The 114,121-nt window shown below is 67.7% G+C and carries 107 protein-coding genes, 5 pseudogenes and 1 riboswitch (2 of these 113 only partly in view); of the genes and pseudogenes, 36 read left to right on the plus strand and 76 right to left on the minus strand.

The window, feature by feature from the left end; translation table 11 throughout:
- Nucleotides 1-399, minus strand: the 5' end (the start) of a protein-coding gene (locus F1D05_RS08235; protein ID WP_185446715.1) for an App1 family protein. It extends 639 nt beyond the left edge of the window; only the first 399 of its 1,038 coding nucleotides appear in the window; its start codon is at nt 397-399; the stop codon falls past the left edge of the window.
- A gap of 75 nt (nt 400-474) precedes the next feature.
- Between F1D05_RS08235 and F1D05_RS08240 the strand changes: the two genes are divergently transcribed.
- Nucleotides 475-1,434 carry an LLM class flavin-dependent oxidoreductase gene (locus F1D05_RS08240; protein ID WP_246486516.1) on the plus strand — a complete coding sequence of 320 codons (960 nt, stop codon included), beginning with the start codon at nt 475-477 and terminating at the stop codon, nt 1,432-1,434.
- A 13-nt stretch (nt 1,435-1,447) separates the two neighbouring features.
- Here F1D05_RS08240 and F1D05_RS08245 read toward each other — a convergent pair whose 3' ends face one another.
- From F1D05_RS08245 to argC, 8 genes and pseudogenes are all read right to left on the minus strand, one after another.
- Complete coding sequence (locus F1D05_RS08245; RefSeq protein WP_185446716.1) at nt 1,448-2,089, minus strand: DNA-3-methyladenine glycosylase; 642 nt, start codon at nt 2,087-2,089, stop codon at nt 1,448-1,450.
- A 20-nt stretch (nt 2,090-2,109) separates the two neighbouring features.
- A pseudogene (gene argH, locus F1D05_RS08250) lies at nt 2,110-3,526 on the minus strand (argininosuccinate lyase).
- Between the two features lie 47 nt (nt 3,527-3,573).
- Entirely contained in the window at nt 3,574-4,107 is a 534-nt protein-coding gene (locus tag F1D05_RS08255) for an arginine repressor (RefSeq protein WP_246486517.1), read from the minus strand.
- Nucleotides 4,086-5,009, minus strand: coding sequence for an ornithine carbamoyltransferase (gene argF / locus F1D05_RS08260; RefSeq protein ID WP_185446717.1), 924 nt, complete (start codon nt 5,007-5,009; stop codon nt 4,086-4,088). The genes F1D05_RS08255 and argF overlap by 22 nt, the downstream gene beginning before the upstream one ends.
- Entirely contained in the window at nt 5,006-6,214 is a 1,209-nt protein-coding gene (locus F1D05_RS08265) for an acetylornithine transaminase (RefSeq protein ID WP_185446718.1), read from the minus strand. Before F1D05_RS08265 ends, argF begins: the two co-directional genes overlap by 4 nt.
- Entirely contained in the window at nt 6,211-7,092 is an 882-nt protein-coding gene (gene argB, locus F1D05_RS08270; RefSeq protein ID WP_185446719.1) for an acetylglutamate kinase, read from the minus strand. Before argB ends, F1D05_RS08265 begins: the two co-directional genes overlap by 4 nt.
- Entirely contained in the window at nt 7,089-8,291 is a 1,203-nt protein-coding gene (argJ, locus tag F1D05_RS08275; protein ID WP_185446720.1) for a bifunctional glutamate N-acetyltransferase/amino-acid acetyltransferase ArgJ, read from the minus strand. Before argJ ends, argB begins: the two co-directional genes overlap by 4 nt.
- A complete protein-coding gene (gene argC, locus F1D05_RS08280) occupies nt 8,288-9,328 on the minus strand; it encodes an N-acetyl-gamma-glutamyl-phosphate reductase (RefSeq protein ID WP_185446721.1) in 1,041 nt (346 codons plus the stop codon). The genes argJ and argC overlap by 4 nt, the downstream gene beginning before the upstream one ends.
- A 151-nt stretch (nt 9,329-9,479) precedes the next feature.
- On the opposite strand from argC, the gene sigJ reads away from it, so the two are divergent.
- The gene (sigJ, locus tag F1D05_RS08285; protein WP_185446722.1) at nt 9,480-10,388 is read left to right on the plus strand and encodes an RNA polymerase sigma factor SigJ; all 909 of its coding nucleotides are present in this window, start codon (nt 9,480-9,482) and stop codon (nt 10,386-10,388) included.
- Between the two features lie 40 nt (nt 10,389-10,428).
- Nucleotides 10,429-10,947, plus strand: a complete 519-nt coding sequence (locus F1D05_RS08290; protein WP_185446723.1) for a GNAT family N-acetyltransferase — start codon at nt 10,429-10,431, stop codon at nt 10,945-10,947.
- An 87-nt stretch (nt 10,948-11,034) separates the two neighbouring features.
- Here the strand turns inward: F1D05_RS08290 and F1D05_RS08295 are convergent, their stop codons facing one another.
- The 10 genes from F1D05_RS08295 to F1D05_RS08340 form a co-directional block, all read right to left on the minus strand.
- The gene (locus tag F1D05_RS08295; protein WP_246486518.1) at nt 11,035-16,902 is read right to left on the minus strand and encodes an Ig-like domain-containing protein; all 5,868 of its coding nucleotides are present in this window, start codon (nt 16,900-16,902) and stop codon (nt 11,035-11,037) included.
- A 134-nt stretch (nt 16,903-17,036) separates the two neighbouring features.
- On the minus strand, nt 17,037-19,352 hold the full coding sequence (locus F1D05_RS08300) for a hypothetical protein (RefSeq protein ID WP_246486519.1): 2,316 nt from the start codon (nt 19,350-19,352) through the stop codon (nt 17,037-17,039).
- On the minus strand, nt 19,349-20,329 hold the full coding sequence (locus F1D05_RS08305; protein ID WP_185446724.1) for a glycosyltransferase family 2 protein: 981 nt from the start codon (nt 20,327-20,329) through the stop codon (nt 19,349-19,351). The genes F1D05_RS08300 and F1D05_RS08305 overlap by 4 nt, the downstream gene beginning before the upstream one ends.
- Before the next feature lie 111 nt (nt 20,330-20,440).
- The gene (locus tag F1D05_RS08310) at nt 20,441-22,663 is read right to left on the minus strand and encodes a hypothetical protein (protein WP_185446725.1); all 2,223 of its coding nucleotides are present in this window, start codon (nt 22,661-22,663) and stop codon (nt 20,441-20,443) included.
- A 219-nt stretch (nt 22,664-22,882) separates the two neighbouring features.
- Nucleotides 22,883-24,421, minus strand: a complete 1,539-nt coding sequence (locus F1D05_RS08315; RefSeq protein ID WP_185446726.1) for a gamma-glutamyltransferase — start codon at nt 24,419-24,421, stop codon at nt 22,883-22,885.
- Nucleotides 24,421-24,684 carry a hypothetical protein gene (locus F1D05_RS41895; protein ID WP_195826161.1) on the minus strand — a complete coding sequence of 88 codons (264 nt, stop codon included), beginning with the start codon at nt 24,682-24,684 and terminating at the stop codon, nt 24,421-24,423. The genes F1D05_RS08315 and F1D05_RS41895 overlap by 1 nt, the downstream gene beginning before the upstream one ends.
- A gap of 1,097 nt (nt 24,685-25,781) precedes the next feature.
- Nucleotides 25,782-28,499, minus strand: a complete 2,718-nt coding sequence (gene pheT, locus F1D05_RS08325) for a phenylalanine--tRNA ligase subunit beta (RefSeq protein ID WP_185446727.1) — start codon at nt 28,497-28,499, stop codon at nt 25,782-25,784.
- Nucleotides 28,499-29,608: a phenylalanine--tRNA ligase subunit alpha gene (gene pheS / locus F1D05_RS08330; RefSeq protein WP_185446728.1), complete on the minus strand. Its 1,110-nt coding sequence runs from the start codon at nt 29,606-29,608 to the stop codon at nt 28,499-28,501. The genes pheT and pheS overlap by 1 nt, the downstream gene beginning before the upstream one ends.
- Nucleotides 29,609-29,806: 198 nt before the next feature.
- Complete coding sequence (locus F1D05_RS08335; protein WP_185446729.1) at nt 29,807-30,526, minus strand: hypothetical protein; 720 nt, start codon at nt 30,524-30,526, stop codon at nt 29,807-29,809.
- Nucleotides 30,527-30,679: 153 nt separating this feature from the next.
- A complete protein-coding gene (locus F1D05_RS08340; protein WP_246486520.1) occupies nt 30,680-32,221 on the minus strand; it encodes an MFS transporter in 1,542 nt (513 codons plus the stop codon).
- A gap of 57 nt (nt 32,222-32,278) precedes the next feature.
- Here F1D05_RS08340 and F1D05_RS08345 point away from each other — a divergent pair, with 57 nt between their 5' ends.
- Nucleotides 32,279-32,977, plus strand: a complete 699-nt coding sequence (locus F1D05_RS08345) for a TetR/AcrR family transcriptional regulator C-terminal domain-containing protein (RefSeq protein ID WP_185446731.1) — start codon at nt 32,279-32,281, stop codon at nt 32,975-32,977.
- A gap of 85 nt (nt 32,978-33,062) precedes the next feature.
- On the opposite strand, the gene F1D05_RS08350 is transcribed toward F1D05_RS08345, so the two are convergent.
- The 4 genes from F1D05_RS08350 to infC all read right to left on the minus strand — a co-directional run bounded on the left by F1D05_RS08350 (nt 33,063) and on the right by infC (nt 35,407).
- Entirely contained in the window at nt 33,063-33,881 is an 819-nt protein-coding gene (locus F1D05_RS08350) for a TrmH family RNA methyltransferase (protein WP_185446732.1), read from the minus strand.
- A gap of 32 nt (nt 33,882-33,913) precedes the next feature.
- Nucleotides 33,914-34,303, minus strand: a complete 390-nt coding sequence (gene rplT, locus F1D05_RS08355; protein WP_185446733.1) for a 50S ribosomal protein L20 — start codon at nt 34,301-34,303, stop codon at nt 33,914-33,916.
- Nucleotides 34,304-34,381: 78 nt separating this feature from the next.
- Nucleotides 34,382-34,576: a 50S ribosomal protein L35 gene (gene rpmI, locus F1D05_RS08360; protein ID WP_185446734.1), complete on the minus strand. Its 195-nt coding sequence runs from the start codon at nt 34,574-34,576 to the stop codon at nt 34,382-34,384.
- A gap of 84 nt (nt 34,577-34,660) precedes the next feature.
- Nucleotides 34,661-35,407 carry a translation initiation factor IF-3 gene (gene infC / locus F1D05_RS08365; RefSeq protein WP_219733013.1) on the minus strand — a complete coding sequence of 249 codons (747 nt, stop codon included), beginning with the start codon at nt 35,405-35,407 and terminating at the stop codon, nt 34,661-34,663.
- 274 nt (nt 35,408-35,681) lie between these two features.
- Here infC and F1D05_RS39905 point away from each other — a divergent pair, with 274 nt between their 5' ends.
- Nucleotides 35,682-36,212 carry a DUF1844 domain-containing protein gene (locus F1D05_RS39905; protein ID WP_246486521.1) on the plus strand — a complete coding sequence of 177 codons (531 nt, stop codon included), beginning with the start codon at nt 35,682-35,684 and terminating at the stop codon, nt 36,210-36,212.
- 241 nt (nt 36,213-36,453) lie between these two features.
- On the opposite strand, the gene F1D05_RS08375 is transcribed toward F1D05_RS39905, so the two are convergent.
- The 7 genes from F1D05_RS08375 to F1D05_RS08405 all read right to left on the minus strand — a co-directional run bounded on the left by F1D05_RS08375 (nt 36,454) and on the right by F1D05_RS08405 (nt 44,467).
- The gene (locus F1D05_RS08375) at nt 36,454-37,275 is read right to left on the minus strand and encodes an endonuclease/exonuclease/phosphatase family protein (protein WP_185446735.1); all 822 of its coding nucleotides are present in this window, start codon (nt 37,273-37,275) and stop codon (nt 36,454-36,456) included.
- 391 nt (nt 37,276-37,666) lie between these two features.
- Nucleotides 37,667-38,812: an FAD-dependent oxidoreductase gene (locus tag F1D05_RS08380; RefSeq protein ID WP_185446736.1), complete on the minus strand. Its 1,146-nt coding sequence runs from the start codon at nt 38,810-38,812 to the stop codon at nt 37,667-37,669.
- Nucleotides 38,809-39,525: a TetR/AcrR family transcriptional regulator gene (locus F1D05_RS08385; protein ID WP_185446737.1), complete on the minus strand. Its 717-nt coding sequence runs from the start codon at nt 39,523-39,525 to the stop codon at nt 38,809-38,811. Before F1D05_RS08385 ends, F1D05_RS08380 begins: the two co-directional genes overlap by 4 nt.
- A 427-nt stretch (nt 39,526-39,952) precedes the next feature.
- Nucleotides 39,953-41,302: a discoidin domain-containing protein gene (locus tag F1D05_RS08390; RefSeq protein WP_185446738.1), complete on the minus strand. Its 1,350-nt coding sequence runs from the start codon at nt 41,300-41,302 to the stop codon at nt 39,953-39,955.
- Between the two features lie 64 nt (nt 41,303-41,366).
- Nucleotides 41,367-42,287, minus strand: a complete 921-nt coding sequence (locus F1D05_RS08395) for a carbohydrate ABC transporter permease (protein WP_185446739.1) — start codon at nt 42,285-42,287, stop codon at nt 41,367-41,369.
- Nucleotides 42,284-43,174, minus strand: coding sequence for a carbohydrate ABC transporter permease (locus F1D05_RS08400; RefSeq protein WP_246486522.1), 891 nt, complete (start codon nt 43,172-43,174; stop codon nt 42,284-42,286). Before F1D05_RS08400 ends, F1D05_RS08395 begins: the two co-directional genes overlap by 4 nt.
- On the minus strand, nt 43,175-44,467 hold the full coding sequence (locus F1D05_RS08405; protein WP_185446740.1) for an ABC transporter substrate-binding protein: 1,293 nt from the start codon (nt 44,465-44,467) through the stop codon (nt 43,175-43,177).
- A gap of 115 nt (nt 44,468-44,582) precedes the next feature.
- Here F1D05_RS08405 and F1D05_RS08410 point away from each other — a divergent pair, with 115 nt between their 5' ends.
- On the plus strand, nt 44,583-45,602 hold the full coding sequence (locus tag F1D05_RS08410) for a LacI family DNA-binding transcriptional regulator (RefSeq protein WP_185446741.1): 1,020 nt from the start codon (nt 44,583-44,585) through the stop codon (nt 45,600-45,602).
- Between the two features lie 217 nt (nt 45,603-45,819).
- The gene (locus F1D05_RS08415) at nt 45,820-46,995 is read left to right on the plus strand and encodes a glycoside hydrolase 5 family protein (protein WP_185446742.1); all 1,176 of its coding nucleotides are present in this window, start codon (nt 45,820-45,822) and stop codon (nt 46,993-46,995) included.
- Between the two features lie 236 nt (nt 46,996-47,231).
- On the opposite strand, the gene F1D05_RS08420 is transcribed toward F1D05_RS08415, so the two are convergent.
- Complete coding sequence (locus F1D05_RS08420; RefSeq protein WP_246486523.1) at nt 47,232-47,969, minus strand: TetR/AcrR family transcriptional regulator; 738 nt, start codon at nt 47,967-47,969, stop codon at nt 47,232-47,234.
- Between the two features lie 163 nt (nt 47,970-48,132).
- Here F1D05_RS08420 and F1D05_RS08425 point away from each other — a divergent pair, with 163 nt between their 5' ends.
- Nucleotides 48,133-48,771, plus strand: coding sequence for an FtsX-like permease family protein (locus F1D05_RS08425; protein WP_246486524.1), 639 nt, complete (start codon nt 48,133-48,135; stop codon nt 48,769-48,771).
- Between the two features lie 2 nt (nt 48,772-48,773).
- Here F1D05_RS08425 and F1D05_RS08430 read toward each other — a convergent pair whose 3' ends face one another.
- The gene (locus F1D05_RS08430) at nt 48,774-49,262 is read right to left on the minus strand and encodes an SseB family protein (protein ID WP_185446743.1); all 489 of its coding nucleotides are present in this window, start codon (nt 49,260-49,262) and stop codon (nt 48,774-48,776) included.
- An 88-nt stretch (nt 49,263-49,350) separates the two neighbouring features.
- On the opposite strand from F1D05_RS08430, the gene F1D05_RS08435 reads away from it, so the two are divergent.
- From F1D05_RS08435 to F1D05_RS08445, 3 genes are all read left to right on the plus strand, one after another.
- Nucleotides 49,351-49,863 carry a hypothetical protein gene (locus F1D05_RS08435; protein ID WP_185446744.1) on the plus strand — a complete coding sequence of 171 codons (513 nt, stop codon included), beginning with the start codon at nt 49,351-49,353 and terminating at the stop codon, nt 49,861-49,863.
- The gene (locus tag F1D05_RS08440; RefSeq protein WP_185446745.1) at nt 49,850-50,497 is read left to right on the plus strand and encodes a uridine kinase family protein; all 648 of its coding nucleotides are present in this window, start codon (nt 49,850-49,852) and stop codon (nt 50,495-50,497) included. Before F1D05_RS08435 ends, F1D05_RS08440 begins: the two co-directional genes overlap by 14 nt.
- A 90-nt stretch (nt 50,498-50,587) precedes the next feature.
- Complete coding sequence (locus F1D05_RS08445; RefSeq protein WP_185446746.1) at nt 50,588-51,475, plus strand: aldose 1-epimerase family protein; 888 nt, start codon at nt 50,588-50,590, stop codon at nt 51,473-51,475.
- Here the strand turns inward: F1D05_RS08445 and F1D05_RS08450 are convergent.
- The 4 genes from F1D05_RS08450 to F1D05_RS08465 all read right to left on the minus strand — a co-directional run bounded on the left by F1D05_RS08450 (nt 51,465) and on the right by F1D05_RS08465 (nt 53,731).
- Entirely contained in the window at nt 51,465-51,917 is a 453-nt protein-coding gene (locus F1D05_RS08450; protein ID WP_185446747.1) for a PH domain-containing protein, read from the minus strand. The two genes, F1D05_RS08445 and F1D05_RS08450, sit on opposite strands and share 11 nt — an antisense overlap.
- A gap of 4 nt (nt 51,918-51,921) precedes the next feature.
- On the minus strand, nt 51,922-52,767 hold the full coding sequence (hisG, locus tag F1D05_RS08455; RefSeq protein WP_185446748.1) for an ATP phosphoribosyltransferase: 846 nt from the start codon (nt 52,765-52,767) through the stop codon (nt 51,922-51,924).
- Between the two features lie 48 nt (nt 52,768-52,815).
- Nucleotides 52,816-53,079: a phosphoribosyl-ATP diphosphatase gene (locus tag F1D05_RS08460; protein WP_020390973.1), complete on the minus strand. Its 264-nt coding sequence runs from the start codon at nt 53,077-53,079 to the stop codon at nt 52,816-52,818.
- 121 nt (nt 53,080-53,200) lie between these two features.
- Nucleotides 53,201-53,731: an MBL fold metallo-hydrolase gene (locus F1D05_RS08465; RefSeq protein ID WP_206686326.1), complete on the minus strand. Its 531-nt coding sequence runs from the start codon at nt 53,729-53,731 to the stop codon at nt 53,201-53,203.
- 200 nt (nt 53,732-53,931) lie between these two features.
- On the opposite strand from F1D05_RS08465, the pseudogene F1D05_RS08470 reads away from it, so the two are divergent.
- Nucleotides 53,932-54,917 (plus strand): annotated as a pseudogene (locus tag F1D05_RS08470) (P1 family peptidase).
- A 176-nt stretch (nt 54,918-55,093) separates the two neighbouring features.
- Here F1D05_RS08470 and F1D05_RS08475 read toward each other — a convergent pair.
- The 4 genes from F1D05_RS08475 to F1D05_RS08490 all read right to left on the minus strand — a co-directional run bounded on the left by F1D05_RS08475 (nt 55,094) and on the right by F1D05_RS08490 (nt 57,751).
- Complete coding sequence (locus F1D05_RS08475; RefSeq protein ID WP_185446749.1) at nt 55,094-55,582, minus strand: DUF1772 domain-containing protein; 489 nt, start codon at nt 55,580-55,582, stop codon at nt 55,094-55,096.
- A 1-nt stretch (nt 55,583) separates the two neighbouring features.
- Nucleotides 55,584-56,222, minus strand: coding sequence for an NAD(P)-dependent oxidoreductase (locus tag F1D05_RS08480; protein ID WP_185446750.1), 639 nt, complete (start codon nt 56,220-56,222; stop codon nt 55,584-55,586).
- 106 nt (nt 56,223-56,328) lie between these two features.
- Nucleotides 56,329-57,345: a helix-turn-helix transcriptional regulator gene (locus tag F1D05_RS08485; RefSeq protein ID WP_185446751.1), complete on the minus strand. Its 1,017-nt coding sequence runs from the start codon at nt 57,343-57,345 to the stop codon at nt 56,329-56,331.
- Between the two features lie 181 nt (nt 57,346-57,526).
- Complete coding sequence (locus F1D05_RS08490) at nt 57,527-57,751, minus strand: hypothetical protein (protein ID WP_185446752.1); 225 nt, start codon at nt 57,749-57,751, stop codon at nt 57,527-57,529.
- Here F1D05_RS08490 and F1D05_RS38710 point away from each other — a divergent pair.
- On the plus strand, nt 57,741-59,276 hold the full coding sequence (locus F1D05_RS38710; RefSeq protein ID WP_206686123.1) for a hypothetical protein: 1,536 nt from the start codon (nt 57,741-57,743) through the stop codon (nt 59,274-59,276). The two genes, F1D05_RS08490 and F1D05_RS38710, sit on opposite strands and share 11 nt — an antisense overlap.
- 129 nt (nt 59,277-59,405) lie before the next feature.
- Nucleotides 59,406-60,137 carry an inositol monophosphatase family protein gene (locus tag F1D05_RS42880; RefSeq protein ID WP_185446753.1) on the plus strand — a complete coding sequence of 244 codons (732 nt, stop codon included), beginning with the start codon at nt 59,406-59,408 and terminating at the stop codon, nt 60,135-60,137.
- 318 nt (nt 60,138-60,455) lie between these two features.
- Here the strand turns inward: F1D05_RS42880 and ribH are convergent, their stop codons facing one another.
- From ribH to ribD, 5 genes are read right to left on the minus strand one after another with little or no spacing between them, the layout of a single operon-like run.
- Nucleotides 60,456-60,926 (minus strand): 6,7-dimethyl-8-ribityllumazine synthase, encoded by a 471-nt coding sequence (ribH, locus tag F1D05_RS08505; protein ID WP_185446754.1) that lies wholly within the window; start codon nt 60,924-60,926, stop codon nt 60,456-60,458.
- Nucleotides 60,926-62,158: a bifunctional 3,4-dihydroxy-2-butanone-4-phosphate synthase/GTP cyclohydrolase II gene (locus tag F1D05_RS08510; RefSeq protein WP_185446755.1), complete on the minus strand. Its 1,233-nt coding sequence runs from the start codon at nt 62,156-62,158 to the stop codon at nt 60,926-60,928. The genes ribH and F1D05_RS08510 overlap by 1 nt, the downstream gene beginning before the upstream one ends.
- A gap of 1 nt (nt 62,159) precedes the next feature.
- Entirely contained in the window at nt 62,160-62,828 is a 669-nt protein-coding gene (pnuC, locus tag F1D05_RS08515; protein ID WP_185446756.1) for a nicotinamide riboside transporter PnuC, read from the minus strand.
- On the minus strand, nt 62,828-63,433 hold the full coding sequence (locus tag F1D05_RS08520; RefSeq protein WP_185446757.1) for a riboflavin synthase: 606 nt from the start codon (nt 63,431-63,433) through the stop codon (nt 62,828-62,830). Before F1D05_RS08520 ends, pnuC begins: the two co-directional genes overlap by 1 nt.
- Nucleotides 63,434-64,462 carry a bifunctional diaminohydroxyphosphoribosylaminopyrimidine deaminase/5-amino-6-(5-phosphoribosylamino)uracil reductase RibD gene (gene ribD / locus F1D05_RS08525; RefSeq protein ID WP_185446758.1) on the minus strand — a complete coding sequence of 343 codons (1,029 nt, stop codon included), beginning with the start codon at nt 64,460-64,462 and terminating at the stop codon, nt 63,434-63,436.
- A gap of 136 nt (nt 64,463-64,598) precedes the next feature.
- Nucleotides 64,599-64,730: riboswitch (FMN riboswitch) on the minus strand.
- 268 nt (nt 64,731-64,998) lie between these two features.
- On the opposite strand from ribD, the gene F1D05_RS08530 reads away from it, so the two are divergent.
- The 6 genes from F1D05_RS08530 to F1D05_RS08555 all read left to right on the plus strand — a co-directional run bounded on the left by F1D05_RS08530 (nt 64,999) and on the right by F1D05_RS08555 (nt 70,082).
- Entirely contained in the window at nt 64,999-65,922 is a 924-nt protein-coding gene (locus tag F1D05_RS08530) for a 2-dehydropantoate 2-reductase (RefSeq protein WP_246486525.1), read from the plus strand.
- A 5-nt stretch (nt 65,923-65,927) separates the two neighbouring features.
- The gene (locus F1D05_RS08535; protein WP_185446759.1) at nt 65,928-66,512 is read left to right on the plus strand and encodes a CGNR zinc finger domain-containing protein; all 585 of its coding nucleotides are present in this window, start codon (nt 65,928-65,930) and stop codon (nt 66,510-66,512) included.
- A 327-nt stretch (nt 66,513-66,839) separates the two neighbouring features.
- Nucleotides 66,840-67,724: an ABC transporter substrate-binding protein gene (locus F1D05_RS08540; protein WP_185446760.1), complete on the plus strand. Its 885-nt coding sequence runs from the start codon at nt 66,840-66,842 to the stop codon at nt 67,722-67,724.
- 120 nt (nt 67,725-67,844) lie between these two features.
- Complete coding sequence (locus F1D05_RS08545) at nt 67,845-68,474, plus strand: amino acid ABC transporter permease (RefSeq protein WP_246486526.1); 630 nt, start codon at nt 67,845-67,847, stop codon at nt 68,472-68,474.
- The gene (locus F1D05_RS08550) at nt 68,458-69,213 is read left to right on the plus strand and encodes an amino acid ABC transporter ATP-binding protein (protein WP_185446761.1); all 756 of its coding nucleotides are present in this window, start codon (nt 68,458-68,460) and stop codon (nt 69,211-69,213) included. The genes F1D05_RS08545 and F1D05_RS08550 overlap by 17 nt, the downstream gene beginning before the upstream one ends.
- Nucleotides 69,214-69,392: 179 nt before the next feature.
- Nucleotides 69,393-70,082 (plus strand): polysaccharide deacetylase family protein, encoded by a 690-nt coding sequence (locus F1D05_RS08555; RefSeq protein ID WP_246486527.1) that lies wholly within the window; start codon nt 69,393-69,395, stop codon nt 70,080-70,082.
- A gap of 48 nt (nt 70,083-70,130) precedes the next feature.
- Here F1D05_RS08555 and F1D05_RS08560 read toward each other — a convergent pair whose 3' ends face one another.
- From F1D05_RS08560 to F1D05_RS08585, 6 genes are all read right to left on the minus strand, one after another.
- Nucleotides 70,131-70,922, minus strand: coding sequence for an HAD-IIA family hydrolase (locus tag F1D05_RS08560; RefSeq protein ID WP_185446763.1), 792 nt, complete (start codon nt 70,920-70,922; stop codon nt 70,131-70,133).
- Nucleotides 70,923-71,283: 361 nt separating this feature from the next.
- Complete coding sequence (gene rpe / locus F1D05_RS08565; protein ID WP_185446764.1) at nt 71,284-71,946, minus strand: ribulose-phosphate 3-epimerase; 663 nt, start codon at nt 71,944-71,946, stop codon at nt 71,284-71,286.
- Between the two features lie 13 nt (nt 71,947-71,959).
- Nucleotides 71,960-72,691, minus strand: coding sequence for a cobalt-precorrin-6A reductase (locus tag F1D05_RS08570; RefSeq protein WP_185446765.1), 732 nt, complete (start codon nt 72,689-72,691; stop codon nt 71,960-71,962).
- Between the two features lie 206 nt (nt 72,692-72,897).
- Nucleotides 72,898-73,566, minus strand: a complete 669-nt coding sequence (locus tag F1D05_RS08575; protein WP_343066582.1) for a cobalt-precorrin-4/precorrin-4 C(11)-methyltransferase — start codon at nt 73,564-73,566, stop codon at nt 72,898-72,900.
- A 99-nt stretch (nt 73,567-73,665) separates the two neighbouring features.
- Nucleotides 73,666-74,886: a precorrin-6y C5,15-methyltransferase (decarboxylating) subunit CbiE gene (cbiE, locus tag F1D05_RS08580; RefSeq protein WP_185446766.1), complete on the minus strand. Its 1,221-nt coding sequence runs from the start codon at nt 74,884-74,886 to the stop codon at nt 73,666-73,668.
- Nucleotides 74,887-74,986: 100 nt separating this feature from the next.
- Nucleotides 74,987-75,382 carry a pyridoxamine 5'-phosphate oxidase family protein gene (locus F1D05_RS08585; protein ID WP_185446767.1) on the minus strand — a complete coding sequence of 132 codons (396 nt, stop codon included), beginning with the start codon at nt 75,380-75,382 and terminating at the stop codon, nt 74,987-74,989.
- A gap of 195 nt (nt 75,383-75,577) precedes the next feature.
- Between F1D05_RS08585 and F1D05_RS08590 the strand changes: the two genes are divergently transcribed.
- From F1D05_RS08590 to F1D05_RS08610, 5 genes are all read left to right on the plus strand, one after another.
- A complete protein-coding gene (locus tag F1D05_RS08590; RefSeq protein ID WP_185446768.1) occupies nt 75,578-76,873 on the plus strand; it encodes an extracellular solute-binding protein in 1,296 nt (431 codons plus the stop codon).
- Complete coding sequence (locus tag F1D05_RS08595; protein ID WP_185446769.1) at nt 76,870-77,823, plus strand: carbohydrate ABC transporter permease; 954 nt, start codon at nt 76,870-76,872, stop codon at nt 77,821-77,823. The genes F1D05_RS08590 and F1D05_RS08595 overlap by 4 nt, the downstream gene beginning before the upstream one ends.
- Nucleotides 77,820-78,671, plus strand: a complete 852-nt coding sequence (locus F1D05_RS08600) for a carbohydrate ABC transporter permease (RefSeq protein WP_246486528.1) — start codon at nt 77,820-77,822, stop codon at nt 78,669-78,671. The genes F1D05_RS08595 and F1D05_RS08600 overlap by 4 nt, the downstream gene beginning before the upstream one ends.
- Nucleotides 78,668-80,077 (plus strand): GH1 family beta-glucosidase, encoded by a 1,410-nt coding sequence (locus F1D05_RS08605; protein WP_185446770.1) that lies wholly within the window; start codon nt 78,668-78,670, stop codon nt 80,075-80,077. Before F1D05_RS08600 ends, F1D05_RS08605 begins: the two co-directional genes overlap by 4 nt.
- 99 nt (nt 80,078-80,176) lie before the next feature.
- Nucleotides 80,177-81,076 carry a LacI family DNA-binding transcriptional regulator gene (locus F1D05_RS08610; protein ID WP_246486529.1) on the plus strand — a complete coding sequence of 300 codons (900 nt, stop codon included), beginning with the start codon at nt 80,177-80,179 and terminating at the stop codon, nt 81,074-81,076.
- Between the two features lie 10 nt (nt 81,077-81,086).
- On the opposite strand, the gene F1D05_RS08615 is transcribed toward F1D05_RS08610, so the two are convergent.
- Both F1D05_RS08615 and F1D05_RS08620 read right to left on the minus strand, forming a co-directional pair.
- Nucleotides 81,087-82,688, minus strand: a complete 1,602-nt coding sequence (locus tag F1D05_RS08615) for an ABC transporter permease (RefSeq protein ID WP_185446771.1) — start codon at nt 82,686-82,688, stop codon at nt 81,087-81,089.
- Nucleotides 82,685-83,596: an ABC transporter ATP-binding protein gene (locus tag F1D05_RS08620; RefSeq protein WP_185446772.1), complete on the minus strand. Its 912-nt coding sequence runs from the start codon at nt 83,594-83,596 to the stop codon at nt 82,685-82,687. Before F1D05_RS08620 ends, F1D05_RS08615 begins: the two co-directional genes overlap by 4 nt.
- A gap of 97 nt (nt 83,597-83,693) precedes the next feature.
- Between F1D05_RS08620 and F1D05_RS08625 the strand changes: the two genes are divergently transcribed.
- The gene (locus F1D05_RS08625; RefSeq protein ID WP_246486530.1) at nt 83,694-84,197 is read left to right on the plus strand and encodes a GbsR/MarR family transcriptional regulator; all 504 of its coding nucleotides are present in this window, start codon (nt 83,694-83,696) and stop codon (nt 84,195-84,197) included.
- A gap of 77 nt (nt 84,198-84,274) precedes the next feature.
- On the opposite strand, the gene F1D05_RS39915 is transcribed toward F1D05_RS08625, so the two are convergent.
- Together F1D05_RS39915 and F1D05_RS08630 are read right to left on the minus strand one after the other, a co-directional pair.
- Nucleotides 84,275-84,805, minus strand: a complete 531-nt coding sequence (locus F1D05_RS39915; protein WP_246486531.1) for a hypothetical protein — start codon at nt 84,803-84,805, stop codon at nt 84,275-84,277.
- The gene (locus F1D05_RS08630; RefSeq protein WP_246486532.1) at nt 84,747-85,700 is read right to left on the minus strand and encodes an alpha/beta fold hydrolase; all 954 of its coding nucleotides are present in this window, start codon (nt 85,698-85,700) and stop codon (nt 84,747-84,749) included. Before F1D05_RS08630 ends, F1D05_RS39915 begins: the two co-directional genes overlap by 59 nt.
- 803 nt (nt 85,701-86,503) lie before the next feature.
- Here F1D05_RS08630 and F1D05_RS08635 point away from each other — a divergent pair.
- Nucleotides 86,504-86,818: a MerR family DNA-binding transcriptional regulator gene (locus F1D05_RS08635; RefSeq protein WP_219732997.1), complete on the plus strand. Its 315-nt coding sequence runs from the start codon at nt 86,504-86,506 to the stop codon at nt 86,816-86,818.
- A gap of 36 nt (nt 86,819-86,854) precedes the next feature.
- Here the strand turns inward: F1D05_RS08635 and F1D05_RS08640 are convergent, their stop codons facing one another.
- From F1D05_RS08640 to F1D05_RS08655, 4 genes are all read right to left on the minus strand, one after another.
- Nucleotides 86,855-87,238, minus strand: a complete 384-nt coding sequence (locus F1D05_RS08640; protein WP_246486534.1) for an aldo/keto reductase — start codon at nt 87,236-87,238, stop codon at nt 86,855-86,857.
- 74 nt (nt 87,239-87,312) lie between these two features.
- Nucleotides 87,313-87,522 (minus strand): hypothetical protein, encoded by a 210-nt coding sequence (locus F1D05_RS38715; RefSeq protein WP_206686124.1) that lies wholly within the window; start codon nt 87,520-87,522, stop codon nt 87,313-87,315.
- A gap of 10 nt (nt 87,523-87,532) precedes the next feature.
- Nucleotides 87,533-89,230 (minus strand): hypothetical protein, encoded by a 1,698-nt coding sequence (locus tag F1D05_RS08650; RefSeq protein WP_185446774.1) that lies wholly within the window; start codon nt 89,228-89,230, stop codon nt 87,533-87,535.
- A gap of 78 nt (nt 89,231-89,308) precedes the next feature.
- On the minus strand, nt 89,309-89,473 hold the full coding sequence (locus tag F1D05_RS08655) for a hypothetical protein (RefSeq protein WP_185446775.1): 165 nt from the start codon (nt 89,471-89,473) through the stop codon (nt 89,309-89,311).
- Nucleotides 89,474-89,602: 129 nt separating this feature from the next.
- Between F1D05_RS08655 and F1D05_RS08660 the strand changes: the two are divergent.
- Nucleotides 89,603-90,802, plus strand: a pseudogene (locus F1D05_RS08660) (IS3 family transposase).
- A 62-nt stretch (nt 90,803-90,864) separates the two neighbouring features.
- Here the strand turns inward: F1D05_RS08660 and F1D05_RS08665 are convergent.
- A pseudogene (locus F1D05_RS08665) lies at nt 90,865-91,440 on the minus strand (IS30 family transposase); the annotation flags it as partial.
- Nucleotides 91,441-91,564: 124 nt separating this feature from the next.
- Here F1D05_RS08665 and istA point away from each other — a divergent pair.
- Together istA and istB are read left to right on the plus strand one after the other, a co-directional pair.
- A pseudogene (gene istA, locus F1D05_RS08670) lies at nt 91,565-93,122 on the plus strand (IS21 family transposase).
- Nucleotides 93,119-93,946 (plus strand): IS21-like element helper ATPase IstB, encoded by an 828-nt coding sequence (istB, locus tag F1D05_RS08675; RefSeq protein ID WP_185442126.1) that lies wholly within the window; start codon nt 93,119-93,121, stop codon nt 93,944-93,946. The pseudogene istA and the gene istB overlap by 4 nt, the downstream one beginning before the upstream one ends.
- A gap of 40 nt (nt 93,947-93,986) precedes the next feature.
- Here istB and F1D05_RS08680 read toward each other — a convergent pair whose 3' ends face one another.
- Both F1D05_RS08680 and F1D05_RS08685 read right to left on the minus strand, forming a co-directional pair.
- Nucleotides 93,987-94,979, minus strand: a complete 993-nt coding sequence (locus F1D05_RS08680; RefSeq protein ID WP_185446776.1) for a helix-turn-helix domain-containing protein — start codon at nt 94,977-94,979, stop codon at nt 93,987-93,989.
- Nucleotides 94,980-95,244: 265 nt separating this feature from the next.
- Nucleotides 95,245-95,913: an NBR1-Ig-like domain-containing protein gene (locus F1D05_RS08685; RefSeq protein ID WP_246486535.1), complete on the minus strand. Its 669-nt coding sequence runs from the start codon at nt 95,911-95,913 to the stop codon at nt 95,245-95,247.
- A gap of 185 nt (nt 95,914-96,098) precedes the next feature.
- Here F1D05_RS08685 and F1D05_RS08690 point away from each other — a divergent pair, with 185 nt between their 5' ends.
- Nucleotides 96,099-96,794 carry a CHAP domain-containing protein gene (locus F1D05_RS08690; protein WP_185446778.1) on the plus strand — a complete coding sequence of 232 codons (696 nt, stop codon included), beginning with the start codon at nt 96,099-96,101 and terminating at the stop codon, nt 96,792-96,794.
- Nucleotides 96,795-96,872: 78 nt separating this feature from the next.
- Here the strand turns inward: F1D05_RS08690 and F1D05_RS08695 are convergent, their stop codons facing one another.
- The 3 genes from F1D05_RS08695 to F1D05_RS08705 all read right to left on the minus strand — a co-directional run bounded on the left by F1D05_RS08695 (nt 96,873) and on the right by F1D05_RS08705 (nt 98,809).
- Nucleotides 96,873-97,010: a hypothetical protein gene (locus F1D05_RS08695; RefSeq protein WP_185446779.1), complete on the minus strand. Its 138-nt coding sequence runs from the start codon at nt 97,008-97,010 to the stop codon at nt 96,873-96,875.
- The gene (locus F1D05_RS08700; protein ID WP_185446780.1) at nt 97,000-97,767 is read right to left on the minus strand and encodes an alpha/beta fold hydrolase; all 768 of its coding nucleotides are present in this window, start codon (nt 97,765-97,767) and stop codon (nt 97,000-97,002) included. The genes F1D05_RS08695 and F1D05_RS08700 overlap by 11 nt, the downstream gene beginning before the upstream one ends.
- A gap of 61 nt (nt 97,768-97,828) precedes the next feature.
- The gene (locus tag F1D05_RS08705; RefSeq protein ID WP_185446781.1) at nt 97,829-98,809 is read right to left on the minus strand and encodes a LacI family DNA-binding transcriptional regulator; all 981 of its coding nucleotides are present in this window, start codon (nt 98,807-98,809) and stop codon (nt 97,829-97,831) included.
- A 123-nt stretch (nt 98,810-98,932) separates the two neighbouring features.
- On the opposite strand from F1D05_RS08705, the gene F1D05_RS08710 reads away from it, so the two are divergent.
- From F1D05_RS08710 to F1D05_RS08720, 3 genes are read left to right on the plus strand one after another with little or no spacing between them, the layout of a single operon-like run.
- The gene (locus F1D05_RS08710; protein ID WP_206686126.1) at nt 98,933-99,856 is read left to right on the plus strand and encodes a carbohydrate ABC transporter permease; all 924 of its coding nucleotides are present in this window, start codon (nt 98,933-98,935) and stop codon (nt 99,854-99,856) included.
- Nucleotides 99,837-100,763 (plus strand): carbohydrate ABC transporter permease, encoded by a 927-nt coding sequence (locus tag F1D05_RS08715; RefSeq protein ID WP_246486536.1) that lies wholly within the window; start codon nt 99,837-99,839, stop codon nt 100,761-100,763. The genes F1D05_RS08710 and F1D05_RS08715 overlap by 20 nt, the downstream gene beginning before the upstream one ends.
- Before the next feature lie 24 nt (nt 100,764-100,787).
- Nucleotides 100,788-102,089 (plus strand): ABC transporter substrate-binding protein, encoded by a 1,302-nt coding sequence (locus tag F1D05_RS08720; protein ID WP_206686127.1) that lies wholly within the window; start codon nt 100,788-100,790, stop codon nt 102,087-102,089.
- A 61-nt stretch (nt 102,090-102,150) separates the two neighbouring features.
- Here F1D05_RS08720 and egtD read toward each other — a convergent pair whose 3' ends face one another.
- From egtD to F1D05_RS08760, 8 genes are all read right to left on the minus strand, one after another.
- Nucleotides 102,151-103,128, minus strand: a complete 978-nt coding sequence (egtD, locus tag F1D05_RS08725; RefSeq protein WP_185446782.1) for an L-histidine N(alpha)-methyltransferase — start codon at nt 103,126-103,128, stop codon at nt 102,151-102,153.
- The gene (gene egtC, locus F1D05_RS08730; protein WP_185446783.1) at nt 103,125-103,913 is read right to left on the minus strand and encodes an ergothioneine biosynthesis protein EgtC; all 789 of its coding nucleotides are present in this window, start codon (nt 103,911-103,913) and stop codon (nt 103,125-103,127) included. The genes egtD and egtC overlap by 4 nt, the downstream gene beginning before the upstream one ends.
- Nucleotides 103,914-105,248: an ergothioneine biosynthesis protein EgtB gene (gene egtB, locus F1D05_RS08735; protein ID WP_185446784.1), complete on the minus strand. Its 1,335-nt coding sequence runs from the start codon at nt 105,246-105,248 to the stop codon at nt 103,914-103,916.
- A complete protein-coding gene (locus tag F1D05_RS08740) occupies nt 105,245-106,486 on the minus strand; it encodes a glutamate-cysteine ligase family protein (protein WP_185446785.1) in 1,242 nt (413 codons plus the stop codon). The genes egtB and F1D05_RS08740 overlap by 4 nt, the downstream gene beginning before the upstream one ends.
- Before the next feature lie 163 nt (nt 106,487-106,649).
- The gene (locus F1D05_RS08745) at nt 106,650-107,414 is read right to left on the minus strand and encodes a hypothetical protein (protein WP_246486537.1); all 765 of its coding nucleotides are present in this window, start codon (nt 107,412-107,414) and stop codon (nt 106,650-106,652) included.
- Nucleotides 107,411-108,187, minus strand: coding sequence for an ABC transporter ATP-binding protein (locus F1D05_RS08750; protein WP_185446786.1), 777 nt, complete (start codon nt 108,185-108,187; stop codon nt 107,411-107,413). The genes F1D05_RS08745 and F1D05_RS08750 overlap by 4 nt, the downstream gene beginning before the upstream one ends.
- Before the next feature lie 3 nt (nt 108,188-108,190).
- Nucleotides 108,191-109,246, minus strand: coding sequence for a FecCD family ABC transporter permease (locus F1D05_RS08755; protein ID WP_185446787.1), 1,056 nt, complete (start codon nt 109,244-109,246; stop codon nt 108,191-108,193).
- Nucleotides 109,243-110,244, minus strand: a complete 1,002-nt coding sequence (locus F1D05_RS08760) for a FecCD family ABC transporter permease (RefSeq protein ID WP_185446788.1) — start codon at nt 110,242-110,244, stop codon at nt 109,243-109,245. The genes F1D05_RS08755 and F1D05_RS08760 overlap by 4 nt, the downstream gene beginning before the upstream one ends.
- A gap of 132 nt (nt 110,245-110,376) precedes the next feature.
- Here F1D05_RS08760 and F1D05_RS08765 point away from each other — a divergent pair, with 132 nt between their 5' ends.
- Both F1D05_RS08765 and F1D05_RS08770 read left to right on the plus strand, forming a co-directional pair.
- Nucleotides 110,377-111,348 carry an ABC transporter substrate-binding protein gene (locus F1D05_RS08765; protein WP_246486538.1) on the plus strand — a complete coding sequence of 324 codons (972 nt, stop codon included), beginning with the start codon at nt 110,377-110,379 and terminating at the stop codon, nt 111,346-111,348.
- 13 nt (nt 111,349-111,361) lie between these two features.
- Nucleotides 111,362-112,048 (plus strand): hypothetical protein, encoded by a 687-nt coding sequence (locus F1D05_RS08770; RefSeq protein ID WP_185446790.1) that lies wholly within the window; start codon nt 111,362-111,364, stop codon nt 112,046-112,048.
- Here the strand turns inward: F1D05_RS08770 and F1D05_RS08775 are convergent.
- The 3 genes in view from F1D05_RS08775 to folP are tightly spaced (at most 23 nt apart) and all read right to left on the minus strand, a layout consistent with a single transcriptional unit that may run on beyond the window.
- Nucleotides 112,021-112,713 (minus strand): class III extradiol dioxygenase subunit B-like domain-containing protein, encoded by a 693-nt coding sequence (locus F1D05_RS08775; protein ID WP_185446791.1) that lies wholly within the window; start codon nt 112,711-112,713, stop codon nt 112,021-112,023. The two genes, F1D05_RS08770 and F1D05_RS08775, sit on opposite strands and share 28 nt — an antisense overlap.
- Nucleotides 112,714-112,736: 23 nt before the next feature.
- Entirely contained in the window at nt 112,737-113,471 is a 735-nt protein-coding gene (locus tag F1D05_RS08780; RefSeq protein ID WP_185446792.1) for a pyrimidine reductase family protein, read from the minus strand.
- On the minus strand, nt 113,471-114,121 hold the 3' portion of the coding sequence (gene folP, locus F1D05_RS08785) for a dihydropteroate synthase (RefSeq protein ID WP_185449066.1). It continues 162 nt past the right edge of the window; only the last 651 of its 813 coding nucleotides appear in the window; its start codon lies off the right edge, out of view; it ends in the stop codon at nt 113,471-113,473. Before folP ends, F1D05_RS08780 begins: the two co-directional genes overlap by 1 nt.

Here is a 114,121-nt window from a genome sequence, read left to right on the forward strand (position 1 = left end):
TACGACGACCTGAGCCCGGGCCTGCCGCTCACCATGCACCCCGAGACTGATCTCGTGCGAGCCGGGCGGCAGGACGACCGGGAGGGACATGTCGATGAAGCCGCCGCGGTCGGTGGTGGCCTCGAAGCTCTCGCCGGCCACCGTGACCGCCACCTGTACTCCGGTCGCCGGTGCGGTGACGAACACCTTCCAGCCGCGGACCACCTGGTCCTCGTCGTACCGGGGCTGGTTGCGCGGGTCGCGACTGAGCACGACGCGGGCCAGCACCCGCACGTACTCCTGATTGCCGTAGCCGACATGCGGGATGATCCGTTCCCGCCAGCCGCGGCGCCGCAGGATCGCCTGCACGCCGGTGTTGAACCAGTCCTCCAGGCGGGAGGAGTAGTGCTGTCGGGCCATGCCCGAAACCTACCCGTACGGAGGTCCCGTACGCCTCTTCAGCAGACTGTCGGCGGTTACCTTTACGGTCTCGATATGACACAGACCTCTGCTGCGATCGGAATGTGCTTCCCGCGGACCTTTCCCGCTGCCCTGGTGACGGATGTCGCCCGGCGGCTGGAAGCGGGTGGCGCGGACGAACTCTGGGTGATCGAGGACTGCTTCTACACCTCCGGCCCGTCGCTGGTGGCGGCCGCGCTGAGTGTGACGGAGCGGCTGACCGTCGGTCTGGGCATCGTGCCCGCGGTGGTGCGGGCGGCCGCCGTCACGGCGATGGAGTTCGCGACCCTGGACGCGCTCGGGCCGGGGCGGTTCCTGCCCGGCATCGGCCACGGCGTGCAGGAGTGGATGGGCCAGATGGGTGTTCGGCCGAAGTCGCCGCTGACCGCCCTGGACGAGGTGACCGACGCCGTCAACCGGCTGCTCGCGGGCGAGGAGGTGACTGTCGACGGCCAGTACGTGCACCTCGACAAGGTGAAGCTCGACGCGCCGCCGGCTACCGCTCCCCCGATTCTGCTGGGTGTCCGCGGCCCGAAGTCGATGGCGCTCGCCGGTCGCGTCGCGGGCGGTGTGGTGCTCGCCGAGCCCGCTAGCCCGTCGTACGTGCGGGCCGCGATCGAGCAAGCCGGTGCGCCGGAAGGCTTCGTGATCGCCGCGTTCTCCGCGTTCTGCGTGCGCGCCGACCGCAAGACGGCGTACGAATGGACCGCCCCATGGCTCGCCGGCCTGATCGCCGAGAAGAACCCGGCGCTGGCCGCACTCCCGTTCTACGACGACCTGCTGAAGAGGTTCGAGGAGCAGGGCGTGGCCGGCCTCGTCACGATGCCGACCGACTGGTGGACCGAGCTCGGCCCGATCGGCACCCTCGACGACGCCGCCGCCCACCTCGACGCCCTGAACGCGGCCGGCGTCCACCACATCGGGCTCTTCCCCGACCCCGAGGTCGAGCACGGTCTCCCCCAGCTCGACTACGTCCTGGAGCTCGCCAACCGGTGAAGCACCCCTGGGGTCAGGACGGCGAGGCGCCCGCCTGACGGCGCTTCGGGACGTGCGGCTTGTACGGCGAGACGCTGGGGTCGCCGGGGATCCAGAAGCGCCACGGCCGGTCGGCGGCTTCGCGCAAACCTACCCGGGGGCCGGTCAGCGGATCGCCGGTGAAAGGTGTGCCGGGGAGGAGCTGGATCGGGGAGGTCCGGGACAGCAGGTCGGCGCCGTTCTCCTCGCGGTTGATGCCTAGGGCAACGCAGAGGCGGGCCGGGCCGCGAGCGAGGTCGCGGTCTGGGATGGGTTTCCCAGTGCGGCCGGCGCCCCGGCGGGTTCGGGCCAGGTCGAGGCCTTCGACGATCTCGCCGGCCCGGAAGAGGACGGCTGAGGGTTGGCCGGGTGGTCCGGCGCTGATGTTCATGCAGAAGTGCATGCCGTAGGTGAAGTAGACGTAGAGGTAGCCCGGCGGGCCGAACATGACCGCGTTGCGCGCGGTCTGGCCCCGGTAGGAATGCGAACCGGGGTCGTTCGGCCCGTCGTACGCCTCGACCTCCGTGATCCGGACCGCCACGGTTCCCTCATCGGTGGTACGGCGGAGGACGAGACCGAGCAAGGCCGGCGCGACCTCGAGAACAGGGCGCGCCAGCGACGTACGGCGTACAGGCATGGCGGGAACTCCAGGACAGATCAGCCGAGGCGTTCGGCGTGGTCGGCTGCGCGGGTGCGGAGTTCGGTGAGTTGTTCGGCTACCCGGACTCCTGCTGTGCCGCCGCGACCGTTGCGGGAGGCAATCGAGCCTTCGACGCTCAGCACCGAGCGCACCTCAGGCGTCAGGTCCTTGGAGATCGCAGCGAGGTCCTCGTCCGAGAGGTCCCACAGCTCGATGCCGCGCTTCTCGCATTCCTGGACGCAAGCGCCGGCCACCTCGTGCGCCACGCGGAACGGAACCTTCTCCCGAACCAGCCACTCAGCGATGTCCGTCGCCAGCGAGAACCCCTGCGGCGCAAGCTCTTCCAACCGCTCCACGTTGAACCGCAGTGTGCGGATCATGCCGGTGAACGCGGGCAGGAGCACCTCGAGGGTGTCGACCGAGTCGAAGACCGGCTCCTTGTCCTCCTGCAGGTCCCGGTTGTACGCCAGCGGCTGCGCCTTCAGCGTCGCGAGCAGGCCGGTCAGGTTGCCGATCAGCCGGCCGGACTTGCCGCGAGCGAGCTCGGCGATGTCCGGGTTCTTCTTCTGCGGCATGATGCTCGACCCGGTCGAGTACGCGTCGTCCAGCTGGACGAAACCGAACTCCTTGGTCGCCCAGATGATCACTTCCTCGGCCTGCCGGGACAGGTCGACGCCGATCTGCGCGGTGACGAAGGCGAACTCGGCCACGAAGTCGCGGGCTGCGGTGCCGTCGATCGAGTTCGGCGACGAGTCCGTGAAGCCGAGCTCGGAAGCAACGAACACCGGGTCCAGCCCGAGCGAGGAGCCGGCCAGGGCACCGGCGCCGTACGGCGAATCGGCGGCGACCCGGTTGTCCCAGTCGGCGAGCCGGTCGAGATCGCGGACCAGCGGCCAGGCGTGCGCCATCAGGTGGTGCGAGAGCAGCACCGGCTGGGCGTGCTGGAGGTGGGTGCGACCGGGCATCGCGACGCCGAGGTGCTGCTCGGCCCGGTCGGCGAGGGTGTTGATCTGGTCGAGCACGAGCCGGGCGATGATCCGGCCGTGGTCGCGCAGGAAGATCCGGAACAGGGTGGCGATCTGGTCGTTGCGGGACCGGCCGGCGCGGAGGCGACCGCCGAGCTCGGCGCCGACGCGGTCGAGCAGGCCCGCGCTCGAGTGCGGTGTGCACGTCTTCGTCGTCCTCGGCTGCCACGAAGGCGCCGGAGAGGACGTCGGTGAGGAGTTCGTCGAGGCCGGTCAGCATCTTGGCGAGGTCGTCGTCGGTGAGCAGACCGGCCTGGTGCAGGACCTTCGCGTGGGCCTTGGAGCCTGCGATGTCGTACGGAGCCAGGCGCCAGTCGAAGTGGGTCGACTTGCTGAGGGCTGCCAGCGCGTCAGCGGGACCGCCGGCGAACCGGCCACCCCAGAGTGCGGCGCTTTCTCCGGTACTCATTTCAAGATCCTTTCAAAACACAGCGTTCGGCGTGAGTGCCGCGAGAGCTACTTGGGGTCGGTGTGGCGGGCTGCGAGGTTCAGGAAGCGGGCAGCTAGTGCCTCGCCGCCGGCGGGGTGGCGGGAGACGACCATGACGGTGTCGTCGCCGGCGATGGTGCCGAGTACGTCTTCCAGGCCAACGTGGTCGATTGCCGACGCGAAGTACTGGGCCGCACCCGGCGGGGTTCGCAGCATCACCAGGTTCGCGCTGCCTTCCGCCGAGACGAGGAGCTCGGAGGCGACCCGGGCCAGCCTGGCTTCGAAGGCCGCAGCCTCGCCGGCGCGCGGCGTACGGTCGCCACCTTCACCCGGTACGGCGTACACCAGCTGGCCGGCCGAGTCGCGGACCTTGACCGCCCCGATCTCCACCAGGTCACGTGACAAGGTCGCCTGGCCGACAACGAGTCCCGCGGCGGACAGCAGATCGGCCAGCTCCGTCTGTGAGCGGACCGGCTGCCTACCGAGCAGCTCCACGATGCGCTGCTGACGTGCGGTCTTGGTGGTCGGCAGGGCCATCGTCATGACTTCGCCAGCAACCATGAGAGCAACGCCTTCTGTGCGTGCAGCCTGTTCTCCGCCTCGTCCCACACGACCGACTGCGGCCCGTCGAGCACCGCAGCCTCGATCTCCTTCCCCCGGTACGCCGGGAGGCAGTGCAACACGATCGCGTCATCGTTCGCCTTCGCGAGCAACTGCTCCGTCACGGCGTACGGAACGAAAGGCGCCTCTCGCAAAGTCGCCTCCGCCTCTTGCCCCATCGAGACCCACGTATCGGTCGCCAGCACGTCGGCCCCGGCAACCGCCTCGAAAGCATCAGAGCTCCACGAAGCCGAGCCGCCGGTCACTCCACCGATCTCCACAGCCTTGGCCAGGATCGCGGCATCCGGCTGGTAGTCAGGCGGCGAGGCGATCACCACGTGCATGCCGGCGGTCACGCCACCCAGCAGGTAGGAATGCGCCATGTTGTTCGCGCCATCACCGAGGTAGACCAGCTTCAACCCGGCGGTCGATCCCTTGTGCTGCCGGACGGTGAGCAGGTCCGCCAGGATCTGGCACGGGTGGAACTCGTCGGTCAGCGCGTTGATCACCGGCACCCGCGAGGCCCCGGCCATCTCCTCGATCCGGACCTGTCCGGAGGTCCGCCAGACGATCGCGCCGACCTGCCGGTCGAGGACCCGGGCGGTGTCGGCGATCGGCTCGCCGCGACCCATCTGCGAGGTCTGCGCGTCGATGATCAGCGGTACGCCGCCGAGCTCCGCGATGCCGACCGCGAACGAGATCCGGGTCCGGGTGGAGGTCTTGTCGAAGATCACCGCGACCGTCTGCGGCCCGGCCAGCGGGTGATGGCCGTAGCGGTCGGTCACGAGGCTCTGGGCGAGCGTCAGAACCTCGTCCTGCTCAGCCGGACTGAGGTCGTCGTCCCGCAAGAAGTGCCTGGTCACGAGCCCTCCAAATCGCACGCATCCAGCAGCCCTGGCAGGGCCGCGACGAAACTGTCCGCATCAGCCTTGCTCAGGATGTACGGCGGTGCCAGTCGAATCGCCCCCGGAATCGGATTGTTCACGACGAACCCCGCATCGAGCGCGAGCGCCGCGACCTGGTCCGACACCGGCGCGGTCAGCTGGATCGCGAGCAGCAGCCCGCGGCCCCGGACACCGGCGATCAACGGGTGGTCCAGCGCCTCGATCGACGACACAAGATGGTTGCCGACGGCATTCACATTCGCGAGCAGGCCGTCCCGCTCGATCACGGTCAGCACCGCGAGGCCGGCGATCGCCGCGACCGGGTTGCCGCCGAACGTCGTACCGTGATTGCCAGGCTGTAACAGGTCCGCTGCCGCGCCGAAGCCGAGGCAGGCGCCGATCGGGATTCCCGCACCGAGGCCCTTCGCCACGGTGACGATGTCCGGCGTGATCCCCGCGGCCTGGAAGGCGAACCAGTCGCCGGTCCGGCCGACGCCGGTCTGGATCTCGTCGATCCACAGCAGCGCGCCATGGTCGGTAGTGATCTGCCGGGCCGCCTCGAGGTAGCCGTCCGGCGGTACGACGACGCCGTTCTCGCCCTGGATCGGTTCGAGCACCACGGCCGCGGTCTGGTCGTCGACGGCCGCGGCGAGCGCGGCAGCGTCGCCGTACGGGACGAAGGTGACGTCACCAGGCAGCGGCGCGAACGCCTCCCGGTACGCCGGTTTCCAGGTGATCGCGAGTGCGCCCATCGTCCGGCCGTGGAAGGCGCCGACTGTCGAGACGATCTTGGTCCGGCCGGTCTTGCGGGTGATCTTGAACGCGGCCTCGTTCGCCTCGGTGCCGGAGTTCGTGAAGAACACCTTGCCGGGAACATCGAACAAGGACAGCAGCTTCTCGGCCAGCGCGATCTGCGGCGCGGAGGCGAAGAAGTTCGACACGTGCCCGAGGGTGGCCAGCTGGCTCGTCACGGCCGACACGATGAAGGGGTGCGCGTGGCCGAGCGAATTCACCGCCAGGCCGCCGAGCAGGTCGAGATACTTGCGGCCGTCCGCGTCCCACAAGTACGCGCCCTCGCCGCGGACGAGCACCCGCTTGGGCGGCCCGAACGTGTTCATCAGCGCGTTCGAGTACCGCTCGGCGAGGGCTGCCCCACTGCCTTCGACGGTGACCAACTCGGTCATGACGGGATCACCTGGGTTCCACTTCCTGCGTCGGTGAAGATCTCCAGCAACAGCGAGTGCGGCACGCGGCCGTCGATCACGGTGGCTCTGGAAACGCCGGCCTGTACGGCGCGCAGGCAGGCCTCCATCTTGGGCACCATCCCGGCCGCGAGCGACGGCAGCAACTCGGCCAGCTCGGCCGCGTCGATCTGGGTGATGATCTCGTCGCTCTCAGGCCAATTCCTATACAGCCCCGCGACATCAGTCAGTACTACGAACTTCGACGCGCCGAGTGCGACCGCCAGCGCCGACGCGGCGGTGTCGGCGTTCACGTTGTGCGCCAGGCCGTCCTCGTCGGGGGCGATCGTCGACACGACCGGGATCCGGCCGGCGTCGATCAGGTCGATCACGGCTTCGGGCCGGACGCCGACCACGTCGCCGACCAGGCCGATGTCCACGTGCTCGCCGTCGATCATCGCGCCGCGACGTTCGGCGGTGAACAGGCCGGCATCCTCACCGGACATGCCGACCGCGAACGGCCCGTGCGCGTTCAGCAGACCGACCAGCTCACGTCCGACCTTGCCCACCAGGACCATGCCCACGATGTCCATCGCCTCCGGTGTGGTGACCCGCAGGCCACCCCGGAACTCGCTGTCGATGCCGAGCCGGCCGAGCATCTCGCTGATCTGCGGCCCACCGCCGTGCACGACGACGACCCGTACTCCGCAGTGCCGCAGGAACACGATATCGGACGCGAACGCCTGCTTGAGCTCGTCGTCCACCATCGCGTTGCCGCCGTACTTCACCACGATCGTCTTGCCGTGGAACTCCTTCAGCCAAGGCAGCGCCTCGGTGAGAACCGCCGCCTTCTCCACCGCACTCGCTTGCGTCGTCGTCATGAGGAGTACGCCGAGTTCTCTTCGACGTACGCGTGCGACAGGTCGGTGGTCAGCACGGTGGCCGACGCGTTTCCGGCGTGCAGGTCGATGACGACCTCGATCTCCAGGCCGCTGATGTCTGCTTCGGACCGGTCGACGCCCTTGCCGCCGGCAACGCAGACAGCGGCGCCGTTCAGGGTGATGTCGAGCAGCGAGGGGTCGAAGGCGGTCGGCGCGTTGCCGACGGCCATCGCGATCCGTCCCCAGTTCGGGTCGGAGGCGAAGAACGCCGTCTTGCAGAGATTGTCCTCGGCCACGACCTTCGCGGCGGCGACCGCCTCGGCCTCGGTAGCCGCGTTCTGCACGGTGATGCTGACGTGCTTGGTGACGCCTTCCGCATCGGCCTGCAGTTGCTTGACCAGGTCGGCGGCGAGCGTGGTCAGCGCCGCCTCGAACCCGTCGGCCGGAACCGTCACGCCGGATGCGCCCGAACTGAGCAGCAGCACCGTGTCGTTGGTCGACGTACCGCCGTCGACGTCGAGCCGGTTGAACGTCTTACTGACGGCGTTCCGCAGCGCGTGGTCGAGGTGCGGCTGATCGACGATCGCGTCGGTGGTGATGACGCTCAGCATGGTCGCCATGTTCGGCGCGCACATCCCGGCGCCTTTGGCGAAGCCGCCGATGCTCCAACCGTCGACGTGCTTCAACACTGCCTGCTTGGGCACCTTGTCTGTGGTCATCACAGCGGTCGCGGCGGCCAAACTGCTTGCCGCGTCATTGCCCAGCGCATCGACAGCGGCGGAGAGCCCTGGCAGCAGCTTGTCCATCGGGAGCCGCTCGCCGATCAGCCCGGTGGAGCAGACCCCGATCTCGGCCGCGCCGACACCCAGTACTTCGGCCAGCGTCTCGGCCGTCTTGTGAGTGTCCTGAAAGCCTTCCGGGCCGGTGCACGCGTTGGCGCCGCCCGAGTTGAGCACGACAGCCTTCAGCTTGCCGGCCGAGAGGACCTGCTGCGACCAGAGAACCGGCGCCGCCTTCACCTTGTTGGTGGTGAAGACACCTGCCGCGTCGTACGACGGTCCGTCGTTGACCACGACGGTGAGGTCCGGCTTGCCGGCCGGTTTGATCCCGGCGATCACCCCGGCCGCACGGAAGCCGGCCGGCGCGGTGACTCCGGCGCTCCGATCGACCTTGGTGTCCGGGGTGACGGCTACGGTCACGGCGCTACTCCTACGAGGGGAAGGGCCAGGGTCTCGTCAAGACCGGCGGCCAGGTTCATGCACTGCACGGCGGCGCCGGCAGTGCCCTTGGTGAGGTTGTCCATCGCGGCCACGATCACGGCGCGGCCGATGCGCTGGTCCAGCGTGACCTGCAGCTGCACGGTGTTGGCGCCGAGCGTTGCCTGCGTCTGCGGCCACTGCCCTTCCGGCAGCAGGTGCACGAACGGCTCGTTGCCATAGGCGTCTTCATAGGCCTGGCGCAGGCTCTCCTCGGTGGTCCCCGAGGTGACCGGCGCGCTGCAGGTCGCGAGGATGCCGCGGGCCATCGGCACCAGTACGGGGGTGAACGACACCGAGACGGGCTCATCGGTGACCATGCCGAGGTTCTGCTCGATCTCCGGAGTGTGGCGATGCGCACCGCCGACGCCGTACGCCGTGGCCGAACCCATCACCTCCGCGCCCATCAGGTGAGCCTTCGGCGCCTTGCCCGCTCCCGACGTCCCGCTCACCGCGACCACCACCAGCTGGCCGGGATCGACGAGACCAGCCTGTACGGCGGGGAGCAGGGCAAGGGTCGACACGGTCGGATAGCACCCCGGCACCGCGACCCGGTTGGTGCCGCGGAGCTTGTCCCGTTGACCGGGCAGCTCGGGCAGGCCGTAGGGCCAGTGACCGGCGTGCTTGCCGCCGTAGAACTCCACCCACGCCTCGGCCTCGATCAGCCGGAAGTCCGCGCCGCAGTCGATCACGGTGACTGTGCTGTCCAAAGCGCCGAGCTGGGCTGAGATATCGGCGGACTGCCCGTGCGGAAGAGCGAGGAACACCACGTCGTGACCCGCGAGCGTTTCCGCCGAGGTCTCGACCAGGATGCGCCCGGCCAGCGGCACGAGGTGCGGGTGGTGGAGCCCCAGCGCCGTACCGGCACTACCGCCGGCAGTCAGCGCCCCGATCTCGACTTCCGGGTGTCCGGACAGCAACCGGAGCAGTTCTCCCCCGGCGTATCCACTGGCACCCGCGACCGCGACCTTCAGGCTCATATGAATGAGTATGCCAGACCCCGCATGAATATCCAACAGCAATTGCGGGCGCACACCACCTTCCCACGAGCGCCATGTCACAGACCATGCGGCGTCGGGTGTCTGTGAAAAGGTGACGAGACAGGGCGATCGAGACAGGGCTGGAGCGAGGATGGATGACCCGGGCGACGAGCAACTGGCGGCCGAGTTCGCGGAGCATCGGGCGGTGCTGGTCGGGGCGGCGTACCGGGTGGTCGGCAGCATGGTCGACGCCGAGGACGTCGTACAGGAGACCTGGTTGCGGTGGGCGGCCGCCGACCGGAGCGACGTACGGGATGTGCGGGCGTATCTGATCCGCATCACGTCGAGGCTCGCGCTGAACCGGCTGCGGCAGCAGAAGTCGCGACGGGAGCAGTACGTCGGGCCGTGGTTGCCCGAGCCGATCGCAGCCGCGCCGGCCGGGGACGATCCGGCCGCGGTCGCCGAGCTCGCCGACTCGGTGTCGATGGCGATGCTCGTCGTACTCGAGACGCTGACGCCGTTGGAGCGGGCCGCCTTCGTACTGCGTGAGGTGTTCGAGCTCCCGTTCAGCGAGATCGGCGACACGCTCGGCCGGTCCGAGGCCGCAGTACGGCAGCTCGCGCACCGGGCTCGGGAGCATGTTCATGCGCGGCAACCGCGGCAGCAGGTCGACAAGGCGCGGCATACCGAGGTGACCAGCCAGTTCCTTGCGGCAGCATGGTCCGGCGATCTCGACCAGGTCGTCTCACTGCTCGCGCCGGATGTCGTGCTCGTCAGCGACGGCGGCGGCAAGCGCAAGGCCGCACTCCGGCCACTGCTGGGCGCCGACAAGGTCGCGCGCTGGCTGCTCGGCATCTTCCAGAACGACGTCCAGGCGATGGCGCTCGAGGTCCGGGCCGCCGAGGTGAACGGCGAACAGGCCTTCATCGCGTACGACGGCGACGAGGTCGACAGCGTGGCTTTCATGGAACTGGACAACGCCAACGCGATCTGCCAGATCTACGTCGTCCGCAACCCCGACAAACTCCTGGCGATCCCCGCGAAGGGCGCGGTGACCTAAGCTATCTGCAACTCAGTCGCAGGTGGATCAGGAGGTTCCGGTGGAGTACTTGGTGGTTGACTCCGAGCGGGTGTCCAATCCTGGGCTGCGGGCCGATCTGCTGGATACCTGGATCGCCGCGACGGACGCGGGTGGCAGTGTCGGGTTCGTGGCGCCCGCGCCGGTGCACGAGGTGGCGGACACGCTCGACCTCGCGCTGGACCGGGTGGCGGGGGGCCAGGACCTGCTCGGCGTGCTGCACAACGGCGAACGCTTCATCGGGATGGGGCTGCTGGTCGGCGACGACGGCGCATTGAGCAAGCACTGGCGGACCGTACTGCGGGTGATGGTGCACCCGAAGTACCAGGGCGGTGGCGCCGGCCGGACCTTGATGGAAGGCCTACGCGAGTCGGCGGTCGACCTCGGCCTGCAGCAACTGATGCTGACCATCCGCGACGGCGGCGGCCTGGAGAAGTTCTACGAGCCCCTCGGTTACCGCATCGTCGGCCGCCACCCGCGAGCTGTGCGAGTGGCGACCGACGACTACCGCGATGAAATCATGATGGTGACAGACCTCTAGCTCGACCGCTTACGTCCGAAGAAGCGGAGGGACGTGTACTCCACTTCTTCGGACGTAAGAAATGGCCGCAGAGCCGGGGCCCGCTCCTCAGCGGGTCCCGGCGCTACGGTTTCCCACTATTGGCGGCCCCGGCGGGCGATCAGCAGTAGCGCGGCACCCATGGCGGCCAGTAGTCCGCCCAGCGTCAGCAACAAGCCCGAGGGCCCTCCGGTGGGAGGTAGTTCGGTGGTGTGATGCTGGGCGGGCCGCGACCGGCTGGGCCCCGATGGTCACCCTCACCTGAGCGGTCGCCGACACTGCGTTCGTGTCGGTGACCCGGTACGACTGCGTCGCCGTACCGGTGAAGCCCCGCTCCGGAACGAGCCTGATCGTCCCGTCGGCGCCGACCGTCCAGGTTCCGATGGACGGTACGGTCATCTGCTTCCCACAGACGGCCGGACCGGTGACCAGGCAGACACTTCCCGGCCTCCAGACCGCGCCACGGGTCGCGGCGTCGTTGAGCAGCGGGTTCACGACCACCGGGTTGCCGGGCGTACCGGTACCACTGTCCGGGATGGCCTTCGCCCCGCCGGGACCACGCACGGTGATCTCCAGGCGGGCCGTGTCCGACGTCCCGTTCGCGTCGCTGATCCGATAGGTCAGCGATCTGGTGGTACCGGTGAATCCCTTCACCGGGGTGTATCCAACGGTGCCGTCCGGCCTGGCGAGGTAGCCGCCCTCGCCCCGGATCGTCACCGAAGTCTTTTCTTTCCCGTCCGCCGGGTCGCGCAGCACGACCGAGGACGGGACCAGCGGCGCACTCGCGTCGCCGGGTTTGTCGTTCGCCAGCACGGTCACGCTGACAGCGGTCCCGTACGGCGTACTCGCGGCGTCGTCCACCGCGTCCGGCAGGACCGGCAACACCGTCACCGCGACGGTCGAGCGCGCCGCGTTACGGGTGGAGTCCTTCACCTCGTACGCCGTCGGCCGCGTGGTGCCGCTGAACCGGGTCGCCGGGGTGAAGGTGAGCTTGCCGTCGGCAACTTCGTACGTTCCCTGGCCGGCGATCGTCACGCTCATGACCAGGTCGCCGTTCGGGCCGACCAGCAACAGCGTCGCCGGGTCGAGGGTGGCGCCCGCACCGGGCTTGTCGTTCGCGAGCGGGTCGAAGGTGACCTTCACGTGCTGCTTGGTCCGAGCCAGGTCCGGCAGCGCGACCGGCTTCGCCCCGACCGTCACGGTCACAGTGGCCGTCGCGCTCGTGCCGTTGGCATCGCTGATCTGGTACGTGACGGGCGTGAGCTCGCCAGTCGTTTCGTGCTCAGGCATCAACCGGATGCCGCCATCGGGCTGAACGGTGAACGTTCCCTGCCCGGCGACCCGCAAGCTCGCGACCGCGTTGCCGGTCGCCGGATCGATCACGCGCACACTCGACGGATCCAGCGGCGCGCTCGGATCGCCGGCCTTGTCGTTCGCCAGCACCGGCACGGTCACGGCAGTGTCGGACGCCGTACTCACGGTGTCGTTCACCAGGGCCGGGATGATCGGGGTCACCGCCACAGTGACGGTCGAGGTGGCCTTGTTCCCCGTCGTGTCGGCGACTTCGTAGCTGATCGAACTCGGCCCGCTGTACGACGGCACCGGATCGAAGCTGATCCCAGCCGGCAAGACCTTGTACGTTCCCTGACCGGCAACAACGACCGTCATCACCCATGCCTTGCCGTCGAACAGCCGCACCGACGACTTCACCAACTCGGCCGCGGTCCCAGGCAAGTCGTTGCCGAGCGGATCCACGGTCACGTCGTGGTTCTGCTTCGTAGTACCGGTGTCGGGCCTGGCCTCAGGTCCCTTGCCGACAGTCAGGAACAGCAGCCCGGTCGCGGTCGTTCCGTTGCGGTCGGTCACCCTGTACTGCGTTGGCGCAGTCACGCCCTGGAACGTCGTCACCGGAGTGAACGTGATCGAGCCGTCCGCATTGACGACGTACCGGCCCTCCCACGGCCGGGTCAGGCTCTTGGCGTACTTCGAGCCGTCTTTCAGCAGCACCGATGCTCCGACCAGCGGCGCACTCGGATCGCCGGGCTTGTCGTTGGCGAGCACGTTCATCGTGATCGGCCGGTTGAACGGGGTAATCGCCGAGTCGTTCACAGCGGCCGGAACCACCGGGGTCACAGTCATTCCGAGAGTGGAGCCGACGACGGTCTTGTTCGAGTCGGCGACCCGGTAGCTGATCGGCCGCGCCTTGCCGTGGAACGCCGGAAGCGGGTCGAACTGGATCGCCCCGCTGGCCTGTACGGCGTAGGTGCCCTGTCCGGGGACGGTCACGGTCTTGCTGAAGCCGGCCCTTTGCTGCGCGATGAGAACCGACGACGGGTCGAGGCTCGCGTCGGTACCGGGCGAGTCATTCGAGAGGACGTTGACGGTGACGGTGAGGTTCTGCAGCGTCGACGCGGTGTCCGGACGGGCGACCGGTGGCGCGCCGACGGTGAGCTTGATGACCGCGGCCGCGGTGGTTCCGTTGTCATCGGCAACTTGGTAGGACACCGGCGTAGCGGCCCCGGCGAAGGTCGCGGCCGGATCGAAGGTGACCACTCCGGCGGCGACCGTATAGACGCCCTCGCCCGCGACCATCACCTTCGTCTTCAACAGCCCGTCCGCCGGGTCTTTCAGCAGCAGCGATCCGGGAACCAGTGGCGCACTCGGATCGCCCGCCTTGTCGTTGCCGAGCACGTTCACGTGCACAGTCGCGTCGTACGGCGTACGGCCGATGTCGTCAGCCGCCGTCGGTGTGATCGCCGTGATGCTGATCGTGATCGTCGATGAGGTCGCCTGGCCGAACCGGTCGGCGACCCGGTATCCGATCGCCGTCGCGGCACCGGTGAAGGACGGCAGCGGATCGAAGGTCACCCGGCCGCCCGTTTCGACCCGGTAGCTGCCCTGGCCGGCGACCTCGACCGCCATCGCGGACGAGTCGTCGGCCGGATCGATCAGCACGAGACTCGTCGGGTCGAGCGTGGTGCCCTTCCCGGCCTCGTCGTTCTCCAGCGGATTGAGGGTGACGTCGAGATCCTGTTTGCCCGTCGCGGTGTCCGGATGAGCGGTCGGTGCGGGCGGCTTGGCAACGGTCACCGTCAGGATCGCCTTCGTGAGCGTGCCGTTCACGTCGGACACCGTGTAGGTGATCGGGGCCGCGGTTCCGGTGAAGGTCGGCAGCGGATCGAAGTCGACGGTTCCGTCCGGCTTCGCCACGAAGGTCGCCTGGCCGGTCACGTTCACGGTCGTCGCGGGCTTCTGGGTGATCGGGTCGATCAGCCGCACGCTTCCCGGGACCAACGGCACACCTGGATCGCCCGCGTTGTCGTTCGCCATTACCGACACGGTCACCGCGCTGTCGTACGCCGTACTCACGGTGTCGTCGTCCGCGTCGGGCTGGACCGCGGTCACACTCATCGCGAGGCCTGCCGTACCAAGGGCTCCGTTGCCGTCGGCCACTTGGTACGTGACCGGAGTCGCCTTGCCGTGGAAGGCTGGGACCGGCTCGAACAGGATCCGCCCGTCCGGCTTGGCTGTGTACTTGCCCTGCCCAGCGATCACCAGGCTGGTCACCGGCTGGCCTCGAGTCGGTCGGCCTGGCGTCACCGGACTTGGCGGCGGCTGACTCTCGGTCGGCCGGATCAGCCGGACGCTGCTGGGATCGAGGGCCGAGCCGGTCGGACCGGGCTTGTCGTTCGCAAGCACCGCGATGAAGATCGAGCGGCCTTGCAACGTGCTGACGGTATCGGGATTGGCCACCGGCGGGCCGGGTGCGTCGACGGACACGGTCAACTGGGCCCGCGCGGCCGTCCCGTTCTTGTCCAGCACCTGATAGCCGACCGGCGTCGCGCTGCCCCGGAATCCCGTCACCGGCTGGAACGCGATCTTGCCGTCCGCCACCAGGTAGGCGCCCTGTCGCGGTACGACCAACTTGTCGACGAGGTCGCCGTGCGCCGGATCGATCAGCTTCAGGCTGGCCGGGTCGAGCGGAGCATCCGGCGATCCCGGCAGGTCGTTGCCGAGCACCTCGACATCCAGGTCCGTGTCGAACGGCGTCGCCACCGAGTCGCCGATCGCCTTCGGGATCACCGGTGTCACCGTGACCGTGAGGGTCGACTCCGCGAACTGGCCGGTGCTGTCCGCGACCCTGTACCCGAGGCTGGTGGCGACTCCGGTGAAGCGGGCCGGCGGGACGAAGTCGACGAGCCCGTTGACCCGGGCGGTGTAGGTGCCCTCGGCCGGGATGACGACCGACTTCTTGAACTTCGCGTCGGCGGGATCTCGTAGTACGAGGGACCTGGGATCCAGCGTCACGCCGGGAGCCGCCTTGTCGTTGGCGATCACGCCGAGGGCAGTGCTGACGTTCTGCGGAGTGGAGGCGGTGTCGGGGTTGGCGACCGGCTTGGCCGGCAGGGAGACGGTGACGGTCAGCTTCGCTGTCGCGGTAGTGCCGTTGCCGTCGGCAATCCTGTAGGTCACCGGCTTGCCGACGCCGACGAAGCCCGGCACCGGGTCGAAGCCGAGCTTGCCGCTCGCCGCCACGTACTTGCCCTGGCCGGCGACATTGACCATCACGCCGCAGTTGGATCCGTTGACCAGACAGAGCGAGTCGGGTTGCAGCGGCGCGGCCGGATCACCTGGCTTGTCGTTGCCGAGGACATCGGCCGTCAACCCGGTGTCGTACGGCGTCGTCGCCACATCGTCCGTCGCGATCGGAGGCGGTGGTGGCGCGATGACGAACGGGTAGTCCTCGACCTCGCCCGAGTCCGCCGCGCCGGCCGGCTCGTCCACCTGCGTCGCCGTGTACCCGAGGCGCACCCGCGCGTACGTCGTACTGGCTGGGAGGTGAACCAGGTCGTTCCAGTTCAGCGTGACGGCGCCTTGCCCGGCCGCGAAGGCGGCGCACGATCGCTCGATCGGGGTGAACTTGCCGTCCTTGTCCAGGTCGATCCACGCGCAGACACGGCCGGGCTTCGTCGTACCGGTCAGTGCGACGGATGCCGAGTAGGTCTTGGCCGTGGTCACCAGTGGCTTGAAGGTGACGCCGTCATCGCCCTGATCTGGAGTGGTTGGACCAGTACTGCCGTTGGCGACAGTCGCGTTGTCCTCGGTCGCGGCGTTGCCCAGTCGTGCGTCGCCGAGCACCGACCAGGCAGCCCCGTACGACGCGGGCGCGTCGCCGAAGTCCTCGCCGACCGACGCTACGAGCGAGAACACATCGCCGGAGGTTGGAGTGTTGAAGGCAGGCAGCATGGCGTTCTTGGTGAAGATCGCGGTGACCTCGAACGCGACCGACTTGACCGCGCCGAGCACCCGGACCGATCCGCAGGCCGCGGTCGCGGCGGCATCGGGGCCGGTACCGGTCTTCCCGTTGATGCAGCTCGGTCCGGCATCGGCATTCACCGCGGTGATCGTGTCGCTGGTGACGGCGAGGTTGTTGCCCTCACCAACCTTGGTGAGGGCAAGCCCCGCGGTCGTGAGTTTGAGGACCGAGTGGAGCTCGGACTGACCGCTGGGCCGGCCGTTGACAGTCTGGGTGGCCGCACCGCCGATCCCGGCGAGATGCAGGATCGGGTCACGGACGGGCTGCGAGAAGGTGACGGTCACCGTCCCTCTGCTGCCGCAGCTTCCGGTGGAGGCGCAGTCGCCGGTGTCGACGACGAGTTCCTGCGCGGGGGTCGTTCCGGCGATCGGCGGCGAGTAGGTACGACCGGTAGTCCCGCGCTCCCCTGCCGTCCCCGGATCGCCAAGCGCTGTCTTGCCCGTGACCGAGATGGTCTGGACGAGGCCGGAGCCGGGCATCGTCGCCGTCGCCGTCGCCGTACCGGCGTCGGCGAAGGGGGCCGAGGGCACCTGATAGGCACTGGCCGCGAGCGGGGCAAATCCGAGTGCAACGACGAGGAAGGCGGCAAACAGTGGCCGGCCGGACCGCCTCGCCGTCATTCCCACGCCCCTTATCGCTCACCGTTGCCTCATGCATCGGCTCGGGGCGAGCGGGCCGGCGTAGACGTAACGCTCCACGCTGACCGTATGTTACGCGGCAATCACTGTCCGCCGATAGCGTCAAGCTACCTCGCTTACGGCGGACCAGTGAGTTCGTAGATCCCGACCTGGTCCTGGCGGTGTCGCAGGGACGCGAGTCGATCGAGCCGCGGTGAGACCGGGCCATCCCGGCGATCCGCGTAGAGCCAGCGGACGCCGTACTGGTGCCGGAGCTGTCGGAGCACCGCCGGGTTCGGCGCGTAGAGCGCTTCCTCGGTGATCGCGACGCGGTCCGGCCACGGCGACGGCTGCTTCGTGTAGCGCGCGCCGCCGGCGCCTTGCTTCGCCATCGCCTGCGAGGTGTAGGCCCAGCCGTCGATCAACGTCCGGCGGCCCGCGATCCCACTGATGAGGTAGCCGCGCGCATCGCAACCAGGCTGCTGCCGACCGGTCGGCCTGCAGTACGCGTTGCCCGCCACGATGTCCTTCGGCCGCGAGTGATGGGCCAGCCAGATCGCGGCCGCCGCCTCGTCGGGATGAACCTCCCAGAACTTCGAGGTGAAGGTCTTCGACTGGTGACCGCCATGGATATGGAGGTTCTGCGCCGCCACCGACGCGGTCGGCACCGCGAGGATCGTCAGCAACGCGAGCACTCCGCCGAGCCCGGTTGCCTTCGGCCACGCTTTCACCACCAGCGGCCAGGCGAGCCGTAGTACGGCAGTAAGAATCAGTACTGCGATCAGCGGGCGGGCGACCTCGACGATCCGTCCGAACTGCGTGCCGTGGGGCTTGGTCTTCCCCCACAGCAGCACGAACGCATAGAGCGCGCCGAGACCCAGCGCCGCGGGAACGAGCCATGGCGTCGGGCGGTGCTTCTTCGCCTGGACGACCGCGATCCACCCGATCGCCGCGATGCTGAACGGGATGGCGGTACGGACGAAGTACGTCTCGCTCACCGACGGGTGATCCACCAGCAGATAGCCGGCCCAGCCCGCGATCAACGCGCCGAGCAGGAACCAGGCAAGCGGATCGCGCCGGGTCTCGCGTGGACCGAGCAATCCGTAGCCTGCCGCGGCCGTCGCTTGCGCAATGATCACCAGGACGAAGACGACCAGCGCACCGATGATCGACAGGACGCTGCCGGATGACAACGCGGGCAGGATCCAGCCGCCTTGTCCGGGTTGGGTCCGATCGCCGCTCGCCGCGCCGTACCCGGCCGCGAGTTTGACCACGGCGAGCACCTGGATGCCCGAGCCGCTGGTGCTGCCGGCGACCGTGAGCATCGTTCCGACGGCCGATGCCACCAGCAATGATCCGGCCGCGAGGAACTTGGCCGGTAGCCGCCGGTCGCGGATCAGCAGGAAGAGCGCCGCGAGACCGACTGCGCCGACCAGGACCGGCAGAACCGTTGGCTTGGAACCGCCGCCGACCAGTGCGACCGCGACCGCCAGCACCCAGAGCGTCTTCGGTTGGTTGCCCCGAAACAGCAACTCGATCAAGAACACGGCGGCGGCCGCGCCCATCACCATGCCGAGGGTCTGGGACGGGCTGAGCAGGCTGAGCGGGGGCGACAGGTCGACATTCGTGTCCCACCACAACGGCACCTGCGGACCTGCGAACGCCGCGGCTGCCAGTACGCCGGTCCACCACGCGCGGCTGACCGTCCTGGCGAGGGTCGCGAAGACCAGCAGCGCGACGATGACGGTCGGCAGCAACCAGAGCCGGTAGAGCACGATGATCGGCGAGAGCTTGGTGATGTCCACGGCCGAGGCCATATCCGCGTTCGCGAACCAGTGGTAGTCCAGCCGCACTCCGGCGACCTGCGGAAGCTCGGGCGGCACTGCCCGGGTCAGCTCGTTCACCATCGACAGGTGGTAGAGCAGATCCGGGTAGTACGCCGTACCGTTCGGCGGCATCGGGTGGTACGCCATCACGCCGAAGGTGGCGCCGCCCAGCAGCAGGACGGCCCCGATCACGAGGCCCCAGGTCCACAGCAACGGCAGGGGTCTCGGCTCCGCGATCCGCCAATGGTGCCGAAGACCCGGCACTGCTGCGAACGCGACGATCACCAGGGCCGGCCAGACGATGAGCCAGCTCTGCCGGCCGAGAGCGGTGAAGAGTCCCCAGCCGATCAGCTGGAGGGTGCCTCCGACGGCTCCGCCGAGGCCGATGTCCTCGGCCCAGTTGCCGGTGCTCCGCCAGAGCGCGCGCAGGATCAGCACACCTGGTACGACGATCGCGAGACCGAAGTACGCGAGGTAGCGCAGGATCGCACCGACCGGGACGTCGACCGTGAGCAGGCCGATGACGGCGACGAGGAGCGGCACCAACCAGGGCAGGCCGCGCGCCCACGCCGTACCGGTCGCGCGCCGCCAATCACTCTTGGCTTCCGCAGCGACGGTGATGGTCAAGAGTTGACTGATTCCTCTTCGAGGGCTTGGTGGCCCTTGTCCTCGAGGCTGTCGTACCCGACCAGGAACTGCGGCCGTTTCTGACTCGACTGGAACAAGCGCGCCACGTACTCCCCCAAAAGCCCAAGGCACAACAACTGGATCGCACCGATCACGCTGACGGCGAGCACCGTCGACGTCCAGCCCGGGATGCTCTGCCCGGACAGCTTGATCACCAGTGCGCCGATCACGAACAAGCCAGACAGTAGCCCGCCCAGCAGGCCAAGCCAGGTCGCCAGCCGCAGCGGTGCCGCTGAGAAAGCGGTCACACTGTCGAACGCGAGCCGGAACATCTTGCCCACGCCGTACTTCGTGGTGCCTGCCGCCCGCTCGGCGCGAACGTACCTCACCTCGGTGCTGGGGAAGCCGAGCCACGGGATCACCAGCCGGAAGACCCGGCCGTCCTCCGGCAGACCGTTGACCGCGTCGACGACCCGGCGCGAGACCAGCCGGAAGTCGCCGGCGTCGAACGGGATGTCCTTGCCGACCAGGCGGCCCATCAGCCGGTAGTACATCCGCGCGGTGGTCCGCTTGACCCAGGTGTCGCTCGACCGGTCCGAGCGAACGCCGTACACGACGTCCACGGCGGCGGACTTCACCGCGGCGAGCAGCTCGGCGATCACCTCGGGCGGGTCCTGCAGATCCGCATCGATGGTGACCAGATATTTGCCGCGGGCGCGGCGAAATCCGGCCGACAAGGCAGCCTGGTGGCCGCTGTTGCGGAGCAGCCGGACGAGCCGGAGTTGAGGCCAGCCGACCGCGGCGGCGAGCAACAAGGAAGCGGTGGCGTCACGGCTGCCGTCGTCGACCACCAGCACCTCGTACCGCACGTCGAGGCCGTCCAGCAGCGGGCGCATCCGCTCGAAGAAGATCGGGAGCACCTCTTCCTCGTCGTACATCGGTACGACGACGGAGAGTTCGAGATCGGTGTCCCGCATAACCGCTTGGCCTCCATGGCATTCGTTCGGCAACCAGAGGTTGAACGCCGAAGACGCCCAAAAAGATGTCTCTGATCCTAAAGTGGCAGCAAGTTGCCGCCCGCACCGGGTTTAGCCGTTGCCGGTCTTCGCCTTGGCGCGCGGCTCGGCAGCCGGATCGCCGGTCAGCTCGAACACCTCCACCGTGGCGTTCCGATAGCGCAACTGAGTGATTTCACCCAGGCGCGTCGACAGCTTGAGGTTCGCGGCGCGGTCGGCGAAGATCCACCGCACGCCGTATTCGTCGTGGAGGGTGCGGGCCGACTCCGGTGTCGGGGCGGAGAAGAACTGAACAGTCAACTGCCAGCGGTCCTGCCAGGGCGCGGGCTGACGCATGTAAGCCAGTCCATGGTTGCCCTGCCCCGCCATCGCCTGCTGGGTGTAGGCCCAGCCTTCAAGCATCGTCCGACGCCCTGCCAGCCCACTGACCAGATAGCCGAGTGACACGCAGTCGCGGCGGTTCGGCCAGCAGGCGGTGTTGGTGGCGACCACGTCATCCGGTGCGGAGTTGGCCCCGAGCCAGAGTGCTGCAGCCTGCTCTTCCAGGCTGTACCGCAGGTTCTTCGACGTGTAGTGGTGCGGCGCGTTCGAGTGCTGATAGGTCCAGGCGTTTCCCACGGCTGTCGTCAGCCAGACCCCGACGACCATCAGCACCGGAATCAGCAATCCCATCCCGGCAAGTCCCGGTCTGGCGGCCAGCATCCGGCGCCAGAGGATCCAGCCCAGCACGAAGACGCCGAGCGCCACGGCGATGCCCCGGCTGTGCGCTCCGATCGCCGCCCAGCCGGTGCCCGGCGTAGGGTCCTCGACCATTTTCTGACCGCGAACGATCAGCGAACCGAGCCCGAGACCCGTTAGACCCAGCACAGCCACCGTCCGGGGAGAGCGGCCATGCACGGCGACGGTAATCATCCAGGCCGTCGCCACCGCAGCGAACGTGACCAGGCCGCGCAGGAAGTAGTACTCGCTCGCCGACGGGTGATCGACGAGGCCGAAGGCCAGCCAGCCGGCCGTCAATCCGCCGATCAGGAACCAGGCCGCCGGATCGGTCGCCGTCCGCCGGCTGGCCACCAGGCCGAATCCGACCAGCAGACCAAGCTGTCCGACCAGTACCAGAGCCAGCAGAAGCACGATCGCGGTGACCTGTCCAGACGCGATCGGCGCCAGCAGCCGACCGCCGGTGGCAGCCAGCGAGGTGTCTCCGGTCAATGCCTTGTACTGCGGCTGGACCCGCAGTACGGCCAGCGGCCGCAGCCCTGAACCGCTGGTGCTCCCGGTGACCGTGGACATCGCGATCATCCCGGCGAGCACAAGCAAGAGGCAGGTCAGCATCGATCGGCCGGGAACAGCCCGTTTCCGCACGAAGAGATAGAGCCCGGACATACCGACGCCACCGAGCAGGATCGGAATCACCGTTGGCTTCGATCCGGCACCGACCACCGCCATCGCCACGGCGAGTCCCCAGACTCCCGGTTGCCCGCAGCGGTACAGCGCCTCGACCAAGAATACCGCGGCCGCCGTGAGCATGATCAGCGCGAAGTTGTGTGAGGGGCTGAGGTACCAGAACACGGTGCCGTCGAGCAGAGGGCCCCGAAGCCCGAGCAGGACCCCGGTGGACGGGACGGCGAGGATGATGACGGCGAAGAGCGCCGTCATCCATTGACGGCTGACCTGTCGGGCCAGCACGGCCGTCAGGAGGACGACGACGAAGATCAGCGGGATCGGCCAGAGCCTGAACAGGATCAGCTCAGGAGCGAGCCGGGTGACGTCGGCCGCCGCTGCCATGTCCGCGTTCGCGAACCAGTGGTAGTCCAGCAACTCCCCCGACACCTGCGGAAGCTGTGGCGGTACCGATCGCATCAATTCATGAACCATCGACAGGTGGTAGAGCAGGTCTTGATAGAGCGACGTGCCCTGGGTCGGGAGAAGGTGGTAGCTCAACGGACCGGCGACCGCGGCCAACGTCAGCAACGCGATCGCGATCGCGACGGCCCACGACCAGCTCAGCGGCAGCGGTGCCGGTCGGGCGATTCGCCAATACCGCCGAAGGCGCGGCGACACTACGAACGCCGCGAGCAGGAATGTGGGCCAGACGACAAGCCAGTGCTCAAAGCCCAGTGCGGTGAAAATCCCCCAGCCGGCCAGCTGAAAGACGATCCCGACGGGAGCGCCCAGACCGGCGTCCTCCGCCCAGTTTCCGGTGCTCCGCCAAACGACGCGAAGGACCAGGATTCCGGGCAGCACCACACCGACGACGAAGAATCCGTCATACCGCAGTACAGCCGTCAGAGGCACCCCGACCCAGGCCACACCAAACGTGGCTATCAGTACAGGCAACAACCATGGAAGCAGCCTGTAAACGCTGCGGTGACGTTGGACCGAGGCCGCTGGAACTGGCCTGTTCTCGACTTCGAGCATACTGATACACACGTGGCCAACCGGGTGTTTTGTTGTCAGCTCAGCCGAACTCGCCGGTTATTTCACCGGGCATCATCAGCCCGTCACCGTAGGCGATCAGGTCGCCGAGACGGCAACAGCTCCCGTACGCCGTGGGTCGCCAACGGCGAGCAGTCCATCGGCCGGGTCCCAGAAGGCGGCGGCCACTCCCCCGAAGTACATCGAATGCGGTGGCATCGGCCGCGTCGGCAGGTTCGTCGAACCGAGGACCGCGAGGTCATCCTCGTAGTCGACGACGACGTCCTCGCGGACGCGGACGTGCAACCGCGGATGCTCGACAGCTTCTTCGAGCGACAGCCCGCCGTGCGTGTAGAGCGCGTAGACCTGCGCGATCGCGGTCGGGATCCGGTCGGATCCGGGCGAGCTGATCGCCAGTACCGCGCCGTCGCTGTCGCGACGGGCCACGCTCGGCGCCATGTTCGAGGTCAGTCGGGTGCCGGGTGCGAGGCTGTGTGGGCCGCCGTGCACAAGTTCCTGCTCGCCGAGTGCGTTGTTGAGCCAGATCCCGGTGCCCGGCGTCATCACGCCAGAGCCGTAGCCCGACGAGACAGTGATCGCGCAGGCATCGCCTTCGTCGTCGACCACCGAGACCGTCGCAGTACTGGGTGAACTGAGTGCGCGCAGATCTCCGCCGGAGGCGAGGTCGAGGAGCTTCTGCCCTTCCAGCTTGCGCACGTCTTCCTCGTCGAGCTCGGCCAGCCGGCGGCCGAACACCGCGTGCTGCACCTCGACGAGCCGCTCGAGCTCGGCCGGATTCCAGCTACCCTGGCCCGGAACACCGTCCAGCAGCGAGAGCATCGCCGCGACGGCGACTCCGCCGACGGCCGGCGGCGGGTTCGTCGCCAGCTTCCAGCCGTTCTGCTGCACAATCAGCGCCGGCCGCACGACAGCTTCGTACGCCGCGAGGTCCTGCGCGGTGAGGATGCCGTCGTTGTCGGCCATGTCGCGGATCAGCAACTCGGCGAGCTCACCGGTGTAGAGCGTTTCGGCGCCGTCCTTGGCGATCAGCTCCAGCGCCTCGGCCAGCTCAGGGATGACCACGATCGAGCCGGCCTTGATCACCACGCCGTCGTCGTCGTGCACGACCTGATGACTCGGCTGATGCCAGCCGAAGATGATCTCGTGCGTGTAGCCGAGGTAGTACCCCGAGGTGCGACTCAGCGCGAAGCCTTGCCGCGCGACCTCGATCGCGGGTTGGACGACCTCGCTCCACGGTGCTTGGCCGGATCGTTGGTGGGCAAGGGCGAGCGCCTTCATCCCACCCGGGGTGGCGACGGACCCGTGCCCGACGGTGGTGGTCGTGCCCCCGCCGTACTCCGTGGTCACGTCCCACACGCCGCGGCCGAACTTGTCGGTGGGCAGACCGCGGCCGGGCATCTCCACCCAGCCGTCGATCGTGACCGCGTCGCCACCCGCGACCTGCAAGGTGACGAAACCACCCGACGCCGGTGAGACGACGCCGATCTCGTTGACCATCGTCACGAAGGTCGCGGCGATCGCGGCGTCAACGGCATTACCGCCTTCGGCAGCCAGCCGCACGCCCGCCTCGGCCGCAGCCGCGTTAGGCGCCGCCACCGCAACCCTCGGCCTCGCCATCAGCCCCGCCCGCCCAGCAACAGACCCGCAGCCCTCGAGGTCACACCCACCGCGGCCGCCACCTCACCCGCCACCGCCCCCACCGCGGCCGCCACCTCACCCGCCACCGCCCCCACCGCGGCCGCCACCGCCCCCACCGCGGCCGATGCCGCCACCGCCCCCACCTCACCCGATGCCGCCACCGCCCCCACCTCACCCGATGCCGCCACCGCCATCTCACCCGATGCCATGCCCAAGGCCACACCACTCCCCATCAGCTCCACGCCCCCATCCTGCCGCACCCCTCCCCCTCCCCTCCCCCGGTGGCGTCGACCCCACTACCGCAGTTTTCGTCCGATAGCTCCCTTTAAGCCCGCCAGCGGCCGAACACCCCGTCACCGGCCGGGGAAGCGGGAGCCAGCGAAGACCGCGCCAGCCGGCGAGCAACCCGGCAGACGGCAGCCGGTGAAGACCGTGTCAGCAGCCGAGGAACCCGGCAGATGCTGGCCGGCAGGCGGCAGCGGCCAGCGGGAGGGCGAAGTCCGGCGGCAGGGGAAGCGACAGGGGAAGCGGGAGCGGGGGCGGCCACTCGGGTTCGCGGGGAAGGGACGGACCCCCAGGCCATCAGTACCGCGCGAACCCAGGCGGCAGGCCGACGCCTTGAGCGTGACCGGTGACCGGCGGCCGCAGTACTGATGGCCTGGCGGTCCGGCACCACCCTTGTCCGGGTGTCCCTCTATGGGATTGGTCAAGTCTTGCGGGGCGTGATTGGGAGAGGTTGGCTGGCTCCGAGGCCGCGGCGTCTGGGAAGCCCGCGTTGCCTGTGGCATGGATGTCTTTGTGCACCAGCTGAGTGTTCCAAGCCGATCGCATGCTCAGGCCGTGCACAAAGGCGCGGACCGCCCGCGTCGGTTACCAGCCTGTGTGCATCCGGTGAGCGCTTTCCGGGGGCGGAGTGCTCAGCGGGTGCACAAAGACGCCGGACTGCGAGGGGTGTCCCTATAGGGGTTGGTCAAGCCGCGGAGAGCGTGACTGGGGAGGTTAGCTGGTGCCTTTGGGTGGGGCGTGCTCCCCGGTCGCTGGCTTTGGGATGGAAGCGGCGGATTCTTTCCGGTTGGGGACTCTGGTTGGCCTCTGCGGGCGGGGCCCGTCAGGAGTGACCGCAGGCGAACGGGTCGCGAGTGATTGCTCGCGACCCGTTCGGGTTGGCCAACTGTGATGGCGATGTCGGGTAGCCAACCGGGTTAGAACCAGCGTGGCTGGCGGTCAGCCAACCGGGTTAGAACCAGCGTGGCTGGCGGTCGGCCGACCGGGTTGGGACGGGCGTGGTTGGGCATAGTGGTTGACCGTAAGGTGGGCCCCGTTGTAGGAGGGCTGGTGGTTAGCCGACTCGCTGGACTGCGCTGAAGCGGTCGACGGTTACCTGTACTGCGGCCTGCCGGGCCTCGGAGACCTCGGTTTCGGTGAGGGTTCGGTCCTGGGCGCGGAAGCGCAGCGCGAACGCGAGCGACTTCTTGCCCTCGCCGATCTGCTCACCGGTGTACAGGTCGAACAGCCGGATCGACTCCAGCAGCTCCCCCGCACCCTCGGCCAGCGCCGCCTCGACATCCTTCGCGGAGACGTCGGCCGCGACGATCAACGCCACGTCCTCCTTCGCCACCGGGTAGGACGAGAACGGCTTGGCGGTGACCGACTGCGGACCGGCCGCGATCAGCGCATCGAGGTCGAGCTCGACCGCGGCCGACCTCGGCGGCAGGCCGAACGCCTGGCAGACCTTCGGGTGCAGCTCGCCCGCGTGACCGATCACCGTGCCATCGACGGACACCTCGGCACACCGGCCGGGGTGCCACGGAGCCAGCTCGACGTTGCGCAACTGCGGCTCGACGCCGACCGAAGCGGTCACCGTCCTCGCTACCTGCACGGCGTCGGGCCAGCTCGCCGGCTGCCCCTTTCCCCACCAGCCGGTGGGGGTCCGCGCGCCCGTCAGGACCACTCCGAGGTGGAGCGGCTGGACCGGCAACGCGTCGTACAGGGTCTGGATCTCTTCGTCGCTCGGGCGTTGCGCGACCGACGGCAGTGGCGCCGGCTTCGCGTCCGGCCTGGGCAGGAAGACCAAGCTGGTCTGGAAGATCGCCAGGTCCGTGGAGCCACGACCGACGTTGCGCTCGGCCGTCCGGAGCAGGGTCGGCAGCAAGGTCGTCTGCATCGACGGCTCTTCGTCGGAGATCGGGTTGGCGAGCTTGACCGTCGTACGACGTACGTCGTCCGCGGGCACACCCATCGCGTCGAAGTCGGCGTCGCCCACGAAGGGGTAGGACACGACCTCGGTCAGTCCGGCGCCGACCAGTGCGGTGGCAATCCGGCGCCGGCGTCGCTGCGAAACCGTCAGGCCCTGACCACCGGGCGCCTTCGGCAGCACCGACGGCACGTTGTCGAACCCGTAGAGCCGGATGACCTCTTCGGCGAAGTCATTGGGATCCCGCAGATCCGGCCGCCACGATGGCGGAGTCAAGGTCAGCAGCGCCGCACCGTCGTCCACCCACGCCGCACCGTCGTCCACCCACGCCGCACCGTCGTCCACCCACGCCGCACCGTCGTCGACCCGCGCCGCACCGTCGTCGACCCGCGCCGCACCGTCGTCGACCCGCGCGGCAGCGTGGTCGCCCGCACCTCCGTCCGTCCCACCGACGACTGGCGAAGCCTGCGCCGGGGCGGATGCGGCGGCGACGCTGCCTGCACCACCCGTGGACGCCACGGCCTCGTTGCCCTGGGCAACCAGGCAGCCGACCGAGGTCAGGTGCGCGACCGTCTCCTCGACGCTGATCAACGCGCCTGCGACGCGGGCCGCGTGATCGGCGCGGATGGTGACCCGCTTCGGCAGCAGGTGCGTGTCGATGACGGTCTCGTCGGCCTGGATCGTGCCGCCGGCCAGCTCGGCCAGCAGATCGGCGACCCGCTGCGCGGCGTACCGCGGCAGTTCCGGATCGACCTCGCGCTCGAACCGGCGCGAGGCCTCCGAGGACAGCTTGTGCCGCCGCGACGAACGCGCGATCACGATCGGGTCGAAGTGCGCCGCCTCGATCACCACGTCGGTGGTCGACTCGGAGATCTCGGTGGACGCGCCACCCATCACGCCGGCCACGCCGATCGGGCCGGAGTCGTCGGTGATCAGCAGGTCCTCGACGTCCAGCTCACGGGTCTGATCGTCCAGCGTCATCAGCTTCTCGCCGGCCGACGCCCGCCGTACGACGATGTCGCCGGTCAGCCGGTCCTTGTCGTAACCATGGATCGGCTGTCCCAGCTCGAGCATCACGTAGTTGGTGACGTCGACGCCGATCGAGATCGGCCGCATCCCCGACATCACCAGCCGCTGCTGCAACCAGCGCGGCGACGGCGCCTTCGGGTCGATGCCGGTGACGGTCCTCGTCACGAAAACACTGCAGGCCTCGGCGTCGTCGATCCGGACCGGGTAGCCGCCGGTTTCGGATCCCGTCAGCTTCAGCGCCGCCGGGTCCTTCAGCTCCACGCCGTACGCCGTGGCTGCCTCGCGGGCGACACCACGAATCGACAGGCAGTAGCCGCGGTCCGGCGTGACGGCGATGTCGAGCACGTCGTCACGCAGCCCGAGCAGCTCGATCGCGTCGTCACCGGGGGTGGCCTCGCCCGGCTCCAGCACGACGATGCCGTGTGTCCCGTCGTCGCCCAGGCCGAGCTCGGAGCTCGAACAGATCATGCCGTTGGAGACGTGCCCGTAGGTCTTGCGCGCGGAGATCGCGAATCCGCCCGGCAGCACCGCGCCCGGCAGTACGACGACGACCAGGTCGCCGACCTCGAAGTTGCTCGCGCCGCAGACGACCCACTGCGGCTCGTCCTTGCCGATGTCGAGCGAGCACCAGCGGATGGTCTTGCCGTTCTTCTGCGGCTCCGGCTCGTAGCTGAGCACCGTGCCGACGACCAGCGGCCCGGTCAGCCCGGCACCCGCCTCGTCGACCGTCTCCACCTCGAGGCCGGCGCGAACCAGCTTCTCGCCGACCTGGCGCCCGGTCACACCGGCCGGCAGCTCGACGTACTCACGAAGCCATGACAGTGGGACCCGCATCAGATCTCCATCCCGAACTGGCGGCTGAACCGCACATCACCCTCGACCATGTCGCGCATGTCCTCGACGCCGTTGCGGAACATCAGTGTCCGCTCCAGGCCCATCCCGAACGCGAACCCGGAGTACCGCTCGGGGTCGATGCCACAGGCCTGCAGGACGCGCGGGTTGACGACACCGCAGCCACCCCACTCGATCCAGCCCTCGCTGCCGCAGGTCCGGCACGGGCGGTCCGGGTTGCCGACCGACTCGCCGCGGCAGACGAAGCACTTCAGGTCCACCTCGGCCGACGGCTCGGTGAACGGGAAGAAGTTCGGTCGCAGCCGCGCTTCCAGGCCCTCTCCGAACATCGAGACGACGAAGTGGTCCAGGGTGCCCTTGAGGTGCGCGAGCGTGATGCCTTCGTCCACCACCAGGCCCTCGACCTGGTAGAAGACCGGCGTGTGCGTCGCGTCCAGCTCGTCGGTGCGGAACACGCGGCCCGGGCAGATCACGTAGATCGGCGGCTTGCGGGTCAGCATCGACCGCGCCTGGACCGGTGAGGTGTGCGTCCGCAGTACGGTGCCGGCGCCGGCGGGCTCGACGAAGAAGGTGTCCTGCATCTGGCGCGCAGGGTGGTCCGGCTGGAAGTTGAGGGCGTCGAAGTTCAGCCACTCGGCCTCGACCTCGGGGCCTTCGGCGACATCCCAACCGAGTGCGGTGAAGACGTCCGCGACCTGCTCGGAGATGAGGCTTAGCGGGTGGCGGGCGCCGAGCTGGGGGGTGTGCCACGGCAGCGTCACGTCGACGCGCTCGGTGGCGAGCATCCGCTCCTCGTGCTCGGCCTCCAACGTGGCGAGCCTGCCGGCGTACGCCTCGTTGATCGCCTTCCGGGCGGAACCGATCCGCTGCCCGGCCTCCTTGCGGCCCTGCGGCGGCAGCGCGCCGATCTCCCGGTTCGCCAGCGCGATCGGCGAGCGGTCGCCGAGGTGGGCGAGCTTCGCCTCCTGCAACGCGGCCAGGTCGGCCGCCTTCGCGAAGGCGTCGACAGCCTCGTCGCGGGTCCGTTCGACCTCGACGGCATGCAGAGGCGTCACCTCGACCGGGTCGTAGTTCTTGTTGGGACCGGACATGGCTCTCTTCCCGGGGTCGCTGATTTTCCGAAACTGCTGCCCGCAGTCTAGGAACCCCGGGCCCCCGAGCGTGAATCGGTCGTCCACAGGCGGTCCCGACGGACAGGTAATAGTCATCTGCCGCCCGGCACCTGAGGCGCAGAGAAGACGCGGGCCGGCGGATCTGAAGACTATTACCTGTTCCTCGGGACACAAGACCTACGTACGCAAGCCGAACCATGGTTCCTTTGACAGTTCGGTGTGGAGGACGTTCTGGTCGCCCGGGTCCGCGACGAGGGTCGTCAGTTCGACGGCTCGGGCCAGCTCAGCCTGGGCGGCGTCCGGGGCGCCTGTCGCTGCCAGGGCTCGGGCCAAAGCTTCGTGGGCGAAAGGTTTGTCCCAGTCGGACATCTGGCCGGGGTGTGCGAGGACCAGTTCCAGGCAGCGTTGGGCGTGTTCCAGGCCGAGGGATGCGCGGCCGATTCGGAGGGCGGCGCGGGCGATCAGGTATTCGCCTCGGGCATGGTTCGCCTCGTTGCCGGCTTCGAGCCAGTGCAGGCAGGCCGCGTACGCGCCGTACAGGAGTCGTTCCTGGTCACCGCGCGGACTGGTCTCGTCGATCTGCTCCATCAGGTCCCAGGTCTCGTTGTTCAGCTCGACCCCGAAGTACCGGTGCAGTTCGCGGCCCTCGGCCAGTTCGGTGGCGACCTTCTCCATCAGTTCACTCCAGCCGGCCAGCCCGTCCTCGCGGGCGATGGTCAACTGCGCGTCCCGGAGCGTGAACCTCGCCGGATCGAACTCACCGCCGTACGCCGGATGGTGCGCCCGGACGCGATCAAGGGCGTCCGGACGCGCCTTCGTGACGGCTCGGCGCAGGTCCTTGGCCCGCGCTCGGAGCTGACTCAGGCTGGCCTTGGCGGGCAGAGGAATGGTGGACATCGGCGAATCCTTCCGGGACTACCCGCTCCGCTGAACCGGGCCGTCCCGAAGGGTTCGTCGGCCACATGTCAACTCAAGTGTTCCCAGGTGCACTCGGTGCTTGCCGCGGAGGGGAGGCGCCCTGGCGCGCGCTGCGCCAACGGTGACACGCGGTCACGGATCCCGTCGACCGTCGCCCTCAGCTGCCGAGACCTCGGCGAGTTCCGGGGCCGACGGCTCCTCCGTACTGCGGCGCCGCGGCAACGCGATCGCGGCGACAACAGCACCGGCCAACGCACCGACCAGCCCCGCGGTCATCGCGATCGACATGGCATCGGTGAACGCCGATCGAGCAGCGGCGACAAAGTCGGGACCGAGCGCCAGCGTGTCGGCGATCGACTTGCGACCCGCCTCCGGCACCGAGTCCGGAAGCGACGACGAGTACGCACCGGCAAGCACACTGCCCAGTACTGCGACCGACAGCGCGGCCCCAGCCTGCTGAACCGTGTCGTTCATCGCCGACCCGACACCCCGATGCTCGGCAGGCACTGACTGCATCAGCAACGTGTACGCCGCGGGCCCGGCCAGTCCGCCACCAATACCCATCACCAACAACCCCACGATCAGCAGCCCGTACCCGGACGAAGTACTGACCTGCGTCAGGATCCCGAAGCCGGCCGCGATCACCACCAGCCCGACCGCGATCAGCGTCCGGTCGGCCAGCTTCTTCCCGAGCGTCGCCCCGAGCCCGTTGAAGAGCATCGCCGAAGCGGCGTACGGAATCAGCGCGAGCCCAGCCTTCAACGGGCTGTACCCGAGGACGAACTGCAGGTACTGCGTGAGCGCCAGCAACAGTCCACCGGCGGTGAACGACAGCAGCACGATCGAGAAGCTGGTACCGCTGAAGTTCCGGTCCTCGAACAACGCGAGCGGCACCATCGGGTGCTCACTCCGCCTCTCCCACCAGGCGAACGCGATCAGGCCCGCCACTCCGGCCACCAACCCAACGAGCACCTTCGCCGAGCCGAAACCGTCGGCCGGGATGGAGATGATCGCCCACACCAGGGCCGTCATCCCGATCATCGACAGCACCGCGCCACCGGGATCGACAGCGCGGGCCGGCCCACGAGACTCGGGGATCAACGCGACCGCACCGATGATCGCTACCAGCGCGATCGGCACGTTCAGCAGGAAGATCGAGCCCCACCAGAAGTGCTCGAGCAGTACGCCGCCGACGGCCGGACCGGCGATCACGCCGACCATCGCGACCATGGACCAGCCGGCCATCGCCTTGCGCTGCTCCTGCGGTGGGAACACCGTGAACAGCAACGACAGCGTGCTCGGCATCAGCAGCGATCCACCGACGCCCATCAGGGCGCGGCAGGCGATCAGCTGCCACGGATTCTCCGCCAAGGTGGCCAGCAGCGAGGCCAGTCCGAACAGGACCAGCCCGATCAGCAGCACCTTCCGCCGGCCGAAGCGGTCGGACAGGCTGCCCGCGGTCAGCAGCAGGCCCGCGAACGCCAGGATGTAGGCATCGATGATCCACTGCACGTCCGCCGGGGTCGCGGACAGGTCGCGCATCAGCGACGGGATCGCCAGGTTGAGCACGGTGTTGTCGACCACCAGCACCATCAGGCTCAGGCAAAGAATCAGCAGGATCCACCAGCGTCGCGGATGACCGGTCGCCGTGGACTCGTACGGTGTACTAGTCACTCGCACACTGTACGACAGGACCGCACAGTGTTCCAGTGAATTAGCTAGGATGGGCGCATGAAGGAATCGATCTGGACCCGGAAGCCGGCCTCGGCACCGGCGCGGGAGACCCTGACCCGGGAGCAGATCGTGCGGACCGCGATGACGACGCTCGACGCCGAGGGGCTGGCCGGGCTCAGCATCCGCAAACTGGCCGCCAAGCTCGGGGCCGGCGCGACCAGCCTGTACTGGCATGTGCCGACCAAGGACGACCTGATCGATCTGCTCATCGACGAGATCTGGGGCGAGATCGACGTCCCGGATCCGGCGCTGGCCGGCTGGCGCAACGGCGCCCTGCTCTTCGGCCACAGTCTGCGGGCCGCCGTGATCCGGCATCACTGGCTGCCCGAGGTGATGTACACCAGGCCGAGCATGGGGCCGAACGCGATGGCGTTGGGTTCTCGCGGTCTGGTGCTGTTCGGCGCGGCCGGTTTCACCGGCAAGGACCTCGACTACGCGATGGGCAGTGTGATGGCCTACACGCTCGGCACCGCGAGCGCCGAGGTCGCGACCCGCGAGATCACCCGCAAGTCAGGCGTTTCGCTGACAGAGTGGGCTGGTGAGGTGCTGAAGCAGGTGGATGCCGTCGCGGACGAAGACATGCGTGAATCCGTCCGCCGCCGGGCCGATCGCGACCTCGACACGACGTTCAGCGAGTCCTTCACCTTTGGCCTCGAAGCCCTACTCGACGGCCTCGAAACCCGAGTACGGAACTAGCCCAGCCGGTATGACGGCGCCCGCGTGCGGAGGTCAGCCCGTACGGCGTTGCGGAAGTCAGTCCGTACGGCGTTGCGTGCGGAAGTCAATCCGTACGGCGGTGCGCGCGGGCCGAGGCGTAGAGGCAGACGGCGGCCGCGGTGGCGAGATTGAGCGACTCGGCCCGGCCGTAGATCGGGACCTTCACCGAGCGGTCGACGATCGCGTCGAACCCGTCGGGCAGCCCGTGCGCCTCGTTGCCGAACAGCCAGACGGTCGGCTTGGCGAGGGTGCCGTCGTCGATGCACTCGTCCAGATCGGAACTGCCGTAGCCGTCGGCCGCGAGCACCTGCAGGCCCTGTTCCCGCCAGGCCTTGGCGGCGGTCGCGATGTCCGCGTCGACCGAGATCGGCAGATGGAAGATGCTGCCGACGCTGGCACGAACGGCCTTCGGGTTGTGCGGATCGACAGACTCCGCGGATAGCACGACGGCATCGGCGCCGGCCGCGTCCGCAGTACGGATCAAGGTGCCGACATTGCCTGGGTCGCGCACCTGAACGCCGACGGCCACCAGCCGCGCAGTACGGAGTACGGCATCTTCCAGGGCGACGTCCACCAGCGAACAGACGGCGACGACGCCTTGGGAGGTGACGGTCTCGCTCAGTACTTCGATCGCCGCGCGATTCACGTCGTACCACGGGACGTCGGCGAACTGGGCCAGGTCGCGGAGGTCGCGGTGCCGGGTGGCGACGTCGGGCTCGGCGTACACCTCGACCACCAGCTCGGGGTGTTCGAGTGCCTCGCGGACCGCCTGCGGACCCTCGACCAGGAACCGGCCGGACTTGCGCCGGAACGCACGAGTGGCGAGCCTCCGGGCCTGTTTGATCCGCACGGATTGCGCGGTCAGCAGACCAGGGCTCGCCACTTCGGTGTTTGCTACTGGATCGTCGCTACGGCTCAGGCCGCGGCGTCGCTCTTGGCGTTCACGTCGGCCGGCAGGGCCGCCTTCGCCAGCGCGAGCAGCGCCGAGAACGCCGGCGCGTCGTTGACGGCCAGGTCGGCGAGGATCTTGCGGTCGACCTCGATCTCGGCCAGGCGAAGACCCTGGATGAGACGGTTGTAGGTCAGGCCCTCCGCGCGGGACGCAGCGTTGATGCGCTGGATCCACAGCTTGCGGAAGTCGCCCTTGCGCGCCTTGCGGTCACGGTAGGCGTAGACGAGGGAGTGGGTGACCTGCTCCTTCGCCTTGCGGTAAAGCCGCGAGCGCTGGCCGCGGTAACCGCTGGCCTGCTCGAGTACGACCCGGCGCTTCTTGTGGGCGTTGACTGCCCGCTTCACGCGTGCCATGAGGTGTTACTCCTTGTATTTCTGCGCCGGAAGAAGCTCGTCCACCCGGCGGGGTGTTCGGGGTGGGGGAAGAGCAGCTCAGATGCCGAGCAGCTTCTTGAACTTCTTGGCGTGCGACGGCGAGACCTCGATGGTGCCAGCCAGCCGGCGGGTGCGGCGGCTCGACTTCTCCTCGAGCTTGTGGCGACGACCGGTGCGCTCGCGCAGCAGCTTGCCCGAACCCGTGACCCGAACGCGCTTCTTGGCACCCGAGTGGGTCTTCATCTTCGGCATGGCTATGTACTCCTGGTCTCTTTCGTTGACTCGATCTGGTGTGCTTGCTCCGGCAGCGTCAATCTCGGCGACCGGAGCGACACATCACTCCGGATCGAGGTTGTCTGCCGGACCCTTGGGCTTCTTGGTGGCCCCGGCTGCCTTCTCGGCCTCGAACTGCTTGAGTTGTTCGGCCCGCTCGACCCGCTCGGCTTCTTGCTCGGCCTCGTGCTCGGCGACCTTCTTGGCCTTTTCGGCCTCCACGTCCACGCGCGCCTCGGACTTCTTCTTGTGCGGTCCGAGCACCATGATCATGTTCCGGCCGTCCTGACGCGGCGACGACTCGACGAAGCCGAGCTCCCCGACATCTTCGGCCAGCCGCTGCAGCAGCCGGAACCCCAACTCGGGGCGGGACTGCTCGCGACCACGGAACATGATGGTGATCTTGACTTTGTCACCGGCACGCAGGAACCGGACGACGTGACCCTTTTTGGTCTCGTAGTCGTGCGGGTCGATCTTCGGCCGCAGCTTCATCTCTTTGATGACGGTGTTGGTCTGGTTCCGGCGGGACTCGCGCGCCTTCTGCGCGGTCTCGTACTTGTACTTGCCGAAATCCATCAGCTTGCAGACCGGCGGACGTGCCGTGGCCGCAACCTCGACCAGGTCGAGATCGGCTTCCTGTGCCAACCGAAGTGCGTCTTCGATCCGGACGATGCCTACCTGCTCACCGTTCGGTCCGACCAGTCGCACCTCGGGAACGCGGATGCGCTCGTTGACGCGCAGTTCAATGGTGATGGGTCCTCCTGGGTTGTTCGTTTTCTGGGTACCACCTCGTGATCGCCCGAGGTCGATCCGCCGGGAAATGACGAAAGGCCCTCGTGCGTCCACACGAAGGCCCAATTCCCAGATCGACGGCGGTACAACCCCGGTTACCCGAAGTACGCCGTACGATCGCCGTCTTTCCTGCCCTTGCGAGCTGGTAAGCCGGCGTGACCGGGACCCGCCGACTTCTCATCAGCTGGGTGGGAGGTGGCCCTCCGCTTAGACTCGAACCATCGGCAGCCCTCGAGTATTCCGCTCAGGGGTGACCAATGGACCGGGTCGGTCGCCATGCAAGAGTAGCAGCATGACCGACCCCATCTCCACTTCACCCAAAACCCCCACGGCCGAGCCCGCTGTGGAGCCCACCACCGCGCCTGTCGTGGAGTCTGCTGCCGCGCCCGTCGTCGAGGCCGCGGCCGCGCCTGCGGCTGTACCTGCAGATGAGGCCGCCGTGGAGACCTCTGTCGAGGCCGAGCAGCACCGGGTGGATCCGATGTCGACCATCTCCCGGGACATCGCCGAGGTACCGAGCGTGGAGATCATCTCGACCGCCGCCCTGCACCTGATGAGCGCCGCCGCCGTGAACCTCGGCCTCGCCGAAGACCTCCCCGAGCACAAGGACCTCGACGAGGCCCGCTCCCTGATCGATGCCCTGGCCGGCCTCCTCGATGCCGCCGCCCCCAGCCTCGGCCACCACCACGCCGCCCCCCTCCGCGACGGCCTCCGCTCCCTCCAACTCGCCTTCAAGGAGTCGTCGTCGATCCCCGACGAACCAGGCACCGGCCCAGGCGAGAAATACACCGGCGAAGTCCACCCCACCGCCTCCCGCCGCTAACACCCCCGTACTACGCCCACGCTTCCCCCTTCCGACATCGGCCGCTCGCATCACCCACCCGCCGTACGGACGCCTTGTGCACCGGCTGAGCATTCCGTGCCGATCTCTTGCTCAGGCCGTGCACATAGGCGCGGACACCCGCGGGCGCGGCCGGCCTATGTGCATCCGCTGAGCGTTTTTTGTGCACGGACTGCTCAGTCCGTGCACAAAGACGCCTGTACTGCGGGAAGGCGGGCCCTGTTCAGTCCAAAGTCATCCCGGCCCAGAGCTTCTTGTGGTCGGAGTTCGGGGTCGAGATGGCATCCGAGAAGGTTGGCGTGAAAGCGGAGGCCTTCATGAAGGTGTAGTCGATTTTGGCGCCGCCGTCGCCGGTGGCCGGGCCGCCTCGGTTGCAGCAGCCGTTGCCTTCGGTGTGGGTGCCGGTCGCGCCACCGCCGTACGCCGGGCGGTACATCACGTCGAGCGCGTCGTCGTCGGGCTGGAGGTTGAAGTCACCGGCGACGAAGGCGGGGTGCCCGGCGGCCGCGTAGTCGGCGAGGATCGCGGCGACCTTGTCGACCTGGGCGCCGCGGGTACCGTCGCCGTGGAAGTCGATGTGGGTCGAGCAGGCGATGAACTTCTGCGGCGACAGCATCGCGCAGACCATCTTGCGCGGCTCGTTGCCGTACGGGTTCGGCAGATCCCAGACCTTGGTCCAGTCCCGATCGCCCTTGGTCACCAGGGCGATCCCGTACTCGGAACCGTCGTCGCACAGATGCGCCGTCGGGACGTGAAGCACCTGGTAGTTCGCGTCGGCGAGCCGGGCCCGGATCCGGGCCGCCTGACCGGCACACACCTCTTGCAGTGTGGCGGTCCGCGGCCGGGTCGGGCGGTTCAGAATCGAATCCGCCACCTCGTTCGCCACCGCGAGGGTGCCGTGATTGCACTTGTTGCCGCAGAGGTTGAAGCTCAGATTCAGAAACGTGTACGGCGCGGCTTCGGCGCGCGGCGTCGCGGATGAGAACGACAACGCGCCGACCACGGCAACCGCGGTGAGGGCAGTGAGCAGGAATCGCCGGGTCATGCAGACCAGCTCCTAGGGCGTGGAGACAAGCGGACCCCAGGAACCTAACCGCACCACTCCCCCGCACCACCGATCTCGACCAAACCCGACCACCCCGTCCGCACGGCGAAGGCGGGAGAACCAGAGCACCGAGGCGAGTCCGGCCAGCAGGGCCACGGCCAGGGCGACCCCGACCCACCAGATTGCCGGGCGCTGGCCGCCGGCCGCTGGGCGCTAGGCGAGGCGCTGGGCGCTGCGCGGTGGGGTGGGTGGGCGCTGCGCGGTGGGGTGGGCGCTGCGCGGTGGGGTGGGCGCTGCGCGGTGGGGTGGGCGCTGCGCGGTGGGGTGGGCGCTGCGCGGTGGGGTGGGCGCTGCGCGGTGGGCGCTGCGGCTGGGCGGTGGGTGCAGGCAGCTAGCCGGGAACCGAGGCGAAGAAGTCGAGCAGGCCTTGGGGGCTGTCGGGAGCGAAGCACATCTCCAAGCTCATGGCCGATTGCGACGCCGATTCCTCGGCGCGGGGGAACAACGCCTCCTCGTACTGCGCGAGCGCGTCTTCCGGGCGACCCGGGTTGGCGACGATCGCGGTGGCCAGTTCGGCGCCGTCCTGCATGGCGAGGTTCGCGCCCTCACCGGCGAACGGGGACATCACGTGCGCGGCGTCCCCGACCAGCGTGACGCCGGGAATCCGCTCCCACCGGAGCCCCACCGGCAGAGCGTGGATCGGGCGCGGAACCAGGTTGCCGTCGGCACCGGTGATGAAGCCATGGAAGTCCTCGTGCCAGTCGGCGAACTTCTCCATCAGTGCGACCTTCGCCTTCTCGGTATCGGCGAAGTCGATCTCGCCCGAGGTGGACCACCCCGCGTCCGCCAGCAGCGCCGCGTACACGTGGAGCGACCCGTCCGGATCCCGGTGGCCGAGGAATCCCTTGCCCTCACCGAGCGCGAACATCATTCCGTTCCCCACCATCGCGGCCTCCACCGGATGCCGGCTGTCGGCAGCTTCGAGGTTGAGCTCGACGAACGACAGCCCGGAGTACAGAGGCTTCGCATCGGAGACCAGCGCCCGCACCTTCGACCAGGCGCCGTCCGCGCCGATCAGCAGGTCCGTACTGAAGCTGTTGCCGTCAGCAAGCGAAACCTCGTGGCGGCCGTCACCGAGCGGCTTGACGTCAATGACCTTCGCTCCCCAGCGAACCGTGCCATCCGGCAGGGAGTCGAGAAGGAGGTCGCGCAGCGAGCGGCGGTTGACCTCCGGCCGGTCGCCGTCGCCGGCGCCGTCCTCCTCCGAAAGCAGCACAATGGCGTGCTTGTCCAGGATCCGGGTCGACTCGCCGCCTTGGTGGATGATGCCGCGGAACTCGTCGTACAGGTCGGCCGCGCGCAGTGCCGCCTGGCCGGACTCGACGTGGATGTCGAGCATGCCGCCCTGGGTGCGCGCCGTCGGCGAGGCGTCCAGGTCGAAGACGGCGGGCTCGATGCCGTTGACGTGCAGGACGCGAGCGAGAGTCAGCCCGCCCAGTCCGGCACCGATGATCACGATCGGGTGATGTGTGGTCATTTCGATTCCCCTTCGGGTTTCGGAGTGCCGAGCACCCCGTTGATCAGGACGCGGAAACCCCACGCCAATCGCGCTTCACCGGGTCCGGACAACAGGTCGTCCCCGTGCGCTGCGATCTGCGGATGGGTCTCCGCCGAGAGATTCCGTACTGCGGTCGCCAGGGCTGCCCATTGCTCGGACTGTCGACCGTCATCCGCCTTCGCTCGCGGATCACTGGCGGCATGCTCTGCCGCGGTCGCTGTGGCGAACAGCAACAGCAGGTCGATCCCCCAAGCAGCCTGGGCTTTCGGGACACCACCTTCGTCGAGCAGAGCGAGCAGAGCCTCGACCAGATTCAGATACAGCGGTCCCGAGGGCCTCGCCACCAGGGCGGACTGAGCCAGTCCCGGGTACTCGAACAGCACATCGGCGTACGACGTAAGCACCCGCTCGAGCCGGTCTCGCCAGTCCCCCGCAGCCGTCGCCGGGGCGAGGTCGACAGCTCCGAGCAACTCCTCCAATACAGCCGCATGCAGCTCGTCGGTATTGCGCACGTACACATAGAGCGAAGCCGCGCCCGTATCCAGCTCCTGCGCCAACCGCCGCATAGTCACCCGCGCCAGCCCCTCAGCCAGCACCAACTCGACCGCAGTCGCCACAATCCCGGCCCGCGTCAACGCCGCCTTGGCCGGCCTCTCCCGCCGACTCCGCGGCCCCGTCTTCTCTTCGCTCATGACACCCGACCTTCCTCATCGCCTTCCTCTCACACCATAACGAACATGTTCGTTACGAACAAGTTCGCTACAGCCGGTGGGCGCTCAGCGCAGGAAGGCGGGGCGGGGCGGGGCGGGCGGGGCGGGGCTAAGCGGGGTGGGGCGGGGCCGGGGCTAATCGGGGTGGGGCGGGGCAAAGCGGGGCGGGGCGGGGCGGGGGCTAAGCGGGGCGGGGTGGGGGGCGGGGCGGGGCGCGGGCCTGGTGGAGGTCCGCCGGAGACAAAGAGAGCGGCCCTGCCCAGGGGGAATGGGCAGGGCCGGTCAGGGGTCAGGGGTCAGGGGTCAGGGGTCAGGGGTCAGGGGTCAGGGGTCAGGGGTCAGGGGTCAGGGGTCAGGGGTCAGGGGTCAGGGGTCAGGGGTCAGGGGTCTGGGGTCTGGGGGTCAGGGGTCAGGCGAAGGCCTTCAGTTCGTAGATTCGGGCTGCGGGGTCGGTGCCCTGGGTGGGGGTGGTGATACTGAGGCGGACGTACCGGGCGGTGACGCCGGCTACGGAGTGGGTGGTGACCGCGGAGGTGTTGTTGGTGACGGTCGCGCGGGTGGTCCAGGTGGTGCCGTCGGTGGAGGTCTGGACGGTGAAGGCGCGGGTGTTGAACGACGCGGATTCACCACCCGCCGAGGCGTGCGAGATCTCCACGCTGCCGAGAGCGACCGAGGAGCCGAGGTCGACCTGCAGCCACTTGGAAGCGGCCAGCGAGCAGAACTTGTCGGCGTTGCCGCCGGACACACTGCCGTTGACCGCCTTGGCCGGGCCTTCCGTAGAGGCGCAGGACGCCGAGCCAGTGGCCGGCTTGTTCAAAGCAAGGTTCACCGTGCCGGTCGTACCAGCCATCGCGGATGTCATCTCGCGGGCCCACTGCCAAGGTGCGGAGGTGCCGCCCGGGTCGGAGTTGAAGTACTCCCAGCCGTCGACGCCACCGAAGGTCGGGTACTTCGCGACCAGCGAAGCAAGCGTGCTCTTCAGCGTCGGCAGTGCGACGTACCCGCCGCAGTTGGCCGAGTTCGTCACCACACCCGCGACCACCTTCGACGGGGTGAACAGCCCGCGATTGATGATGTTGTCGTAGCCGGTGGTGTTCGCCATCGAGCCCCAGCCGCAGTAGAACTGCGCGTTGTACCAGTCGATCTTGGCGCCGCGGTCGCGCTCAAGAGTCTCGTAGTTGAACCCGGACAGGTTGCCGCCACCGGTGAGCGCGGTCGCGACCGGCGCCAGCGTGATGATGAAGCCGGTCCCGAAGTCGGTGGTGAGCTGGTCGATCAGCCGGTTGATACCGGCCTGCGACATGCTCTCCTCGACATCCAGGTCGAGCCCGTCCAGCCCGTACGTCGTGACCAGGTTCTTCAGCCGCGGGTAGTACGTGTCGAAGTCGGTGTCGAGTCGCTGGAAGCTCCCCTGCGCGGCACCGCCGACGAAGGCGGAGACCTTGACGCCCTTGGCCTGCATGGCGTGCAGGTCGGCCCACATCTGGGTGAACTTGGCGGCTTCCGGCGGGTCGTCGTTCAGGTGCACGACCGTCGGATCGAGGTGGATGGCGCCGACCAGCACGTTCGTGACGCCGGTGACGTTGTCGGTCATCGCCTTCGGCGACACGTACGCGCCGTTCAGGTACTGCGTCTGGTAGTACACGACGACCCGCTTGCTGTCAGCCGTGGTACGCGACCGACCAGCAAACGCGGGTGCCGAGATCGAGGCGGCGCCGAAGACGGCGGCGACCGCGAAAACCATTGCCTTACGCAACATTGAGAAACTCCTTCGAACCAAACCAGCATGGGCGGATGGGTATGGCCGAACAAGAAATACCGACTTATCCTTTCACGGCGCCCTCCTCGACGCCCTTGAAGAAGAATCGCTGGCAGACGGCGAACACGATCACGATCGGGATGAACGCGATCATCGTGCCCGCGGCGATCAGCCGGGGGTTGTTGCTGAAGGTCCCGGACAGGTACTGCAGACCGACCGTCAAGGTGTACTTGTTCGGATCGGTCAGCACGATCAGCGGCCAGAGGAAGTCGTCCCAGGCGCCGATGAAGGCGAAGATCGCCACCACGCTGATCGTCCCGCGCACCGAGGGCAGCCCGATGTAGACGAACCGCTGCCACACGTTCGCGCCGTCCACCACCGCGGCCTGGTCGACCTCGACCGGCAGTGAGCGGAACGCGTTGAACATCAGCAGCACGTTCAGCGCGCCGATCATCCCGGGCAGCGCCACTCCGAACAACGTGTTCGCCAGCCCGAGCTCCCGAACCGTCACGTACTGCGAAATGATCGTCACCTCGCCCGGCAGCACCAGCGTCGCCAGGAACAGCCCGAGCACGATCCGGCGGAACCGGAACCGCAGCCGCGACAGCGCGAACCCGGCCAGCGAGGACCCGATGATGTTGCCCCCGACAACCAGTACGGCGACCAGCACCGAGTTCTTCATGTAGTCCCAGACCGGGATGGTGTCCGCGACCTCACGGTAGTGCGACAGCGTCGGCTGGGCCGGCAGCAGCCGCGGGATCCGGGTATAGATGTCCTCCCCGGATCCCTTCAGCGACGTGGAGAGCTGCCACAGGAACGGCCCGATCGTGATCAGCAGCACGAACACCAGAAGCAGGTAGCGAACCACCTTCTCCGTCGGCGAGATCGAGCTGAACCCGAACGAACCGCGGCGCGGCCGGCGCCCCGCAGTACGGTCCGAAGCCGGCACGTCGACAGGCCGCGCGGGATCAGTGACAACGGTCATGCGTCGGCCGCCTTCCGGTTGAGCCTGGCCAGCACCAGCATCGGTACGACGGTGACGAAGAACAGCACGATCGACAGCGCGGAGGCGTAGCCGAGGTTGCCCTCGAAGCCCTGGCTGTACTGCTGGATCAGCATCACCACCGAGTTGTCCCGGCCACCGGGACCGCCCTTGCCACCGGACAGGATGAACAGCTCGGAGAACACCCGCAGCGCGGACACCGAGATCAGGATCGAGATCAGCACCATCGTGCCGCGGACGCCCGGAATGGTCACGTGGATGAACCGCCGCAACGGCGACGCTCCATCCACGGCGGCCGCTTCGTGCAGCTCACGGCCGACGTTCCCGAGGGCGGCCAGGTAGATGATCATGTAGTACCCGAGGCCCTTCCAGATCGTCAGACTGATTGCACTGAGCAACAACAGCCACTGGTCGCTGAGGAACGGCAGCGGCCCGGAGATCACGCCCAGCTTCTCGGCCAGGCCGTTGACCAGACCGCGATCGTCCAGGATCCACTGCCAGATCAGCGCGACCACCACCGCCGACGCCACCACGGGGGTGTAGAAGGCGGTCCGGAAGAAGGTGATCCCGGGCAGCTTCTTCTCGACCAGTACGGCGAGCAGCAGCGGGAAGATCGTCAGGAACGGCAGGCAGACGACCATGTAGATCACGCTGTTCAGCAGCGCGTACCGCAACTGCTCGTCGTGCAGCAGGGTCTCGAAGTTCTTCAGTCCGACGAACGACCCACCCCCGATCGGGCGGGCGTTCGTGAAGGACAGGATCACGGTGTTGACCGACGGCCAGAGGTTGAACACCAGCAGCCAGGCCAGCGCCGGGATGACCAGCACCCACGGGGTGAACCAACGCTGGTACCGCACTCCCTTACGCATCTACTGGGTGAGCAGCTGGTTGGCCTTCGCCACCGCGGCATCCAGGGCGGCCTTCGACGTCACCTTTCCGGCGATCGCCAGCGAGATCTGCTGGTTGATGAAGTCGTTGGTGGCGCCGCTGATCACGGCCGGCTGCAGCGACTTGGCCTTGGCCAGCGAGGCGAACGCGAGCACCTTGGCGTCGGACTCCGGCGTACCGTCGCTCTTGGAGAAGTACGGGTCTCCTCCCGAGGCCTTGGTGGACGGGAAGATGTTGACGATCTTCGCGAACGCGGCCTGGTTCTCGGCGTTGGTGACGAACCGGGCCAGCGCGATCGCAGCCGCCTGGTTCTTCGTCTTCGCCGATACCGACAGGCCCTGCACATACAGCGGCGGGGTGTCGAGCGCGGGCGACGCGACAACCTTGCCCTTCAGCGACGGGTTGTCCTTCTGGAAGTCCTGGATCGCGTTGCCGCCACCGGTGGTCCAGGCGACCTTGCCCTGGGTGAAGAGCTTGGAGTTGCCCAGGTACTCCTGGGTCAGGATGTCGCGCGGCAGGTAACCGGCCTGGTAGGCGGCGCGGTACTTCTCCAGCAGCGCAACGGCTTCGGGGGTGTTGAAGGTGAAGGTCTTGCCGTCGTCGGACAGCACCTTCACGCCCGCGTTGGTGAAGTCACCGATGCCGGGCAACCGGCTCATCAGGTATTCCTTGCCACCGGACTTGTCGTGCATCACCTTGGCGGCCGCGAGCAGCTCGTCGAAGGTCTTCGGCGGGTTCTTCGCGTCCAGCCCGACCGCCGTGAACTTGGCCGAGTTCCAGTAGTCGATGTCGGTGTTCAGGTACCACGGGTAGCCGAACGTGCCGTTCTGGCCCTGGTACTGGTACGCCTGGATGCCGCCCTCGACGTACTCCTCCGACAGCTTCGGGTCGGCGGCCGCGACGTCGAGCAGCAGGTTCTGCTTGGCCAGCGGGAGGGCGAAGTCCGGCGGCAGGTTGACGACGTCCGGCAGTTGGCCGGCCGAGGCCTGGCTCAGCACCTTTTTGTCGTAGCCGTCACCCGGCTGGTCCAGCCAGGTCACCTTGGTGCCCGGGTACTTCGCCTCGAAGGCCTTGACCACACCTTCGACGTACGACGTGAACTTCGGCTTGAGCGCCCAGGTCTGCAGGCTCACCTCGCCGGTCACCTTGGTGTTCGCATCCACCGTCGGCTTGCTGTCGGACGACGTATCGTCCGAGGAGCCGAGCCCGCAGCCTGCGAGTGTGATGGCCGCGACGGCAAGAGCTGCCACCGGTATGAGACGACGACTACGCATGGGGTTCTCCTGAAGTGATAAACCGGTATAGCTCCTCGACTATCCACATCGTAGAATCCGCTGTCAAGGGGACAACAAGCGTCTCGCTTGCGGGACACTGGGTGAGGGAGGGCTGATGGCGCGACCGACGATCGCCGATATCGCCGACAAGGCAGGCGTCTCGAAAGGCGCGGTCTCGTTCGCGCTGAACGGGCGGCCCGGAGTCAGTGACGCGACCCGGGCGAGGATCCTGCAGATCGCCGAGCAGATGAGCTGGCGGCCGCACAGTGCCGCCCGCGCGCTCGGCGCCTCCCGGGTGGACTCCGTCGGCCTGGTGATCGCCCGGCCTGCCCGCACGCTCGGGGTCGAGCCCTTCTTCGCGCACCTGCTCTCCGGCCTGCAGTCGGGCCTGTCGGCGCACTCGATCTCGCTGCAACTGCTGATCGTGGAGAACACCGAGGCCGAGGTCGAGGTCTACCGGCGGTGGGCCTCCGAGCATCGCGTCGACGGCGTGATCCTGGTCGACCTGACCGTGCGGGACCCCCGGCTCGACGCTTTGAAAGCGCTGGAGATGCCGGCCGTGGTGATCGGCGGCCGGGGCGGCAAGGGCGCGCTCGCCTCGGTCTGGGCCGACGACCGGGACGCGATGCTCTCGATCGTGGACTACCTGGCCGCGCTCGGTCACCGCCGGATCGCGCACGTGGCCGGTACGCCGAACTTCCAGCACACCCAGCGCCGGATCAAGGCCGTCCGCGATGCGGCTCCCCGGCTCGGGCTGATCGACGCCCCTTCGCTGACGACCGACTTCAGTGACGCGGAAGGCGCCGCGACCACCCGCAAGCTGCTCTCGCAGGCGGATCGGCCGACCGCGATCGTCTACGACAGCGACGTGATGGCAGTGGCCGGGCTCGGCGTCGCGATGGAGATGGGCGTCTCGGTGCCCGGCGACCTGTCGATCGTGGCGTTCGACGACTCGATCCTGACCCAGCTGATGCATCCGGCGCTGACCGCGCTGTCCCGAGACACCTTCGACTTCGGCCGCCAGGCAGCCGAGGTCCTCCTGGAAGTGATCGCGACCCCCTCAGCAGTAATCAACCGCCGAACCGCAGACCCGGTCCTGACAGTCCGCGAGTCCACCGCTCCCCCAGCCCCCTGAACCCCGCCTCCCCTCACCCCACCCCCGCCTTCCCCGCCCCACCCCGCCTTCCCTCACCCAGCCCTCCCCCGCCTGCCCCCACCCCGCCTGCCCCCTCCCCGCCTGCCCCGCCCCACCCCGCCTTCCCTCACCCAGCCTGCCCTCACCGCACCCTCGACCATGGTCGACAGTTGGACTTTGTTGGCGTTCTTGGCTAAACCGATTTAGCATCCTTCTCATGCTCTTGGATCCCGTCACGCCTCGGTTCGGCGCGAACTACGTCCCGTCCTCCGGCTGGTTCTACAGCTGGCTCGACTACGACGGCGCCGCCGTCCGCCGGGACTTCGCCGACCTGGCCGGGCTCGGGCTCGACCACGTCCGGGTGTTCCCGATCTGGCCGTGGATCCAGCCGAACCGGGCGATCATCCGGCAGCGCGCGATCGACGACCTGCTCGATCTGATCGACGCGGCCGCGGAGTACGGGCTCGGGGTCGGGGTCGACCTGGTCCAGGGACACCTCTCGAGCTTCGACTTCCTGCCGTCGTGGGTGCTGACCTGGCACCGGCGGAGCATCTTCGAGGACATGAGCGTGCGCGACGGACTCACGGCGTACTGCGAGGCGGTGGCGGGCGCGGTGGCCACGCGGCCGAACGTCTTCGCGATCACGCTCGGGAACGAGGTGAACAACCTGTGGCCGGACAGTTCGACGACGCCTTCGAGTTCGACGAGCTGGGCGCGGGATCTCCTGGTCGCGGTGAAGAAGGCGGCGCCCGACGTACTGGCGTTGCATTCGGTCTTCGACGACGCCTGGTACAAGCCGGACCACCCGTTCCACCCGGTCGACATCGTCGATCTGGGTGAGCTGAGCACCGTCCACTCGTGGGTTTTCAACGGGGTCTCCCGAGTGGACGGGCCGCTCGGCCCCGCGACGCTGACGCACGCGGACTACCTCGTCGAGCTGGCCGCCGCGACCTCGCTGGATCCGTCGCGGCCAGTGTGGTTGCAGGAGATCGGCGTACCGGGCCCGGACATCCCGGTGAACTTGCAGGCGGAGTTCACCCGGCGGACAATCGATTCGGTAGTCCACAATCGGGCCCTGTGGGGCATCACCTGGTGGTCCTCCCACGACATCGACCGCCGCCTGCTCGACTTCCCGGACCGCGAATACGACCTAGGCCTCTTCACAGTCGACCACCAACGCAAGCCGGCCGCCGAAGCTCTGGCCGAGGTAATCGCGGAGGTCCGCTCAACCGGCGTCCACCCACAGCCCGCGACCACCATCACCGCCCCGATGAATCCCCGCACCGAGCCCCACCGCCGCGCCGAGATCGCCCCAGGCAGCAACTTCCACCTCGCCTGGGTAGCCGCCCGCGCAAACGGCCCAGTCCGGATCGCCCTCCCCACCAACAACTAGCCGCACACTCAACAGGCCCACCCCGTCGCAGCTCCTTCTGTCGCGGCTGTCTTCCGGCTGGCTTTGCGGTGGAGTGTCCCGACCGACAGGTAATGGCCGACCCCACACCTGAGCGCGAGGCTCAGCCAGGTGTCGTCTAGGGCGATTCCGGGGACTATTACCTGTCGCTCGGGACAGCACCCCCTTGAGGAGCGGCGTCTCCGGCGGATGATTGAGCGGCCGACGCAGGAGGGAGACTACCGGCGGTCGATGAGGACCTGGATGCCGTCGAGGATGCGGTTCAGGCCGAAGTCGAGGTCGTCGTCGACGGTGTCTTCGTACTCCTGGTTCATGTAGAGCGACAGCACCTTGTCGTAGCCGGCGGCAACCAATTGCGGGACGAGGAACTCCCCCACTGCCTGCGACTCGACAGGCGCGGAATTGCTGGCTGCCAGTTGCCGGAACAGGTTGGCATAGCTGCGGGCGAGTCCGTCGAAGAGCAGTGCGCAGCCCAGCATGTCGTGCTGGCTGAGCCCCGTCCCCTCCAGCACCCGGAGCAGAGTCTCCAGCCAGTGCAGCAGGTTCGGCGTCACCGGGGCGCCGCGGATGGGTACCTCCAGCAACCACGGGCGCTCCGCGTACCGGTCGACCTGCGCCTGACACCACGCGCGTGAGCCTTCCCGCCAGCCATCGGCCTCGAGGATCTCCGAAGGCGCGCGCCCCCAGGCCTTGTCGGCGACGAGAACGATCAGCTCGTCCTTGGAGCTGACGTAGCGGTACATCGCGTTGGTGCTGACGCCGAGGTGCGCCGCGATCCGCTGCAGTGAGATCGCCTCGAAGCCCAGGTTGTCACCGAACTCGATGCCGGTGGCCACGATCTGGTCGACGCTCAGCGCCGGCTTCGGGCCGCGCCGCTGGATCGGGTGAACGCCCCAGGACAGCGCGAGGCCGGGCGGCAGCTCTGCGCCGCCTCCACTGTCCATCGCCTCGCTCATGCTCTTCATCCTTCCGCATCCGAGCCCCGAAGTCGGCACCAAAGGGCAAACAGGGGAGCTAGCACCACCACCGAAACGGGTCTTCCACTCCTCGGCCGGATAACTGTTCAACCCCTACGCTTTTTCATCGTAGGCACCTCTCCTTCAGCGAAGGAAGACCACGATGAATTCCCTCCTCACCACCCTCGGCCCGCTGCTTTCCCCGGACGAAGTACTGCTGACGGACAACCTGTACGCCGATGTGGTGGTTACCAGCTCGTCAGGTGGCATCTCGGCCAGGCTGTTCGAGCAGGTTCGCAGTACGGAAGGTGTTTCCGCGGCCTCGGAGCCGGTCCGGAGCAAGGGGTGGATCGAGGAGCCGTACGACACGTCCCACACGAGTGATCCGTGGCCGCTGCTTGGGCTCAACGGAGCTGTGTACAAGGGGAAGGTGCGGGCTGGATCGCTGGATGAGCTGAGGGGTTCGACGATCGCTGTCGCGGTGCTGGATCGGCGTCGCGAGTTCGGGCTGCAGCGGCTGAGCGGGTCCACCCGGCGGCAGATCTCGAAGATGCTCTACCTGGAGAATCTGGTGATCGCGGCGATGGGCCTGGTCCTCGGGGTGGTCGCGGCCTGCTTCAGCATCTTCCCGATCGCGATCGCGATCGCGACCCGCGGGTGGCCGATCCCGTCCGGGCCGCTGTGGCTGCTGTTCGCCTGGATCGCCCTGGTCCTGCTGCTGGTACTCCCCGTGACCGCGATCGCCGGCCACCTCGCGATGCGCCCGAAGCCGATGGACGCAGTCAACTCCCCAGCGGGGTGATCTCAGGCTGGGGTGATCCAGCCGTAGCCGCCGTCTTCCAGGCGTACGACCTGGAGGCCGGCGGCCAGGCGCCGTACGTCGTCTGTCTCCAGTACTGCGGGCGCCGGTCCGGCCACATCGAGAACGAGCGCGGTGGCGCCCTCCTGGATCGCGGCGGTCGCGACCAGTTGCGCCTGAGCGGGCATCGGCCGTGCTTCGGGGCTCCACCTGGCGAGACTGTCGGTGCTGGTGAACGCCAGCAGCGCGTTCCGCCCGTCCTGCCCCTGCAGCAGCGCCACCGCCATGTCGGAGGTCTTGTCGTGCGCGAGCCCCTGCTCGTCGTACTCGACCTCGCCCAGCATCGCCACCACCGGCACCAGCAGCCGGGCCTTGGTCAGCGCGAGCAGAATCGCCCCCTGATCGCGCTCGAGCAGCGCCTGGCCGAGCGCGGGGTCAGCCGACCCGTCGTCGTTGTCGAACCCGGTAAAGGCCAAGCGGCGTTCTGGTTGCACCCGCCTATTGTCCCCGGAGCGCGGTTTCAGGGTGGCGTCAGGGCTCTTCCCCTCTTGGTTCCGGCGTTTCCTGTGCGAGCCTGGGTGTGTGCCTGACTTCAACGATGTGACGCTGCTGCCGCTGTGCGTGGGCCTGACGCTGCTCGGCCTGATCGGCTCGTGGATCGCCTGGCGGCGCCGCGGCCTGGCTGCCGGGACCCGCGGACTGGCCTGGTCGCTGCTGCCGGTCGCGCTGTACATGACCGGGCTGCTGAAGCTGCTCTGGGACATTGTGAAGTCCGCTGTCACCTGGGTCACGCATCTGATCTTCTCCCCCACCGTGTGGGCCGGCGCGGCGCTGTTCGGCGTCTCCGTCGTCCTGTACGTCGTGTCCGGTGTCGCCCGCAGTCGCGGTGGCGCCTCGGAGAAGGCACCCAAGACCAAGCCCGCGTCAGCCGCCGTCGGCGAACTGACGGCCACCGGGCCCGCCCCCGCCTCGGCCTCCGCCCCTGCTGCCAAGCCCGCCAAAGCCCCCAAGGCCAAGGCCGGGAAGGCTTCGAAGCAGGAGTCGTCGGAGTTCGACGAGATCGAGGACATCCTGAAGCGCCATGGAATCAACTGACCCACTGACCATCGACAGCCTCCTCGACCACGTCCTGGCCACGCCCGCCCGGCTCGGCCGGACCCGGCTGATCAGCGTCGACGGTCCCGCCGGCTCCGGCAAGAGCACCCTGGCCGGGCGGATCGCCGCCCGCGCCGAGGCCCGCGACCTGCACACCCTGGTCATCCACATGGACGACCTGTACGACGGGTGGGACGGCGCCGTCCGCGGCTTCGGCCTCCTCCGCGACCACGTGCTGAAGCGCCTCGCGGACGGCCGCGAGGGCCGCTACCGCCGCTACGACTGGAACTTGAACGCCTACGCCGAGCTCCACGTCGTACCGGTCACCCTAGATCTGCTGATCGTCGAGGGCGTCACCTCGGCCGACCGCGACGCCGACCCCTGGCAGTCGCTGAAACTGTGGATCGAGACCAGCAACGAGGTCCGCCTGGACCGAGGCATCACCCGCGACGGCGAAGCCCTCCGCGACCGCTGGCTCGACTGGATGCGCTGGGAACGCGACCACTTCGGCGCCGAGAACACCCGTTCCCGAGCCAACGTCATCGTCGACGGCTCCCCCGCGGCTCCCCACGATCCGGAGCTGGAACTGATCGCCAAGTCGGTCAACCTCTCGCACGACTCCGCCGCCTCCTGACAGGCCACCGCCCGGGCAGGTCGGTCATCGATTGGTGTCCGCTATGTGGTGTTAACCCACCAGGTGTTCGCCGTGGGTAAGGATGGGGACATGAGTGTTTTGCCGTCGGGCGAGCAGTGGACCATCCGGGCCGGTGGGTATGCCGGGACGGTGGTGAGTGTCGGAGGCGGTCTGCGCGGACTTGGCCACGAGGGGCGTGAGCTGCTCGTCGGGTATCCGGAGGACAAGGGCGCGCACGCGGGGATCGGGCAGCACATGTTCCCGTGGCCGAATCGGATCACCGACGGGAAGTACACCTTCCAGGGCGTCGATCAGCAGCTCTATCTGTCCGAGCCGGCCCGATCCAACGCGATCCACGGGCTGACCCGGTGGGCGAACTGGGAGCGCGCCGACGACGGGATCGACGAGTCCGTCGTCGAGGTGGCGCACCGGCTGCACGGACTCCCGGGGTACCCGCACCAACTGGACCTCGGGATCACCTACCGGCTCGGCGACGACGGCCTGACCGTCACCGCGAAGGCGACGAACATCGGTTCGAGCGACGCGCCGTACGGCTATGGCACCCATCCCTATCTCAGCGTCGGGCGCAAGATCGACGAGTGCGAGCTGGAGTTCACCGCGGACCAGTGGCTCGAGGTGACGCCGGATCGCCTGAGTCCGATCGGTACGGCGGCGGTCGCGGGCTCGCAGTACGACTTCGGCAAGGCGCGGCTGTTGCAGGATCTCGACATCGACAACGCGTTCACCGCCTTGCCGCCGGTCTGGTCGGTGACACTGACCGATCCGGACACCGGAAACCGGGCTGTGCTGACCAGCGACACCACGTGGATGCAGCTTTATACAGGGAATGCGATCGGCCGCGTCGGCCTCGCGGTCGAGCCGATGACGTGTCCGCCGGACGCCTTCATCAGCGGCGACGACCTGATCGTGCTGAAGCCGGGCGACGACCACACCACGACATACAGAATCAGCTGCTAGGCCCGGCCCCGTGGGCGCGCGCGACGCCGGCCAGGTGCTTGGCCGCGGCGCCCGCGCGGCTGCCTTCGGATGCCTGGATGGCGAGTACGCCGAGGCGGTTGCCGTTGGCATCGAACAGCTGCAGCCACGGGTCGCCCGGGTTGAACCGCAGCGCCTTCACGTCGCTCCAGGCGTAGCGGTACGACTTGAAGACGTTCCGCACCGCCAGCCCGTCCTCGTACGCCGTGACGCGGACCGTGCCCATCCGGTAGAGCAGCCACAGGACCACGCCGAAGAACGCCAGCAGGGTGAGCCGCTGGAACCAGCTGAAGGTGGCCCTGGACTCGTCGTCGAACCGGAACCAGATCACCCCGAAGACCGCGATGATGCAGACCCCCATCACCGCGGCCATCATCGCGATGATCCACGGGTGGAAGGTCCACAACGACGGCTTCTGGGTCATCTCATCAGATCCGGCAGGCGTGGATATCGGTGGTGAGGATGGCACGGGCACCGATCTCCCAGAGCTGGTCCATGATCCGCTGCGCTTCGGCCCGGGGCACCATCACGCGGACGGCGACCCAGCCTTCCCGATGAAGGGGTGACACCGTCGGCGACTCCAGGCCCGGTGCGACCGCGTTCGCGGCCTCCACCGCCTCGGCGCGGATGTCGTAGTCCATCATCACGTAGTTGCGCGCGACCAGGACGCCTTCGAGTCGCCGTACGAGCTGCTCCAGCCCGGCCGGCCGGTCCACGCCGTGACGGCGGATGAGGACCGCCTCGGACTTGAGAATCGGCTCGCCGAACACCTCCAGCCCAGCCTGGCGCAACGTCGTACCGGTCTCGACCACGTCGGCGATCACGTCGGCCACACCGAGCTGGACCGCGGACTCGACCGCGCCGTCCAGCCGGACCACGGACGCCTTGACGCCGTTCTCGTCGAGGTGGTCGGCGAGGATCCCGGCGAAGGAGGTGGCGATCCGCTTGCCTTCGAGGTCCTTGACCGACTGCGCGACGCCGGGCCGCCCTGCGAACCGGAAGGTCGAGCCGCCGAAGCCGAGACCCATGATGATGTCGTCGTCGGCGTGCGAGTCGAGCACCAGGTCGCGCCCGGAGATGCCGACATCGAGCGTGCCCTCGCCGACGTACACGGCGATGTCGCGGGGGCGCAGGTAGTAGAACTCGACGCCGTTGTCCGGATCGGTCAGGGAGAGGTCTTTGGTGGTCCGGCGCTGCCGGTAGCCGGCCTCGGTCAGGATGCTGATGGCGGCTTCGCTCAGCGAGCCTTTGTTCGGTACTGCGACGCGCAGCATGGCAATGGCCTATCTGTGAGAGGTGAACCGGTGATCCGTAGGGCGCTCCTACAGATGTCGGTACACGTCGTCGAGGCTCAGGCCGAGCGCGTGCATCATCACCTGCGCGTGGTAGAGCAGCTGGCTCAGCTCCTCCGCGGCCCGCTCCTTGCCCTCGTGCTCGGCGGCCATCCAGGACTCGGCGGCCTCCTCGACCAGCTTCTTGCCGATCGTGTGCACGCCGGCATCCAGCGCTGCCACCGTGCCGGAGCCCTCCGGTCGGGTCAGTGCCTTCTCGCCCAGCTCGGCGAAGAGTTCGTCAAAGGTCTTCATCGCTGGACCAGCCTAGTTGGTCCCCACCCGACCCCGTGCCCCCAGGTCTCGCTCTCCGGACGACCCGGCTCCGCCTGCCGCTGTCGGCGTGCTGGTTGGTGAGGCGTTCCGCCCGTGCGACTCAAGACTCGACCGCGGTATTAGCGGCTGTCAGGGAGCGGGGTGGGGAGTGCGCGTCGACGTACCAGGTGTGCCGCTCGCGCAGCAGGCGGCGGGCCATCGCGTGGTCGAGGCCGTCGGTCTCTTTCCTGAGGTGGAACGGCGGCGGGAAGTAGCAGTCGCCGAGCAGCATCACGCGGGCGTCCGGAATGGTCACGACGAGCGAGTCCGGCGCATGGTTGCCGCCGACATGACGCAGCTGTACGCCGTACGCCAGGTCGAGCTTGTCCTCGAAGGTGCGGTGCGGCGGGAGCACTTCGAACCCGTCCCAGTCGGGCATCGCGAGGGCGCGAGCGCGGAAGCTCGGTCCGAGTTTTGGGTTCTCGGTCACCTGGTCGCGGAGGTATTGGTGGCTCCATGGCCGGTTTGCTTCGGTGGTGAGCAGGTCGGTCGCTGAGGCGTGGGCGACGATCTCGACGCCCTTCCAGGCGCAGGCGCCCCAGGTGTGGTCCCAGTGGTGATGGGTGTAGACGAGGGTTGTCGGTGCGGGCAGGCCCTGCCTCGGTGATTGCCTGCTGGATCTCGCGGGCGTGGGCCGGGCTGTTGCCGGCGTCGACGAGGATGCTGCCGTCGTCGCCGGTGATCAGGGCGACCGAGGCGCGGATCGCTTCCGGATCCGGGTCGTGTGGGTAGAGCCACACCCGGCCGCTGACCTGCTGCAACTTTTCGACCATCTGGCAGACGATAGCTGTCATGCCAACAAGAGTCCGCGCCCTGGGAATCGTCCCCGGCACCCTGCCGACCGGCCCCCTGAACGCCATCACCGACGTCCCCGGCGTCCTGGTCGGCCACACCACGATCGACGATGGCGGCCTCCACACAGGTGTCACCGCGATCGTGCCCCCGGGCTTCCACCCCGAAGCACCCGATGCGGTTCGGTTGCCGGCGGCGGTCGCGGTGGGGAATGGGTATGGGAAGTTGGTTGGGTCGACTCAGGTGGATGAGCTCGGGGTGCTCGAGACGCCGATTCTGCTGACCGGGACGTTGTCGGTCTTTCGGGTCGCCGACGCGCTGGTGACCTGGTTGCTCGAGCGGGATCCGGAGGCGACCAGCCTGAATCCCGTGGTCGGCGAGACGAACGATGGTTTCTCTCCGACATCCGTCGCCGCCCGATCACCCCCTCGCATGTCTTCGCCGCACTGTCGTCGGCATCCGCGGAGCTGCCCGCCGAGGGCTGCGTCGGCGCCGGGACCGGAACCGCAGCACTCGGGTTCAAAGCAGGCATCGGTACGTCGTCCCGCCAAGCGCCAGGCGGCACGGTCGGCGTACTGGTCCAATCCAACTTCTCGGGGATCCTCACAGTGCTCGGTACGCCGGTCTCTGCTCCTCAAGCCATCGGTACGCCGGGTGGCAACTCCTGCATGATCGTCGTCGCCACAGACCTCCCCCTCGACGCCCGCCAACTCGGCCGAGTCGCCCGCCGCGCGATCTTCGCGATGGGCCGGGTCGGTTCCGACTACGCACCCGGCAGCGGCGACTACGCGATCGCCTTCAGCACAGCGACCACTTCCGGCGTACCGGAATCCGAACTCGGCAAGGTCTTCCAAGCGACGATGGAGGCGACCGAGGAGGCCCTACTCAACTCGCTGACGATGGCTGTTGACGTCACCGGCTTCAGCGGCAACACGCGCTCCGCAGTACCGCTTGAGCTGGTCGCGGCAGCAGGTCGTCACAGCTGACCACCGCCCAGGCCTCCGAGGCGAATCCGTTCCTCGGCGAACGCCCAGCAGCAGCCTCCGGCGTCCCGAGCGACAGGTAATGGGCCCGTATCCGGCCCCCGTCACCACCCGGCTGAGCGCGAAACTCAAGCCAGCAGCCGCCCATTACCTGTCGCTCGGGACACCTCGCCCACTGATCACCTGCGTCCGGCGGTACGGGTGAGGCCTGCCGCGAGCAGGGAGCCGAACGCTCCGATCGCTGACACTGTCCGGATCACGTGCGCGAGTTGCCAGTGATTGCGTACGGTCGCCCAGTCCGACGGCGGTGATTGCACTGACCAGTCCGCTTGGTCGGCATTGATCGGCAGATTGACTGCCAGCGACACTGCGAAGACGACCACCAGCAACGCGATACCCGCGATCAGGAACCACCGGTCGTTGCCTCGGGCCCTGAAGGTGAGTACGGCGAGGATCAGGGTGCTGACCAGCGCCGGGATCAAGGTGACGGACGCCAACCGGTCGAGGGAATCGAGCTCGACCTTCCGAACCTGCGTGTAGACCGAGCCGTCGTACGCCCGCAATGACTTCTCCAGTACGAGTACCGCGAGGAGGAAGCCGGAGAAGAGTCCGGTGAAAAGGAGGCTCACGCCGCGGAAGACCACGATTGCCGGGCGGACCGTAGTCATTTCAGTAGCCCGCGCTGACTGGCTGATTCAGCATCGCGGGGTTGTCGAGCGCCGCCAGCATCAGGTGGGCGACGTCGGCTCGCGAGATGCTGTAGGTACGCGGCACGGTGTCGCCGATCGAGACCCGGTACTTGCCGGTCAGCGACTTGCCGGTGAGCTTGGGCGGCCGGACGATGGTCCACTCGGTCGAACTGCTCATGATGTCGGCCTCCATCAGCCGCAGATCGGCGTACACATCGGCCGCGAAAGCGTTGATCATCGGCAGCACGACGCGACGGTTGAGGAAGCTCTCGTCCGGCGGGATCGGCCCGAGCGGGATCGCGCTGACCGCGACGAACCGATGGACGCCTACCGCCGCCATCGCCGCGAGAATCGAGCGGGTACTGCCCGAAGCGACAGGTCCGTCCTTGCGGCCGCGAGCGCCGACACCCGACACGACCGCCGTACTCCCGTCGAGCGCCGGCCGCAGCGTCTCCGGATCTTTGAGGCCGGGCACCCGGAACACCTGCAGCGATGGGTGGCTCACGTCGTAGGTCGACGACTCGCGCACCACCGCCGCGACCTTGTGGCCGGCGGCCAGCGCCTGCTCCACCACCTGGCCGCCGATCCCACCGGTCGCCCCGAAAACCGTGATCTTCATCCGAGCTCCTAGTTCTGGAACAGACCGGGCTGCGGTACCGTCCCTGATGTCAGCTGATCCGTAACTAATATAATACGGGAATCATAATATATTGACCCAAGAGAACCTAACGAGATCCGTCAGCGCCGCCGCGTAGGCGAGGTCGATCGGCCTCGTAGAGGGTGAGGACCGCCGTGGCGAGGCGGGTTAGTTCTGCCCGGAGTTCAGGCGGTTCCAGTACTTCGAGGTCGCCGGCGTAGCGGATGAGCTGGGTGGCGGCATTCGGGACGGACTCGATCGGGACCGAGACGGTGATGCTGCCGTCCTCATCCGGTCCCGCCCCGGCGTCGGTGATTGCCTTCAGCAACAGCGTGGCGGACAGATCCGCGAGCCGGCGTACGAGCGCGGGCGCGATCCGGACCGAGGCGTGCGCGGTGAACCGGCGTACCTCGAACTGGTCGAGATGCTCCTGCCAGTACTTCGGCAGGTCGAACCCGGCGACCCTGGTGAAGCTCTCGTCGGTCGAGGTCAGGTCGAGGATATTGGAGACCCGGTAGGTCCGGATCGAGCTCCCAGACGCCGAAGCCGCGACGTACCAACTGCCGTTTTTCAAGACCAGCCCGTACGGCGACAGCGTGCGCTCGACCTCGCGCGGCGCCTCCCAGCGGCGGTAGAGCACCTTGATCCGGCGAGCGTGCAGCACCGCCTCGGCGATCGCTGCGAGGTGCGGCGAAGCTTCGGCATCGCGGTACCAGGCCGGCATATCGAGGTAGAACCGGTTCTTCAGCCGACCGGCGCGATCGCGCTGATCGGGCGCCAGCGCGGCGAGCAGCTTCAACTCGGCCCCACTGGTCTGCTCGGTCAGCCCGAGCGCGGCCGCCGGACCTGGCATGCCGACCATGAACAACGCGGCCGCCTCCTGCTCGGTGAGGCCGGTCAGCTTGGTGCGATAACCGTCGACCAGCCGGTATCCCCCGGCCCGCCCCTGGTCGGCGTACACCGGAACGCCGGCTGCGGCGAGCGCCTCGACATCGCGATAGATCGTCCGCAGCGACACCTCGAGCTCATCGGCCAGCTCGCGCGCAGTCAGCCGCCTGCGCGTCTGGAGCAGCAGGAGGATCGACAACAACCGGCTTGAACGCATGCTCCGAGACTAGTTCTAAACACTGCCACTCACTGTCAGGTTTATCCGAGAAGCTCTGGTCATGAGCAAACTGACCAGTGATTTCGACTTCCTGACCGGCCACTTCGATGTCGTCAATCGCATCCTGACGGCCTCCGGCGAGTGGGAGGAGTACGCCGGGACCTGCAGCGGGCCGGACCCATCACGACGGGGCCGTCAGCATCGACGAAGCCCGGTTCCCGACCAAGGCGTCGTACGGGCTGTCGCTCCGGCTCTTCAACCCGGCCGAGAAGGACTGGACGGTCCACTGGGTGAACAGCAGGACCGGGAAGCTCCAACCGCCGGTCCACGGCGCCTGGTCGGACGGCAGTTGCACCCTGTACGGCGTTGACGAGGTCGACGGCCAGGAGATCCCGGTGCGGCTCATCTGGTCTGACATCACCGACGAGACCGCGCACTGGGAGCAGGCGTACACGGTGAACGGCAGTTGGCAGACGAACTGGACGATGGACCTGACCCGGCGGGACACCGAGCCGCCGGCGCTGGACATCCCGAAGGTTACCGGCGATTTCGACTTCTTCGTCGGCGAGTGGGACGTGCGACACCGCCGCTTGCTGGCGCCTTTGACCGGCAGCGACGAGTCGCGCGAGTTCGCCGGGACCGCCAGTTGCTACACGCTCTTCAACGGTGCGGTCTGCATCGACGAGACGTTCTTCCCGACCGAGGACTTCGACGGCATGACCGTGCGCCTGTACGACGTGGCGGCCGGATCCTGGGCGATCTATTGGATCAACAGTTCGCGGGGCGTCCTCGAGCCACCCGTTTACGGCGGCTTCGGGCTGGACGACATCGGCATCCTCGAAGGGCCTGACGAGCACGAGGGCCGGCCGGTGGACGTCCGGTTCCGGTGGACGAAGGGCGGCGTACCGGTCTGGGAGCAGTTCTTCTCCGCGGACGGCGGCGAGACCTGGGAGAGCAACTGGACGATGACCTTCACCCGGCGCTTTCCCAAGGTGACCGGCGATTTCGACTTCCTGAACGGGTATTTCGATGTCGTGCACCGGACCTTGAACAAGCCGCTGACCGGGAGTTCCGAGTGGCAGGAATACGTCGGTACGTGTTCCGCACGGACCCATTTCGACGGGGCGATCAGCATCGACGAGATGCGGTTCCCGACCAGGTCGTCGTACGGAATGTCGGTGCGGCTGTTCGACCCGGTCTCGGAAGAGTGGACGATCTACTGGATCAGCAGCACCACGATGGAGGTCTATCCGCCGGTCCGGGGGAAGTGGTCGGGTGACAGTTGCTGGCTCGTCGGTGAGGAAGAGCTGGACGGGAAGCCGATCCTGGTCAGCTACGCCTGGTCGGACGTCACGGCGGAGACCGCGCATTGGGAACAGTCATTCTCGGACGACGGTGGTGAGACCTGGGAAGTCAACTGGACAATGGAATTCACCCGGCGCTCGACCGAACCGCCGCGCGTGGACACCCCCAAGCTGACCGGCGACTTCGACTTCCTGGTCGGCAGTTGGGACATGCACAACCGCCGCCGCAAGCCGTACCTGGGCGAGCCGGCCACGTGGTACGAGATGGAATCCCGGATGGAGGTCCACAGCTACTTCGACGGCGCCATCAGCTTCGACGAAGGCTGGTTCCCCACCGAAGGCTTCCGTGGCGCCACCTTGCGCGTCTACAACCCCACCGACCGCACCTGGGCGATTCACTGGATCAACAGCCTCCGAGGCAAACTCGAAACCCCGGTCATCGGCTCGTTCGACACCAACGGCACCGGCATCTTCGAGGCCCGCGAACCGTGGGACGGCGAGGAAGTCATCGTCCGCTTCACCTGGACCCCCGGCACCGACAAGGCGGCCTGGGAACAATCCTTCTCCACCGACAACGGCCGAACCTGGCTCCCCAACTGGCAAATGACCCACACCCGCACCCCGTAGGTCGCCAACTGGGGGCTGTCGCCAACTGGGGACTTAGGACAGCAACTGGGGACCTCGGACACCAAATAACTTGTTCAAGATCCCGACAAGGTGTCCGAGGTCCCCAGCCACGGCGTGTTGGATGGGGGCATGAGTGAGCAAAGAGGTTCTGATGTCGACCTGGCGATCGCGGCTGCTGAGGCGGGGGCCGCGGTGGTGCGCGCCAAGTACGGCGCGTCGGTTGGCCGGCACGACAAGTCGGCGACGGACTTCGCGACAGACGCGGACCTCGCCGCGGAACAGGCCATTCTGAATCTGATCCATCAGGCCAGGCCTGCGGATGCGATAGTCGGCGAAGAGTACGGCGCGAGCGGCGATGCTGATGCACCCAGGCGCTGGCTGGTAGACCCCTTGTGCGGGACGCTCAACTTCGCCGCCCAGACTCCGCTCTTCTCGGTCAACGTCGCGCTGCAGGTCGACGGCGAGGCCTCCGTCGCCGCAGCCGCGGATCCAATGTCAGGCGAGACCTTCTGGACCGACGGACGGACGGCGAGCGTGCGGCGCGGCGGATCCGACGTCCCGCTGACCCCGTCGGGCCGGCTCGCGCCTCGTCGACGTCAACCTCGACCCGATAACGGACGGCGACTTTCTCGGGTCGAGACTCCTGACCGACGACACGTTCCGGAAGACCTTCGGTCAGCGAGTCCTATCGACGACGTTGGCCGTCGCCTGGGTAGCCGCAGGCAGGCGCGCCGCCTACGTGACCGACGGAAACCTCCGCGACAGCGTGCATTTCACAGCGTGCTTAGCCCTTTGCAGCGCCGGCCGGCTGCACCGTCACCGACCTCCACGGAGGCCCCCTGTACGCAGGCCCCGGCGTAATCGCCGCCGCCGACCCCCAAACCCACGCAACCCTCCTACAAATCATCACCCCCCACCTCCCAACAACCTGACCGAGGACCAATCAGGCCCGCGAGCCCTCCGCCCGCGACACCAGTTCGGCTCGCAGGGTAGCGAGGAAAGCAGAGAACTGGTCCCCGGTCAGCGCCGACTCACGCAGTACTGCGAACCGCCGGCGATAAAGCTCAACCTCGTCGAACCGGGCGACCGTCAGATAGGCGTGAATCCGTGGCTTGACGACTGAGCTCTTGCGTCCGAAGAGGTGGGGGTCCTGCCCCTCGCCTCTTCGGACGCAAGGCGTTACAGGGAGCGGGTGGCGAGGAGGGTTGCCAGGGCTGCGTGGGTGGATTCGTAGCCTTTGTCTTCGCGGCTGTCGGGGAGGCCGGCTCGGTCCAGGGCCTGGGGGTCGTTGTCGCAGGTCAGGAGGCCGAAGCCGACCGGGACGCCGGTGTCGACCGAGACGCGCATGAGGCCGTCGGTCGCCGCCTGGCAGACGTATTCGAAGTGGGGGGTGTCGCCGCGGATGACGACGCCGAGGGCGACCACCGCGTCGTACCCGCTCCGGGCCGCGTGCAGCGCCGCGACCGGGAGTTCGAAGGAGCCGGGAACCCGGATCACCTTGAAGTCGGTGACGCCCGAGTCGGCCAGGGCACGCTCAGCTCCGGCGACCAGGGAGTCCGTGATCGTCGGGTGCCACTGGGCGGCGATCACGGCGACCCGGACGCCTTCAGCGCGCGGGATCTGGATCGTGGGTGCTCCGCTTCCCGACATCAGTTGGCTCCGTTCTCGTCCGTGCCGGTAGGCAGGTGGTGGCCCATCCGATCGCGCTTGGTCCGCAGGTACCGCAGGTTGTGTTCGGTCGGGTCGATCGAGATACCGCGACGCTCGACCACATCGATGCCGTAGCCCTGGACGCCGGCCAGCTTGTCCGGATTGTTCGTCAGCAACTTCACCGACGTGATCCCCAGGTCGGCCAGGATCTGCGCACCGGTGCCGTAGTCGCGGGCATCGGCAGGCAGCCCGAGATCCAGGTTCGCGTCGACCGTGTCGCGGCCGGCGTCCTGCAACTCGTACGCCTGCAGTTTGTGCAGCAGCCCGATCCCGCGTCCCTCATGCCCACGCAGGTAGACGACAACGCCACCCTCGGCCGCGACCTGGCGCATCGCCTCGTCCAACTGCGGACCGCAGTCACACCGCAGTGAGCCGAAGACATCGCCGGTCAGGCATTCGGAATGCAGGCGGACCAGCGTCGGCCCGTCGCCGATCTCGCCGCGGACCAGCGCGAGCTGCTCCGATCCGTCGACGGTGTTCCGGTAGCCGTGGGCAACGAAATCGCCGTACTGCGTCGGCAGTGTCGTCGTCGCGACCCGCTGGATCTGGCTCTCGGTCCGCCGCCGGTACCGGATCAGGTCCTCGATCGAGATCAGCACCAGCCCGTGCTCGTCCGCGAACGTCCGCAGGTCTCCCCCGCGCTTCATCGTGCCGTCGTCGTTCACCAGTTCGGCGATCACCGCGGACGGCCGCAGCCCGGCGATCCGGGCCAGGTCCAGCGACGCCTCGGTGTGCCCAGGCCGAACCAGTACGCCGCCCTCGCGCGCCCGCAGCGGGAAGACGTGCCCCGGCTGCACCAGGTCGTACGACTCCGACGCCGAGTCCGCGAGCACCCGGATGGTCCGAGCACGATCGGCCGCCGAGATGCCGGTCGTCACCTTGTCGCGGGCATCCACAGAGATCGTGTACGCCGTACGCAGCCGCTCGCGGTTGTGCGGCGTCATCAGCGGGATCCCGAGCCGGTCCAGCTCGGCCGCCTCCATCGGGACGCAGACCACGCCCGAGCTGTAGCGGATCAGGAACGCCAGCAGTTCCGGCGTCGCCTTGGACGCCGCGAAGACCAGGTCGCCCTCGTTCTCGCGATCCTCGTCGTCGACCACGATCACCGGCCGGCCGGCGCGGATCTCGTCGACGGCGTGCTCGATCGTGTCGAGCTTCAGCACTTCACCCATGTCAGCCCACCACTACTGGTTCGGGCGTCGTGGTGACCGCCGCACGATTCTGGATCCGCCACCAAGACGCGAATCCGAGGACACAGAACAGTCCGTACACGACGTACATCGCCGCGGACGGGTAGAACTTGGACTGCACCAGCAGCGGTACGCCGACGACGTCCACCGCGATCCAGACCAGCCAGAACTCGACGAACCCGCGCGCCATCCCGTACGTCGCCAGGATCGAACCCGTGAGGATCCACGCGTCCCACTGCGGTCCCCACGATCCGAGCGCCTTCAGCACCGGGTACGCGATCGCGTAGAGCACGACGCCCACGCCGAGCAGCTCAAGTCGCTGGCGGGTCGTCGCCCATCGAGGCTGTACGCCGGTGCCGGCGCCGCTGTGGCGGGTCTGGTACCAGCGGTACCAGCCGTAGATGCTGACGAGAGCGAAGAAGACCTGCCGCCCGGCCTGACCCCAAAGGTCCTTGTCCTGCGGGGTATCGAAGACTCCGCCGACGAAGACCGTGAACAGCAACACGTTGCCGACGATCCCGACCGGCCACGCTGCGACCACCCGGCGCATCCCGAACAGCGCGCTCGCCAGTCCGAACACGTTCCCGACGATCTCCCGGACCAGGACCGGCGAGCCGCCGATCGTCACCTGCGAGTGCAGCAGCCAATCCATTATTTGCCTCCAGCAACGAGTAGCCGCTCGACGTACTTCGCGATCACATCGACCTCGAGGTTCACCGTGTCGCCGATCTTGTTGCGGCCGAGCACGGTCAGTTCGAGTGTGGTGGGGATCAAGCTGATCCCGAAGGTCCCGGTGCTGTCGTCCACATCGGTGACGGTGAGGGACACCCCGTCGACCGCGATGGAGCCCTTCTCCGCGACGTACCGCAGGATCTCCGGCGGCGCAGCGATCCGGACGACCTCCCAGTGCTCGGCCGGCTCCCGGCTCGCGATCGTGCCGGTGCCGTCGACGTGGCCCTGGACGATGTGGCCGCCCAGCCGCGCGTGCGCCTGGACCGCCCGCTCTAGGTTGACGGTGGAGCCCTTCTCGACGCTGCCGAGGCTGGTGCGCTTGAGCGTCTCGCGCATCACATCCGCCGTGAAGGTGCCGTCGCCGGTACCGACCACGGTCAGGCAACAGCCGTTGACCGAGATCGAGTCGCCGTGACCGGCGTCCCCGGTGACCTTCGGGCCACGAATGGTGAGCCGGGCCGCGTCGCCCTCCAGCAGGTCGAGCGACTCGACGGTGCCCAGCTCTTCGACGATTCCGGTGAACATCTACTTCCCTCCCAGGGGAGTCAGGGTGAGCCGGACGTCGTCGCCGAGACGAGTGACGTCCGCAAGGTTGAAGCGCCGTAGCCGGTCGATAGATTCCACACCGAGGTCGCCGACGGCCGAGAAGCCCGCGCCGAGCAGCGCCGGCGCGACGTACGCGACGATCTGATCGACCAGGCCGGCCCGCAGGAAGGCAGCGGCCAGTGTCGGCCCGCCTTCAAGCCAGAGGTGCCGGATCTGGTGATCGTCGAGCTGCCGTAGTACCTCGGCAGGATCGTGTGTGGGGAGCAGAAGGGTCTCGGCGCGGTCATTGCGGACCCGCGCGGTCGGCGGGATCTCGCGGTCGCCGACGACGACGCGGAGCGGCTGGCGCTCGGCCGGTACGTCGTGCTCGTCGCGAACCGTCAGCTCGGGATCGTCGGTCAGCACCGTTTGGGTGCCGACGGCAATCGCGTCGCACTCGGCCCGCTTGCGGTGTACGTCGGCGCGGGCGAGCGGGCCGGTGATCCACTTGCTCGACCGATCCGGCGCAGCACTACGCCCATCGAGCGTGGTCGCGAACTTCCACGTGACGAACGGGCGGCCGGTGCGGACGCTGTGCAACCAGACGTGGTTCACCGCTTCGGCCTCGTCCTGAAGGATGCCCTGCTCGACGAGGATGGTCTTGCTCCGCAGCTTCTCGGCACCGCCGGAAGCCTGCTTGTTCGGATCCGGCACGGCGTACACGACCCGGCTGATGCCGGCTTCGATCAACGCGTCGGAACACGGACCGGTCCGGCCGGTGTGGTTACACGGCTCGAGCGTGACGTACGCCGTACCGCCGCGTGCCTGATCCCCCGCCATCCGCAGGGCACCGACCTCCGCGTGCGGGCCGCCGGAGTACACGTGGAAGCCCTCGCCGACCGGATGACCGTCCCGGTTGGTGACGACACAGCCGACGACCGGATTCGGATGCGTGCTGCCGATGCCGTGAGCGGCGAGTTCGACGGCGCGACGCATCCACGCGATATCGATCGGCGAAACGTTCTTCACTGACGGGTCCCTCGTTGTCACGGACGCACACCGGGGCCATGACAACCGGCGCCCGCACTCCGCGCCTCCGGACCTGCCCTTCTTCGGGGCAGCACGTCGTTCGCGTCGTCCGGACGCTCGGAGCGCACCCGCCGATCGCGTGCGCCTCCCATCCGGACTTTCACCGTCGGTCCTGGAATTCCACCAGGTCAACCGGCCGAGAAACATCCTCGGCCGGGTCGCGGACTATCACCGCCGGCTCGGAATTACACCGACCCCGGAGCACGCGAGTGGGTTCACTCGTACCTTCAGTGTGCCACTCCCCCGAAACCAGTCCACGACCTAGGTCACATCCTGGTACGGCGAACTGCCCGCACGCAGCTCGACCCTCGCCGCTCCCACCCACCCCGGTCCGCCGGTCGGCCGCCGCGGCTCGTGCGCGGGTGCGGCTTGCCTACGGTGACGGAACAGACGCTCTGGGTGTCGCTGTGAGCTTGCTGGAAAGGTGCCGGATGCTGCGGTTCTGGTGTTACCGGTTTGATGGGTAACATGGGGGGATGATGATCAAGATCGCGGTGCTGGGCGCAGGCGGGGTTGGCGGGTATTTCGGGGGACGGCTGGCCGCTGCTGGGCATGAGGTGACGTTCGTGGCGCGTGGGGAACACCTGGCGGCGATGCGGCGGGACGGGTTGGTGGTCGAGAGCGTGGCCGGCGACTTCACCGTCGACCAGGTCAAGGCGACGGCCGACACCGAGGAGGTGGGTGAGGTCGACTACGTGCTGCTCGGGGTCAAGACCTGGCAACTCGAACCGGCCATCGCCTCGCTGAAGCCGCTGATCGGCCCGGACACGGCGGTCGTCACCACCCAGAACGGAGTGGAGGCGCCGCACCAGGTCGCGGCCGCGATCGGTAGTACGGCGGTCCTCCCGGGTGCGGTCGAGGTGATCGCCTTCCTCGACGGCCCGGGGCGGGTGCGGCAGATCGGTGGCGGCGGCAAACTCACCTTCGCCGAGTGGGACAACCGGTCGACCGCCCGGGTGGAGCGCCTCCGCGACGCCTTGCAGGGGTCGGGCCTGATCGCCTCGGTCGCGACAGACATCTGGGCGGCGCTCTGGTCCAAGTTCCTGGCACTCGGCTCGGTCGGCGCGATCGCAACGCTCGCCAACGCCCCGTACGGCGTACTCCGTACCCGCCCCGGCACCCGGCAGTTGATCCTGGACAGCATGGCCGAGATCCAGCAGGTCGCGAAGGCATCGGGCATCAAGCTGCCCACCGATGCCGTCGACACCACCGTGGCGTTCCTGGACAGCCTCCCCGAGGCCGGAACCACCTCCCTGCAACGTGACATCAACGCCGGCCGGCCTTCCGAACTGGAAGCCTGGACCGGCGCCGTCGTCAGAATCGGCCGGCAGACCGGCACACCGACCCCGCTAAACACCGTCCTGTACGAGCTGGCGAGCACACGAAGTCAGATTGGATAGCGCCCATGGCGGTTGATCTCCTGGAGTTCCCGTTCATCGGTGGGCGGCCGGCGCTCAACTTCGTCGGCACGCTCGGCAAGCGCGGCTCGGAGGACATCGAGCGGTTACGCACGCCCGAAGACCTGACCCGCTGGGGCATCGAGTCCGGCCTCAGCAAGGCCGCGAGCGCCACCGCCACGAGCGTTGAGCTGACTGCGTCCGCTGTGGAACTGCAGGACGCCCGGCTGCTGCGGGAAGCCTTGTACGGCTTGACAATGGCGACTCTCGGGCGAGCACCGGCCCGTTCCACCGATGTTGCCCTGGTCAACGAATGGGCCGCACACGAAACCCACGCCCCAGCCCTCGTACTCCGATCTGGAGCCCTCCACCGCGACGAACCCGAGTCGACGGCAGCCGCGGTACTGGCCGCTGTTGCCCGCGACGGGATCGACCTCCTCACCGGACCCGAGGCGGCGTCGATCCGAGACTGCGAGGACCCCACCTGCACCCTGCTGTTCGTCGACACCAGCCGCAGCCACCGCCGCCGCTGGTGCTCGATGGCCCGCTGCGGCGCCCGAGCCAAGATGCGCACCCTCCGCTCCCCCGGGTAAATGCCCGTCCGCTTCGCTCCCCCGGTAGATGCCCATCCGGAAGCGGATCGCTCGATCAGGGTCGGCCAGAGGTCGTCTTCGAGGGGGAAACGATGGGCATGCGGAGTCTGACTCAGGGTGAGGCCGAGGAGCGGGCGGGGCCGCTGACGGTAGAGCGGTACGACAGTCGCTGAACTCCCGGCCCGGCTCATATACCACGAGCCGGGTAGACATTCCGGAGCCGTCTCATCCGGTGTCACGGTGGAATTCGTTGCCCGCAAGCGACGTTAGCGTCGTGGAGTGGGCCATCCCCACCGCATCCTGATCACTTGTTCTAAGGAGACACCTGTGCGCGCCTTCAGCGCCCTTCGCCGGTTCGCCGCGCTCGGTACGGCCGTCACCCTGGCCGTCGCGCTGGCCGCCTGCGGCAGCGACGACAAGTCCGATGCCTCTGGCCCCGATCTGGGCCTGCTCCAGTCGGGCACGCTCCGGATCGGCACGCTGACCGACGCGCCGCCGAACGTGTACGTCAAGGACGGCAAGTTCACCGGCTTCGACAACGACCTGATCACCGCGGTCGCCGCGAAGCTGAACCTGAAGCCCGAGTTCGTCGGTACCGACTTCTCCGCCCTGCTCTCGCAGGTGAACGGCGGCCAGTTCGACCTCGGCAGCTCGTCGATCACGATCACCGAGGCACGCAAGAAGACGGTTGCCTTCAGCAATGGCTACGACTTCGGCTACCTCGGCCTGAACACGACGAAGACCGCCGGCATCACGTCGTTCGATCAGCTCGGCGGCAAGCGCGTGGTTGTGGTCCAGGGCACCGTCCAGGACGACTACGCGACGCAGAAGAGCCTGAACCCGGTTCGCGTGCCGAACTACAACGCCGCCGTCGGCCAGCTCAAGGCCGGTACCGCGGACGCCTGGATCTCACCTGCCGAGATCGGCGAGAAGATGGCCAAGGAGCAGGGCGGCGGCGTGGTCATCCTCGCCGCGAAGGAGCTCAGCTCGGCACCGACCGCGTACGCCGTCGCCAAGAGCAACGACAAGCTGCGTGAGGCCGTCAACAAGGCGCTCGACGAGGTGATCGCCGACGGCACCTGGACGAAGCTGGTCCAGCAGTACTACCCGGGCCGCGCCGTACCGGCGTCGTTCAAGCCGGGTAGCGGCACCGTCAAGTTCGCCCTCCCGACAGCCGTGCCGACGGCCAGCGGCACCCCAGCAGCCGGCTGATGGACGTCTGGTCCACCCTGAACGACACCTTCCTCGACTGGGGGTCGATGAAGGCAGTCCTGCCGGAGATGCTGAGGGTCGGGCTGGTCAACACTCTCATCTTCGCGGGCCGCCTCGGTCGTGCTGGGCACTGTGCTCGGCATGGTCGTGGCGGTGATGGGGTTGTCCCGCAGGTGGTGGCTACGGTGGCCGGCGAAGCTCTATACCGACATCTTCCGCGGCCTGCCCGCGATCCTGACCATTCTGCTGATCGGCCAGGGGCTGTCCCCGATCACCCGGCATTGGTGGGGCCCGAACCCGTACCCGCTGGGGATCCTCGCCCTGTCGTTGATCGCGGCGGCGTACATCGGGGAGATCTTTCGCTCCGGCATCCAGAGTGTGGAGAAGGGCCAGTTGGAGGCGGCGCGGGCGCTCGGTTTCAGCTACAGCTCGGGCATGTGGCTCGTCGTCATTCCGCAAGGTGTCCGCCGGGTCCTGCCGGCGCTGGTGAACCAGTTCATCGCGTTGGTGAAGGAGTCGAGTCTGGTCTACTTCCTCGGCTTGCTGGCCAGTCAGCGCGAGTTGTTCCGGATCGGCCAGGACGCGGCGGCGACGAACGGCAACCTGTCGCCGTTGCTGCTGGCAGGCATCTTCTACCTGATCATCACGGTGCCGCTGACGCACCTGGTCAACTACTTCGACAAGCGGCTGCGTGAGGGCCGTCCAGCCGAACTCGAGGTCGAGGAGCTCGTCCATGCCGACCACCGTTGATCCTGCCGCCTTCGCGGCGGCCAGCCTGGAGCTCGCCGGGATCGAGCTGGCTTTCGGCAACAACAAGGTCCTGCGAGGGGTGGACCTGGTCGTACCGGCCGGCCGGACGGCCTGCGTGATCGGGCCGTCCGGGTCGGGCAAGTCGACGTTGCTGCGAGCAACCAATCGCCTGCTCGAACCCGACGACGGGGACGTCCTGCTGGGTGGTACGTCGGTTCTGAAGAGCAACCCGGACGAGCTACGCCGGCGGATCGGGATGGTGTTCCAGCACTTCAACCTCTTCCCGCACAAGACCGTGCTGGAGAACATCACCCTGCCGTTGCGGAAGATCAAGAAGCTCAGTTCCGAGGAGGCGGCCGCGGCGGCGATGCAGCAGCTGGACCTGGTCGGTCTGAAGGAGAAGGCCTCGTCGCGACCTGGCAATCTGTCGGGCGGTCAGCAGCAGCGGGTCGCGATCGCACGCGCCCTGGCGATGAAGCCCGAGGTGATGCTCTTCGACGAGGCCACGTCCGCGCTGGACCCCGAACTCGTGAAGGGCGTCCTCGGCCTGATGGCGGACCTCGCCTCAGCCGGCATGACGATGATCGTGGTCACCCACGAGATGGGCTTCGCTCGCCAGGTCGCCGACCAGGTCGCCTTCATGGACCGCGGCGTGGTGGTCGAGTCCGGCCCACCGGAAAAGCTCTTCACCTCTGCCGAATCGCCCCGCCTTCAGCAGTTCCTGTCCCAGGTGCTCTAGCAGGTCCCGGACCGCCAGCACTCACCAACTGCGGCCGGCTGCCGCCGCCCAGGCGTGCAGGGGCGTCCTCCTGGCCGAAAGCAGCAGGTTGGTGAGTGCTGGCGGTCCGGGACCCTAGCTTTTCCAGGTGTTCACGCGGATGGTGGAGGTGATGCTCATCGACACCTGGGGTCCTGATGATGCGAAGTCCACAGTTGCGGATAGTGGTTGTCCTACTCGGGTTGTTCGGGTCGGTGCTGGTTGCGGCGTGCGCTTCGCCGGCGGGCGGGGTTACCGCGGCAGCCGATGCACCACAGGCGGCTGCGTCGAAGTACGTGATTCTGACCTTTGACGACGGGCCGTCGCCGCAGTACACCCCGAAGGTGCTTGCGATCCTGCGCCAGTACGGCGTGAAGGCGACGTTCTTCGAGCTCGGCCAGAACGTGGCGCGGTATCCGTCGCTGACCCGGCGGGTCTATCTGGCCGGGAACAGCGTGCAGAACCACACCTGGACGCATCCCGACTTGCGGCGGGTGTCGTGGACGAAGTTCAGGTCCGAGGTGCTGAACACCGATCGGGTGATTCGGGCGCAAACCGGGTACACGCCGCGCTGCCTCAGGCCGCCGTACGGCGGGGTCAACAAGCTGACGTATCGGCGAGCGGCGAGCCTTGGCAAGACGGTCCGGCTGTGGACGGTCGACCCGGCCGACTGGTCACGGCCCGGTACGTCGACGATCGTCCGGCGGGTGCTGGCGAACGTCCGCAACGGCTCGGTGATCCTGATGCACGACGGCGGCGGCGATCGCAGCCAGACGGTGGCGGCGCTCCCCACGATCTTGCGGACGCTGAAGGCACGCGGGTACGCCTTCTACACGACATCTTGCACCTGAGCGCGTACCGGCGTACCGGCGTACCGGCGTACCGGCGTACCGGCGAGGCTAGGACAGGGCGGCGATGAGTGGGACCACGTCGGCGATGGACTCGACGATCCGGGTCGGGCGGTAGGGGAAGCGCTCGACCTCATGGTCGGCGGTCGAGCCGGACAGCACGAGCACGCTGCGGAGGCCGGCTTCGAGCCCGCTGATGATGTCGGTGTCCATCCGGTCGCCGATCATCACGCTGGTCTCGGAGTGGGCCTCGATGCGGTTGAGGGCGCTGCGCATCATCAGCGGGTTGGGCTTGCCCACGAAGTACGGCGCTACGCCGGTGGCGCGGGTGATCAGCGCGGCGACGGAGCCGGTCGCGGGCAGCGGGCCTTCGGTGGACGGGCCGGTCGGGTCGGGGTTGGTCGCGATGAACCTCGCGCCGTCCGCGATCAGCCGGATCGCCCGGGTGATCGCCTCGAACGAATACGTCCGGGTCTCCCCCAGTACGACGTAGTCCGGCGCGCGCTCGGTCAGCACGTATCCCACCTCGTGCAGCGCCGTCGTCAGGCCGGCCTCGCCGATCACGTACGCCGTACCGCCGGGTCGCTGGTCGTCAAGGAACTGCGCGGTCGCCAGCGCGGACGTCCAGATCGCCTGCTCCGGCACATCGATGCCGCCGGCAAGCAACCGGGCCCGGAGGTCGCGCGGGGTGAAGATCGAGTTGTTCGTCAGCACCAGGAACCTCTTCCCGGACTGCTGCAGCGTCGAGATGAACTCACTCGCCCCCGGGATGGCGCGCTCCTCGTGCACCAGCACGCCGTCCATGTCGGTCAGCCAGCTCTCCACCGGCTTGTGCTCCGTCATGCCCACTCCTCGCTAGCGCTCCGACAGGGGGCACTCGGTGCGTCCAGCACCCCGATCCACCCTCCGCATCCTGCCAGACCTCAGCTCCACGGAGACGAACCGGACCGCCAGCCAGGCAGTCTCACCGTCGTCGCGCAGATCCGACCGCCGCTGACGCTCGAACCAGCCGGACCCCGCCCCAACCACCTCGAGTCGGGAACGCACTGCCTGGCTGGAGGTACGGTCGGCCCCGCCAAAAGCTGTCCTAGGCCTACTGGCTGGCGGCTTCCTCGTCCGCTGGCGGGCTTATAAGGCGCTACTGGGCGAAGATCGCGACAGCCGACCCGCTCCGAGCGCTCGGGACAGCTGAGCGACGGAGGTACTAGCTGATGGCTTCGGTGGCGAGCGAGCGGAGGTGCTCGACCATGGCGTTCGGGTTGTCGGCGGAGTAGACCGCGGAGCCGGCCACGAAGACGTCGGCGCCGGCTTCGGCGCAGCGCTCGATCGTCTCGGCGGAGATTCCGCCGTCGATCTCGATCCAGAGGTCGAGGCCGTGCTTGCTGATCAGGTCGCGGGTACGGCGGATCTTCGGCACCACGACGTCGAGGAACTTCTGGCCGCCGAAGCCCGGTTCGACCGTCATCAGCAGGATCATGTCGAGCTCGGAGAGCATGTCCTCGTACGGCTCGATCGGGGTCGCCGGCTTGAGCGCCATCGCCGCCCGCGCACCCTTCGCGCGGATCTCGCGGGCGGTCCGGATCGGCGCCCGGCAGGCCTCGACATGGAAGGTGACGCTGGACGCGCCCGCCTCGACGTACCCAGGCGCCCAGCGGTCCGGGTCCTCGATCATCAGATGGCAGTCGAGCGGCTGCTCGGCCGCCTTCGCGAGCGACTCGACGATCGGCAGTCCGAGCGTGAGGTTCGGGACGAAGTGGTTGTCCATCACGTCGACGTGCAGCCAGTCGGCGTTGGACACCGCGGCGGCCTCGTCGGCCAGCCTGGCGAAGTCGGCGGTCAGGATGCTCGGCGCGATCTGGATTCCCATAAGGATCCGGAGTCTACCGACGCTCCCGGAGCCGGCCGACGACCTGGTCGACCGTCTCCACCACAGTGACCCCGGCCGGAAGCGCCGGCCGCCTGATCACCACGACCGGGATCTTCAACGTTCGCGCCGCCTCCAACTTGGCCTCGGTCATCGAACCACCGCTGTCTTTGGTGACCAGTACGTCGATCCGCCGGTCGCGGAGCAGGTCCAACTCAGCCTGTACGTCGTAAGGCCCACGATCCAGCAGCAGCTCACACCAGGTAGGCACCGGCTCCGGCGGATCCACACACCGCGCGAGCATCCAGACAGCGGCATCGGCGAACTCCCCCAGCCCTTGCCGCCCGATCGTCAGGAACGCCCGCTCCCCCAGCCCCGGAAGCGCCTGCGCAGCCTCTGCGGCCGAGTCCACCCACGACCAGCAGTCACCGGACTGCTCACGCCAGCCCGGGCGCCGTAGTACGAGCAACTCCACGCCCGCGGCCCGCGCCGCCTCGACCGCGTGCTCGGACATCGTCGCCGCAAACGGATGCGTCGCGTCGACCAGGATGTCGATCTCGTTCGCCTTCAGCCAGTCGACGAGACCTGCGACCCCACCGAAACCACCTTGCCGCACGGCCCCCTCGGGCAGCCTCGCCTCAACGGTCCGCCCAGCCAGCGAGGAAACGACCTCCACCCCCAGCTCGCCCGCCGACCATGCGGCGACCTGGCGCGCCTCCGCGGTCCCCCCCAGCAACAGAACCTTCACCCGCCCACTATCCCCGACCGGACTCAGCCAATTCCAGCGACCTGGGTCAGGAAGGCGAGACCTCGGACATGTTATGTCCTGTCCGAGCCCCCGAGTTCCTGTCCTAGGTCTCGAGTCCGGCCGGGATTCAGGCTAGTGGCGGGTCCGCGTGGTCGAGTACAGGTGGGAGTCGGGGAAGTTGTCGGCGGCAAGGACCTGGCCGACGATCACCACCGCGGTACGGCGGATGTCGGCTTCGCGGACCTGGGCGGCGATGGTGGCGAGGGTGCCGCGAAGGATCTGTTCGTCGTCGCGGGAGGCGCGGGCGACGACTGCGGCGGGCAGTCCGGGCCGTAGTTCGGGGTGAGTTCGTCGACCAGGCGCTCGATGTGCTGGACAGCGAGGTGGAGGACGATCGTGCCGCGGCTCGCGCCGAGCGTCGCCAGGTCCTCCCCTTCAGGCATCGTGGTCGCGCGGGCGGCGATGCGGGTGAGGATGACGGTTTGGCCGACCTCCGGGACGGTCAGTTCGCGGCGGAGGGAGGCGGCGGCCGCGGCGTACGCCGGTACGCCGGGCGTCACGTCGTACGGGATCTCCGCGGTGTCGAGGCGGCGCATCTGCTCGGCCATCGCGCTGAAGACCGACGGGTCGCCTGAGTGCAATCGGGCTACGTCCAGGCCGGCCTCGTGGGCTTTGGTGAGTTCGGCGAGGATCTCGTCCAGGTTGAGCTGCGCTGTGTCGATCTTGCGGGCGTCGGGCGGGCAGTGGTCGAGAAGCTCGACGGGGACCAGCGCACCGGCGTACAGGCAGACGGGCGAGGAGGCGATCAGATCGCGGCCCCGCACGGTGATGAGATCAGCGGCACCAGGACCGGCGCCGATGAAGTGGATGGTCACTCGGCCACGCTCCAGCCGTTCAAGGGCACAGTCATTTGGTGACGCTCCAGCCGTTCAAGGGCAGTCACTTGGTGACGCTCCAGCCGTTCAAGTGCGCGGTCATTTGGTGACGCTCCAGATGGTTACGGGCATTGCGGGGCGCCAGCCCGTCATGTTGCCGACCGGGGACGCGCGCTGGACGTCGAGGCGGACGAGGTCGCCGCCCAGTTCGCCGTACCAGCGGGCGATCAACGCCTCGGTCTCCAGCGTGACGCCGTTGACGACCAGCCGGCCGCCTGGCTTGAGCGCCTCCCAGCAGGTCTCGATCATGCCCTCTGCCGTGGCGCCGCCGCCGACGAACACCGCATCCGGCGACTCCAGCTCGGCCAAAGCCTCAGGCGCTTTGCCAAGCACACTCCGTACTACGACGCCAAGCGCAGCCGCGTTCCGCTCCAGCCGCTCGGCGCGATCCGAATCCCGCTCGATCGCGACCGCGCGGCAACTCGGATGATGCCGCGACCACTCGATCGCGATACTCCCCGCGCCACCGCCGACATCCCACAGCAGTTGCCCAGGCACCGGCGCGAGCCGCGACAACGTCACCGCGCGTACTTCGCGCTTGGTCAGCTGCCCATCACTCTCGTACGCCGAATCTGGCAGCCCAGGAGCCGTCGACAGCACTGGGCCGTCCTCCGCGCAGCTGATGCCGATCACGTTGAGCGCGTCGACCTCGCCGGCCCACTCCGCGGCTGTCGTACTCCGCACTCGCTCATCGTCCGAGCCCAACTGCTCCAACACGGTGAACCGGCTCCCGCCGTACCCGCGATCGGTCAGCACCTTGGCGACCTCGGCCGGTGTGTGCGGGCCCCAACTCAGTACGACGAGTCGCCGACCGGGCTGGATGTGCGGCTGCACGAGCTCAAGCGGATGACCGACCAGGCTCACCACCTGCACCTGATCCTGCGGCCAACCGAGCCGCGCACACGCCAGCGAAACACTCGACGGATGCGGAATCACCCGCACCGCATCGGCGCCCAGCAACCTCGTCAACGTCGTACCGATGCCGTGGAAGGTCGGGTCACCACTGGCCAGCACACAAATCCGACGACCGCGATGAGCTGCCAGCAACCCCGGCAGCGACTCCGACAACGGCGACGGCCAGGCGACCTGCTCTGCCTTCCCGTCCGGAATCAAGGCCAACTGCCGCGCGCTACCCATCAGGACCTCAGCCTGACCGACAACCTCCCGCGCGGCCGGCGCCAGCCCGTCCCACCCGTCGGCTCCGACCCCGACAACAGTGAGCCGGTCAGCCCATGCCGAGAGGCGTGATCCGTCAGGCATCGCCGAGCTCCGGGGTTCGTCAGGCATCGCCGAGTTCCGTGGTTCGTCTGGCGCAGCCGGGTTTCGGAGTTCGTCAGGCATCGCCGAGGCCTCTGGGCTGTCAGGCATTGCCGAGGACCTTGGTGACGGTGATCTCGATGACGACGCGTTCGGGGTTCACCCGCGGCTGACGGTAGCGCTCGGCGTACCGGCGTACGGCTTCGGCGACCCGCTCAGGATCGTCGCTCACCACAGCACGCCCCTCCAGCGTCGACCACTTCCGCCCGTCGACCTGCGTCACCGCCACCGCAGCCTCCCCAGCCTTGAGAATCTGCCGGGCCTTGTGCGAACCCCGCGAACAGATCACCCGCGCGATCCCGGTCTCCGGCTCGAGCGTCGCCCCCACCGGCACGGCATGCACCGTGCCATCGGCCCGCACCGTACTCAGGACGACCAGATGCCGCTCGGTCCAGAACTCCACGAACTCCCCAGACCGCTCACTCAAAGGCTGCTGCACCCACCGATCGTAAACAGCGGCCCGGCAGACCCATCGGCTCAGGCCCGGGTGACGTTCGTCCCGCCGCCCGCAGCCACGACTTGGAATCAATTTGGGAACGCTCCCACCGACCTCTTGACAGCATCCTGACCTGCCCCGATGCTCTTGGGAGCGCTCCCAGATGGGGCGTTCAGAATCTCTAGGAGGGGTCAGGCGATGAGCCAGACGAAGCGGTTCCTGGCAGTCACGGTGGCTGCCGTGACAGCCATGGGCATGGTAGGGGCATGCAGCAAGAACACCGATACCAAGCCGGCGGCCGACGGCCAGGTCAACCTGGTGGTCGACACATTCGGGGACTTCGGCTACAAGGCGCTGGTCGCGCAGTACCAGCAGGACCACCCGAACGTGAAGGTCGAGCTGCGCAGTGTGCAGAAGCTCGACGACTACAAGCCGAAGCTGACCCAGTACCTGGCCGCCGGCACCGGCGCCGGGGACGTGGTGGCGCTCGAGGAGGGCATCCTCAACGAGTTCAAGACCCAGCCGCAGAATTTCGTCAACCTGCTCGACCAGGGCGCGGCCGACCAGCAGGGAAACTTCCTGCCGTGGAAGTGGGAGCTCGGCCGGGTCGGCGCCGACGGGCCACTGATCGGGCTCGGCACCGACGTGGGCGGTCTGGCCGTGTGTTACCGCAAGGACCTGTTCGCCAAGGCGGGCCTGCCCACCGACCGGGAGGCCGTTTCGAAGCTGTGGCCGGGCTGGGACGAGTTCATCACCACCGGCAAGAAGTTCGCCGCGGCCAACACCGGCGCCAAGGGCTTCGTCGACTCGGTCACCACCAGCTTCAGCGCGATGCTGTCGCAGGCCGGTGACACCAACTTCTACGACCGCGACAACAAGCTGATCGCCGACTCGAACCCGGTCGTACGGCAGGCCTGGGACACCTCGATGAAGATGGTGTCGGAGGGCGTCAGCGCCAAGGTCCCCACCTGGTCGAAGGACTGGGAAGCGGGCTTCAAGAACGGCAGCTTCGCGGTCACCATGTGCCCGTCGTGGATGCTCGGCATCATCAAGACCAACTCCGGCGCCGCGAACGCCGGCAAGTGGGACGTTGCCTCGGTGCCTGGTGGCGGCGGCAACTGGGGTGGTTCTTGGCTCGCGGTACCGACCCAGAGCAAGCACCCGAAGGAGGCCTACGAGCTGGCCAAGTTCCTGACCGCACCCGAGGGTCAGGTGGCCGCCTTCAAGGAGGCCGGACCGCTCCCCTCCTCGCCGAAGGCGCTGGACGACCCGGCGTTCCTGGCACTGACCAACGACTACTTCTCCAACGCCCCGGTCGGCAAGATCTTCGGTACCGGCGCCAAGTCGCTGAAGCCGGTCGTGCTCGGGCCGAAGCACCAGGCGGTCAAGGAGCGTGCCTTCGAGCCCGCTCTGCAGGCCGTCGAGCAGGGCAAACTCACCCCCGACAAGGCATGGCAGCAGGCTCTGAAGAGCGCTGTCAAAGAGGCGAAGTGACCTCTTCCAGCGTCGTCCGGGCGTCGGCGGCCGCACAGGCCGCCGGCGCCCGGGATCCTTGGCGCTCCCGGCTGACTCGCGCGGACGTGAGGTTCGCGCCGTACTTCTTCATCGCGCCGTTTTTCGTCATGTTCGCGATCTTCGGGGCGTTCCCGCTGGTCTACACCGGCTGGGTGTCGCTGCACGACTGGCATCTGATCGGTGACCACACATTCATCGGATTCGCCAACTACACCGCGCTGTTCGCGGACCCGGACTTCTGGAACGCGCTGAAGAACACGGTCGGCATCTTCGTCCTCGCGACCGTGCCGCAGTTGATGATGGCCCTGGGGATGGCGAACCTGCTGAACCGCAAGATCCGCGCCCGGACCTTCTTCCGGATGGGCGTGCTGATCCCCAACGTCACCTCGGTGGCGGCCGTCGGCATCGTCTTCGGGCAGTTGTTCGCCCGCGACGTCGGCCTGGTCAACTACGTGATCACCAGCCTCGGCCTGGACGCGGTGGACTGGCAGGCCAACACCTGGTCCAGCTGGATCGCGATCGCCACGATGGTCGACTGGCGCTGGACCGGCTACAACACGCTGATCCTGCTCGGCGCGATGCAGGCGATCCCGAAGGACCTGTTCGAGGCGGCAGCGCTGGACGGCGCGTCGCCCTGGCAGCAGTTCTGGCGGATCACCGTGCCGCAACTGCGCCCGACCCTGGTGTTCACCGTGATCATCTCCACCATCGGCGGCCTGCAGTTGTTCACCGAGCCGGTGATCTTCGGCAACGGGAGGATGCTCGGCGGCACGCTCGGGCAGTTCCAGACGGTCACGATGTACATGTACGAGACGGCGTTCCAGCGCTTCCAGTACGGCTACGGTGCCGCGATCGCCTGGTCGCTGTTCGGCCTGATCGTGGTGTTCTCGGCCGTCAACCTGCTGATCGTCAGGAGGGCCGCCGGATGAGCACGATGAAGGCCGCCTCGATCCGGTTGTGGCGCACCAGCCCCGCGACGTACCTGGCCCTGATCGTCGGCTGCGCGCTGTCGCTGTTCCCGATCTACTGGATGTTCGTCGTGGCCACCCGGTCCAACGACGTGATCAACGACGTACCGCCGCCGATGCTGCCCGGTGCCGAACTCGCCGACAACGTCGGCCGGGTGTTCGCGAACGAGCACGCGGCCTTCGCCTACGGACTGGTGAACTCGCTGGTGGTCTCCAGCGTGGTGACCCTGTCGGTGGTGTTCTTCTCCACGCTGGCCGGGTTCGCGTTCGCCAAGCTGCGGTTCCGCGGCCGCAACGCGATGCTGCTGGTGATCGTCGCCACGATGATGGTGCCGATCCAGCTGGGCCTGATCCCGCTCTACATGCTGATGGTGAAAATCGGCTGGAACGGCCATCTGCAGGCGGTGATCGTGCCGTTCCTGGTGAGCGGTTTCGGCGTCTTCATGATGCGCCAGTACGCCGCCGAGGCGATCTCCGACGAACTCGTCGAGGCCGCCCGGGTGGATGGTTGCTCGACCTTCCGGATCTACTGGAACGTCGTGCTGCCCGTACTGCGTCCCGCCGCGGCCGTCCTCGGTCTGCTCACCTTCATGCAGACGTGGAACGAGTTCATCTGGCCGTACGCCGTACTCGACGCCAATACTCCCACTGTCCAACTGTCGCTCAGCCTGCTGGCGACGGCGTACTACACCGACTACGCGCAGGTCTTCGCGGCGACGGCTCTGGCCACGCTGCCCCTGTTCGCGGTGTTCATCTTGTTCGGCCGCCAGATCATCGGCGGCATCATGGAAGGTTCGATCAAGTCGTGACAACCGAGAGCCAGACCGAGCCCGGTACCGGCCTGCAGTTCCCCACCGGGTTCCTTTTCGGCGCCGCCACGGCCGCCTACCAGGTGGAGGGCGCGGCGACCGCCGACGGGCGCGGCCCCTCGATCTGGGACACCTTCGCGCACACACCTGGCCGCGTGCTGGGCGGCGAGACCGGCGATGTCGCGATCGAGCACTACCAGCGGTACCGCGAAGACGTCGCGCTGATGTCCGATCTCGGCCTGCAGGCCTACCGCTTCTCGATCGCCTGGCCGAGGGTCCAGCCGACCGGTCGCGGCGCGCTCAACCGGGCCGGCGTCGACTTCTACTCGCGGCTGATCGACGAACTGCTCGCGGCCGGTATCGAGCCGTGGCCGACCCTGTACCACTGGGATCTGCCGCAGCCTCTCGAGGATGCGGGCGGCTGGCCCGAGCGCGACACGGCGGAGCGTTTCGCGGACTACGCGGGCGCGATCACCGCAGTACTGGGTGATCGGGTCCGGCAGTGGACGACGTTGAACGAACCTTGGTGCTCGGCCTTCCTGGGCTACGGCTCAGGCGTGCACGCACCGGGCCGTCAGGATCCCGCGGCAGCCGTCCGGGCCGGGCATCACCTCATGCTCGGGCACGGTCTGGCCGCCGGCCTGCTCAGATCCGGCGGTCACCAGGTCGGCGTGACCATCAACCTGTACGACGTCGTGCCGGTGAGCGAGCGGGAGATCGACGTCGACGCCGCTCGGCGGATCGACGGTTTGCAGAATCGCTTCTTCCTCGACCCCGTGCTGCTCGGGTCCTACCCGGCCGACGTGGTGGCGGATCTCGCCCCGGTCACCGACTTCTCGCACGTCCACGACGGCGACCTGGCGGTCATCTCGACCCCGCTCGACATCCTCGGCGTGAACTACTACAGCCGGCATGTGGTGACGGGTGAGGCGAACACCGGAGACGACGGCCACGGTGGCGGGGGCAGCGCCTCGCCTTGGCCCGGCAGCGAGCACGTCGGTTTCTCGAAGGGTGAGTTGCCGGTCACCGCGATGGGCTGGGAGATCCATGCCGAAGGGCTCACCAGCGTCCTCGAGCGCGTCTGCGTGGAGTACCCGCCAGTGCCGCTGTACGTCACCGAGAACGGCGCCGCCTTCGCCGACGTACCGGACTCGGACGGCCTGGTCCGCGATCCCGATCGGATCAGCTACCTGGACGGTCATCTGCGAGCCTGCCAGGCGGCCATCGATGTCGGGGTACCCCTGCGCGGCTACTTCTGCTGGTCGCTGTTCGACAACTTCGAGTGGTCCTGGGGGTACTCGCGGCGCTTCGGGCTGGTCTATGTCGACTACGAGACCCAGACACGAACGCCGAAGAGCAGCGCGTATTGGTACGGCGATCTGATCCGAGGCAGGCTAGCGACATGACCGAACCCCGCCCCACCATCGAAACCGTCGCGGCACGGGCGGGGGTGGGGCGGGGAACCGCTTCGCGAGTGGTGAACGGGTCGTCCCAGGTCAGCCCCGGTGCGCGGGCCCGCGGTGCTCAAGGCGATCGACGAACTGGGTTATGTCCCGAACCGGGCGGCCCGCAACCTGGTCACCCGGCGTACCGATTGCGTGGCGCTGGTGATCTCCGAACCGGGCGAGCGGCTCTTCACCGAGCCGTACTTCGCCGGCATCGTCCGCGGCATCAGCTCGGCCATGGCGCGGACGCAGTACCAGCTGTGGTTGTCGATGGTGCAGAGCGCGGCCGAGCGGGATCGCGCCGGCCGCTTCCTGACCAGAGAGCACGTCGACGGCGTGATGATGCTGTCCCAGCACGCCGACGACCCGTTGCCGGCCAAGGTACGGGCCAGCGGGCTTCCGCTCGTCCTGTGCGGCCGTCCGCTTGCCGGTCCGGACGCCGGGGAGATGGTTTTCGTCGACGCGGACAACGCGACCGGCGCTCGACAGGCGGCGCAGTACCTGCTGGATCAGGGCCGCCGCCGGATCGCTTCCATCGCAGGCCCGCAAGACATGTCCGCCGGCGTCGCCCGGCTCCAGGGCTTCCGCGAGGTAGCCGGCGACAACCTCGTCGAATACGGCGACTTCAGCGAGGAAAGCGGCGCCCGCGCCATGACAGCCCTCCTGGACCGCGACCCCACCCTGGACGCCGTCTTCGCCGCCTCCGACCCAATGGCCTTCGGCGCGCTACGAATCCTGAAGGCCGCCGGCCGCCGAATCCCCGAAGACGTAGCCGTCATCGGTTTCGACGGCTCCCCCGGCGGCCGCCACTCCGACCCCCCGCTCACCTCGGTCTTCCAGCCCACCGAAGAAATGGGCCGGGAAATGACCCGCCTACTCCTGGCCCAACTGGCAGGCGACCAGCCCGCGGAGTCCCAGGTCATAGTCGACACCCACCTAGAACTCCGCGGCACCACCTGAGTTCGGTGGCTCAGGTGGTGATGTCTCGGTGGCGGAAGGTGTAGAAGCCGGCGGCCAGCAAGGCGGCTGCTATTGCTAGGAGGGCTATTACGGGGGTTGCGGTGAAGGTGCCGCCGGGGAGGCGGGGGGTGTGGGCGTAGGGGGAGATGTCCATGACGCCTTGCGGGAGGTCGAAGATCGGGCCGAACTGGCCGATCAGGAGGAAGGCTACGAACAGGGCCCAGGCTGCGGTGACCAGTTTGGGGGCCAGGCCGAAGAGGACTACTACCAAGCCGGTGACGAGCCAGATCGCGGGGAGTTGGACCGCGGAGGCTGCTAGGAGGCTGCCGATCTGGTGGCCGGTGTGGCCTAGGGAGGCGCCGCTGGAGATGCCGGAGCCCAGGCCGCCGACGAGGATCAGGACGGCTGTGCCGAAGAGGGCCATCAGGACGTGGCTGGCCAGCCAGCGGGTGCGGGAGATGCCTGTCGCGAGGAGCGGTTCGGCGCGGAGGGCGGTTTCCTCGCTGCGGAGGCGGAGGGCTGCCTGGATGCCGTAGGCGGTGGCGATCAGGCCGAGCAGGCCCATCTCGGTGGACAGGAACGCGTTGGTGATGCCGTCCACGCCGCCGAGCTTCTCCACCATCTCCCGGGCATCAGGGCTGGTGACGAAACCTTCCACGTTGCTGGCGATGTTGCCGACGATGAACCCGAGCAGCAGGAACGCGAATCCCCAGCCGTACAAGGAACCTCGATGCAGCCGCCAAGCCAGTGCCAACGGTGAACGCAGGGACCGCGCAGCCTGCGCAGGCCCCGGTCGCGGGCGGACCAGGCCGGCACCGATATCCCGGCGACTCAAGAGCCGGAACGCAACGCCCACTACAACCACGGTCAGCGCGAGGGGCAGCAACGCGACGGCAAAGCGGTCGCCCGCATACGCGCGGATCTGTTGCGACCAACCGATCGGCGACAACCACGAGATCCACCGCGGTCCATCCGCAGAAGCGGAGTCGCCGAGCGCGCGTAGTACGTAGCTGACACCCAGTACTACGGCCGTCAACCCGTTCGCGGTCCGGGCGCCCTCAGTGAGCTGAGCCGTGACAGCACCAACAGCGGCGAAAACCAGCCCGGACGTGATCCACACCAGCCCGAAAGCCAGCGAACCAGCGGTAGGCAAACCCACACCGATCAAGCTCAGAGCAGTCAGCAGACCGAGCACGATCACCATGCCGCCCGAGACGATCAGGGCCGCCGTCACCGCGGCGTACCGGCCGAGTACGCCGGCGCTGAGCAACTCGAGCCGCCCCGACTCCTCCTCGGTCCGCGTGTGCCGGACGACGAAGATCGCAGCCAGCAGGCCGACCATCAACGCACCGAAGGAGGTCAGCTTGAACAGCGATACCTCACCGAGCGAAGTGGGGTCGAAAAGCCTTCCGTACAAGGAAACCAGGGCCGGTGACGAGTTCGTCGTGTTTGCCGCTGATACCCGCGAGGCGACGTCCGGGTAGAGGTCGATCGACGCCTGCGCCGAGCCCGCCGCCATCGAGACGAAGACGATGATCCAGACCGGCAGCAGCACCCGGTCGCGCCGGAGCGCCAGGCGCACCAACGTCGTAGTACCGAGGAAGTCGTTCATTCCGCCGCCACCATCTCAGCCGCGGCGTCGTCCTCGTAGTGCCGCAGGAACAGCTCTTCCAAGGTCGGCGGCTGAGCCACCAGGCTCTTGATGCCGGCGCCGGCGAGTTCCTTCATCAGGCCGTCCAGCTGAGCGGTGTCGACCTCGCAACGCACCCTGTTGCCTTCGACATCGAGGCTGTGTACGCCGGGAAGCCGGTCGAGGCTCGGCGGGGGTGACTCGAGTTCGGCCTGGATGGACGTCCTGGTGAGGTGACGCAACTCGGCGAGCGTGCCGGTCTCGACCACCTTGCCGCGGCGGATGATGCTGATCCGGTCGCAGAGCGCCTCGACCTCGGACAGGATGTGGCTCGACAGCAGCACGGTCCGGTCGCGATGGCGCTCCTCCTCGATGCACTGGCGGAACACTTCTTCCATCAGCGGGTCGAGGCCGGAGGTGGGCTCGTCCAGGATCAGCAACTCGACGTCGGAGGCGAGCGCCGCGACAAGGGCGACCTTCTGCCGGTTGCCCTTGGAATAGGTCCGGCCCTTCTTGGTCGGGTCGAGGTCGAACCGCCGGAGCAGGTCGTCGCGCTTCTTCGGGTCGAGCCCGCCGCGCAACCGGCCGAGCAGGTCGATCACCTCACCGCCGGACAGATTCGGCCACAGGTTGACGTCACCCGGCACGTAGGCGAGCCGCCGGTGCAGCTTGGCCGCGTCCCGCCACGGGTCGCCGCCGAGCAGCGACACGTCTCCCTCATCGCCTTTGAGCAGTCCGAGGAGGACTCTGATGGTGGTGGACTTCCCCGCGCCGTTCGGGCCGAGGAACCCGTGCACCTCACCGGTCGCGACGTCCAGGTCGAGACCGTCGAGGGCGTGTGTACTGCCGTAGGACTTGTGCAGTCCGGACACGACGATGGCTGATGTCATGTTTCAGAAGGTACACTTCATTCAGAAGTTTGTGAATCTTTCTAACACGTCTCTCACATGTCAGGTTTTTCGGTCACCGGGAGGAGATGATGGGGTGGTGAGCGCACAACGAGACGACGAGGCGGTGCAGCGGTACGCCGAGCAGTTCGGCAACCTGCTGGCCGACACCGGCTGGCCACGGATGTCGGCCCGGGTCTTCGCCGCCATCCTGGGCAGCGAGCAAGGCCGGCTGACCGCGGCCGACCTGGCCGAGCAACTCCAGGCGAGCCCGGCCGCGATCTCCGGAGCGGTTCGCTACCTGCTGCAGATGCGGCTGGCCAGCCGGGAGCGGGAGCCCGGCAGCCGACGCGATGTGTACGTGGTCCAGGACGACTTCTGGTACGAGTCAATGATGCGCCAGGACCGCTACCTGACCCGCTGGGAAGACAGCGTGAAGCTGATGCTCGACGCGGCCGGCCAGGGGACCGACACCACCCGGCGGCTCCGGGCGACGATGGGCTTCCTCGACTTCATCCAGAAGGAGTTCGACGGCCTCAGCGATCGCTGGATCAAGCGCAAGGCCGAGATCGACGCCGAGCTCGACGCGGAGTTCAGCAACTGAAGCAGCCGGAGTCCGGGACCCACAGAGGATCCCGGACTCCTTGTACGACGTACTAGCGCATGGCCAGCCAGTACTAGCTAGCGCAGTGCGCTGGCAGCAACAGTGTCGAGCACCTGCTGCAGCAGCGGGTTGGTCTTCGCAGCGCCACCTGCCACCTTCGACTTCGGCAGGTGGACCGCCTTGCCGTCCACCGGGCCCTTGACCGGGTAGACCGACAGCTCTGCCGGCAGCGGACTCGTGCCACAGACCTGGTCCTTCGCCGGAAGCTCCCCGGTGAACACGTACCGGTCACCGATCGCCTCGGCACAGGCCGACGCCGACCCGATGTACTGGGTCCTGATCGCGGCGAGCGTGTCGTACGCCTGCAGTGCGGGGGCCAGCCGGGCCCAGGCGCGTTCGACATGCGCGAGTTCGACAGAGCCGGAGTCCGACGGGTCCTTGACGAACTCGTCGTTGACCAGGATGTCCAGCGTCGCCCGGATGAAGCGGGTGTCGCCGTAGATCGCGCTGTAGATGTTGCCGTCCAGGTTGTCACCACGGACCGAGCTCTCACCGGCCTTGACCAGCGTGGTCAGCGAAGCGCGGATCCCGTTGTACCGCGACAGCACCTGCGCGGGCGTCTTGCCGAGGCCGCTGATCTGATCGGCGTGCCGGGCGATCCACGGGAACAGCTGGGTGTCGCGCCGGCGCTGGCCCGAGAACGGGTCGAAGTTCACGTTGTCCCACTGGGTGTGGGTCCAGTCCATGTTCGAGTCGAGCACGAACCGGCCGACGCGGGCCCGGGTATGTGTCGGCGTACCAGCCGCCGAGCCAGGTGCCGTAGCTGTAGCCGATGAAGTTCAGCTGGCGGGCCTTGAGCAACGCCCGCAGGAAGTCCATGTCGTAGACGGTCTGCTGGCTGCTGACGAACTGGCCGAACTCGGTCGCCGAGCAGGCGTCCGCCTGCAGCTTCGCCTCGGCCACCTCGACCTTGTGGGTCAGCTTGGTGCGTTCCTTGTAGTCCGGCGTGACGGGCAGCGCATTGAGCGCGTCCGCGGTCGTCAGGCACTGCAGCGGAGTGCTCCGGCCGAAGCCGCGCGGGTCGAACCCGAGCAGGTCGAAGTCACTGAACAGCTGCGGCTTGTCGACCGCCAGGGCCGCGGACAGCGACAGACCGGCGCCACCGGGACCACCCGGGTTGCTGGTCATCAGGCCCTTCGACGTACCGGTCGCGGTGCTGTAGGAGATGGCGACCTGGACGTCGGGGTGCGCATCCGGGTGCGCCCAGTCCATCGGCACGGAGACCTTGGCGCAGTTGGTGGTCGGTGCCTGTGGATAGAGGCGCTTCACGCCGGCGTCGAACGAACAGACCGACCACTGGATCGGCTGGTCGAGGTACCGCTGCGGAATGGAGGGCGTGGGTGGATCGGTGAGCTTCGGGGCAGCCAGGGCGGGGCCTGCGCCGAGTAGTGGTGTCACCAGAACGGCAGCCAGGGTGGCGGTGATCTTGGCAGGTCGGATCACGTCTGCAACTCCTGTGTTTGGGCGGACAGGAACCTGCAACTTAGGGCTGCCTACGGTCCGTAGGCCAGAGATCACCAGAACGTCAAGGGCAAACCCTCGTGAAGCTCTCGCGACACTCCCAAATCTGTGCTGACGGGATTAGACATTCGATAAGGTCGTGTGTAGTGTTCTTCTCGTTGGCAGAGAAGAACAGCGAAGCTGAGGTGGACAGCTAACGTTCTGTCCCAAGTTGTGAAAGTCGTACGACGGCGGACTCCGCCGGGCCGATCTGTGGAGGGGCCCGGGTTTCGCGCCAGGAGCCGGATCGCCGGGGCCAGTGGTTGAAATGGGTTCCAGGCTGATCGGACGAAGTAGCTGTTTGTAGTTGCAGTAGCTGTTTGTAGTTGCAGTAGCTGTTTGTAGTTGCAGTAGCTGTTTGTAGTTGCAGTAGAGAACTGTTGCTCTAGATGAGAAAGGCCAGGATTACGCCGTCAGGATCGCCCGCCAGTGCCAGTACTTCGCAGGGCGGGTGCCGTGGTTCCATCGGAGGAAGGTGGTCTTCGGTTACGTATTCAGCGATCCCCGCGGGGTCAGCTTCCAAGTGGCCCGCTGCGGACAAGCAAGGCCGGCCTTACCGCCGGTAGATGGTGACAATCCGAAACCTCAAGGGCCCCGGTGCTTCGGCACCGGGGCCCATCGACATGGAGGCTCGATGACCCCAGACCTGCACACGGAGACACGAATGAGTTCACCCCCGAACACCGGGCCGGCCCACTTCGACGACGACGACTATCCCGCCTTCACGATGGGGCGGGCCCGCGGAGATGCTCGGCACCACTCCCGGGTTCCTGCGAAGCCTCGACGAAGCCAAGCTGATCACCCCACAGCGCTCGGACGGCGGCCACCGCCGGTACTCCGCTATCAGCTACGCCTGGCCGCCCGCGCCCGCGAACTCGTCGATCAAGGCACAGCGCTCGAGGCCGCCTGCCGCATCATCATCTTGGAAGACCAGCTCGCCGAAGCCCTCCGCATCAACGAACAGCGGAAGCAGAACTAGCGCCAGGGCAAGGCTCGATGATGCCCACGGACCATCGTCTCGCCTTCCAGCAGTCAGCGGGCGCCGTACTCCTCGTCGATGACGTGGTCAAGCCAGGTAGTCACCGCAGGGGTCGCCCTTACCACAAGTACGCGGGCAGGGTCGTGTACGGCTCCTCAAGCCGACCGATCTCGTCGTCAGACAGTTGGACATCGAGCGCAGCGACCGCACCCGCGAGATGGTGAGGTTTCGTGGCGCAGACGATCGGGGCCGAGACGACCAGCGACGCGTCGATCTGCTCCAGGATCGCCTCGCGGGACAACCCCGAGCCGCCCGGCCCGCCGTGCATCTTGCCTGAGACCTTCGTCGCCAGCACGATCTCCTCGCGCCGGGCCAACGTCTTGATCGCCCGGCCGACGAACTCCTCCGTGCTGCCCAGTCCGTAGACGTTCGCGGTGTCCCAGAACGTGACGCCGAGCTCAACCGCCTGCTGGAAGAACGGCTGCGACGCCTCCTCCCCCAACGTCCACCGATGAAACCCCCGGAGCGCCGAAGCTCATACCCCCCAGCGCGACCCGGCTCACCCGCAGACCCGTTTCAGCCAATCTCTGACGAAGGCGGCAGACCGGTCACCGTCACTGCGACAATCGCGCACGTCCCGGATGACAACCCGAGCAGCGCGAACCCACCAAGCCGGTCCGGTACGCCGTGCGCCATCGCGTTCCACGCCGCATGCAGCACAGCCGCTCCGAGTACCGCCAGCAACACCACCACCTCGCCACCCTCTCCCGACTCGGGTCCACCCACCACCGAGTTTCTAGGAGTGGACTCCTCGGACTGGCCGACGGTTTGCGGTGGGAATGGGACGGGTGCCGTCGTGGTCGACGTGGAACAGGTACCCGTGGGGACTGGTCCATTCCAAGGTGTTGGCGTCGACGCGACGGACCGACCAGCCACCGTGGGTCTTGACGCGATGACTGAAGCGGCGCAGTGGCGCGAGGTTGCCGGTGCTGGTCTGGCCCGGTGGGCCGCCTGGCCGGTAGGGCCGAATGTGGTCGAGGTCGGTGGAGGTAGTGGTTTCACCGGTGCCGTAGGGGAACTGTTCGACCGGGTAGCGCAGCTTGTTGTGGTCGCGGATCCGGCCGGGGATCTCGTAGGCGTGAACGCTGAGGGCAGTGCCGAGGTCGATCACCGGCCGAAGAACGATCCGGTGATGCCCGAGGAGTTCTTCAAGCTTGCCGGTGTAGACGGGTCCGTAGCCTTCGACGCGTGCTGTCCCGGCACCGGCCAGCAGGGTTTCGTCGGTGATGTGCAGGTTGACCACGGTCTGATAGATCCGCCGCCGGTCGGGGTGATCGCCTCGGACGGCCTCGATCCTGCGTCGCAGTTCGAGACGCGCGACAGCGTCCATCCCCGCGGAGACAGGGACATCCGCCGGCGCGGATACCTCATCCGAGCCGGGCTTGCTGCGCGGTGGCTGATCCGGTCGAGACGGCTCGCCGCGCGTTGCAGGCGTGGCGGACCGCTCATGGTCAGTCAGGGTCCTTTGTGGGTGGTGGTCGAGCGGGTGGTTCGGTGTGTTCGGGTGTGGAGTGTCGCGGTCGGCGTCGTCCGGGCCGGGCTCGGCGAGACCGTCGCCGGACTGGGTCGCTGGGTGGCGGGCAGGATCAGGGATCGACCGCACGATGGCGAGTTCGTTGTCTTCGTCGACCGGAAGACGGTCCGGTCCGGCCGCGGTGGTGGAGAGGTGGCGGGCGGCCGCGGCGAGGAGGTCGGCGGCCAGGCCGGGGTCGGACAGGAGGCCGGCGGCCTTGGCGCGGCGCTGGTCGAGCGGATCGGTGTCGCCGACAGCGGCCAATGCGTCGGCGAGCTGGGCGATCGTCGCGTTCAACGCGATGATGTCGCCGGTCGCGCCCTTCACGAACAAGGTGGTCGTGCCGTGATCATCGGTCCGCCCGACCCACACACCACGCTCCTTCGCTCTCGCCTCGGCCTTCGCCTTCGCATCCCCGGCATCGGCTTCCCACATCGCCGCCTTGATGATCGCCTTCAACTGGATCAAGGTCACCGAGTCGATGATGTCGGCGACCCGCCGGTCCACGATCGCCGCGACCGCCAGCGACAACGTCACGCAGTCCTGGACAACCTGGAGGGCTTTCCAGCCCGTCGCGGCACCGGACTGGACTCGTTCCCAGGTGAGCGGGAAGCGGTAGGGCAACGCGACTGCCTGTCCGATGAAACGCGCCGCCGACGCGGACGACCGGCCGATGACCGCGCCGAACTCGGCGACGGCGAACTCCGCGATCTCCGGGCACCCCTCACCGCCATAGACCCGGGCCTGTTCACCACCCGGCAGGCCGTCATCGCGGACCCGCGACGGTGCGGGATGGAGCTCGGCGTAGTGCTGAGCGAGGAGGATCAACTCGAGTTCGCTTTCGCGCTGCCGCTCGTGTGCGGCAGCGGCCAAAGACAGCGTCTCGGCCGTGTCACACCCAGCAAGATCGATGGCGAACATGTGTTCGACTATACGCCCGGGGCTAACCCCGGCCAAATCGAAGGACAGCCGCTTTTCCCTTATCCACAAGGGGAAACCTCACATCCACGCCTCGACCTCGAACGTGTATGCAAGCAGACATAGCCAGTTGGCGTGGTCATAGTTGGCGTCGCCGGCCGTGTCGAGGCGTAACACCAGTACGTCTACGCCGCTAAGCCCCGCACTGATCGGGACAGCTCCACCTGTGCCGATAGCATCAGCCAATCACCTTGAAAAACCAGAAAACAACAGCAAGCCCCGAGCGATCGGCGGTTTCTAGGGGTCGTTGTGAGGTGCCACGAACCTTCCGGACAGCGGCTCAACTAAGATTGAGCTGTCCGGAAAGGGAAGATGTTGCCGCGTCCGAAGAAGAATTTCACTCCTGAGTATCGGGAGGAAGCTGTGAAGTCGGTGATTGAGACTTCACGTTCTGTCACTCAGGTCGCGAGAGAGCTCGGCATCAACCCGGGAACCCTCAGTAACTGGGTGAGCGCCTTTAAGCGAGACCATGCCGGCGAGGAACCGGCATTGAGCATGGACGAGCGTGCGCGGCTCCGCGAGCTGGAGCGGGAGACGCGAGAACTCCGGATGGAAAACGAGTTCCTAAAAAAAGCCGCAGCATACTTTGCCAAGGATCATCGTTGAGCGAAAAGTTCGAGTTCATCGATGCGGAGTATGCCAACAGGTTGACCCGAGAGAACGGAAATGCGCCGTCGATTGTGAAGATGTGCCGGTGGCTCGAGGTGAAACGGTCCAGTTTCAATGATTGGCGGAGCCGTCCGATGTCGGCGACTGCGCGCCGCCAAGGCGAACTCAAGCTGATCATCGTCAAGTCGTTCGAAGAGTCCGACGAGACCTACGGGTACCGGCGGGTGCATGCCGACCTGGTGGCCTGGGGTGTGACCTGTGGGCTGGAGTTGGTGCGCAAGCTCATGCGTGAGTTGGGTTTGGAGCCGTGCCAGCCGCGGGCCGTGGCGGCACTGTCTGACCGAGCAGGATGGCCAGGCCGGCCCGATCCCGGATCTGGTAGATCGGGACTTCACCGCTGATGCTCCGGGGCACAAGATGGTCGGAGACATTACCTATGTCTCGACCTGGGAAGGGTGGCTTTATCTGGCGACCGTGCTCGATTGCCACACCAAAGCTGTGATCGGGTGGGCCATGGACGACAATTACAAAACCCCGCTGATCGAAGCCGCGATCGACATGGCGGTGCGGAATCACGATCTTGTCGACGGCGCAATCTTTCACTCCGACCGGGGCAGCAACTACACTTCCGCCCAGTTCGCCGCGACTTTGAAGAACAATAATCTTCGCCAATCAGTCGGGCGGACCGGTATCTGTTACGACAATGCGATGGCCGAATCGTTCTTCGGCGCTCTCAAGAACGAGCGTACCCACCGAACCGAGTACCCGACCCGCGACCATGCACGCCGCGATATCGCCCGCTACATCGAATTGCGCTACAATACTAAACGCCGTCACTCAGGGCTCGGCTACCGGACCCCACAGCAAGCCCACGACGACTACCTGGAAACACAATCCGCCGCCTGAATCAGCCATCAAAAAGCTGTCCGGAAAGCGCGTGGCACCTCATTGCAACACCGTGTTGGTTTCTAGGTAGTGAGTAGATCACGTAAGCGCTCGGCTGGGGTGTCCCAGCCGAGCGTTTTGCGTGGTCGTTGGTTGAGTTCTTGGGCGACGTGTTCGAGGTCTTCGGGTCCGTGGACGGACAGGTCGGTGCCTTTGGGGAAGTACTGGCGGAGCAGCCCGTTGGTGTTCTCGTTGGTGCCGCGCTGCCAGGGCGAGTGCGGGTCGCAGAAGTAGACGGCCATGTCGGTAGCGATGGAGAACTGTTTGTGGCGCGCCATCTCGCAGCCTTGGTCCCAGGTCAGTGAACCGCGCAGATGCTCGGGCAGGGTCTGCATCGCTTTGATGAGGCCGTCACGGACCGGTTCGGCCTCGTGGCTGCCGGGCAGGTGAACCAGCAGCGTGTAGCGGGTAGTGCGTTCGACCAGGGTCGCGATCGCGGACCGGTTGCCCTCGCCCATGATCAGGTCGCCTTCCCAGTGACCAGGGACCGCGCGGTCTTCGACCTCGGCAGGGCGCTCAGAGATCATGATCATCTCGTCGACGAACCGGTGCTGGCGCTGGCCTGGTTGGCGTTGGGGTTTGCGGCGGGTCCGGCCGGTGAGTGTGCCAGTCTGATTTGGCCCCACTTGGGGCGGTAGTGATGGCTTGATTTGGCTCCACCCTCGACCATCCAGTCCTCTACGTTCGTGTCGTCTGCCAAGGCGATCACGAGAGGTGGAGGGGTTGAAGGAGAGATCGAGAGTGGAGCAGTTCGAACGTATCCGACGCGAGCGTCGAGATGAAGGTTTGTCGATCCGGGCACTGGCGCAGCGCCACCAGGTCCATCGGCGCACGGTGCGTCTGGCGTTGGGTGATGCGGTGCCTCCGACGCGGAAATCTCCAGAGCGTGTGGCGCCGGTGCTGGGCCCGCATCTGGCCACGATCGGTGGCTGGCTGACCGCGGACCTGGACGCCCCGAAGAAGCAGCGGCATACCGCTCGCCGGGTCTGGCAGCGGCTGATGGAGGAAGAGGGTGTCGTGGTGGCCGAGTCCAGCGTGCGGGGGTTGGTCGCCCAGCTGAAGACCGAGATCGGTGGGGACCGGGCGCAGGTGATGGTGCCCCAGACTCATGGACCGGCCGAGGAGGCCGAGGTCGACTTCGGGGAGTTCACTGCGGTGATCGCTGGGGTGGTGATGAAGGTGTTCATGTTTTGCCTGCGGCTGTCGCATTCGGGCAAAGCGGTCCATGTTGCCTATGCCAATCAGACCCAGGAATCGTTCCTGGATGGGCATGTGCGTGCGTTCGAGGCGCTGGGTGGGGTACCGACCGGGATGATCCGTTACGACAACCTCAGGCCCGCGGTGATCCGGGTCGCGCTGGGCCGGGAACGGTTCGAGCATCCACGGTTCATCGCGATGCGCTCCCACTACGGCTATGACTCGTTCTTCTGCGCGCCAGGCTTAGAGGGTGCTCATGAGAAGGGCGGTGTCGAGGGCGAGATCGGCCGGTTCCGCCGACGGCACCTCACTCCTGTCCCGCACGTGGCATCGTTGGCCGCGCTGAACCAGGCCCTGGCCGCCGCCGATGCCCGCGACGACGCGCGCCGCATCGGTGCCCGCGCCGAGACCGTGGGAGCGGCCGCGGCCCGTGAACTGGTCTTGCTGAACCCGCTGCCGAGTGAAACCTTCGATGTCTCGGCCCCGCTGTCATGCCGGGTCGACGCCAAAGCACGGGTCTGTGTCCGCCAGTCGTACTACTCGGTCCCGGCCCCGGTTCGCTGGTCGCCGGCTCGAGGTTCGTCTCGGCGCCACCGCGGTGATCGTGCTCGACGCAGGCAAGGTGATCGCTGAACATACCCGGTCGCTGCACAAGGGCAGCGAGGATCTCGTTCTGGACCACTATCTGGAAGTCCTCACCCGCAAACCCGGCGCCATGTCCGGGTCCACCGCCTTGGTCACCGCGCGAGCATCCGGGGCGTTCACGGCGGTTCATCAACGGTTCTGGGACGCCGCCCGCAAGCAACACGGCGACGGGCCCGGCACCCGCGCCCTGATCGGGGTGCTGTTGCTCCACCGCACCATGACCGCGACCGTGGTGAGTGCGGGCATCGAAGGCGCGCTGGTGCTCGGAAACTTCGATCCCGACCTGGTCGCGGTCACCGCACGCAGCGCGATGACCTCAGCCGGCGCGACCTCCCCGCCGGTCCCGGTTCCACCCACCGCGTCCCACGCTGCGACGACCCAACGGCCGACGCCATCACTGGCCGACTACGACCAACTACTCCAGAAAGAAACCGCATGAGCCCCGCCACGAAAACCGCGCCAGCCGCCACCCCGACGACCACGGTGACCGCCCTGTCTGACCCCGCCGCCGAGGCCGCGATCCACGCCGCTTGCCGACTACTCGCACTGCCCACCATCCGCGCCGAAGCCATCGCGATGGCCGAGGCCTCAGCCAAGCAACGCCTTACCCACAAGGCATTCCTGGCCGAAATCCTCACCGCGGAATGCGACGAACGCGACGCCCGCCGCCGGATCCGGCGAGTCAACGAGGCCAAGTTCCCCCGCACCAAACGCCTCACCGAGTTCGACCACACCGTGCTGCCCGACCTACCGGCACCGACGCTGGCACACCTGGCCGGCGGCGGCTGGATCGACGCCGGACAACCACTGGTCCTGCTCGGCGACTCCGGCACCGGGAAAACACACCTGCTCATCGCACTCGGCACCGCAGCAGCCGAGCAAGGACGCCGGGTCCGCTACGTGACCACCGCCGCCTTGGTCAACGAGCTCGTCGAAGCCTCAGACGACAAACAGCTGTCCCGCGTCGTGGGCCGCTACGCCCGACTCGACCTGCTCTGCCTCGACGAGATCGGCTACGTCCGCCTCGACCCACGCGGCGCGGAACTGCTCTTCCAGATCATCACCGCCCGCGAAGAACGAGCATCCATCGCCTGCGCATCCAACGCCCCATTCTCCGAATGGGGCGCCACCTTCACCGACCCCCGCCTCGCCGCCGCAGTCGTGGACAGACTCACCTTCAACGCACACATCATCCAGACCGGCACCAAGTCCTACAGACTCAACACCACCCGGCAAACCCGCAGCCGAACCGCCACCAACTAACCCAAGACAACACCACCAAAACAAGCAGGGTGGGGCCAAATCAAAGCATCACAGCGGGGCCAGATGGGGTTGTCATACTCAGCCCGGTCCGCAACGCTGTCTGAACTTCGCGTTTCAGGCCGCCGCGGGCCTGGAAGTAGAGCGCCTGGTAGATCGTTTCGTGGCTCACACGCATGCTCTCGTCGTCGGGGAAGTCTTTGACGAGCCTGTGCGAGATCTGTTCTGGTGACAACTTCGTCTCCAAGCCCTGCTCGACCCGCTCCCGTAGTACCGGATCAACGGCCAGCTTGGAGGTCTTGGGCCGGGCCCTGGCCGACGCGGCGTCACGGTGGGCCTGGTGCGGCAGGTAGATGCCCTCGACGCTGTGCGCGCGGATCTCGCGGCAGATCGTGGACTTGTGCTTGCCGATACCGGCCGCGATCGCGGTCAACGTGTGCTTGTTGACCAGCCCGTCAGCGATCGCCAGCCGATCGTCCAACGACAGGTAACGGTCACTGATCACAGCATCAGCCGGTCGGGTCATGGAAATGAAGTACCGGGTTCCGGTGCCGTAGTCCACGACCATCCCATCCGGACGGACCCGCGTGTTGCCCACCTTGCGGACCCCTCGACGCCAGTCCCGCCCGGTGCGCACGTTCACGCCCACCTCGCCGGCCGCACGAGTGATCGACCAGCCCGCCTCAACCAGCTCTGCGAACCGCGCCTTGGCCCGCGCCTTGCCATACCCAGCCTTCGCCGCGCCGACCAGCCCGGCCGCGACCAGGATCCGCCGGGCAGCGTCATGACTCAACCCGCCGGCGATCGCGGCCCGGTTGATACTCCCCGACCGGCCGAACACCGCCACCACCTGGCCACGCAACTCCTCGGTGATCACGGTCTTCCTGCCCCGTCCACGCCCCAGAGCCCGCAACATCTCATACCCACGACCACGCGTGATCTCCAACGACCCACACGCCGCAGCTACTCCCACACCCGCATCCACCAACCGCAACAACGCCTCACCGTGACGCTCAAGGTCCTCCACAAACAACATGGCCGCCGCAACTCCTCAGATCGAGGTGTTGCGACGACCACGTGAACCCGCCATCGCTCGGGGCTTGCTGTCGGGATCATCGGCCTGACCGGCCAGTACGCGTCGGTCGACGAGGACATGTCCGGCCGGCGCAACCTGGCCATGATCGGCCGCTTGCTCGGGATGCCCCGGGACCAGGCCAAGGCCCCGGGCGGGCGAACTGCTGGAGCGGTTCGAGCTCTTACTCCATCGACTCCTTCACCCGATCGGCCTACGTCAAGCCACGCTACAGCTCGTAGACGGTGAAGATTGTGCAGTAGACGGGCGGGGACTCCAGGCCTGGGTAGTAGAGGCGGCCCTCGTTGTCGGTGACCTTGAAGTAGGCCGTGGAGGCGCCCACCTGGGACGGCGCCTGCAGTGTCATTCGCACCGTCACGATCTCACCTGGTACTGCGTCCGGAAGCCTCGTCCGAAGAGGTGATCGCATCCAGCCGGGTGTGCCGGCCGCGCCTTGCCGGGTCAGCCAGCGATCGATCCACGGTCGCTCCCCGCTGTTGCGGATTTCCCAGCTCTTCTCGAACTCCTGATCCCGGCAGACCCGGCTGCCGTCCGGCACGGTCTCCCCCACCAGCTCGGCTCGATCCTCCGGATGATGGTCGGCCGGGACGGATCCGCCGAGCAGGATCGGGTGCAGGACGGAACCCCGCCGGCGCATGTCCCGCAGCGACATGTCCTTGCCGACCCGGACCGCCTCGTCCAGCTCGACCGACTGGTTCACCAGCGCCTGGCCGGCGCCGAACGATTCGTCGTACCACTCGATCAGTTCGCGGCTCGGTTTGGTGTGCCCGCGCTCGACCCGGGACAGGTGCCCCTTGTCCCAGCCGGACAGCGTGGCGGCACGGGTGAGTGGGACCCCGGCCGCTTCCCGGAGTTCCCGCATGCGACTGCCGATCACGGAGCGAGCCTGCGCTGGCCTCACGGTCTTCTCCCCAGTGTCACTCGTTCACAGAGCTTACTCGGTTGTCCGTTACTCATTTTCGTTGCCTACTGCGACAACGCGGTGACCCTCTGATTCTCTGTATCCAGTGCCAGATCGCCAAGGACCCGCCCCGAGTCCGACCTCATCGAAGGGATCTGAACATGCGGACCGCCCTCCTCCGTACGATCGCCCGAGTCACCAGCACCGCCCTAGTGGGTGGCATCGCCGCGGTCGGCGCCGTCACCCTGCCCGCCCACGCCGCCACCGGCACGGTCGTCACCGACAGCGGTACCGGTGTCGCCATCCGGTCCGGCAACGCCACCTCCTTCGCCTCGGTCGGCAACCAGCCGAACGGCGCGGTCGAGATCGACTGCCAGATCTACGGCGAACCTGTGACCGGCAAGTTCGGTCGCAGCCTGGTCTGGGACCACATCCCCGGCAAGGGCTTCATCACCGATTCCTACGTCAACACCGGCAGCACCGGTCTGGTGGCGCCGCTCTGCGCCAGCAACCCACGCGCCGACAAGGCCATTGCCTGGTACTCGTCCCGCAGCGGCTCGACGGCGTACCAGGGGTACTGCGAGAAGGCCGCCGAGAACTCCTACGGCAAGGACCTGGTCTGGGGTTCGGCCAAGATCGACTGGAACGACGCGGTCTCCCGCGGCGTCGCCCACCCCGGCGACCTGCACCCACCGAAGGGTGCGCTGGTCTTCTGGGACCTCGCAGCGCCGTACGGCCACGTCGGTCTCGCCAAGGGAGACGGCACCTTCTGGGCCACCAGCGTCAGCGGTGCGATCGGCACCCGCGCACTCCCCTACTTCAACAGCTACCTCGGCTGGGCCTGGCCCAACTTCTGAACCGTTCTCCGGGCCTAGGCACGGGGGCCCGGAGAACTGGCAGGACCCGGTCGCATCCGCCCCTCAAGCGACCGGGTCCTACTGCTGTTTGAACACCAGGTTTTGCCCGAACGGCGTGAAGCCCAGCTTCTCCGCGATCCGCACCGACGGCGCGTTGCTCGCCAGCGCGCGGTACCGGCAGAACTCGTCGACGACAGCCTTCGTGTCAGGTCGCATCGGCCAGCTCTTCCACTCGATCGAGCCAGTCGGCGACTAGCGCGTGGTAGAGCGTGGGGTTGTGGACGGGGAGGTCGTGGTCGGCGCAGTCCAGTACTGCGTAAGTCGCGCGGGGGTAGTCGTCCAGGATGCGCCAGGCGTCGGCGTAGCCGGTCATCGTGTCTTGTCGGCCCGTAACGATGAGCGTGGGCGCTTCGAGGCGTACTGCGAGGTCGCCGGTGAGCGAGTACTTGGTGACGTCGCTCTGGATTGCGCTGAGGAACTCGAGATCTGCCTGTTGCTCGGCCGGGTCGTAGTACTTTGCCTGCTTCTCCCGATGCGCGGCGATCCACTCGCTGGTCTGCTGAGGGGTGTGCTGCGGTAGGTCGCGTTCGGCGCGGTCAACGATCACGCCGGGGACTCGGAGCAGCATTCCCAGGATGCGGGTGGGGTCCCGGCGGACGAGGCCGCGCGCGTGCAGGCCGCCGGCCGAAGTACCAGCGATCGCGAAGGCGGTCGGGCCCACTACGTCGTCGATGACGCGGGCGATCACGTCGAGGATGCCGTCCTGGTCCTTGATCCAGTCGCGCGACGGGGTGTTTCCGGTGCCTGGCGGGTCGATGTAGATCCGCCGCCAGCCGTCCCGCGTGGCAAACACCGGCTCGTGGACGTCGCGTCCCTCCCCGTTCGCGTTCCCCCATCCAGGCAGGAAGACGATCGGCCGCCCCTCGCCGAACGCCTCGTAGTACACCGGCAGCTCGTCCACGTCGCTGATCACCTACCCGACGCTACCTATCCGGAGGCCCGAACCGCGCCCAATTTTCTCTCCAGCAGAAAGGTCAGGTTGGGGGGCGTTCGCCGGAGCCTCGTTGGATCAGGGCGCAGGGGAGGACTATGCGTTGGGGGGCTCGGTCGTCTGTGCCGGAGGCGCGGTCGAGGAGGAGGCGGGCGGCGATGCGGCCTAGTTCGGCTGTGTCGGAGGCGACGACTGTGACCGGGGTGGGCAGCATGTCGGCCATCCGGAAGTCGTCGAAGCCGACCACCGCGGGCTGGCTGTCGACCTCGCGCAGCGCACGAAGGACGCCCTCGGCAACGAAGTTGGTGGAGGCGAACAGGCCGGTCGGCGGATCGGGCCGGTGCATCAGTTCGCGGGTCGCCTTCTCGGCGGCCTCCGCGGTACCTTCCGGCAGCTGGACGACGAGGCTCTCGTCGACCTCCATCCCCGCGCCGCGATGGGCCAGCCGGTAACCACGCAACCGCCGCCCGGTCGTGTGGTACGACGGCGCCAGCAGGATCGCGATCCGCCGATGTCCCTGCCCCAGTAGGTGTTCCGTGGCCAGCCGGCCACCACCTTGGTTGTCAACCGTCACGATGTCGGCATCGATCCCGTGCGCCGGCCGGTCGACGAACACCACCGGGATACCGGCACCTGCCAAGTAGGAATGGTCACCCTGGTCGGGCACGATCATCAACCCGGCGACCTGGCGGCCGATCAGCTCCTGGATCGCCCGCTTCTCCCCCTCGGGATCCTCGTCGACACTGCCGAGCACCACCGCGAACCCATCCTGGCCGGCCACCTCCAGCGCTGCCTTCGCGATCGTCGCGTAGAACGGGTTGGTCAGGTCACCGAGCACCAGCGCCAGACTGGACGACTTCTTCCCCGGTCGCAGCGCCCGCGCCACCTCGTTGCGCTGGAAGCCGAGCTGGTCGATCGCGGCGCGCACCCGCGACGCGGTCTGCTCGCGCACGCCCGCCCCGCCGTTGACCACCCGCGACACCGTGCCGAGCCCGACACCGGCCGCCTTCGCGACGTCGATCATCGTCGGGCGGCTGGACCCGGTTGGCTTTGGAAACGTTTCGGACACAGGGTTGACTTCTCTCTCACGACACGGCATCGTCACACAACAGTAAGCCGTTGGAAACGTTACCGTCCAGGAGGCAGGATGAATCGTTCCCGAGTCGGGATGAGCCGCAGCGCCGGCTCCGATACGAGGGCGGCGTATCTGTTCATCCTGCCGCCGATCATCGGTTTCACCGTCTTCGTGGTCTACCCGCTGATTCGCTCCTTCTACCTGGCGCTGACCAAGTACAACGGGCTCACCGATCCGGTCTTCGTCGGCCTGGACAACTTCCGCCGGATGTTCACCGTGGACCCCGCCTTCTGGCCGTCGCTGAAGGCAACGGGTTATCTCGTCGTCCTCTACGTCCCGTTGTCACTCGGCATCGGCCTGGCACTCGCGATGTTCTGCAACCAGCGCTTCGCCGGCGTCCGGATCGTCAGGACGCTGGCCTATCTGCCCGTCGTGCTGCCCGCGGTCGCCACCATCACACTGTGGAAGTTCATCCTCAATCCCCAGGTGGGCCTGGCGAACACGATCCTGGAGAAGCTGCACCTGCCGACCAGTTCCTGGTTGCAGAGTTCGACGATGTCGATGCCGTCGATCGTGATCGTGATGCTGTGGGGCGTCGGCGGCACGATGATCATCTTCCTCGCCGCGCTGCAGGCGGTGCCGACCGAGCTGTACGAAGCGGCCAAGGTCGACGGCGCCGGGCCGTACTCGGTGTTCTTCCGGATCACCCTGCCGATGATCAGCCCGATCATGTTGCTGCAGGTGATCCTGCAGACCACGGCCGCGTTGCAGACGTTCAACCAGCCGAAGATCCTGACCGGTGGTGGTCCCGGCTTCACCACCAACGTGCTGATGCTGTCGATCTACAACAACGGATTCTCCAACCTGGGCAGGATTCCGCAGCTCGGTTACGCCTCCGCCCAGGTATGGGTGCTGTTCATCATCATCATCGCCGTGATCGCCTTGACCGCGAAGTTCTCCTCGCTCTGGACGTACAGTGACAACACTCCCGACTGACCCCGCCACCGAGGCCCCGATCGCGCTCGCGGGAGCGCTCGAGAAACCGGGCCGCCGCCCCAGGAAGGGCCGACCGCTCGGTACGGCGTCGTGGTACGCGACCGCGCTGTTCGTCTGCGCGGTGATGGTGGTTCCGCTGCTGTGGATGATCGCCATCGGCCTGAAGAGCAAGACCGCCGTGTTCGAAGTACCGCCCCGGTTGCTGCCGCACGAGTTCAACTGGAGCAACTTCATCAAGGGCCCGCAGGCGATCCACTTCCCGCGGCTGTTGCTCAACTCGACGATCATCACGATGCTCAGCGTGCTCGGCGGCGTGATGACCGCGATGATGGCCGGCTACGCGCTGGCCCGGTTGCGGTTCCCCGGCCGGAAGGTCTGGTTCTACCTGTTCGTCGGCAGCATGCTGCTGCCCGGCGTGGTCGGGCTGATCCCGCTGTTCCAGATGTACAAGAACATCGGCTGGTACGACACCTGGCTGCCGTTGATCGTGCCGGCCTTCTTCGGTGGCAACCCGCTCTTCATCTTCCTGGCCAGGCAGTACTTCCTGGCCATCCCCTACTCGATCGACGAGGCCGCCAAGATCGACGGCGCCGGGCATTTCCGGATCTTCACCCAGGTGATGCTGCCGTTGACGAAGCCGGCCTGGATCACGATGTCGATCCTTGCCTTCCAGGCCTCCTGGAACGACTTCCTGAATCCGCTGGTCTACCTGTACAGCTCCGACAAGTGGCCGTTGTCGGTCGGAATGGCGTCGTTCATCTCGCCGTTCGCCGGCCAGACGCCGGACTGGAGCTACTACATGGCCACCAACCTGCTCTACATGCTGCCGCCGCTGATCCTCTTCTTCGCCGCGCAGCGCTACTTCATCCAGGGCCTCGGCTCGCTCGGCAGCACGACCCAGAAGTGACTCACCCCCCTGAGGAGCACCGCAGTGAAGAAGCAGATCATCGGTACCACCCTGGCGTGCGCCGGGTTGCTGACGGCAACGGCCGCGTGTAGCGGCTCCGACTCCGGCAACAAGTCCGACGGCCCGGTCACCGTGACCGTGATGACGTGGGAGTCGGCCGCGACCAACGCCGCGATCGACAAGGCCCTGGCCGGGTTCAAGGACGACAACATCACCGTCAAGCGGATCGACACCCCGAGTGGCGGGTACGGCGACAAGCTCGCGTCGCTGACCCAGGCGAAGAAGCTGCCCGACCTGTTCTGGTGCGGCAACGATACCGAGCAGCAGTACACCGCGCAGGGTCTGACGGTGGACTGGTCGAAGCGGATCACCGACGGCGACGGCGACTTCAAGGCGGACAAGTTCGTCGGCTCCGCGATGGAGAACTGGAAGACCGCCGACGGCCGGATGGGCGGCTTGCCGTCGCTGATGAACGCCTATGGCATCTGGTACTCCGTCGACGCCTTCAAGGCGGCCGGGGTCACCGAGCCGAAGGCCGGCTGGAGCTGGGACGACATGTACTCCGCGGCGACGAAGCTGGCGAACAAGGGCGGCGCGAAGTACGGGCTGGTCGCGGACAACCTGACGTCGGGCGACGCGCCGTTCTCGATGAGCATGTACTCGCTGTCCGCGGGCGGCGCGCCGTTCACCGACAACGTGAACCACCCGACCAAGGCCGAGGCGGACGACAAGTACGTCGAGGGCGTCACCAAGCTGGCCGACGCGATCAAGTCCGGCGCGGTCGCACCGCCCGGGTACGACGTGTCGAACGTGCAGGCGCTGTTCTCGGCCGGCAAGGTGCCGATGATGGTCGGCGGGCAGTGGCTGGCGGCCGGGTTCCAGACCGACAAGCCGAAGATCAAGTACGGGTTCGCGCCGTTCCCGCAGGTGAACACGCCGACCACCCTGTACGACTCGGTGGGCATCTGCACCCCGCAGTACACGGCGAACGAGGACGCGACGTACAAGGTGCTGCAGTACCTGAACACCAAGGTGTGGGATGCCGTGCTGCCGGCCTCGCCGGTCGCGCCCCCCGCATACACGCCGGCGCAGGCGAGCTACTTCGACGCGCTCACCAAGGCCGGCCAGACCACGGTCGTCGACACGGTGAAGGCCGACCTGGCCGCTGAGAAGACTGTCGGGGTCCGGTTCACGACCACCTGGTCCTCGCAGGTCGCCGACCTCACCACCGCGTACTTCCAGCCGATCCTGAACGGCAAGAAGCCGGTCAGCGAACTGCAGACCTACGTCGGCAAGATCAACGACCTGATCAAGTCCGCCGGCTAGAACCGCTACGTCCGAAGACCCGAGGGCCCCACCCCTCGGGTCTTCGGACGTAAGCAGTCGGCTAGACGGCCTGCCAGAGGGAGAGGGCGAAGCGTTCTTCCGAGTCGGTCCACCAAGCACCAGGGGTGAAGCCGGCCTTGCCGAGCTCGGCCTCGACGCCGTACCGATGGAACTTCGCCGACACCTCGGTGCTCAGCTCCTCCCCCTCGGCGAACTCGACCTCGAGCCCGATCTCGGGGATCAGCACCCGCATCGCCCGGTCGGCCCGCAGATGCATCTCGATCCACTCGTTCTCGGCGTCCCAGACCGCGACATGGCTGAACACGTCCACGTCGAAGTCCGCGCCGAGCTGGCGGTTGAGCACCCGCAGCACGTTCTTGTTGAACTCCCCCGTCACGCCCGCGCTGTCGTCGTACGCCGCGACGAGGGTCGCCGGATCCTTCACCAGATCCGTGCCGAGCAGCAGCCACTCCCCCGGCTCGAGCACCTCGCGAACCGACGTGAAGAAGTCGGCACGCTCGTCGGGCAGCAGGTTCCCGATCGTGCCGCCGAGGAACGCCACCACGCGAGGGGCATCGCCGGGCAGCTTGTCCAGGTGCTCGGTGAAGTCGCCGACGACTCCGTGCACGACGAGCCCCGGGTAGTCGGCGGTGATCGCGGCGGCCGCCTCGCGCAGCGCCGACTCGGACACGTCCAGTGGAACGAACGTCGTCAGCGTGCCGTGATCCCGCAACCCGTTCAGCAGCAGCCGCGTCTTCTCCGACGAACCGGAGCCGAGCTCGACCAGCGTCCTCGCGCCCGTCAGCTCGGCGATCTCACCGGACCGGGCGTCGAGGATCTCCCGTTCCGCCCGGGTCGGGTAGTACTCCGGCAGCCGGGTGATCTCCTCGAACAGCTCGCTGCCACGTGCGTCGTAGAACCACTTCGGCGCCAGCCACTTGGGCTCCGCGGTCAAGCCGGCCCGGGCGTCCTCCCGTAAGGCGCGGGCGGCGTAGTCCGGGGTCAGATGAATATCGATCTCGGGGTCGATGAGGGTCACTCTCGTCCTTCCATCGGTAGCTCCACCGGTCGGGGAGCCAAGGGGGCCTGCGGTGAGATAGGGGACAGCGCCAGGGAGCTCTTGGTTGCTACCAGCAACGACTGGTCCGGGATCTCTTCCCAGCCGTCGCTCTGCCATGGTTCGGAGCTGACGGCGACGGAGTCCGCCGTACGGCGGAACCACAGCGCGTGGGTCCAGGTCGTGGCGATGATCTGCTCGCCGTCGGTCAGTAGGAGGTTGAGCCGGGAGCCGGGTGCGGCCGCGGCCACCTCTCGCACCACCGATGCGACCGCCTCTGCCGCGGGCGCACCGGAGTACAAGCGGTCTTGCACCAATGCCCACAGCAGGGCGGAGTCCATCGGGGCATCGAGGGTGAGCAGCTCGGAGACGGGCAAGGTCTCAGCGAGCTTGGAGACCGAGCCGGGCCAGCCGGTGATCAACCCGTTGTGGCTGAACAACCACTGGTCCCGCACGAACGGCGCCACCGCAGTCTCGGTCAGCGGTTGGCCGACCGTCCCGTTCCGCACTGCGGCCAGCACTGCAGCTGATCGAATGGACCCGGCCAGCCCGGGCAGCGATTCGTCCGCCCAGATCGGCACACTCCGCCGATACCGCACGGGCGCGCCGTCGACGTACCAGCCGAGTCCGAAGCCGTCGCCGTTGACCGAGCCGCCACCGCGCATGTCGGCCGGCGCCCAGCTCTGCTTATATAGCGCGTGTGGTGGCTCCAGAACCAGCGATGCCAGCGGCACCGCCGGCCCTAGGTAGGCCAGATGTCGGCACATCTAGCCGAGCTCCGACGGTAGGGGATCCCGCGCACAACGGAACCCGGCGAAGATCTGCCGCCGGATCGGGTAGTCCCAGTTGCGGAACGTACTACGGGCGACCACCTCGTCGGTGCCGAACGAGCCGCCCTTCAGCATCTTGTAGTCGTTGCCGAAGAAGACCAGCGAGTACTCGTCGTACGGGAACGCGCGGAAGCCCGGATACGGCTTGAAGTCGCTGCTGGTCCACTCCCAGACGTCACCGATCAGCTGCTCGACCCCGAGCGGCGACGCTCCGGCCGGGTACGCACCGATCGGTGCCGGGCGTAGATGCCGCTGTCCCAGGTTCGCGTGCTGCGGCCCCGGGCTCTCGTCACCCCACGGGAACCGCCTGGTCCGCCCGGTCGCCGGATCGAAGCGGGCGGCGAACTCCCACTCCTCCTCGGTCGGCAGCCGCTTGCCCGCCCAGGCCGCATACGCCTCGGCCTCGTAGAAGCAGACGTGCATCACCGGCTCGTCGAGCGGCAGCAGCTCGCGGTGACCTAAGCGAGTCCGCATCCAGTTGCCGTCGGCCTGCTCCCAGAACCGCGGCGCGACCAGCGACGCCTTCTGGACGTGCGCCCAGCCGGCCTCGGACCACCACTTCGGATCGGTGTACCCACCACCGACCACGAACCTCAGGTAGTCCCCGTTGCTGACCGGCGCGGTGTCGATCACGTACGGCGTGACGCGCACCGCGTGCGCGGGCCGCTCGTTGTCGAGCGCCCACGGCTCCACCGACGTCCCCATCTCGAAGACCCCACCCGGAACCAGCACCTCGGAGCGAGCCAGCCTGCGACCTGCCGGCGGCTCGGGCGCGTCCAGCACCGGCACCCCGGTCCGCAGCTGGTGGGTCGCCAGCATCGTCTCGTCGTGCTGTTGCTCGTGCTGCACGATCATCCCGAAGGCGAACGCGTTCTCCACCAACTCCCGGCCGCCGCCGAGCTTCACGTGGTCGAGCACGTCGAGCACCTTGTCCCGGACCTCGACCACATACGCCTTGGTCTCGGTCGGACCTAGCAGCGGCAGCGTCGGCCGATCAGCCCGGGCATGCATGAACGCGTCGTACAGCTCGTCGATGTCTTGGCGGACCGGCTCGCGGCCGCCGACGTCGCGGACCAGCCAGAGCTCTTCCTGGTTACCGATGTGGGCGTAGTCCCAGACCAGCGGCGACATCAGTTTCGAGTGCTGCCGGACGAGATCATCGGTGTCGACCGCGTCCGTCAGCTGGACGGTCCGGGACCTGGAGCGGTCGAGCTGCTCCGCGACGAAGGCGCGCAGGCCTTCCTCGGTGAGGTCGGACAGTTGGTGGTTCATGATGCTCGCCTTCTCTGGGTGTCGTCGACGACGCGGCTCAGCCGGGTTGCGACATCACTGACCAGCTCAGGGCCGAGCCGGTCGGGACCAATGCCGGTCCGGTCCAGTACTTCGATGCCGAGGTCGACCACGTCCCGCGCGGCCTGCAGGATCAACTTGTCGTCGAGTCCTTCCCGGGCCGCCGGGAACCAGCGGCCCGCTGCCGGTTCGGCAGCGGCCATGGCGCGGTCGATCAGGACGGGGTCGGACATCAACGCCGTCAGCAGCACGGTCGGCGGAATCCACCCGTCTCCGGCCTGGGTGTCCAGATACCGCACTTCGAGATACCCACGCGGCCGGACCGGCGGGAACAAGGTGGACAGGTGGTACTCGAGATCCTCGTACGTCGGACTGTCGCCGGGCAGCGCGCCGTCGGCCCACGCGCCGAAGGTGAGACCGGCCGGGGCGTCCCAGTTGTCGCCGCGGCGCAGGCAGAGCACCGGAGCCTCCATCGCCATCCGGGCCCAGGCCGCGGCCGGGTCGCCGTCCAGCGGCGGCGGCTCGGTGAACGGCGCACAGGTGCCGAAGGTGGCCTCGGTCCGGGCCGAGGCCCAGCCGGTGTCTTCACCGGTCCTGCGCCGGGAGTTGGCGAACAGCGCGACCAGGGTCGGGCCGAGATCGTGCAGAGCCCGCCACCTGGTGGCGGTCTGGTCGGCTTCGCCGGCGTCGAGGCAGATCTGCAGTCCGGCGGTGCTGCACATCATCCTCGGGCCGTGCGGGCCGAGCTGGGCGAACGCGCGCTCCATCGCCGCGTAGCGCGGGACGGTCAGGATGCGCCGGGGTGGCCGGTAGGCGTCCAGGCCGTGGTCGCCCAGGACCAAGCCGGCTGCGCTGAGAAGGGAGGTCAGTTCGGCCGCGTCGGCGGCGGTGTCGTCGATCAGCCTCGTGACTGAAGCTGACGGGGCGCCGGAGATCTCTACCTGGCCACCCGGCTCCACCGTGACCAGAGCACCCCGGCCGAGCGGCAACTGCGGGCTGCCGGGGACCAGGGTGGCGGGCGCGTGCGCGCCCAGGGCCTTGCTCAGTAGGTCGGCATCGAGAGGTCGGTGCGGGTCGTCCGCATAGTGCACTGTCCACTCCAGCTCGACGCCTTGCAGCTGTGGAGGACCGTGTTTGAAGCACACCATTTCGACGTAACCCTCAGCGGCCGCACGTGAGCCGATCGGGGCCGTCGCCGGGGTACCACCAGGCTCCGTCACGTCATCGAACCTAACCGCGGCCCTGGACGCGGACAACCGATAGCGGGTTACCCGTCGATGACGTACGCGGCGGCGCGATGGCCGCCCGACACTGTGTCAGATTCATGATCGACATCGTGCCGGGCGGCACCGACAATATTCGGCGGCCAGGCTCAGGAGGGGCTCAGGCGGGGTATCTCACCTCCCGCCCCAGTCGTTCCTGTGCCAGCCGTCCTGCGCGGCCACCACCAGTGGTAGAGCATGCCCGTTGCGCTCTGAGCGAAATTCTCACTTCACCCGGGGGCAGCCGCCGCAGGCGTTGACGTTGGGGAGGGCGTAGAAGAAGCAGCACGACGTACGGATGGATTGGTCCAGGTCGATCTGGAAGGCCTCGGCGGCCGCCGTCCGGTGCGGGGCATCCGTTGGAACGCGAAGCGCGCCGCGGAGCTCGTCCTCGACCGCGCCGAGACGCTGCAGGGAGCTGAGCCTCACGCCAGGGCCGGTACGAATCGGTGAAGGCTCGGGTGTGCTTGGCGACCTGCGCGGCCGCTTCGTGCATCGAGACCACACCGTCGGAGAGCAGGGCGACGTCGGTCGGGTAATGCGCGGTCGGATGGCGGCGGAAGGCCACCGATTCCGGCGAGACATCCGGCGAAACCCCCGCGATGGCGGCCGAAAGAGCGGCCACGATCGACGGCACCGATACGTACCACATCAGCACGAACATCGCCGCGACCTGTTCGGGCGGCTCGATGTCGTAGTCGCGCCCGTAGTCGTCCCGCAGAGCCTTCCGCCACTCGTAGGTCGGATCGCCGCCGGCCTGCTGTTCCGCCAGCAGCGCGGCACAGGAGATCCACTCGGGTCCGGGCAAGGCGTCCGCAGTACGCACGGACAGCCAGGACATCTCCCCGTCCAGCATGTCCGCGAGGCTCTTCGCGGAGTACGTCATCCCAACAGCCTACGATCCGGCACCACGACGGGCGCCCCGGCGACCTCGACCACCTTGGCCCGCAGTCCGAACACCTCCTTCAGGAGTTCCTCTGTCAGTACGTCGGCAGGCCGGCCCTGTGCCGCGATCCTGCCGTCTCCCATCACCACCAGATGATCGGCGTACTGCGCCGCCAGCGTTAGGTCGTGCAGCACGGTCACGACGGTTCGGCCGGTCCCGTGCGCGGCCGCGTGGACCACGTTCATCACGTCCACCGCGTGTGCGAGATCCAGGTACGTCGTCGGCTCGTCGAGCAGCAGGTACTGCGTGCCCTGGGCAAGCACCATCGCGATCCAGACCCGTTGCCGTTGACCGCCGGACAACTGGTCGGCGGGCCGGTCCCGTAGGTGGACCAGCTCGACAGCGGCCAGGGCGTCGTCGATCGCCTGCTGGTCGTCGGACGTCAGCCGGGCGAACAGGCCGCGATGCGGATGCCGCCCGCGGGAGACGAGCTCGGCGACGGTGATCCCTTCCGGTGTCACCGGCCCCTGTGGCAGCAGGCCGAGCAGACGAGCCAGTTCGCGGGCGGGCAGTTGGTGGATGTCCTTGCCATCAAGGAGAACGTGACCGCTGCGCGGCGCGAGCAACCGGCTCATCCCCCGCAGCAGGGTCGACTTGCCGGAACCGTTCGGCCCGACGATCGCCGTCAGTTGCCCGGTCGGCAGATCAAGGGTGAGGTCGGACACGACCGGCTTGTCGGGGCCGTAGGCAAGAGTGAGGTTTTGGACGTGCACTGTTCAGCGCCCCTTCTGCTGACGGCCGATGAGGTGGAGCAGGTACGGCGCTCCGGCCGCGGCGGTGACGACTCCGACTGGCAACTCGTACGGGCCGACCTGCAGCACCTGCAGGCCGTTCCTCGCGATCAGATCAGCCAGCGTGACGAACAGCGCGCCGAGCATCGCGGTCGTCAACAGTGGCGGTCGATCCGTCCGTGCCAGTCGCTGGGCGACCTGCGGGGCCACCAGCGCGACGAAGGTGATCGGCCCGGCTCCGGCGGTTGCCATCGCGGCGAGCACTGTGGCGACGATCAACAGAGCAACCCGGACCCGGGACACCCGGACGCCCAGCGAGGAGGCGACGTCGTCACCCAGTACGAGAGCCTCGAGCTCGCGGCCGAATATCATTGCTACCGGCAACAACACCGCGACCGCGATCCCGACCGGGACCGCGTCGGACCAGGTCCGTGCGTTGAGGGAGCCGGCCAACCAGGCGGCGGCGCGGCCCGCGTCGGTGACGTCACCGACGACCAGTAGCCACGCGACCAGTGAGTTCGCGGCGGCCGCGACTCCGACGCCGATCAGGACCACCTTGCTCACGTCGACGACGCCGCGCTGGATCGACAGCAGGCCGACGATTAGCGTCGCCAGTAAGCCGCCGAGCATCGCGGCCAACGGCAGGCCGATCCGCTCGGCCGCACCGGAGATGTTGCCGCCACCGGTCCCTGCCAAGACGATGACCGTGACAGCGGCCGCGGAGGCACCGGAGTTGACGCCGATGATGTCCGGGCTGGCCAGCGGATTGCGCGACAAGGTCTGCAGGAGAGCGCCCGACACCGCGAATGCGATCCCTACCAGCAGGCCGGTCGCGACGCGCGGCAGCCGGAGCTCCAGCACGATCAGTCGCGTCCCACTGTCGCCTCCACCGACAAGGGCGCGCAGTACCTCGTCGAGCGGGAGCTTCGTAGTGCCGAGACTCAACGAGACCAGCGCGAGAATCACTGCTGCTATTGCGAATCCTGCGGCCAGTACTACGGTCCGCGGCTTGACCACCGCCGTCTCTGTTGCGGTGGTCACAAGGCCACCGCGCGACGCCGTACGACGATCACGAACAGCGGCGCGCCGACGATCCCCAATACGACGCCCGCCTGGACTTCACCGGCTCCGCCGACCAAGCGACCGACGAGGTCCGCCAGGATCAGCGCGGCGGCCCCGGTCAATCCGGCGGCGGGGATCAGCCAGCTGTTGCGTGCTCCGAAGATCCGCCGCGCGACATGGCCCGCGAGCAATCCGAGGAACCCGATCGGCCCGCAGGCCGCGACTCCGGCCGCTGTCAGCAGGCCGATCGCGAGCAGCCCGACCAACCGCGCCCGGCGTACGGAGAGTCCGAGCCCCGCGGCGATATCGTCGCCCAGGGCAAGCAAATCGAGGTCGCGCGCGTTGAAGGCCGCCAGGATCAGCCCGATGATCGCGAACGGCAGCACCTGCCCGACCACATCGAACCCTCGCCCGGCCACGGATCCGACGGCCCAGAAGCGGTAGCCGTCCAAGGTATTCGCGTCGAGCAACACGATCGCCGAGGTGAACGCCCCCAACATCGCGGCCACCGCCGCCCCGGTCAACGCCAACCCGACCGGAGAAGCGCCACTCCCCCGTGCCGCCAGCTTCTGTACTCCGAACGTCGCCACCAGCGCGCCGATCAACGCACACCACACCGTCGACCCGACCGTCTCCACCACACCGACCTGCAACCCCAGCACCACCGCCAACGCGGCCCCCGCACTCACCCCGAAGATCCCGGGCTCGGCCAGCGCGTTCCGGGTATGCCCCTGCATCAACGCCCCAGCGATCCCCAGACACGCCCCGATCACCAACGCCACCACAGTCCTGGGCAGCCGCAGGCTCCGCACGATCACATCCGCGTCAGCCCCACCCTGCGACAGCAACGCATGCCCGACCGCCCCGACCCCCAGCCACCGAGACCCGAACACCAGACTCGCCCCGAAAGCGAGGACCACGACACCCACCAACGCCATCAGCGCAGCAGCCCTCGGCACCCCTCGCACACCCCACATGCCGCCCAACCTTAGGCGACCCTTACCGCGGGTCCGCCAACGCCCGCCTGACGCCTGAGACCAGGCAAGTTAGGGCAGCCTAAGTTGATGCTAGGGTGCGGGGACTTGCTGTCGATTGGCTGGGGAGTTCTTGTGCGCGTCCGTCTTGGCGCTTTGATTGCTGTTGTCGCGTTGGCTCTCACCGGATGTGGTGGGTCCGACAAGTTGGAGGATCCGGGCCAGGCGGTCGCCGATGCCGGGTTCCCGCGGACTGTCGAGCACGCGATGGGGAAGACGGAGATTCCGGCGAAACCCAAGCGGGTGGTGGCGCTGGACGCGAGTTTCGTCGACGCGACGCTGATCCTGCAGACGCCGGTGGTGGGGTTCACCGACTACCGGACCATCAACGGGAAGCTGCCGGACTACCTCGGCGACGACCGGACGACCTACGGCGCCGAGGCGCAGTCCGTCGGCACGCTGACCGAGCCGAACCTGGAGAAGATCGCCGCGCTGAAGCCGGACCTCATCATCACGGCGAAGGTGCGGCACGAGAAGTTGTACCCGCAGCTGAGCAAGATCGCGCCGACGGTGATGACCGAGACCACCGGGCCGACCTGGAAGGACAACATCCGGCTCGAGGGGAAGGCGCTCGGGGAAGAGGACAAGGCCGAGCAGGAGCTCAGCGCGTACGAAACGGCGGCAAAGGCCGTCGGCAAGGCGATCAACGAGAAGGCGAACAACCCGACCATCTCGGTGGTCCGGTTCGTGGACGGCCCCACCCGGCTGTACCAGGGCGCCAGCTTCTCCGGCATCGTGCTGAAGGACGCCGCCCTGAAGCGGCCGAAGTCGCAGGACGTGAACGGTTTCGCGGCCGAGATCAGCGCCGAGCGGATCAAGGACGCGGACGCCGACGCGATCTTCGTCGCCGTCTACGCGGACGACAAGGGTCTGAGTAAGAAGACGGCCGACCAGTTCAAGGCCAACCCACTCTGGAAGCCGCTGCAGCCGAAGGTGCACGAGGTACCCGACATCACCTGGATGACCGCGGTCGGCCTGCAGGGCGCCTGGTCGATCCTCACCGACCTGAGCACCACCTTCGACGTGGCAGCTCCTGAACGGAGCTGAGTAGAGTCGGGCCATGACCACGTTGGAGCGTTGGCATGTCGGGCCGTGGACTACGCACGGGACGTTGCCGGGTGAGCCGTTCGAGCCCGGCCGGAAACGCACTCCTGACGAGCTGAACTTCGACGTGGTCGGGCTGGCCCGCATCCTCGGTCGCCGGTTGTCCGGCCGCGAGGAACTGCAGGTCCGCCTCTGGCAGAACGAGCTGCGCCCGACCCACACCAGGATGTGCGGCGTGCACACGCTCGCCGATCCGGACAACTCAGATAAGCTCCGTACCACTGCCGCCGAGGCGCTCGAGTGGTTGGCAGAGCGCGCGCCGGACGGGTATGAGTTCGTCTACACCGACGCCGTGTATCTTCGCCCGCTAACGGATCTGAGCGCCGAGGTGGTCACCGTCGACGCGGTCGTCCAACTGGCCGCTGAGCGTGGTGACGCCCTCCCCGCAGACCGCCTGGCGGCTTCGCACGTACGCCGGGCGGCCGGCGGTTGGTTCGCCGGGGATGCCGTGTGTAACTGGTCCGGCCCCTATCCCACCGCGGAGGAGGCGGCCGACGCCGTACGGGCTGCTCGGGTGGAGCTGGCCAACCAGCTGGTCGAAGCTGGTCATCCGGATCTGGCAGCCACCGCAGACCGGTGGCCCGACGTACCAATGGAAGGTCATCCGGCAAAAGTTCAGGCAGACCAGGCTGCGACGAAGTAGCCGACGCCGTACGGGGCCGCGTGGTACAGCAACTGGCCCGTGAACGTCGCGGAAGCTGTTGCACCCGCGAGCACCTGCCAGGGTGCTCGCCCGGCAGCCTTGAGCTCGACGGCAAGCTCCGGGTCGAGCGCAGCGAGTGTAGTCGTGTCCGCCACGCCAAGCGCGGCCGCGACCGTGCTGTCGAAGATCTCCGCTCGCGGGTGCAGGTGCACCGGCGAGTGCTCGCTACGCCGGGGCGAACCGTCGCCCATCACCAGTAGCCCCATCCGCTCGTTGCTAGCGGCAAGCTGTTGGCCGAGCTCCAGACAGCCCGCGACCGGCTCGTCGATCTCTACCGTGATCAGGACAGTGGGCATGCCCGCAGCTTTGCTCTGGGAGACGAGCCAGCTTCCCATCGTCAGCGACAGGGGCAGCACTGCTTCGCCGGAGCCGACCCGCACCGAGGGAGCGCCGTACGGGCCGAAGGTGCCGCCCGCCGATACGTCGTACTGCGTGCCTGTGGCGGGGCCGGAGCCTACGATCACCAGGGCGTCGGCATCGGCGAGCTGGTCGATCGCGGCGAGGCAGGCAGCGCGTAGCTCATCCAGTTCGGCTGCTGCACCGCCGGCGACTGCGGGAACGAGCAGTGGCGGGTGCGGACAGACAGCGGCACTGGCGATAGGCACAGGCTCAACCGTAGTCGAGCCGGTCAGTGCGCCCGGAGGTAGCGCAGGAACAGGGAGCCGTCGTCGGCGCCGAGCACCGACCGCAGTACGAACCGCCGAGCCACTGTGTCGAACGCTCCGGCAGTGATTCGCCCGGCGCCGGGACCGACGAGTAGCGGCGACAGCGACAGGTCCATCTCGTTCACCAGGTCGGCGTCGGTCAGCGCACCGAGCAGACGCGGCCCGCCTTCGCAGAGGATCTGCGGCAACCCCCGCTCGGCCAGCGCCGCCACCACCAGGTGCAGGTCGACCTCGGCCTCACCGCAGATCAGTACGTCGGCTACTTCGCCCAAGGCCTCCACATGATCTGGCGGCGCGGCCGCGTGGGTGATCACCAGTGGCCGGACCGGCGCGTCCGCGAAGACGTGGTTGATCGGGTCGAGCTCCAGCCGGGAGGAGACGATCGCCAGCGTCGGGTTCTCCGGCAGGCCGTGATCCTTGCGCCAGGCACGCCGTTCTTTGCCCAGCCGCAGCGGGTTGTAGCCCTCGATCCGGACCGTGCCGGCACCGACCAGGACCACGTCGCTGAGCATCCGCACCTTGCCGAACAGTTCGCTGTCCTCGGGGCTGGTCAGCGACTTTGACTGACCGTCGATCTCGACCGCGCCGTCGATGCTGGTGACGAAGTTGCACCGCACGTGCGGCACCGACCGGTCCTCGACCTGGTACGCCTGCAGGATCTCGTCGCCGCCGACCTCGGCAGGGTTCAGGCTGTGCATCAGGCCAGGCTCCTTCTGGTTCCGGCGGGCTCGGCCGCGCCTCGTAGTACGGCGATCAGGTCGAGCGCCTGCCGGGCGGCCGGGACGTCGTGGACGCGGAAGACCCGGGCGCCGAGCCAGGCGGAGACGCTCAGCGCGGCAATCGTGCCATTGCCGCGCTGTCCCGGCGGCAGGTTGAGGGTCTCGCCGATGAAGTCCTTGTTGGAGACGGCGACGAGCACCGGCCAGCCGGTCGCGGTCAACTCGTCCAGCCTGCGGGTCAGCTCGAGCGACTGCAGGGTGTTCTTCCCGAAGTCGTGGGTCGGATCGATCAGGATGCCGTCCCGCCGTACGCCGGCCGCGACCGCGCGCTCGGCCAGCGCGGTGGTCGTCCGGATCACGTCCGCCACGACATCGTCGTACGCCATCCGGTGCGGGTCCGTCCGGGGCGTCAGGCCGCCGACATGGCTGCAGACGAGCCCGGCGCCGACCTCGGCCGCGGCGGCCGGCATCTTTGGATCCGAGCCGGCCCAGGTGTCGTTGATCAGGTCCGCCCCGGCCGCGCCGACCCGGCGGGCGACGCCGCTGCGGTAGGTGTCGACGCTGATCACGAGGTCGGGGTGACGCTCCCGGATCCCGGCGACGAAGTCGACCGTGCGGCGAAGTTCTTC

This window comes from Kribbella qitaiheensis (assembly GCF_014217565.1).
In the GTDB taxonomy this organism is placed as follows: Bacteria; Actinomycetota; Actinomycetes; order Propionibacteriales; family Kribbellaceae; genus Kribbella; species Kribbella qitaiheensis_A.

Coding starts and splice junctions, on each gene's coding strand:
- F1D05_RS08240 (WP_246486516.1), top strand. CDS start 475: ATGACACAGACCTCTGCTGCGATCGGAATGTGCTTCCCGCGGACCTTT.
- F1D05_RS08245 (WP_185446716.1), bottom strand. CDS start 2,089: ATGCCTGTACGCCGTACGTCGCTGGCGCGCCCTGTTCTCGAGGTCGCG.
- F1D05_RS08255 (WP_246486517.1), bottom strand. CDS start 4,107: ATGGTTGCTGGCGAAGTCATGACGATGGCCCTGCCGACCACCAAGACC.
- F1D05_RS08265 (WP_185446718.1), bottom strand. CDS start 6,214: ATGACCGAGTTGGTCACCGTCGAAGGCAGTGGGGCAGCCCTCGCCGAG.
- argB (WP_185446719.1), bottom strand. CDS start 7,092: ATGACGACGACGCAAGCGAGTGCGGTGGAGAAGGCGGCGGTTCTCACC.
- argC (WP_185446721.1), bottom strand. CDS start 9,328: ATGAGCCTGAAGGTCGCGGTCGCGGGTGCCAGTGGATACGCCGGGGGA.
- sigJ (WP_185446722.1), top strand. CDS start 9,480: ATGGATGACCCGGGCGACGAGCAACTGGCGGCCGAGTTCGCGGAGCAT.
- F1D05_RS08295 (WP_246486518.1), bottom strand. CDS start 16,902: ATGACGGCGAGGCGGTCCGGCCGGCCACTGTTTGCCGCCTTCCTCGTC.
- F1D05_RS08305 (WP_185446724.1), bottom strand. CDS start 20,329: ATGCGGGACACCGATCTCGAACTCTCCGTCGTCGTACCGATGTACGAC.
- F1D05_RS08315 (WP_185446726.1), bottom strand. CDS start 24,421: ATGGCGAGGCCGAGGGTTGCGGTGGCGGCGCCTAACGCGGCTGCGGCC.
- pheT (WP_185446727.1), bottom strand. CDS start 28,499: ATGCGGGTCCCACTGTCATGGCTTCGTGAGTACGTCGAGCTGCCGGCC.
- pheS (WP_185446728.1), bottom strand. CDS start 29,608: ATGTCCGGTCCCAACAAGAACTACGACCCGGTCGAGGTGACGCCTCTG.
- F1D05_RS08335 (WP_185446729.1), bottom strand. CDS start 30,526: ATGTCCACCATTCCTCTGCCCGCCAAGGCCAGCCTGAGTCAGCTCCGA.
- F1D05_RS08345 (WP_185446731.1), top strand. CDS start 32,279: ATGAAGGAATCGATCTGGACCCGGAAGCCGGCCTCGGCACCGGCGCGG.
- rplT (WP_185446733.1), bottom strand. CDS start 34,303: ATGGCACGCGTGAAGCGGGCAGTCAACGCCCACAAGAAGCGCCGGGTC.
- rpmI (WP_185446734.1), bottom strand. CDS start 34,576: ATGCCGAAGATGAAGACCCACTCGGGTGCCAAGAAGCGCGTTCGGGTC.
- F1D05_RS39905 (WP_246486521.1), top strand. CDS start 35,682: ATGACCGACCCCATCTCCACTTCACCCAAAACCCCCACGGCCGAGCCC.
- F1D05_RS08375 (WP_185446735.1), bottom strand. CDS start 37,275: ATGACCCGGCGATTCCTGCTCACTGCCCTCACCGCGGTTGCCGTGGTC.
- F1D05_RS08380 (WP_185446736.1), bottom strand. CDS start 38,812: ATGACCACACATCACCCGATCGTGATCATCGGTGCCGGACTGGGCGGG.
- F1D05_RS08385 (WP_185446737.1), bottom strand. CDS start 39,525: ATGAGCGAAGAGAAGACGGGGCCGCGGAGTCGGCGGGAGAGGCCGGCC.
- F1D05_RS08390 (WP_185446738.1), bottom strand. CDS start 41,302: ATGTTGCGTAAGGCAATGGTTTTCGCGGTCGCCGCCGTCTTCGGCGCC.
- F1D05_RS08395 (WP_185446739.1), bottom strand. CDS start 42,287: ATGACCGTTGTCACTGATCCCGCGCGGCCTGTCGACGTGCCGGCTTCG.
- F1D05_RS08400 (WP_246486522.1), bottom strand. CDS start 43,174: ATGCGTAAGGGAGTGCGGTACCAGCGTTGGTTCACCCCGTGGGTGCTG.
- F1D05_RS08405 (WP_185446740.1), bottom strand. CDS start 44,467: ATGCGTAGTCGTCGTCTCATACCGGTGGCAGCTCTTGCCGTCGCGGCC.
- F1D05_RS08410 (WP_185446741.1), top strand. CDS start 44,583: ATGGCGCGACCGACGATCGCCGATATCGCCGACAAGGCAGGCGTCTCG.
- F1D05_RS08415 (WP_185446742.1), top strand. CDS start 45,820: ATGCTCTTGGATCCCGTCACGCCTCGGTTCGGCGCGAACTACGTCCCG.
- F1D05_RS08420 (WP_246486523.1), bottom strand. CDS start 47,969: ATGAGCGAGGCGATGGACAGTGGAGGCGGCGCAGAGCTGCCGCCCGGC.
- F1D05_RS08425 (WP_246486524.1), top strand. CDS start 48,133: ATGAATTCCCTCCTCACCACCCTCGGCCCGCTGCTTTCCCCGGACGAA.
- F1D05_RS08440 (WP_185446745.1), top strand. CDS start 49,850: ATGGAATCAACTGACCCACTGACCATCGACAGCCTCCTCGACCACGTC.
- F1D05_RS08445 (WP_185446746.1), top strand. CDS start 50,588: ATGAGTGTTTTGCCGTCGGGCGAGCAGTGGACCATCCGGGCCGGTGGG.
- F1D05_RS08450 (WP_185446747.1), bottom strand. CDS start 51,917: ATGACCCAGAAGCCGTCGTTGTGGACCTTCCACCCGTGGATCATCGCG.
- hisG (WP_185446748.1), bottom strand. CDS start 52,767: ATGCTGCGCGTCGCAGTACCGAACAAAGGCTCGCTGAGCGAAGCCGCC.
- F1D05_RS08460 (WP_020390973.1), bottom strand. CDS start 53,079: ATGAAGACCTTTGACGAACTCTTCGCCGAGCTGGGCGAGAAGGCACTG.
- F1D05_RS08475 (WP_185446749.1), bottom strand. CDS start 55,582: ATGACTACGGTCCGCCCGGCAATCGTGGTCTTCCGCGGCGTGAGCCTC.
- F1D05_RS08480 (WP_185446750.1), bottom strand. CDS start 56,222: ATGAAGATCACGGTTTTCGGGGCGACCGGTGGGATCGGCGGCCAGGTG.
- F1D05_RS08485 (WP_185446751.1), bottom strand. CDS start 57,345: ATGCGTTCAAGCCGGTTGTTGTCGATCCTCCTGCTGCTCCAGACGCGC.
- F1D05_RS08490 (WP_185446752.1), bottom strand. CDS start 57,751: ATGAGCCGCACCGGGATCTCCTGGCCGTCGACCTCGTCAACGCCGTAC.
- F1D05_RS42880 (WP_185446753.1), top strand. CDS start 59,406: ATGAGTGAGCAAAGAGGTTCTGATGTCGACCTGGCGATCGCGGCTGCT.
- ribH (WP_185446754.1), bottom strand. CDS start 60,926: ATGTCGGGAAGCGGAGCACCCACGATCCAGATCCCGCGCGCTGAAGGC.
- F1D05_RS08510 (WP_185446755.1), bottom strand. CDS start 62,158: ATGGGTGAAGTGCTGAAGCTCGACACGATCGAGCACGCCGTCGACGAG.
- pnuC (WP_185446756.1), bottom strand. CDS start 62,828: ATGGATTGGCTGCTGCACTCGCAGGTGACGATCGGCGGCTCGCCGGTC.
- F1D05_RS08520 (WP_185446757.1), bottom strand. CDS start 63,433: ATGTTCACCGGAATCGTCGAAGAGCTGGGCACCGTCGAGTCGCTCGAC.
- F1D05_RS08530 (WP_246486525.1), top strand. CDS start 64,999: ATGATGATCAAGATCGCGGTGCTGGGCGCAGGCGGGGTTGGCGGGTAT.
- F1D05_RS08535 (WP_185446759.1), top strand. CDS start 65,928: ATGGCGGTTGATCTCCTGGAGTTCCCGTTCATCGGTGGGCGGCCGGCG.
- F1D05_RS08550 (WP_185446761.1), top strand. CDS start 68,458: ATGCCGACCACCGTTGATCCTGCCGCCTTCGCGGCGGCCAGCCTGGAG.
- F1D05_RS08555 (WP_246486527.1), top strand. CDS start 69,393: ATGCGAAGTCCACAGTTGCGGATAGTGGTTGTCCTACTCGGGTTGTTC.
- F1D05_RS08560 (WP_185446763.1), bottom strand. CDS start 70,922: ATGACGGAGCACAAGCCGGTGGAGAGCTGGCTGACCGACATGGACGGC.
- rpe (WP_185446764.1), bottom strand. CDS start 71,946: ATGGGAATCCAGATCGCGCCGAGCATCCTGACCGCCGACTTCGCCAGG.
- cbiE (WP_185446766.1), bottom strand. CDS start 74,886: ATGCCTGACGGATCACGCCTCTCGGCATGGGCTGACCGGCTCACTGTT.
- F1D05_RS08590 (WP_185446768.1), top strand. CDS start 75,578: ATGAGCCAGACGAAGCGGTTCCTGGCAGTCACGGTGGCTGCCGTGACA.
- F1D05_RS08600 (WP_246486528.1), top strand. CDS start 77,820: ATGAGCACGATGAAGGCCGCCTCGATCCGGTTGTGGCGCACCAGCCCC.
- F1D05_RS08615 (WP_185446771.1), bottom strand. CDS start 82,688: ATGAACGACTTCCTCGGTACTACGACGTTGGTGCGCCTGGCGCTCCGG.
- F1D05_RS08620 (WP_185446772.1), bottom strand. CDS start 83,596: ATGACATCAGCCATCGTCGTGTCCGGACTGCACAAGTCCTACGGCAGT.
- F1D05_RS08635 (WP_219732997.1), top strand. CDS start 86,504: ATGCTCGGCACCACTCCCGGGTTCCTGCGAAGCCTCGACGAAGCCAAG.
- F1D05_RS08650 (WP_185446774.1), bottom strand. CDS start 89,230: ATGTTCGCCATCGATCTTGCTGGGTGTGACACGGCCGAGACGCTGTCT.
- istB (WP_185442126.1), top strand. CDS start 93,119: ATGAGCCCCGCCACGAAAACCGCGCCAGCCGCCACCCCGACGACCACG.
- F1D05_RS08680 (WP_185446776.1), bottom strand. CDS start 94,979: ATGTTGTTTGTGGAGGACCTTGAGCGTCACGGTGAGGCGTTGTTGCGG.
- F1D05_RS08690 (WP_185446778.1), top strand. CDS start 96,099: ATGCGGACCGCCCTCCTCCGTACGATCGCCCGAGTCACCAGCACCGCC.
- F1D05_RS08695 (WP_185446779.1), bottom strand. CDS start 97,010: ATGCGACCTGACACGAAGGCTGTCGTCGACGAGTTCTGCCGGTACCGC.
- F1D05_RS08705 (WP_185446781.1), bottom strand. CDS start 98,809: ATGATCGACGTCGCGAAGGCGGCCGGTGTCGGGCTCGGCACGGTGTCG.
- F1D05_RS08710 (WP_206686126.1), top strand. CDS start 98,933: ATGAATCGTTCCCGAGTCGGGATGAGCCGCAGCGCCGGCTCCGATACG.
- egtC (WP_185446783.1), bottom strand. CDS start 103,913: ATGTGCCGACATCTGGCCTACCTAGGGCCGGCGGTGCCGCTGGCATCG.
- egtB (WP_185446784.1), bottom strand. CDS start 105,248: ATGAACCACCAACTGTCCGACCTCACCGAGGAAGGCCTGCGCGCCTTC.
- F1D05_RS08745 (WP_246486537.1), bottom strand. CDS start 107,414: ATGACGTACTCCGCGAAGAGCCTCGCGGACATGCTGGACGGGGAGATG.
- F1D05_RS08760 (WP_185446788.1), bottom strand. CDS start 110,244: ATGTGGGGTGTGCGAGGGGTGCCGAGGGCTGCTGCGCTGATGGCGTTG.
- F1D05_RS08770 (WP_185446790.1), top strand. CDS start 111,362: ATGACCACGTTGGAGCGTTGGCATGTCGGGCCGTGGACTACGCACGGG.
- F1D05_RS08780 (WP_185446792.1), bottom strand. CDS start 113,471: ATGCACAGCCTGAACCCTGCCGAGGTCGGCGGCGACGAGATCCTGCAG.